The sequence below is a fragment of the Mucilaginibacter sp. 14171R-50 genome (genome assembly GCF_010093045.1).
In the GTDB taxonomy this organism is placed as follows: domain Bacteria; phylum Bacteroidota; class Bacteroidia; order Sphingobacteriales; family Sphingobacteriaceae; genus Mucilaginibacter.
In genome coordinates this window covers 1957785-2073127 of the sequence record NZ_CP048115.1, presented here as the reverse complement: position 1 = coordinate 2073127, position 115343 = coordinate 1957785, and the positions used below count along the sequence as shown (strand labels likewise).

Sequence of the window (115343 nt, the reverse complement as noted above, 5' to 3'; positions counted from 1 at the left end):
TCAGCGTTAAAAAAACGGCACAAATTCGTAAAAGTGTAAAAATTTTTGAGTTCAAAATCGAGCTGTTATACATCTAAATAAAGTTTTTTACTTCAAATTTTGGTTGCGCAAGTTACGCAACAAAACGTAAACTTCAAAGGCCATATTTAAGAAATATAAGTAAAAGAAATCGGCTGCAAAAATCGTCTTTTCCACCTTGTTTTTGAGTATAAAAACCACCACAAATGCCAGGCTGACCAATAATTTGAAAACGGTTACTGCCAAAAAGGTTTGGGCGTAGTTTTCGGGGTTGATTTTTTGCGTAACCAAAAGCGCCACTACCACCAAAAGGGTAAGGCCGGTTATAAAAGCAAACATCGCCCAAAAGTGCGGTATCAGCAAATGGTTATTGCCGCTAAACATTGCCCAGGCAGGCAAGGCAGCCAGCAACAGTATGAAAACAACGAACGAGATAAGGGTAGCTTGAATCTTCAATTTCTTACAGATCTGATAACGATGAATAATGATATAAATACCCCTATTAATGATAAAAGCGCTGTTACCCATTTGGTACTGTGATGGGCATTTTCATCAATTTTATAACCCGCATAGGCAAAAATGCCGATGATAACTATCATCTGGAAAGCCATCCCTGTATATTTGGCATAGGCGCTTAGTTCCTTTACCGGTTCTTTGTCGTCCGGTTTTTCGTTTTTAGGCATCCGCAAATTTATTAAACCTATTGCATAATCTTTAGTATTTTAGCAAGGCATTTATAAACCTTAGCCGCAAGCATTCAATTTGTTGTTAGTAACGGTTATAATCAAACACAAACAATATTCCATTGAGGCATACTCCTACCCTTTCTATATCTAAGCTTTGGCTGCTTGCATCGGTCGTGGTCATTGCGGGTTGCTCGCTCGAAAAAAAAAGCACCCTTAACCGCGGCCTACAAAACCTTACTGCCAAATACAACATCCTGTTTAACGCCAAAGAATTGCTGCGGGCCAAACAGGAAGCTTACGAGGCGGCCTACGTGGATGATTACAGCGAGATACTAAGCGTTTACCGCGATACGGTTACCCGCAGCGATGTGCCAGACCCTGAACTTGACCTGGTAAAAGCAAAAGCCAATACCATTATCAGCGTTAAAGAGCAAAGCCATTATCTGGGCGATGCTTACCTGCTGCTTAGCAAGGCCAATTATCTTGATGGAAATTACTTTGACGCGGTGGAGTATGCCAATTATGTCATCCGGTCGTTTGGCAACAACGCCGAATTGAAACAGGAGGCACTGGTTTACAAGGCGCGATCGTTATTGTATATTAGCCAGCCCAATGATGCTAAAACAGCTATTGACAGCGCCGTAAAAAACATCAATCCTAAAAAGCACATCACTGCCGACGTTTACGCTACCAGGCTGCAATATGATATAAACATACAGGATTACACCGATGCCGAAGAAATGGCAAAACTGGCCATACAGCACAGCCACAACAAAGCGAACGAATTACGGTGGATATTTATACTTGCGCAACTACAGGAGCTTAACAACAAGCCGGCTGATGCCATTGCCAACTATGCGCGCATTGGCAAAAGCAACGCCATATTTGATATGGCCTTTAATGCCGACCTTAACCGTATCCGTATAGAAGATAACCTGAACGGCGTTAAGGCAAGCAGGCTTACCCGCCTGCGGTCGTTATTAAAAAATGAGAACAATGCTGATTTTACCGACCAGATATACTATCAGATAGCCGAACTGCAGTACACGGGGGGAGAGATAGAGAGCGCGTTGAAAAGCTACCGCCAATCGGTAAACTCCAGCACAAAAAACCAAAATCAAAAGGGCCTGTCGTACCTGCGTATGGCCGATGTGCTTTTTAAAAACAAGGCTGATTACACTGCTGCGAAAAATTATTACGACAGCGCATTGGTGAACCTATCGCCGGGTTACCCTAAGTACAGCATCATAAAAAAGAAAAGCGAAAACCTGCAGGTGCTTGCCGACAGGATGCAGATCATATCGCGCGAGGACACCCTGCAAATGCTGGCCAGACTTGACGAACCGGCCCGCCTGGCGCGTATTGATAAAATGGTTGAAGCGCGAACGCTGCAAGCGCAGCAGGCAACCGCGGCCGCTTCGGTACAAAACAGGGGAGCGACGAGCTTAAATCAACAACAGCAGGAAACACTAACCGGCGATAATTTTTACTTTAATAACTCCGCCGCCTTAAGCCAGGGCTTTAGCAGCTTTAAACGGGTATGGGGCAACCGCAGGTTAGAAGATAACTGGCGACGAAGCAATCGCGCGGGCAGCGATATTACCCAAAACACCTCGACAACCCAGCAGCCTACCGATCCCGATTTTGTGAGAGGCAACGCCGCCGCAGGTAATACTAATGCCGGCAGCTACCGACAGTCGCTTTTGCAAAACCTGCCGCTTACGCCAGCGCTTATGGCGCAATCCAACAAGCGTATGTTTGATGCCTACCTGGATATAGCCAATTTTTACAGGGACGTATTAAATGATAAAAAAGAAGCAATCGCGGCCTATGAGTTATTGTTAAGCCGTTTCCCTGGTAACGATAATGCAGCCGTCACCTACTACAATCTTTACCGCTTATACAGCGATACCAACAACCCCGCATTGGCCGACAAATACAAAGGCCTGCTGGTAAACAACTACCCCGAAACGCCGTTTGCCAAAACCATACTCGACCCTGAATACAGTAAGCACTTAAACGAAGAAGACACCGGTTTCGCCACCTTATATAATAAGGTGTATGATCTTTATGCCGGCAAGCAATACCCACAGGTTATAACCGCGGCCGACGCCCTGCTTACACAATACCCCAATAACAGGTACGCAGCGCAGCTATATTATCTGCGTGCCTTTGCGGCCGGCCACCAGGTACCGCTTGCCCCTTTCAGTAACTACTTGCAGCAAATAGTAGCCAATTACCCTGATGATAAACTGATAACGCCACTGGTAAGCCAACACCTGGCCTACATAACCGCAAACCAGGCCCAACTGGCTGCGCGCAAAGTAGTAATAGCAGACAGGGAGACAAACGACCCGCAGTTTACCCTTCCCATTGTTTACCAGCAGCAAACCGAATACAGGGTACCTGCCGAAAAATATGTAGTAGCACCAGATGTGCGCAAGCCCGAGGCCGCGCCGGTTATACCACCACCTGTTATAAAAGAAAAAGCTTCGGAAATCACTAATGTTACTCCGCCCGCAACCCAGCCGGCCGCGTCGGTTACACAGCCGGCGGCATTGCCCGCGCAACCGGTTAAGCTGGCGCCATCGATATTCAGCATGCGCGATAGCACCAACTATTATTTTGTGGTAAATGTAAGCACCGGTACAACTAATCTGGCTTCGTCACGTTTTGGTATTGGGCAGTTTAACCGGGTCAACTTTCAGGATAATACCATTAAACACCAGTTAAAAAGCGTTGGCGCCGATAACCAGCTGATATACGTTGGCCGCTTTACCAACCTTACAAACGTTAAGGATTATGCCCGGGCAATTATCCCGCTAATGCCCGATATTATGAAGCTACCGAAGGATAAATACAGCTTTTTTATTATAACACAAGAAAATCTGGATAAATTAGCCGACCAAAAAACACTGGATAGTTATTTAGACTATTATCAAACACATTACTAAGAGAATGATCAACAAAAAGAAAAATAACCTTACCGCGCAGGATATAAAACGTTACAACTGGTATATATGGCGTTTATTTATTGCCGGCTTTGCTTTTTTTGTTATTATGATATTACTTATAGCGTTCCAGGTGTTTGGCCCGCTGCCGTCCTTCCGCGAACTGGAGAACCCGAAAAGCGACCAGGCGTCGGTTATTATGTCGTCTGATAAGCAGATCATCGGCAAGTACTATATTAAAAACCGTACAAACGTTACCTACAAGCAACTATCGCCAAATGTTATCAACGCGCTTATAGCTACCGAAGACAACCGCTTTTATCAGCATTCGGGTATCGATTTTCAGCGCACCTTCAGTATCATATTGTATAACCTGGTAGGTAAAAAGCAGGGTGGCAGTACCATTACGCAGCAGTTGGCGCTTAACCTTTTTTCAGAACGATCGCACAACCCGTTCAAACGCATTATTCAAAAACTGCAGGAATGGATAACCGCCGTTAAAATTGAGCGTAACTATACCAAGGAAGAAATACTAACGCTGTATTTAAACACGGTAGATTTTGGCGCCTACAATACCTATGGCATTAGTTCGGCAGCGCGTACCTACTTTAACACCACGCCAGATAAGCTTACCGCCGACCAGGCCGCCATGTTAATTGGCATGATAAACGGGCCGGGTATTTACTCGCCCATAAACCATCCCGATAACGCTAAAAACCGCCGCAATTTCGTGCTTCGCCGCATGAATGAGGAGCATTATTTAAGCGACGGACAGGCCGAAGAGTTTAAGGCGAAGCCGCTCGGCTTAATTTTCAGGCCGATAGATCATAACGATGGAATTGCCACTTATTTCAGGGCTGTGCTTAAAAAAGAAGTGCAAAAGATATTGGTTGATAAATCGATATTTAAACCTGATGGCGTAACCCCTTATGACCTTGACCGCGACGGCTTAAAAATATACACCACCATTGATGCCACCATGCAAGGCTATGCCGAAGACGCGCAAAAGGAATACATGCGTACCCTGCAAGCGCAGTTTAACGCGCATTGGAAAGGTATCAGCCTCTGGAAAACCATCCCCACGTTTAAATCGCTGCTTGAGAAAGGCAAGCACCGTTCAGACAGGTACATCGCCTTAAAACAAGCGGGGAAATCGGAAGAAGAGATAACCGAAGATTTTAATACGCCTGCCAAGATGAACATTTTTACCTGGCGTGGCGATATTGATACACTAATGAAGCCGATCGACTCGATAGTGTATTGTAAAATGATGCTGCGCAACTCGCTCATGAGCATGGACCCTACCACCGGGTATATTAAAGCCTGGGTAGGCGGCACAAACTTCGAGCATTTTAAATACGACCAGGTAAAAATGGGTACGCGCCAGGTGGGTTCAACGGCCAAGCCGTTTACTTATGCCGTTGCCATTGATAATGGGTTTTCGCCTTGTATGCAAATGCCCAACGAACCCATAACTATTACCGGCTACGGCGCTGACTGGACACCGCGATCATCCCCGAGCGAAACCGTACCAGGCGACATTACCTTGCGCCTGGCTTTGGCCCGGTCGCAAAACTGGGTAACAGCCCGTGTTATGAACGAAATAAAACCGGAGCCTGTTGTACAGCTCATTAAAAGAATGGGGATCACCGATCCATCTGTACAGCCTTACCCCTCTATTTGCCTGGGTACTTTTGATGCTTCTGTATTTGAAATGACGGGCGCTTACTCGGCCTTTGCCAACGAAGGCATATGGACGGAACCTACCTATCTATTACGTATAGAGGATAAGAACGGCAATACGCTGTACAATAATACACCAAAAATTGTGCAGGCCATGAACCCGCAAACCGCTTATGTAATGACCTATATGCTGAAAGGCGTTATACAGGAAGGTACGGGTTACAGGCTGCGCGGTAAATACGGCTTAACTAATCCTATCGGCGGCAAAACAGGCACCACCAACGACAACTCCGACGGATGGTTCATTGGTATAACCCCGCAGCTGGTTACAGGCGTGTGGACAGGCTGCGAAGACCGCGATATCCACTTCCGGTCTACCCGGTTGGGCGAAGGTGCAAACACCGCATTGCCTATATTTGCAGGCTATATGAAACGGGTTTACGCCAACCCTGCGCTCGGCATTAAAAAGAACGTAGATTTTGTGCCGCCAAAATCAGGGGTAACCATAACCCTCGATTGTGCCGCCTACAGCCAACAACAGAAAGGCAGCAACGAGGTAGAAAAGAAACTTGATTTTTAAATCGTTCATTAGCTCACTGGTTCATTAGTTTATTGGTTGAATAGTTCAATTATGTCATGAGTTACTATAATCTTGAGGACTTAGAATTGTACCAGATATCCGAAACTTTTAGTAACGAGATATGGTTGTTAGTGAGTGAATGGGATAATTTTTCAAAGGATACTATCGGAAAACAGATTGTGCGGTCTGCCGATTCTATCGGGGCCAATATTGCCGAAGGATATGGGAGATATCATTATAAAGAAAATAGAAACTTCTGCTATTTCAGTCGTGGGTCTATTTTGGAGACGAAAGGATGGCTAAAAAAGGCACGAACACGCAACCTGATTAACGAAGAACAATTCAATACACTAATTGAAAATCTTCAAACCGTTCACATCAAGTTGAATGCATACTTAAAGTTTATCGGCAAATCAACTGGCAAATCGTCCGACTAATGAACCAATTCATCGGTCGCAGAGCAGACCATTGAACTAATGAACCAGTGAACCAATGAACCACTTTGATTACAGGGAAGCTTTAAAGAATATACCCCATAAACCGGGCGTATATCAGTACTGGGATACCGAAAACGAGCTGATATATATCGGCAAGGCAAAAGACCTGCGTAACCGTGTAGCTTCGTATTTTAATAAGGATACCCAGATAAATGCCAAGACACGGGTATTGGTGTCTAAAATTCGTAAAATAACCTTTACCATTGTTGATACCGAGGTGGACGCCTGGCTGCTGGAGAACAGCATGATCAAAAAGCATCAGCCACGCTATAACGTGATGCTGAAGGATGATAAAACCTACCCCTGGATCATCATCAAGAACGAAAATTACCCCCGCATTTACTGGACACGCCGCATTATCAGGGACGGCTCAAAATATCTTGGCCCTTATGCATCCGTAAGCATGATGCATACTATTTTAGGGCTTATTAAAGAAACCTACCCCCTGCGCACCTGCAACCTTAACCTTACCCGCGAAAACATTGAGAAAGGCAAGTTTAAAGTTTGCCTGGAGTACCAGTTAGGTAATTGCAAGGGCCCTTGCCAGGATTTTCAGTCGGAAGCGGATTATGACCGCAACATCAGCGAGATAACGGATGTGCTGAACGGTAAGATCGGCAACGTGGTGCGTAACCTTAAAGGCGACCTGGAAAAGGCCGTGAGCGAGCTTAACTTTGAGCTGGCGCATCGCCTTAAACGCAAGCAGGACCTGCTTGAAAATTACCAGAGCAAATCAACCGTTGTAAATTCGTCCATTACTGATGTGGATGTGTTCAGCATCGCGTCCGAAGAAAAATACGCCTTTGTGAATTTTTTGAAGGTGATGAACGGCACCATTACCCAAACCCAAACCATTGAGCTGAAGAAACGCCTGGATGAAACCGATGAAGAGCTGCTGACTATTGCCATAACGGAGTTCAGGACCAGGTACAACAGCACCTCGAAAGAGATCATTGTGCCGTTCGAGATAGACCTGGACGATACCAAGCTTAAATTTACGGTGCCTAAACTGGGCGAAAAACGTAAACTGCTGGATCTGTCGCAAAAGAATGTAATGTTCTTTAAAAAGGAAAAGATAGACCAGTACGAAAAGTTGAACCCCGAGGTACGCACCGAGCGCCTGCTTACCCAAATGATGAACGACCTGCGCATGAACACGCTGCCGCGCCATATCGAGTGTTTTGACAATTCCAACTTTCAGGGCAAATACCCCGTATCGGCTATAGTGGTGTTTAAAGATGGTAAGCCATCAAAGAAAGATTATCGCCACTTTAACGTAAAAACCGTTGTAGGGCCAGATGATTTTGCCACAATGGAAGAAGCTGTATTGCGCCGCTATCGCCGTGTACTTGACGAAGACACCGGCCTGCCCCAGTTGATCATTATTGATGGTGGTAAAGGGCAGCTATCATCGGCCATGAAGAGTTTAAAGCTGCTGGGTATTGATAAGCAGGTAACCGTTATAGGTATCGCCAAAAGGCTGGAAGAACTTTATTACCCCGGCGACCAGTACCCGCTTTACCTTAATAAACGTTCGGAAACGCTTAAGGTAATACAACAACTGCGCGATGAGGCGCACCGCTTCGGCATTACTTTCCACCGCAAAAAACGGGATAAAGGCACCCTGGCAACCGAGTTAGAATTAATTGAAGGTATTGGTAAAACAACCTCCGAAAAACTGTTAAAATACTTTAAATCCGTCAAGAAAATTCGGGAAGCAACCGAAACCGAACTGCAGGAAGTGGTGAACCTGAAACAGGCAAAAGCCATAGCACAATACTTTAACCCGGTGGTTAGCGGCCCAACCGGTTTACAGGGCGCAGATTAATTTTTGTTAAACCAGGGAATGTTCATTAAAGCAAAAAGTCAAAACCCGGAATGAATTTTGACTTTTTGCTTTTTACTTTTTAATTCTTAGTAGCTCCACAAATTAAGCTCCCAATCCATCAGGCTCTTTTTAATCCTTTCAGATTCGTAAAGCTTATCAATCCCCTGAGCGTAATCGCGTATACGTTCGTCCTTATCGTTTGATTGCTTAACAATATAACTGGAGAATAAACGCTTTACAAATACATCATCAAAGCTTAGCCCTGTTGCATCATTATTACGGCTTACAGCTTCTTTAACTGCTAACACCTGCCTTGCTTCGGGGAAGTATATCCAAAATGCGGGCTGGTAATCAAGGTCTAAGCCAGCTGCTTTAGGTTTATAAAGCGGTGCTATACCGATAATGCGCGGTTCAAAAACAGAACGTTGCTTATCGAACACCCAATCTTCTTTGATACGGAATTTAACAACGCTATCCGGGTTAAACTCGCCCGCAACCACCTTAGATCCGATCTTATCACCGGTGTTTTTATCAAACTGGTCAACTACCGAGCTATCAGCCATTTTACTGCGGGCCTGCCCGGCGCTTAAGGGTTTGGAAAAGCCATCGCCATTAGGGTCGTCTTTTGAAGGCGCAGGGTCGTAAGCAGTTAACTCCCCGGCATCAATAGCTGCCATTAAAACGTCTATCAACCTGCCCTTAGGCGATGCCAGGTACTGGTTCATTTTTTCGCGCAGGTCAATTTCCCTCCAAACGCGTTTGGCAAACATCACATCGGCTTCGCGCAGGTTGGCGTAAGGGGTTACCTTAGCGCTCAGGATATTATTCTTTTTATAATAACCATCCAGCGGGCGGTCAAAAGGCTTTTTCCTGGTAGTGTCTGGTTGTAAACCTGTGTTTGCAGCATCGCCCGCGCCCGCCATCTGCTGCGCACCAGCGTTAACCGGCGTTTGCGTTTTGGCTTTGGTTACCGGCTTTTTTGTCGATCTTTTCCTTTGAGCAAAAGATACGCTGCAGGCAAGGCAAAGTACAATGATCAAAAATCTTGTTTTCATAATTCTTTAATTAGCCGTCAATACAATCCCATCCAATCCGCGTTGCGTGCCATCCGGGCCCACGGCAATAATGTCCTGGAACACAACGGTTGTGCCCGGGGTAACACCGCTCATGGCCGACCGCATTGCGCTTGACAGTTCGCCGCCCGTTGTGCTGTAGCTGATGGCATCCTGGCGTGGTTTTATAATGATCATATTAAACCTGGTAACGTTAAACTTAGCGTCAAACTCAAAGCCTTCCAGTCTGGCAAAAAGCCTGTCCTGCGCGCGGATGTTGGCCGCACTGGTTTTACCGCCGCTTTTACCTGCAAATGTCGCTTTAGGATCGGGTATGCGTTTTACGCGAAACTCGGACGTACCCAAAACCATGCCCTTTTCGCCCGTCACGGTTACTTTTGCGGTACCTAACGAACTTACGTTTGCTGTATAATGGCCGTTAGAGCCGCTTATAGATCCGCCCGACATAGAAACTTTTATACTCTCTTTAGGCACACCCGGCGCTGAAACAGAAAGAGGGTTTGGCACGCCGATGTATAAAACATTCATTTTATCAGGCGAAACTACCGCTGATGGTTTTGCCACCATATAGCTTCCGCTGATAGGATAAGGCATTACCTTTCCATCTAACTGTTTAATCAATAATTGGCCGGTCCAATTTCTAATCCCTTCGCCGCTTGCAGTAACGGTATAAGTACCCACACCGTTTGAGGTAGGGATAGGTGACCCGCCTACAGTTATGGTTGGGTTTGAGTTTTTATCATAAGCGGTTAAAAATATCTCGGCTTTGTATTGCTGGCCCGAAAGCACATAACTTGTAGGTGCCACGGCTACGGCTTTAAACTGGTTTAAGGTTACCTGCGCTTCATCCACCTTCCCTAACAATTTTTTTACAACTTCACTTTCGGCATTTTTATTATCAGCCTGTATCTTAGCCAATGTTGTTAAGGCGGCGCCTAAGGGTATTCCTTCGCCAAAATACGCATCCTGCCAGCGCTTTTTAGGATAACCCGGACGCGAGGGGAGATCATTAGCATTAAGCGAAAAATTGATACCCTGTGCATCCTTTCCCAAAAGGGCGAGCAACTTGTCTTTTGTCGACTGTATCTTTTCTTTCAGGACATCGGCCTTCTTATTATTGATCATCACTTCCGACGAGATATCAAGGCTTTCTCTTGCGTTCACATCATCAATATCGGGGTTAATGTTCCCTCCCTTTTTTATCAGTTCGGCTTTCAGCTCTTCAATATAGCTATTAAGCTCATTAGCAATTTTACTGGCGTTACGTGCTTTAGCTAATAACTGACCGGCTTTTTCTGGTTGCTCTTTTAGCTTGGTTGCTTCAAAAGCGCTGTAAGTAGTATTTAAGCTATTGGTTACGTTATCTCTTGATGTATCTAAACTTTTTGTAATGTTCCTGAACGAATCCAGCAAACTATCCGGTACGTTCAGCGCTATAAGCCCTAATAATACCAGGTATAGTATACCGATCATTCGCTGTCTTGGGGTTTCTTTACCTCCGGCCATTCTTATATTATTCTTTTAGTACCTTAAAAAACAATTATTAGCTAACACGGGGTTGGTTCATGGCAGTAAGCATGTTACCATACACCGAGTTTAACGACGCCAGGTTTTTAGCTAAACGCCCAACTTCTTCTTTAAACTGTTTAGAATCGTCTAACGACTCGTTAAAGTTATTCATCGTTAACGACAGGTTTTTGTAGAAACTGTTCATCGCCTTTAAATGCGCGCTCGAATCCTGCAGTTCCAGTTCGTACACCGCGTTTAGTGATGAAAGGTTTTTAGCCAGGTTGGTAACCTGGTCGTGATAGGCTTTTGAATCCACATTGGTATTTGCCATTTCAGCAAGGTTAGCCGATGCCTTTTCAAAGGCATTGCTCAGGTTATCATAACTGGCAGTAGCCTGTTTTACTTTATTGGTAAAGGCAAGGGTAGCATCGCCGGCATCGGTAACCCTTGAGATACCGTTAACTTTATCGCCGAAGGTTCTTAAACCTTCGCCAAGGCTATTGATCAGTTCCGGGCCAATTTTTGCATCTTCCAGCATTTTATCCAAAGCGGCAGTATTAGAAAAGTTGCTAACTGCGGCGGGCCTTGCCGAAGCCTTTGGCAATTCCCCTGAAAAATCGTCGCTTAGCTCAGGGTAAACACGTACCCAGTCAATGTCTTTTTCTTCGCGTTGAAAACCAAGTATGAAGAATAAGCCTGCCTCGGCTATCAGGCCTATCGATATAAACGTACCACCATAAGGCCAGTGCTGTATTTTAAACAGCAGCCCTATAATAACTACTGTAGCTCCCCATGATACTATATTTCCTATTCCGTAAGGTTTCTTTTTACCAGCCATAAACTTAGTAGATGTAATTGATTGTATATTTAGTTATTTTAATATTTCTTTAATTAGCGCTTGTCCTTGATGTCGCGGCCAAGATATTGGGTTACGCAACGGAAACCGATATACGATTTTGCTGTGTCCTGGTACTCAAAGGTACGGGTGGAGTTTTGCAGGAAGTAACCCACATCTTTCCATGAACCGCCGCGCACCACTTTACGTTTCAGTACTTCGGGGTCGCTTGCCTTGGCTTCGTAGTTAAATGTTGGGTTCAGGTCGTGCACAAAGGTAGAGGCCGATTCGTCATAGGCAGATGAGGTCCACTCGGCAACGTTGCCTGCCATATTATACAGCCCGTAATCATTAGGGAAATAAGATCTTACATTTACTGTATAAGCGCCGCCATCATCAGTGTAGTTACCGCGGCCGGGTTTAAAGTTGGCCATTAAGCAGCCCTTGGCGTTTTTAATGTAGGGGCCGCCCCATGGGTAATCGGTACCTACCCTGCCACCACGTGCGGCGTATTCAAATTCGGCATCGTTAGGCAAATCAAACGGAAGGTTAGGGTCTAAACCGCGCGCATGCTTGGCACCGTCGCTTAAACGGGTACGCCATACGGTAAACGCCCTTGCCTGGCGCCAGGTAACCCCCACAACAGGGTAATTACGATAGGCCGGGTGCGAAAAATACCCTTCAACCATTGGCTCGTTTGCCGCGTACGAAAAATCGTTAAGCCAAACCAGCGTATCAGGGTAAACACCTACGGTGTCGCGAATAATAAAATCCGACCGGCGTTTGGTTTTATCATAGCGATAGTTTGATGCATCGCGTAACGACATCAGGGCGTAGTTGTATTTTAACAGACGTACATCTATCTCGTTACGGTCAAAAACACGGTCGTCGCCCTGATAGTATAAGCCCTGCAGTTTAGGGGCGTTAGCCGCCGCGTTTTTGCCACGGGTACTAAATATAGGGTTGCTTGCTACGTATTTCCAGTTGATGTATTTACGGCCGTTCGGATCAGCAGGAGCGCCTTTTTTTGGCTGCAAATAATATTTATCGTCGTTTAAGTAATTGGTAATGGCGATTGAATCGCGTACCCAAAATACAAACTGTTTATACTTCGTGTTAGATATTTCGGTCTCGTCCATAAAAAATGGCGCTACCGTAACCTGTCGGGTTTGCGATGTTTGGGCGAAGGTGATATCCTGGTCTGTTTGGCCCATTAAAAACGTACCGCCTTTAATATAAACCATATTAAGTGGGGTAGTAGCCCTGAACGATCGTTGCTTTACCCCTGTTACTTCGCCGCTGTTACCGCCCCCGCCTATACCGCAACCAGTTAATATAGTACCGGTTAAAACTATTATTAAAAAGTATACTTGTTTCATTTTGTATCCAAAATCAGTAACATAATATCATCTATGCAACAAAACGCACCCCCGAATATATCACTTTTTATAGTAACCAAACCGAAAAAATGTTTTTTAAATCCAATAAATACTATTGCAAGTTAAGAAAACACCTTTTTAATTTGTTTAAAAATGACAGGGGCACCGCAAAAATATTTCTTTATTGCAAAAATATTTTCACCGTTATACGTTGAAAATCACAGAATGTTGCAGCAAAACAATAGTTAATTACTTATTTGTTGGCTTGCTTAACGTATTGCTCAATAGCCATGGTCATGGATGGGGCAGCAGGCGTTGGGGCGGGGATATCTAAGATCAGGCCTGCATCAAGCACTGCTTTGTGTGTTGTAGCGCCAAAGGCCGCAATACGTGTATTATTTTGTTTAAAATCGGGGAAGTTCTTATACAACGATTGTATGCTGGATGGGCTAAAGAACGCGATAACGTCGTAAAACACTTCAGCAAGGTCGCTAAGGTCACTGCATACCGTACGGAACAAAACAGCGGGGGTAAAATCGTAACCGTTATCCAGCAAAAACTTTTGGGTTTCTTCAGCAGCAACGTCCGAGCATGGATAAAGGAATTTTTCGGCTGAGTGCTTTTTAAGTACCTCGGCCAGGTCGGCGGCGGTTTGCTTACCAAAAAATATTTTACGCTTGCGGTACTGGATATATTTTTGCAGGTAAAGGGCAATGGTTTCCGACAGGCAAAAGTACTTCATTTCTACAGGCACCTCAAAACGCATTTCCTCACAAATCCGGAAGAAGTGGTCGGCAGAGTTACGGCTGGTGAAGATAACCGCTGTAAAATCGGCAAGGTTAATTTTTTCCTTACGGAAATCTTTGGCAGGAACACCCTCTACGTGAATAAACGATCTGAAGTCGATCTTTAAATTAAGCTTTTTAGCCAATTCTGCGTAGGGGTTTTTATCATTTTCAGGTTTTGGCAGTGTTACCAAAATGCTTTTAACCTTTTTCTTTCTATCTTCCAATGCCATACGTAAACTACTACCTAAATCCAATATTAAGTGCCTTAATCAAAATCAATATGGGGCAAATTTCGAGGGCACAAAGATAGACAAATAAATAAAACTTATGAAATCGAAAGTTAGAAATGATACTAACGCTGCTGCGCAGGTATTGCCATATAAATATAATGATAACCAGCAATAATGTTACGGCAAGTAAAAATGGAATAAACTTATCGGCTATTAAGCTAAAGCAGAGCGCAACCGGCAAAAACACAAAGGCAATGTTAAAATAAGTGAGCGATAAGGTTGATATATAATCGTTTACCAGCTTATTGATATCAAACACGAACCCCAAAAACTTTAAGACCAGGAATTTGCTTGCGAAAAGCGCGATAATTACAAACGATAGCGTAAGAAATAGCTGAATACCGGCAATAGTGTAATAAACCTTATAATAACCTGTAGTAAGCAGGTAAAGGAACAGGCCAAAGGTAAACCCAAACAGCAGGAACAAGCCAATGAAGGTCCAGGCGTTTATGGGGCTATCCTCCTTTCCGGCCTGACTAATAGATTTACGGTTATAAAAGGATTGAAAAACATTGCTCATATCCTTACTTGATGATATGTTAAGCCCTGATGCGAAAAGCAGCAGTAAGATAATTACCGCTATGACCCAAACATCACGCGAGGGCCGGCTTCGGCCATAACCCTGTATCACTTTTGATTTTGTAGACAGGCTCAGGTACAGGTCATTTTTGTATTTGTTTGCTTGCAGTATGCTATCTACAAACCGGTTGGGCCTGTTCGGGTCAGGCGCCCTGGTGTACACCCAGGCCAGCGAATCGGATACGAACTGCTCGCGGGCCGCCGTAGCGTGGGCCACCGAATCCAGAAAAGGCATGGGCCCTTTATAGCGAGGTTTTACGCTGACGCTGTCGGTTACGGCAGGTGTGGCTGTAGAGTCTGTTTGCGCATGCGCCACCGACACCCCCGTAACCAAAGCAAAAAGAAAGCAAAATAACCAGCGCATGTATAAACCCATGTAATGCCGCAAATTTACCTTAATTATGCCGGGTTATGCAAAACAAATCGCTTAGCAGTTAAATTGCCTAAGGTGATAGCGTTAATGCGGTCAATCAAACTATCGCGGGTGGTCTTATCAAATATGGTTTCATTTTGCTATAATTGATAAACAAACTTATAACAACGTATCCAATTAAACAGGGCGCCATCATGACAACTTAAGGGGGCAAATGCGGCAATGTGTGATAATTGCCCTACCTTTGCTCGCAATGGCCGGTATGCAATGTTATATTGATTTACAATAAGTTATACTAAAAGGAGTAAATAAGTAACGTGAGACATGTATATATCCAGCAAAATTAATTAGTTCATACTGCATGGAAAGGACCATTTACTATATTCGGACATTCTGTAAAATGTATATATGATATGCGTAAACCATTAAGTCAAATACATTAATGTGTGGTACACGTTTTCGAAGGTGGCCTTCTTGTGTACATTTGAAGTTTACGCAATTATAAGATGATGCAAATGACAAGGCGACACATCATAACGTTAATTTATTTTCTTCCAACACTTTTGTTCGCACAAAGCCAGGACAAATTAACTGCAAATCAAATTATAGATTCTTCGATAGCTTTTTGCGGTGGCGAAGCTCGGATCTCAAAAATAAACACGGTCCAAACTACTTACCTGGTTACCCAGCCAGATCAGTCAAGATGTATAGTTGATGATAAATTTAAAACCGGAGAAAAATATGTTCAGTGTATTTTATCAAAAACTAACACTCCGCAGACTACTTTTTTTAATGGAGAGAAAATTAGCAGGATTGACGGAAACTCAGTAATTCAGATAACCGACATATCATCGAAAGAAGAAGTAAAACTTAAAACATACGGTCAAATTCCATACGCCTACAAAAAGCTTAAGTATGCGTTAACCCGATTACCTGACCACAAATTTGAAAACGCTGACTGCTTTGTGGTGACCGCGAGGGCACCCAATGGTTATACAACTAAAAACTTTTTCGACAAAAAAAATTATAGGTTAATAATGGTGATGTACCCCAGTGGCAACAGATCAATTATGATGGATTACATTTTCAAAGATGGGGTTCTTTTCGACTCCAAAGTTGGAAACGGTTTTGCTGATTCTGATGATATACAAATATTGACCCTGCTCGGCGTTCATTTAAATGAGGAAATTGCTAACATATGGTTTAACTGTCCATATTCCGACAAAGTGTATGTGCCAGAATATATTAAAATCGGACAGTTTACCTCTACCAATGGAGACCCAACCACATTTACAAGAAACAAAATTTCAATGGTTTATACCAACAGCAAAGGTGATGTAGATTTAAGGAGATTTTTAGCATGGGTTTCATCAGATACTTTCGGTCTCGTTGACGAACAGGCCATCAAAAGCAATGACAAGTCTTCAAAACAGCAGATATTAATTAGAGTGATTTCGTGGGACGAGCATGGATATGTTTGTCAATGGATCACAGATAACAACACAGATACTCAGGATTATAAATTAATTAAGTGAAAATAAAGACCGCCTTTAACAAGCGTTAGTTTAACTTAGCATTTTAATAATCTCCAATGGCCGGTATATATATCCACATCCCTTTTTGCAAGCAAGCCTGCCATTACTGCGATTTTCATTTTAGCACATCGGCCAGGTATAAAGACGAGATGGTGCAGGCGCTTTTAAAAGAAATAGGCCTGCAAAAAAACTACCTCACCAATGAAACCATCGAAACCATCTATTTTGGCGGCGGTACACCGTCGGTACTTTCTGCCGACGAGATCATCCGCATCATCAACACCATCACCGAAGTACATACGGTTGCTGCCGGTGCCGAAATTACGCTGGAAACCAACCCCGACGACCTGGACCAGCAAAAGATAAATGCCTTGAGGCATACACCTGTAAACCGTTTCAGCATTGGCATCCAGTCGTTTTTTGACGAAGATTTGCAATGGATGAACCGTGTGCACCGTGCCGCCGAAGCCGAAGCTGCCGTAAAACGCGCGCAGGACGCCGGTTTTGAAAACATCACTGCCGACCTGATTTACGGCTACCCGCTGCTTACCGATGCCAAATGGAAAAACAATCTCGATAGAATATTTGAGCTGGGCATCCCCCATATATCGGCTTACAGCATGACGGTTGAGCCGCAAACCGCGCTGGCAACTTTCATCAGCAAAAAGAAACAGCCCGCCATGAGCGAGCGGCAAAGCGCCGGGCAGTTTAGCCTGATGCTGGATGCGATGCTGGCTAACGGCTTTGAGCAATACGAAATATCGAACTTTTGCAGGCCCGGCCATTACTCGAGGCATAACACTAACTACTGGCAAGGTGTGAAATACCTGGGTGTTGGCCCCTCGGCCCACTCCTTTAACGGCGAAACCCGCCAATGGAACGTAGCTAACAACGCTAAGTATATCACAGCCATCGCCCAAAGCATCATCCCGGCCGAAATTGAGGTGCTGAGCGAAACCAATCGTCTTAACGAATATGTCATGACGTCGTTGCGTACCGTCTGGGGCCTTCACCTGGATAAACTGAACGCCATTGCGCCGGGCGCTTCAACCGAACTGCAGAAGGCAGCCGCGCCCTATCTTAATAATGGCAGCCTTACCCAGGCCGATAATGTTGTAAAGCTTACCCGGCATGGCAAGCTGTATGCTGATAATATAGCGGCTTCGCTGTTCTTTTAAAAATCGACTCAGCTACTTTTATACTTCTTTACCCTCTATCCAAAGAAGAGCGGGTCGACGGGTATAACAATTTTGAAATGAGTTAGATCGCTGCCAACTTTTATAGCAATAGGTTGTTTGAATTATCATCCCTCAATAAAACCGCGCCTAAATTTAAGGCGTATCTTCTCTCAAACAACATACCTGACAAAATGAAAAAATTAATCATCGCGGCGTTTGCTTTAGCAGCTATTGCAATTACGCCCAACACTTACGCACAAACAAAAATGGTTGGCGGCGCTGCCATGTATCCAACCAAAAACATTGTAGAAAATGCAGTGAACTCAAAAGACCATACCATACTGGTTGCAGCAGTAAAAGCCGCCGGTTTGGTAGAAACCCTGCAATCGGCCGGGCCGTTTACGGTGTTTGCGCCCACCAACGAAGCATTTAACAAACTGCCAAAAGGCACTGTTGAAACCCTTTTGAAACCCGAGAACAAAGCAACCCTTACCAAAATTTTAACTTACCATGTAGTAAGCGGTAAATGGAGCGCTGCACAGTTAATGGCAAAAATAAAGGCCGGTAACGGAACCGCTGAACTAAAAACTGTAAGCGGCGGTGTTTTAAAGGCCATGATGCAGGGCGGCAAAATTTACCTGGTTGACGAAAAAGGTGGAAAAAGCTGGGTAACCATTGCCGATGTTAACCAAAGTAACGGCGTTATACATGTGGTAAATACGGTATTAATGCCTAATTAGTCAGTTTGCAGTTTAAAGTTTGCAGTTTGCATACTATTTAGATGCAAACTGCAAACAGTCCACTGCAAACTCATTACAAAGCCTGGCGCATTTGCGACCGGGCTTTGCTTTGTCATAAAAACAGCATAAAGCATTTTAGTCGTAAATTTTATCTCAATAAGCTTAATTTTGTTAAAGTAACTGCTTCAGGCGGATACTTAAACTGGCAAGACATGAGCTTTATACTGCGCCCCATAGATACCGTAGAGAATATCAGCCCGGAGGATTTTAAAAGGAATTATCTTGACCCGCGCCGCCCGCTGGTAATAAAAGGCCTGACCAAAACGTGGCCCGCCCGCGACAAGTGGACCCCCGAATATTTGAAGGAAGTAGTAGGCAAAAAGGTGGTGCCCTTATATGATAACTCAAAGGCCGACCCATCAAAACCCATTAACTCATCGGCCGCCGAAATGCCGTTTGATGAGTATATCGACCTGATCAAATCGCAGCCTACCGAACTGCGTATCTTCTTTTTTAATATTTTTAAGCAAGCGCCGCAATTGCTTGATGACATCGCTTTCCCGAAAGAGTTGATGGGCGGCTTTATCGAAAGCATGCCCTCCATGTTCTTTGGCGGCTCAAACTCGGTTACCTTTTTACATTACGATATCGATCTGCCGCACATATTCCATACCCATTTTGGCGGGCGCAAGCATGTTATCCTGTTCGAAAACAAATGGAAACGTCGTTTATACTGCATCCCTAACGCTACTTATGCTTTAGAGGATTATGACGTACTAAACCCTGACACCAAAAGATTCCCGGCGCTGGAAGGGGTAGAAGGCACCGAAGTTTTCCTGGAGCATGGCGATACGCTGTTTATGCCGACCGGGTACTGGCACTGGATGAAGTACATCGATGGCTCCTACTCGCTTAGCCTGCGCGCCTGGGATGCCTCGGTTACACGTAAAGCAGCCAGCGTATACAACCTTGCGGTAAAGGGCGGTTTGGACAGCTTGCTGAAAATGACGTTTAAAGAAAAATACGCCAAATACCGCGAGGAACTGGCCATTAAATGGGCCGAGCGTGAATTAGCGGCGGGCAAGCCGTATTAAGCAGCTTTGATAAAATGCCCCACCTCAATTGCTTTGTTCTGCTTTTTGGTTGATGCGTTTTACCTGCTCGTCCAGTTCGTTGGCTGAGGTTAACAAGTGATCCAAAAACTCTGCTTTTTCTTCATCGCTGTTGGATGCATCTTTAAGCAACTCAACCAGGGCCATTATGCGGGCTAACGGCGAACGGATCATGTGCGATTGCATCCAGGCGATATCCAGCAATTGACGGTTTTGCTGCTCAATGGCCTGCATCTGTAATACTGTTTCGGTAATATCCAGGCAGGCGCCTATCATTTCTATGGGGTTTCCCTGTGCATCTGTTTTTAGCCTGGCCCACGAGCGCAGGTACCTGATATCACCGTTTGGGCGGCTTATCCTTTCTTCAAATTGGGTGCCTTGCCTGCTGTGCAATACGTTTTCGATGATACCGCGTACACGGTCTCTGTCTTCCGGATGCAGCAAAGCCTGGTAGCCGGCAAAAGTTGCCTTAAAGTCTTCAGGGTCTAGGCCGTAAATAATATATAAAGTGGGCGACCAGCTAACAATATCCTGCTGTACATCCCAGCGCCAGTTTCCAAAACGGGCCATCTCCTGGCTTTGCAGCATCAGTAAATTGGTTTCGTTAATGATCTCGGCCTTACCGCGGTTTTCCATAATAATGCGTAATAAGGCGGTGGCCTTTTCCATTACCTGTAACTCTTCCTCTGTGGGGGCTTTAGGCTCGCGATAGTACATTGCCAGGGTAGCCATCACTTCGCCATCGACGTCTACCACCGGGTTTGCCCAGCAGGCTTTTAACTGATAACTTAAGGCCAGCGAGCGGTATTCAACCCATCGGTCGTCTGTAGCAATATCGCTTACAATAACCTGTTGCCTGGTTGCCGCAGCAGCACCGCACGACCCCTCCTTTTCGCCCACAGACCGCCCGATAAACGCTTTCATATAAGCGGCTGGCAACGAAGGCGATACACCGCTGATGAGGCGCCCGTTTTTGATCCGGTAAATAGAACATTGCATTTGAGGGAACAATGCTTCGAGGCCCTGCAGATAGCTGAGCAGCACATTTTGAAGCGATACGGTAAGGTCTGAATTTAGTTTTAATACATCACGTTCCAGGCGCTCCAGCCCCTTTAAACGTTCGGCAACCGTGTTATCAAGCATAACGCCGCACAACAGGCACGCCCCGTTTTCGCCACGCAGCACCGAAACATTATCTTTTATCCATATAATGTGGCCATCGGCCCGTATCATCCGGTATTCAAAGGTGTGGTTTTTAACCGTGCCGCCTTCTAACCCGGCATATTCATCAATTACGTGCTTGTCTTCGGGATGGACGCGCGTTTTCCAAAACCCCGGCCTGCCCAGCCAGTCCTGGGGCGAAAAACCGGTGATATCATGTACCCGGTCGCTGATAAAGGTAAAATGCTGCATGGCTGCATCCGCTTCCCATACTACTCCCTCGATGGATTGCAACAAGGTGTATAACTGCTCCGCGTTATCTTTCATCGCCGTTTAGGTTTTCATAAATGTAGTTATTAAAAATATGATATTATTCTTAATAATTCAAAACCATTAAAAGCGTTTGGCTAAGCTATTGGTCCTGCAACCCCTTGCCATTAAGTATCTGCGGCATCCATTTTTCTATCCTTGCCTCGCGCGTTTTAGATTGCTTAGGTGCCGAAAAGTGCAGCAGGTAGGCCCGTTGCCGTCCGGGCGTTAATGCTTCAAAAGCGGTTTTCAACGCGGGGATGTGATCTAATTTGTGTTGAAACTCGTAAGTCATGGCAAATTCTTCCGTTTTTTTGAGCTCCACTTTTAGCCCAGCCTTCTCAACCTCAATAGCCTCAAATACGTAAGCTTTTATAACAGCTGCCAGTTCAGTTACTTCGTCAGCATGCGCAAATCGCATTTGCCGGGCCGACTGTACATTTTTGGTTTGCTGTACCAATATAGCATGGGTATCGCTCAGCAACGCCCCCTTAAAAAATAGCAGGGCGCAGTATTCTTTAAAATCATGTATCAAAACAACGTTAGCGCCCTGGTGGGTATAACAAGGGCATCCCCATTTCAACTCTTCGGTAAGCCCGCAGCTAAGCAATATAGCCCTGAGCGCCCTAACTTCATCCTGCCATTTTTTGGCCTTATCAAAATAAAAATCAACTTTTGTGTTCAATTCCTTCTCTTTAGTGGTAACAGCACCTTAATATTTAAACCTTTAGCATACCGCGAAACCCCCTGGCGGCGTAGTATGAGTCAGCGCCGTTGTGCGATACAAACACTGTATTATATCTAAAATCGCCAAAAATGGCGCCGCCCAGTTTGCGGATACTGTCGGGCGTTTTTAACCAGCTGGATGTTTTAGCGTCAAAACCACCAAAAGTTTGCAAGTAACGGTACTGGTCTTCTGTTAGCACCTCAATACCCATGGCGCAGGCTACATCAACAACGGTATTGGCCGGCTTAAATTCCTTTCGCTTATCAAGCGCTTCGCGGTCATAGCAAAGGCTTCGGCGGCCTTTGGGGCTCTCGGCCGAGCAATCATAAAAAACATATTCGCCTGTTTGCTTATCAATACCAACTACATCCGGTTCGCCCCCGGTAATTTCCATTTCGTTAAGCGACCATAGCTTCCCAGGGCTGGCTTCCAGCCGGGCTTGTACATCAGCCCACTCCATACCGGCGTGGCGTTTCATGTTTTTTTCAAAACGGCCCTGCAAAATCTTTAACAGATCCACCGCTTCATGCGCTGCCAACGCATTTTTGTTGCTGCTCATATTTTATTAATTTATGGATGCAAGTTTCCTGCCTGCAGGCCTGAAATACCACGACAAGATAATAAAAACGGTTTGGAACAATGGCCCTGCCAATGCCTTTATGTTGTAGTCGCCGCTTAGCAGGTGCGACATAAACGCACCCGTCATCACAAAAAACAAACCAGCATACGCCCACTCTTTTACCAGCGGCAGCCGTGGTGCTGCAATGGTTATTGCCCCAAGAACCTTCCAGGTACCAATAATGTAAAGTAAATATGCCGGGTAACCCAGGGGCGCTATCAGGTCTGTCATTTGTTTGGTTTGCATAATTTGCGCCATGCCGCTTCCAAACATACCAATGGCCACCAACGCGGTTGTTATCCAATAAACAATTAAGTTTCTCTTTTTCATCCTATTGTTTTTAGTTTGCCTGCAACATCCTGTAAGCGATTATGCGCCATATTTATGCCCTGTGCAAAAGGTAGCTTCAGCATCTGGTCTCGCTGGTCGTTCGATTCGTATATCACATGCATATTTATCCTGCTGGTAGCGTCGGTAAGCTTTTCAAAATTCAGCAGTTCCAACTGTACGCCAAACGGGGCGTTGGCCATTTCAAATGTGCGGGTTATCTTGCAGTTGGGGCTAAACTCGTGAATGGTGCCATCAGCCTTAAACACCACGTTGCCTTTAGCGTCGCTTGTTTCAAACTGCCAGCTGCCGTGCCTTTTGCTTTCCAGTTTAAGCACTTTGGTGCCCATCCATTGCTCAACCAGTTCGGCTTCGGTAAACGCCTTAAAAAGCAGTTCTACCGGCAGGTCAAATTCACGGCTTATCAGCAGGTCCTGCCTGCCTTCTTCGGCAGTAATTTTTGTTTTCAATTCCATGTTATTTGGCTTTATAATTTTTCATGATAGCTTCTAAAGCGTTAAACCTGTCGTCCCACATTTTGCGGAACGGCTCAATAAAATCTGCTACGTCTTTCATTCCCTTTGCGTTGATATGATAATAGATCTCGCGGCCGTTCTGCTCCTGTTTAAGCAATTCGCACTCGGTAAGTATTTGCAGGTGCTTTGAAACCGTTGGCCGGGCAGTATCAAAGTTAGCCGCTATAACCCCGGCCGTCATAGATTGAGTAGCTACCAGCAGCAGTATGGCCCTGCGGGTAGGGTCGGCTATGGCCTGGAATACATCTCTTCTTAAATTCATCGTGTAGTTATTTGACTACAAATATATATGTAGCTATTTAACTACGCAAATTTATTTTCAATTTTTGTTCGGCCTTTAAGTACCTTGCTGTACTATAGCCTTTAACATCCAACCATAAACCGAAACAAAATGAGAGAAATGAAAGTGCGGCCAGGCATAGACGCTGTAGAGTACCAGGAAAAGCTGAGTCACCTTATTCGCTTCCTGGAGCGGGGCGATGAAATAAAGGTGACCGTAATGTTCAGGGGCAGGGAAGTTATCAACCCCGAACGCGGCGAAGAACTACTGCGCAGCTTTGCAGCCGACCTTAAAGACCGTATAAAGCCCGGCTCATCGACAGTGCGAGAGGGAAGGGTAATATATATGGTGTTAACGCCGAATGCGGGATAATATCTTTAAACCTGCACTCCTCGCAGACGAGCGCAATGCGAAGCAAAATGTCTCAGATCTCAGATCTAACATCTCAAATCTCAAGAGGTATGATCGCAAATCACCTTCCACTCGCCGTTTATTTTGCGGAACCATAAGGTAAAGTAGCCTCCCGGTGTGTCCTTTTCGCGGGCAAGGCTCCAGGCGCCCATTACAAAGGCGTCGCGGCTGCCCAATATTTCCACCTTATCAATCCTGAAGGTGAGCTTACCCATAGCCGCTCTATCGGGGTAGCCCTTTTTGTAGTTATCCATTGTTTGCTGCCAGCCGTAAGTTGGCCCGCGCTTGCCAATGAACATCAGCGAATCCGACTTCCAGTATCCCTGCATAAAACCCTCAATATCGCCTTTGTTCCAGGCGGCTTGCTGGGTGTTTAATACAGCGATGATAGCTTGTTTGTCCTGCGCTTTCAGGGCAAAGCAGGTAGTAACAAGCAGCAGGAGGCAGAGGATAGGCTTTTTCATAGCATAAATATAAAACAAACTTTGTGATCCTGACGATAGCCGGGTATCTATCATCCAGTTACGAACGCAGAAGAGATGCTGCCCGGTGCTGAGCATGACAATGTGAGTAAAAACATTGTTAAACAATTGTTAACAAATTGGCTGCCGGTTTATTTAAAAATTGTAAATGTTTACCAAAATCCTTTTTTAGCTTTGCCACCACACTATTCGTTATATATGAAGAACAGGGTTTTATGCTTTGGGGAAGTTTTATGGGATGCCTTTGGCGATGAAAAAAAAGCCGGCGGGGCGCCAATGAACGTAGCAAGGCACCTGGTGCAGCAGCATATCGACGTAAAATTTGCCAGCCGTGTTGGCAGCGACGCATCGGGCGATGAACTGGTCGATTTCCTAAAAAACAACGGCTTATACTCTGACCTTATCCAGCGCGATAACGCCCTGCCCACCTGCGAGGTAACGGTAGAGCTTGACGCTAAAAGCCAGGCCACCTATATTATACCGCAGCCTGTTTCCTGGGATAATATCCACCTTGACAACAACCTTAAAGATGCGGCTAAGCGTTCATCAACCATCGTTTTTGGCAGCCTGGCCTGCCGCGAAAAAACAACACACGATACCTTGCTAAACCTGCTTGATGAAACCGACGCTATAAAAATATTTGACGTAAACCTGCGCCACCCGCATTATACACTGGAAACCATCGAAACCCTGGCGGCACGCGCAGACGTTATTAAAATGAACGAGGAAGAGGCCGACCTGCTGATTGGCGGCAGCAACGGCGATCTGAAAGGAAAGATCACAGAGTTCAGGAATAAGTATCATACCAAAACTATTTGCGTAACGCGTGGCGAGAACGGGGCCATTATCTGGCACGATTACGAGTTTTTTGAACATCCGGGCTTTAGTGTGGATGTTGCCGACACCGTGGGTGCCGGCGATGCCTTCCTGGCTACTTTTATTGCCGGTATTATGGCTAATAACCCAATACCCCGGCTGCTGTTAAACGCCTGTGCTATCGGCGCATTTGTAACCAGCCAGCGCGGTGCAAACCCGGTTTATAACCAGGACGAAATAAGCCGCATCCGTAAAAGTTAACGCTATAGCACCCGGCAGGGCCAAAGCGTGCGTTTAACAGGGCTGCATACAATTGCACATCTGCTTATCAATTTGTCATGCTTAATTAACAATTGCGTTTAATTGGCGTGTTTTCAAACTTTTAAATCAAATTATCCGTTACTTTATACTCAAGAAAGGGTAAAATATGCGTGGTTTTGGATTTTCACAGTTTAAACCAAACCAGATCCCTAAGGGCGGATTTGATGAATTACTAAAGTTATTCCTGGAGTTATTGAACTACACCGCAGGCGATGCCGGTGAGGCCCTGGCATGGCTTAACGAACTGGATAAGCAATACAACATCACCAATGACGAGTACGGCATGGGCGATTTTATTGACGAACTTAAGCAAAAAGGCTACCTGACTGATGATAACCAGAACGGCGGCTTTAACATTACGGCCAAAACGGAGCAAAGCATCCGTCAATCGGCTTTGGAAGAGATCTTCGGTAAGCTGAAAAAATCGGGTAAGGGTAACCACCGTTCGCCGCAAAGCGGGCAGGGCGATGAAAAAAATGCCGAACGCCGCGAGTTTGAGTTTGGCGACAGCCTGGACCAGATTGACATGACGCAGTCTATCCAGAACGCCCAGGTTAACCACGGCATAGGCGGCGATTTTATGATGACCGAGCGCGACCTGGAAGTGGAGGAAATGGACTATAAAACCCTTACCAGTACTGTGCTGATGATAGATATATCGCACTCTATGATACTTTACGGCGAAGACAGGATAACCCCCGCCAAAAAAGTAGCCATGGCGCTGGCCGAGCTTATCCGCACAAAATACCCTAAGGACACGCTGGACATTGTAGTTTTTGGCAACGATGCATGGCCAATTACCCTGCAGGACCTGCCTTACTTACAGGTTGGCCCCTACCATACCAATACTTACGCGGGGCTTGAACTGGCTACCGATATGCTGCGCCGCCGTAAAACGCACAACAAGCAGATATTTATGATAACCGACGGTAAGCCCACCTGCTTAAAGGAAGGCACCCGGTATTACAAAAACAGCATAGGGCTTGATAGAAAAGTGGTAAACAAAACGCTGAACATGGCCGCGCAGTGCAAAAGGCTAAAGATACCTATCACCACGTTCATGATCGCTAAAGACCCATACCTGCAGCAATTCGTTCGTAAATTTACCGAAACCAACGGTGGCAAAGCGTTCTACAGCTCGCTAAATAACCTGGGCGAATATATTTTTGAGGACTACGCCCGCAATAGAAGGAAAAACGTGAAGTAATTTGATGATTTGAAAATGAGTTAATTTGAAATTAGCCATATTCACACATCTTCAAATTTTCAGATCATCAAATTTTCAAATTAAGAAACATGAACAAGAATTTAGATATAAAAACCCTTGGCGAGCTTAAGAAATCGGGCTATAAAAGCCGGTCGGTTAAAGATGAGTTGAGAGATAACCTCATTAAACAACTTCAAAAAAAAGAGGGCGGTTTTGAAGGCATTATTGGTTTTGAAGATACTGTAATACCCGATCTGCAAACCGCTATCCTTTCGCGCCATAACATACTGTTGCTTGGCCTGCGCGGGCAGGCCAAAACACGTATTGCCCGCCTGCTTGTAAACCTGCTGGACGAGTATGTGCCCTACATAGAAGGGTCTGAATTGTTCGACGACCCGCTGGCACCCATCAGCTGGTTTGGCCATAGCACCGTAGAAAGGAATGGCGACGATACGCCCATAGGCTGGATACACCGCAGCGAGCGCTACACCGAAAAACTGGCTACGCCCGATGTTACCGTTGCCGACCTGATTGGTGATGTGGACCCGATAAAGGCCGCTACCATGAAACTGACCTACTCTGACGAGCGGGTTATTCACTTTGGGCTGATCCCCCGTGCGCACCGGGGCATTTTTGTAATAAACGAACTGCCCGATCTGCAGGCACGCATCCAGGTATCGCTGTTTAACATTTTGCAGGAGCGCGATATACAGATCCGTGGGTTTAAACTGCGCCTGCCTTTGGATATCCAGTTTGTATTTACCGCCAATCCCGAAGATTACACCAACCGCGGCTCTATTGTTACGCCTTTAAAAGACCGTATAGAAAGCCAGATATTAACGCATTACCCGCGCACGGTTGAAATATCGCGCAAGATAACCCAGCAGGAAGCCTTGCTTACGCAAGAGCAGCGCGCCAGTATAGAGGCCGACGGCCTGGTGAAGGACCTGATAGAACAAATTGCCTTTGAGGCCCGTAACTCGGAGTATATCGACAAAAAATCGGGGGTATCAGCAAGGTTAACCATATCCTCCTACGAAAACCTGATCAGTAATGCCGAGCGCCGTATGCTCATCAATAATGAGAAAAGCACATTTGTGCGCATCTCCGATTTTTTGGGCGTTATTCCGGCCATCACAGGCAAGATTGAGTTGGTGTACGAAGGCGAACTGGAAGGCCCCGGTAAAGTAGCCAACATTCTTATCGGCAAGGCCGTGAAAACGTTGCTGCTACAGTTTTTCCCCGACCCTGAAAAGTCTAAAAAATCCAAAACGCCAAACGTATATGCCGAGATCATCAACTGGTTTGGCGATGGCAACACCCTCTCGCTGGTTGATGACCTGCCCCTGGCCGATTACAAAAAAGCCCTTAACGCGGTACCCGGTTTAAAGGATGTGGTTAAAAAATTCCACCCCAAACTAAGCGAGAATCAAACGTTGCTGCTAATGGAGTTTATTTTGCATGGCCTGGCCGAGTTTTCGCAATTGAACAAAGGTTTCCTGGATAACGGCTTCGCATTTTCGGATATGTTTAACAGCTTGTTCAACTTAGAGCCCGACGACGATGACCTTGACCTTGATGACCGCTACTAACCAACCATTATAAGCATACATGCAGGGGCCTTTTTTTACCATATTGTTCATTATTGGACTGTTAGCAGCCGACTTTTACATATTAAAAGGGCTACGGGCGGCTTTTAAAAAAAGAGTGTTCCCGCATAAACGGTGGTTTTTGGTATTGTATTGGTTAAGCGCCGCGCTGTTGATTACCATCCTGCTTATAGGGGTATATTCCCCGCTAAACGCGGGCAAAAGGGCGGGGTTGCTTTTTGGTTATGCACTGGTGTTTATCTTTAAAGTAAGTTTTATATGTTTTATTTTTATTGATGACATCCGCAGAGGCATTGTTCATCTATTCAGAAAAAACAAGCAGTACGTTAAAGAGGCACCCATAGTAGAAAATAAAGCCGACAGCATTCCCCGATCGGAGTTCTTGATGAAGGCAGGGCTGCTATCGGGTGTGGTTCCGCTGGTAGCCATCAGGCTAAGTATGAGCAAGGGCTGCTATGATTATCACGTACGGTACGTTGACCTTTACCTGCACAATTTACCCAAGGCTTTTGATGGGCTGAAGGTGGGGCAGATATCCGACATCCACTCTGGCGGGTTTTACAATAAAACAGCGGTAAAGGGCGGGGTAGATATGCTGCAGCGTGAAAAGCCCGACGTTACCTTTTTTACCGGCGACCTGGTGAACGGTGCAGCCTGGGAGATGAGGGACTACCAGGATATTTTTGCCAAAGTAAAAGCGCCGCTGGGCGTTTACTCAATTTTAGGTAATCATGATTATGGCGATTATGGCACCTGGCCATCGCTTGCCGCAAAACAAAAAAACAACGCGGATATTATTACCACTCATAAAAATATGGGCTGGGATATACTGATAGACGAAAACCGCCGCTTAAAGGTAGATGGCGAAGAAATTGGCATCTTAGGTATAGGCAACTGGGGCGAAATGAGCCGTTTCCCAAAATATGGCAAAATGGAAAAAGCAGTGGTTAATACGGATGACCTGCCGGTTAAGCTGCTCCTTTCTCACGACCCATCGCACTGGCGGGCCGAGGTGATACCTAAATATCCACAGATAGACGCGGTGTTTGCCGGCCATACGCACGGTTTGCAATTTGGTATCCGCACAAAAGAATTTCAATGGAGCCCTATCGAATACGTATACTCCGAGTGGGCGGGCCTGTACCGCGAAAAACACCAGCAGATATATGTGAACGTTGGGTACGGCTTTGCCGGTTTTAAAGGCCGGGTTGGCGTATTGCCCGAGATAACCATATTTACGTTAAAGGCGGGTGAAGACCCCGGATTAAAGATTGTATAACATGCAATCGCTCGCCTCTGCTCCTGGTTAAGCGGCGCACGCAGCGGTGTTATGATCGGCGGCATATGCAATCGCTCGGCTCCGGCCGAGTGATGACTATTAAGCGGCGTAACGCCGCAGTGTTATAATCGGCGGCCCGAGGCCTTGTAATAACGGTCACACGGCTGGAGCTGAGCTACTGCGGTGTGGCCAACAATAAAATAATTGTTTACTTTTTATCGCTATTGCTGTACTTTAGCAAACCAATGAAAAAAGCCGTACAAAGCGCGTTTGATTTTTTGCTTTTCAGCAACATCTTCATGTCGTTATGCGCGGTGGCACAGGCATTGGTAACCTTTCGTCTTATCGATTCTAAACCGGTTTACACCGTGGTGGGGCTGTTGTTTACATCAACTTTAGGCATCTACAATTTCAGCATATTACTCAGCAAGCCCAAGCACCCGCAGCAGTCGCCATACAAGCGGGTACGCTGGTTTTTTTCGCACTACAGGTTAATGGTCAGTTTTACCATGATCTCGCTGCTGTCGCTTATCCCGCTGTTTTTTTTGCTGTCGATGGAGTCGCGCATATTACTGGTATTTCTTTCCCTGCTATCTTTTTGTTACAGCCTGCCGTTGTTTAGCGTTGGCGAACAAAAATTTGGCCTGCGCAACATCCCCGGCTTAAAAACCTTCCTCATTACACTGGTATGGACCATGAGTTGCGTCCTGCTGCCCGTTCTGGAAGCTCAGGACCTTCACCTGGCAGATATCTCTACCCGGGATATTACCATCCTGATAGCGAAACGCTTTTTGATCATAGCGGCGTTAACCATCCCCTTTGATATCCGCGACCTTTTTAGCGACCGCCAGGCGGGCCTAAAAACCATCCCTGTGGCCTGGGGCGAAAAAAATGCTTACCTGTTTTGCCAGTTTCTGCTTGCAGGGTACATCGTGCTGCTTTTTATGTTCAGGAACAATGGCCCTAACCTGGATTTTTGGGCGCTGGCCACCACCGCTGTTTTGATGGGCTGGCTGATATTCAAATCCAAATGGGAAAGGGACGAGTACTACTATTTTTTTTATTTAGATGGGGTTTTGATATTGCAATATGTGGTAATGATGGCGTTCGGGCTTGTTTTTGGCGATGGCTATGCCGGCTAATTACGATAACTCCGCCTCGTTTTATGACAAGCTTTCGCGGCTGGTGTTTGGCAAAGCTTTGATAAACGCCCAGGTATGGCTTTTACCGCACATCCCTAAAAATGCAAAAGTTTTAATTGCCGGCGGCGGCACCGGCTGGATATTGGACGAGATAACCAAACTCCATCCCTCGGGCCTAAGCATCAGTTATGTAGAGCTATCAGCTAAAATGATGGCACTTTCTCAAAAAAGACACACCGGGCAAAATACCGTAACTTACATTAATAAGCCCGCAGAGCAGGCGAATTTGCCGGCAGATTTTGATGTGGTGATAACCCCTTTCCTGTTTGATAACTTTACCGATGCCACCCTTCCCGGTGTTTTTAAACACCTGCACAATACATTAAAAACCGGCGGACTGTGGCTATATGCCGATTTTCAGCTTACGGGCAAGTGGTGGCAATACGCTATGCTTAAAAGCATGTTGCTATTTTTTAAAGTATTATGCGGGGTGCCATCCTGGCGATTACCCGATGTAGATAAACAGTTTAATATCTCCCGCTATGCGGTGATAGATAGAAAAAGTTTTTTCGGAGATTTTGTGGTAAGTAGGGTGTATAAAAAGGCAGGGTAAATTCCACGCGTCATTGCGAGCGATCACGTCGCAATCTCATAGCCGGTGCCAACTCGCACGCCCACGAAATTGCCGCGTCGCTACGCTCCCCGCAATGACATATTAGGGAGTTTTAATAAACAAACTTATACCCTATACCCCTAACCGTTTGCAGATACGTGGGCGAATCGGGGTTATTCTCTATCTTTTTACGCAGGCGCACAATGTGCATATCAAGTGTGCGGGTGTTTACATCAGCGTTGTAGCCCCAAACTTCCATCATCAGCTCCTCACGGTTTATCACCTTGTTTTTGTTCTTCAAAAAATACAGCAATATGCGGTTCTCTAAAATGGTCAGCTCGGTTTTGCGGCCGTCGCGTATCAGCAGGTGCGTGTTTGGCAGATGCTCCATATTACCAAACGTGTGCGATTCGGTCTTCTCGTTATTCAGCGAGAATTTTATCTTGCTGTCGATCATAGCTACCAGCACATCCATATTAAACGGCTTGGTGATATAGTCAGAAACGCCAAAGTTATAAGCGCCTATCTTATCAATATCCTGTGCCTTGGCGGTCATCATAATAACCAGTTTGCCGAAACCCTTTTCGCGCAAGCTGCTGCATACGTCGCTGCCCTGTTTTCCGGGCAGCATCCAGTCAAGCAGTACAATATCAGGCTGCTCTTCCAGTATCATTGCTTCGGCTTCTTCGCCGTTGCCGCTTTCCAGCACTTTGTATCCTTCGCTTTGCAATCGTTCCGCAACCAAAAACCGCAGGTTTTCGTCGTCTTCAACCAATGCTATTTTAATTTCCTTATTCATCTAAAAATCTTAAATCCTAAACTCTAAAACTCTAAAATCTGCAATTCGCACATTTATCCCTAAATCTCTAAAGGTAGCGTAACTGTAAATGTCGAACCTTCGTTTATCTTACTGTTAACGTTAATTTCGCCGCCCATAAAGTTAACCAGTTCTTTACAAAAAGCAAGGCCCAGACCAACGCTCCCGTTTTGGTTATACTGATTCTCTATGCGGTAAAACTTTTTAAACACATCGCTAAGTTCGCGGCGTGCCATCCCTATACCTTTATCTGCAAAAGAAAATACAATATTGCGTTTTTCGGGCTTAATGTTTATAAACAATTCTTTTTTACCAGGGTGCGAATATTTATACGCGTTCTCCATCAGGTTTTGAAAAACGCTGCCCAGCAAAACGGGGTCGCTATAAAACTTATCAACCTTTCCAATATTAAAGGTGAGGTTAAAATCAGGGTATTTTATTTTAAAGGTATCAATGTAACCTTTAACAAACTGCTGCAGGTTTATCTCCTCGCGTTTTACGGTTATCGATTTATTTTCCAGTTGCGTAAACGATAACAGTTTGTTCATCAGCTCGTTCAGCTTATCGGCCTCTTCATCCAGTATCTTGCCATAGTGCCGGCGCTGGCGTTCGCTAAGTTCGGCATCGCCCTTAAGGTTGGATCCCGCGATCTTTATAACGCTCACCGGTGTTTTAAATTCGTGGGTAAAGTTGTTTATAAAATCGTACTGCAGCTTAAACACCTTTAAGTTAACGTTAAGGTTACGGTATATCAGCCAGCTAATAAGCACCAAAAAGAAATAAATAAGCAGTACAATGGCTCCAATGGGCAAAAAGCGGCGATCGATCTCGCGCTCCAGGTGTTCCTGCGTTGATACAAAATAGAGCTTGAAGTTAGAGAACGCGCCGGTTAACGCCGCTTCGGTTACTTTGCGGCCGCCTTCTACATCAAGCGGGTCGTAAACCACGGGCTGTATGGTAACCTGCTGATACAGCTCGGGGTGAGTGTTTTTTACTTTTAGCTGGTGGGCATCAAGCAAAAAAGTCATCATATTTTGTTTATAAAAGGCCTTTACATTGCCGTTCTTCAGCAAGGACTGGTATATTTTGATATCCTCCCTTCGGGGGATGTTAAGGTAACTTATCTTATCGGGGGTAACATTGTAAAACGTACGGAAGATTTCGTCCTGTGTAGGCAGCCTCGAGGTATCAGCAACGCTGATGAAGTTGCTCAGCTTTAAGGCCATCTGTTTAAAATCATCGGTATTTGACCAGGCCATGTCTTTTATACCCTTCACGTTGCCATGCTTAGGTTTATACTGATAAATGGCTTTTACAGATATTCCCTGGTTTGGTGTAAGGCTTGTTTTCAACACCGGGTTGCTTATCTGCATATCATAAAACAAAACCCGGCGTACAAACGGGTAGCTTTTAAAAACGGTGGCCGAGTAATTTGCCGCGGATGCCGAATCCAGGAAGCCCTGGTAAGACGTGATCTCGGGTATTTTTAGCTGAAAAAAATCGTTGTAAGGCTTAATGGTCTGATCAAGCACCTCTATCTTTTTCGACGCGAACTCGTTCTCTACGTATTTGGTGGTCAGGTTGTACGATATAATAACCGCAATAACAAGGCTTACGGTTATCAGTACCAGGAAAGCTGTTATCAGCGTAAAATTTTTGCGGTATAAATTCTTTGACGCCTTCATACCAGGTTAGGGTTTAACCTGCATATTGGTGTTCAGGAACGATTCTATCTCGGCGTACATTTCCATACGGTTATGCTCGCTTTTAAAGTAGGCGCGCTCGTTCTCTTTTAACCTGTAGGTTACCGGTACATTGCGCTTTTTAAGTTCGCGCACAAACTGGTTAAGCTCGCTGATATTTGCCCGGGGGTCTTTAGCTCCCTGGAATATCAGCAGCGGGCTTTTTATTTTATCGGTATGAAAAACCGGGGATATAGCCCTTAGCTGATCGGCATCTGTTTCGGGGTTGCCAACCATTTCGTAGGTCATTTTCAGGTAAGGCTTAAAAAATGGCGGCGCATCCTTTAAATAGGTAAAAAAATTGATTAGCCCGTATTTTATAATGGCGCAGTTATACAACTCGGGATGGAACGAAACCCCATACAAGGCCGAGAAACCACCAAAACTACCACCAAAGATGGCTATCTTTTTAGGATTGGCTATTTTATTGGCTATAAGCCATTTTACACCATCGGTAATATCCTGCTGTATTTTACCGCCAACCTGTTTAAACCCGGCGGTGCGAAACGCTTTACCATACCCGGCCGAACCGCGGAAATTTACCTGGAACACCGCATAGCCACGATTGGCCAGAAACTGCACCTCTGAGTCATACCCCCACGAATCCCGTCCCCAAATTCCGTCGTGCGGCATAACCACTACCGGCAGGTTCCTTCTTTCTTTTCCTTTAGGGATGGTTAAATAACCGTTTATGATCATGCCATCGCTCGCTTTGAACGATACCGGCTGCATATCGCAAAGTTCTTCGGGCTTTATATCAGCGTTTATATCGGCAAGCTTTCTCAGCTTATCGCTGCTGCGTTCGTAAAGGTAGTACGAGCCGGGGTTCTTATCGGCCGAGCTTACTATTACAAATTTATTTTCGGCGCTGTCGCGGTCAACAATATCAATCTGGGTGCCCCTTATCTTCCCGGCCAAAGTTCTATACACCTTCTCGATATCGGTATCTAAAAAGTGCTTCTGCGGTTTAGCCTCTTCCCAGTTAACAAGTTCTAAGCGGCGTTTTACCCTCGAGTAATTTACATCCAGTATATCGGCTTTATCGCTGGCATAAACCACTTTTTGTTCCTTACCGGTTTCAGCGCTTATTTCTATCAGCGCGGTTTTATCACGGTTAACGTTTGATAAGGCGTAAAAGTTATTCTTGTCCCCGGTAAAGGCAATGGGCTCTACCCTATCGTTAAAGTTATTTTTAATGATGGGCTTAAATGGTTTTTTATCGTTAACGCGGTAAAGTATGCTTTCGTTAACCCCGTCAGAAACCTTTACCAGCCTGATGCTGCCGTTTGCGTCGGGGTACCATTTGGTAATATTGCCCGGGTTTAACAGGTAAGGCTTTAATTCGCCGGTTTTTACATTCAGGCGGTACACATCAAAGTTGACGGGGTCGCGCTTGTTCATGGCAACGGTAATAACATCGGGCTGCTGGCGGTTACGGTTAAGTATGCGTATTCGTGCTTTTTCCAGGTTAAGCAGCTTTTTTACTTTCAGCGTGGCAATATCAAGTGTATACAACTTAAACTCATCTACCGCTATTATATCCTGTGTAAGCACTATCTGGTTATTAAAGGTCCAGGTATAATCGCGTACCGAATAGTCGGTAAAGCCTGTGGCCCGTTGTTCGGCCCCCGTTGCCAGCGATTGGATGTATATATTTTGTTTATCTTTATAAGGCTTTAAATAGGATATATATTTGCCATCGGGCGATATTTTAAAGTAAGTTCTTTGGGGTGTCTTAAAAAAAGAGCTGACAGGTATTTGCCTTACCTCGTTTCGGTTACAGGCACAAATAAACAGCGTAACGGCAATAAATAAAAATGATCTTAAACGACCCTGCATCTGATTGATCCTAATTGTTAATAGAGGTCAAATTAGTTAATTAAGTTATTTATATAGCTATGTCACTACAATTTTACCCGTGCATCGCGTTACATATTATATATCCGCGGCAAGCTAAAATATAAAAAAAGAATGAAGCGACTGTATGTATTTATGCTGCTGACACTTATTTGCGTCACAAAACTTTTGGCCCAGAATAACGACCTGTTGCTGGCGCGGCAATACGCTGCCAACGGCGAAGAGCAAAAGGCCCTTGATATTTATCAAAAGCTGTTTAAACAGGATAATGAAGCCTATTACCAGCAATATTTTAACACCCTGGTAAACTTTAAAAAATTTGATGAAGCCGAAAGCATCACCAAAAAAATGTTACGCAAATACCCGGGCAACAACGAATATACCATTGCGCTTGGCTCGATTTATACGCAGCAGGGCAACACCGCTAAAGCAGATGAACTATATGATAACCTGATCAAAAACATGCCTGCCGATCAAGGCGCCATATCGGCCATTGCATCGCAGTTTTACCAGAGCGCCAATACCGATTATGCCATCAGGATATTTTTGCAGGGGCGTAAACTGTTACATAATGATGCCGCTTTTGCTTTTGAGCTGATAACTCTTTATCGTTACAAACGCGATAAAGCCGCGCTTACTGAGGAGTACCTGAATTTTTTACCCACCAACCCGGTATTTGTAACCCAGGCCGAAGGTACGTTGGCAGCCGTTTATGAGGGGCCCGGGGACTACGACATGCTGAAAACCGCCCTGCTAAGGCGCATTCAGAAAGACCCGCAGCAGGTAGTTTATACCAACCTGCTTATATGGCAGTTTATACAGCAAAAAGACTATGATATGGCCATTAACCAGGCGTTGGCATTAAGCCGCCGGCAAAACAGCGATGGCTCTGATATATTTGAGCTTTGCCGAACGCTGGTTGCTGCCGAAGCTTATGACGCGGCCATACGGGGCTACGAATACATTATAAGCCAGGGCAATAAGGCCGACCAAAATTATATATCAGCTAAAATAGAGCTTATTAACACCAAAAACTTAAAGGTAACATCGGGCCAGTATGTACAGGCCGACCTGCTGGGGCTCGAAAAAGATTATAACGACCTGCTGAACGAGATAGGCCGCAACCGGGGCACCGTTTTTGCCATGCAAAAGCTGGCCAACCTGCAGGCTTTTAAGCTGCATAAGCTTAAAGATGCGCAAACATTGTTAGAGAGCGCCATCGCCATACCCGGCGTTAGGCCCGCCCTTGTAGCCGCCTGTAAGCTTGACCTGGCAGATGTTTACCTGTTAAACAACCAGCCCTGGGATGCCACCCTGTTATACAGCCAGGTAGAAAAAGACAACCCCAATACCGCCTTAGCACAGGATGCTATGTTACGGAACGCCAAAATGGCCTATTATACCGGTGACTTTAACTGGGCGCGCCGTCAGCTTGATATATTAAAGGCCGCCACCACGCAGCTTATAGCTAACGATGCGCTTAACCTGTCGTTATTGATAACCGATAACCTCAACGCCGACAGCAGCGGCAACGCCCTGAAGATATACGCCAGGGCCGACCTGCTGATATTTGCCGGGCAGACCGAAAAGGCCCTGCTTACACTGGATAGTATTGATAAAAAATATCCGGGCAACGCTCTTGAAGCGGATATACTAATGGCGAAAGCCCGTATCATGATACAGCAAAAAAATTATCCCAACGCGGTAGTGCTGTTAAAGAACATTGCCGAAAACCACAGCTATGACCTTTGGGCCGATGATGCCGTATTTATGCTGGGTGATATCTACGAAACAAAGTTGAACGACGCCGCCATTGCTAAAACCTATTATCAAAAGATAATTACTGATTACCCAGGCAGCCTTTGGCTGAACGATGCCCGCAAAAGGTTCAGGCTGCTAAGGGGCGACAAGAATGATGCGAGCTGACAGAGATTAGAGTTTTGTGATCAGAGATTAGTTAACTGCAAGCGCAATTGTAACATTTGCATACGCTGTAACGGCGCATAAATCGGTGCAATCAATCCCAATCTGTGTAATCAAAGTTGTATTTTTACCGCATGATAGTTTACAACGACACCGTAATTTTAGATGAAACCGTTGAACAGGAGTGGCTCGACTGGATAAAAAATGTGCATATACCGGCCGTTATGGCAACAGGCTGCTTCAGCTCGTACCGGTTGCTCACCATTATCGATTCGCCTAACGATGGCATCACTTACTGCATACAATTTAATGCCGATACTATAGAGCAGTTCCAGGAGTATTATCGCACCCATTTATTTAAGTTCCAGGATTTACATCAGCAGCAATTTAACGAGCGTTTTGTACTGTTCAATACCTTAATGAAAACGGTTGACTAAATGACGCTTACCGAAACCATTATACCCGGCGTATTCCTTGTTGAGCCAAGGGTTTTTCCTGACGACAGGGGCTACTTTTTTGAAAGCTACAGCAAACGGGCTTTTGAAGAAGCGGGGATACATGCGGATTTTGTACAGGATAATCAGTCCTTATCACAAAAAAACACCGTGCGGGGCCTGCATGCCCAGGCGCCACCACACGCGCAGGGCAAACTGGTGAGGGTGGTGCAGGGCGCTGTTTTAGATGTAGCCGTTGATGCCCGTAAGGGATCGCCCACGTATGGCCGTCATGTAGCGTACGAACTATCGGCCCAAAACAAACTACAGCTTTGGGTTCCGCCGGGCTGTGTACACGGTTTTTTGACGCTGGTTAACGATACCGTTTTTATTTATAAAGTAAGCGGCGGCCTTTACAACAAAGCATCAGAAATTGGCGTAGCCTGGAACGACCCGGAATTGGCTATAGGCTGGGGTATTGCCGAAAAAGACGCCCTGTTATCTGCCAAAGACCAGGTGCAGCCCGCTTTTAAGGATTTTGAAAGCCCTTTTAATTTCTAAGCCGTTTTACCCGTCATTCAGACATTTCCTAATAATTAAATTTCACCTTGCTATCCTGCCAAGGCCGGCTAAATATTGCTTTAAATTGCGATATAAGGGCTTGCCGCATCTTTAAATTTATTTTGTAAGAAAATTGTAATTTTTTTGTTAACTGAAATGAAACCTTATTTAAATGTCTTTCGTATACAAAAAATAGCTGGCCGGCTAAACTACATCTATAATTAAAACTTATCTAAAACTAAACAACTTTCAAACACATGAAAACAAGATTATTATTTAAAACCGGTATTACCGCGGTTTTAGGCGCAAGCGTTTTATTTGCCTGTACAAAAGACAACAAAAGCACAGATGCAACCCCGGTTGCTCAAAACGGCGTATCTGCAGCTGTATTAAAAAACATTACCGACCTTGGCTTTAGTACCGATCAGGTGAGGAAAGTGAAGGACGGTTACCTGGTAGAAGGCGACATTTTGTTAACACAGGAGAACTTTACCGAGGCAAGCACCAGCCCCAATGTTCGTATAGCTGAAACTGAGCAGTACCGAACTACCAACCTGGTAAAAAACCTGCCACGCACCGTAACTGTATCGATATCTAACCTGCCGGCTGTTTATGGTACAGCCACGCAAAATGCTATTGCACGCTACAACGCGCTTAACTTAACGCTTAAGTTCCAGTTTGTAAGCAGCGGCGGCCAGATCCAGATCGTTGGCTTTAACGAGGGCCCAAGCGGTGGCTACATTACTTTAGGTTCATCAGGCTTCCCAACTAAAAAGGGTAACCCTTATAGCCAGATCCAGATGAACACCAACGCGCAGGCATACGGTACTAATCCTGATGTTAACTACTTAACATCGGTATTACAGCACGAAATGGGCCATTGCATTGGTTTCCGCCATACCGATTACTTTAACCGTGCATACAGCTGCGGCGGCAGCGCAGTAAACGAAGGTGCTTCGAACGTGGGCGCTGTGCTTATTCCGGGCACCCCATCTACAGCCGATGCCGGTTCGTGGATGCTGGCCTGCTCTAACGGCGGCGACCGCACTTTTAACACCAACGATAAAATAGCGCTTAACTATTTATACTAAGCCATTACTTAAGATCGACTAAATAGTTTTACTTTGAGGGGGAGTTTGAGCAACTCCCCCTTATTTTGTATGCTGATATGACAAAAAAGATCGTCTGCCTTTTTCTTTTTCTTGCCTGCTTCAATATATCTTATGCTCAAAAAAAAACCGACGACCAGTCGATAACCCAAATGTACGCCGCGCCGGCAGCCGGGACATTACAGCCCGATAGCGTGCAATACTATCTGATCAAATTTGCAAAGCCGTCAAATTTTAAAAATATTAACCTTGTAAAAAGGGTATCATATAATTATTACATCGCTTCATCCCGCAGTGCTATCACCCCCTCAGGCAATATTTTAAGCGCCAGCCCTGCAAACGCGATATGGAAGGCCGACGATAACCTGGCGCGCTTAAATGCCAGCCACCCTAATACTACAAACGTGGTGAACCTTGTGCTGAAAGACCGAAACAACAGTGCCCTTACCCAGGTAAGAAAATACGGCACTATCCTATCGGCCAACGGCAAAGTGGTTACCATAAAAATACAGCTGAAACAACTGCCGGCCCTGCTACAACAAACCAACATTGTTTTTGCCGGGCTGGACAGAAGGCCACACCCTGAGCTGGTTATTGATGACCTGGACCTGGGCGCAAACAACTTGTCGGCAATACCGGATAACTTTGCGGGCATAAATGGCAGCGGCATAAATGTAAGCGTGAAAGAAGAACGTTATGATGAGGACGACCTTGACCTGCTTGGGCGTTCGTTTTCATCCGTTATCCCTGCCGAAAACAATTCCGGCCATGCCACTATTATGGCCACACTGATAGGCGGCAACGGCAATTCGTTTGTTAAGGGCCGTGGGGTGGCGCCGGCGGTAAAATTTACCTCATCAGATTTTTCGAGGCTTTCGCCTGATACGACCGCCGTTTTTAAAAAATTCAATATCAGCCTCCAAAATCATTCGTACGGCACCGGCATCGAAAATTTTTATGGTATCGAAGCCGAAGCTTACGACCAGCAGGTATACGCGAATGACGGGATCGTCCACGTATTTTCCTCGGGTAATATCGGCACAACTACCCCATCCACCGGTTTGTATATCGGTATCGCTAATATGGCAAACCTTTCGGGCACCTTTAAGCAGGCAAAGAACGTTGTTGTAGTTGGCGGTACCGGCCGCACCTCCGTGCCCGAAGCATTAAGCTCGGCAGGCCCTGCTTACGACGGCCGTGTTAAGCCCGAACTGGTTGCTGATGGCGAAGATGGCACATCGGGCGCGGCGGCTTTAACAACCGGCGCGGTAGCGTTGTTGCAACAGGCTTATAAAAAACAATACAGCACCTTACCCTCATCGGCCTTAATAAAGGCTATACTGATAAATAGCGCCGACGATATTGGTACACCTGCTGTAGATTATAAAACAGGTTATGGCAAACTAAACGGCTTAGAGGCCATAAGGACCATAACCAACGGGCGTTTTAAAACGGGCAGCGTTGCAAATAAAGACCAGAGCAGCTACCAAATAACCGTCCCGGCAAATTGCAGCCTGCTAAAGGTATCATTGGTTTGGAACGACGCACCCGCCGGGTTGAACGCCCCCTATGCGCTGATAAATAACCTGGACCTGACCGTTACCACACCCGGCGGCACCACGTTGCTGCCCTGGTCGCTGAGCGCCTTTCCCCTTGCCGACTCGCTGTTAGCGCCCGCCAAAAGGCAGCGCGATACGCTGAACAATACCGAGCAGGTAACCTTACAAGATCCGCAGGCAGGCGTTTATACCATCACCATCAACGGCAGCAGGGTGCCCCGGGGGCCGCAGGCATTTTATGTGGCGTATCAAACCCAATTAAAAAACCAATTTGAGTGGACGGAACCATCAGGCAGCAATGAGTTTTTGGCAGATGAGGATAATTACCTGCGCTGGCAGAGCACGTATGGCAACGCTACCGGTAGCTTAAGCGTAAGCTACGACCACGGCACCACCTGGAAAGCACTGGCAAATAGTGTCACGTTAAAAGCTGATAATTACCAATGGGCTACACCAAACCTGTTTACGCAAGCCATGCTTAAAATGCGCATAAACAACCAGGACCACATTAGCAGGGAGTTTACGATATCAAAGCCTATAAGCCTGCAGGTTGGCTATAATTGCGCCAACGGCACCTTACTGCACTGGAGCCCGCAGCTCGGGGCTACCGGCTATATTATCTATAATATAAAAGACAACCTGCTGCAAAAATTAACCACGGCAACCGATACATCTGTTATCATCCCCGCAGGGCAGCGATCATCAAACTACTTTGCCGTGGCTGCGCAGGGCGATGGTTTTGAGGGGGTAAAAAGTTTAACCATTGATGTTACCAACCAGGGAGTTGGGTGCTATATACGCACGCTGCTTGCCCGGGTAACAGATGATAAAACAATTGAATTGAGCTTGCAGGTAGGCAGCACGCTTAATTTAAAAACAATAACATGGCAAAAGCTTACGGGTAAAGATCAGTACCTTACCCTGGGCACCACCAATGTTTCGGCTGCAGTATTAGATTATACTTTTATTGACGGGTCGCCAAAAAAGGGCATTAATTATTACCGGGTGCTGCTTACCACAGCCGACGGCACAAGCACCGGGTCTGACCTGGCCAGCGCCATTTGGTTACAGCCCAGCCAATTTACTGTGTACCCCAATCCGTTTAAAACCCAACTCACCATTTTAAGCGGCGAGGCTAACGACTATGACCTTAGGCTTTATGATGCTATGGGTAAATTATCCTTCGCCAAAACCTTTAATGGCTTGCAAAATACCTTACAGGTAAATGTTATCCCGGGGGTATATACAAGCGTTATCAGCCAAAAAGGCAAACCTATATACAGCGTTAAAATTATCAGGGTTCCGTAACAATAGTGTGACTGTTATACTCTAAGGGCCATATTTAACACTTTTTAACAAATGTTCCGCTTCTATTACTAAGTTTTTAGTTATATCTTGGCTGTTCATAAATCCTAAGTATGAAGTTCACAATTACAGCACTGGTTTTTATATTCCTCTGCTCCTTTTCTGCCCTTGCGCAAAATCCCTATTCGGTTAAGGGCGTAGCTATCGATAGCGTCGGCAATGTAAAACTGGTAAATACATCAGTCAGTATTTTAAACGCCAAAGACTCTACCCTACGCAAGTTTACCCGCGCCGCGGCCAACGGCTCGTTCAGCATGACCGGTTTAAACAAAGGCAAGTTTATATTGCTGGTTACCTATCCGGGCTATGCCGATTATGTAGAGCATTTTAGTTTAGACTCTGCCAAAACCACCTTTAATTTCGGCACCATCAACATGAACCTTAAATCGAGGCTGCTTAACGAGGTGCTGATAAAAGGTACTGTTGCCGCCATCAAGATCAAGGGCGATACCACAGAGTTTAACGCGGGGGCATATACCATACAGCCGAACTCTAAGGTAGAGGACCTGCTGAAACAACTGCCTGGCATACAGGTTGATAAGGATGGTAAAATTACTGCACAGGGCCAAACCGTGCAAAAGGTACTGGTTGATGGCGAAGAGTTTTTTGGCGACGACCCCACACTGGTAACCAAAAACATACGCGGCGATATGGTTGACAAGGTGCAGCTATACGATAAGAAAAGCGACCAGGCTACATTTACGGGTATTGATGATGGCGAGAAGACGAAAACCATCAACATAAAATTAAAAGAGGATAAAAAGAACGGCTACTTTGGTAAAATTGATGCCGGTATTGGTACCGATGGCTTTTACCAGGGGCAAGGCCTTTATAATAAATTCCAGGGGAAAAAGAAGTTCTCGGTTTACGGCACTTTTGGCAATACCGGTAAAACAGGCTTAGGCTGGAATGATAATAACAAGCTTGGCACAGGCGGCGGCATGGAGTTTAGTGACGATGGCGGTATTTACTTCATGGGTGGTGGCAACGATGGCGGGCTCGACTCGTTCAACGGCCAATACGATGGCCGCGGTATACCGGTAGCCAATACCGGCGGTGTGCATTACGATAATAAATGGAATAACGATAAATACAGCCTTAACACCAATTACAAGATAGGTTCGCTTGAAGTTGATGGCACGCGCAACAACAAATCGCAGCAAAACCTGCCCGGCGATTCTACAAACGTGATCAACAGCCTTACAGACGAAACCTTCAACAATTCCATGTTCAGGCAAAAGCTGGATGCTACTTATTCGGTTAAGCTGGATACCACCTCAACCTTAAAGGTATCTGTTGATGGTACGCTAAAAAACAGCGATACCCACAGCATAAACAAAGCAAGCAGCCGCAGGACAGACAATTCGCTTATAAACACTAACGACCGTACTTTAAATAATGAAGTAGACCAGCAGTTGTTCAATGCATCGGCACTTTACACCAAAAAATTAAAGAAACCGGGCCGCACCATTTCATTGAACGTATCGGCCGGGATGACGCAAAGCAAGGCAAACGGTTTTTTAAAATCACAGCTCGACCTTTATAACGAACAAAGCCAGCTTGACAGCAGCCAGGTGGTGGATCAAAAGAAGACGGACAACACCAAAACGTCAAGATTTAATACAAACCTTACCTATACCGAACCGATCTCAAAATATTTATCGGTGGTGTTTAATTACGGCTTTAATTTAAATAACAGCAATGCCGACAGGAAATCCTTTGATCAATCTTCACCGGGCAATTACAACCTGTTGAATGATTCGTTAAGCAACCACTACGTGTTTAACCAGACATCAAACCAGGGCGGTGTTAACTTCAGCTATAAAAAAGGCAAAAGCACCATGCGCTTTGGCACGCGTGTAGCCAATGTAGATTATAAACAGGTTGACGAAATTACCGGTAACTCGGGCAGGCGTAATTTTACCAACTGGAGCCCCCAGGCAAACTTCTCGTACAAATTCTCGACCTATAGTTCGTTAAATATCGGGTACTATGGTAACCAAACCCAGCCAACGCTCGATCAGTTACAGCCCATCCGTGTAAACACCGACCCGCTGAACATTACCTTGGGTAACCCTAACCTTAAGCCTTCGTTCACCAACGGCTTGTATGGTTATTACAATATGTACAAGGTTATCAGCGATCAATCCATCTGGTTTAACGGTAATTACAACTTTACAACCAACCCCATTGTAAGCAACGTGGTTACCGACCCTACGGTGGGCAAAAGCACCATACAATCGGTTAACCTGCCGGGCAAAAAGCAATCTAACTACAACCTGGGTATTGATATGAGCCGCAAACTGGGCGTTATAGGTCTCAACATTAATGCAAGGTTCAACACCGGCGGTAACATTTATTACAGCATGGTAAACAACGAGCTTAACAAAACAAACTCCAACACATACAGGGCGGCGATAGGCCTGTCGAAATATAAAGAGAAAAAATACTCGATATACGTAAGCGCCGGCCCTAACTACACTGTTGGCCAGGCATCGTTACAGCCCGACAGAAATAACAACGGCCGCGGCTTTAACGCTGACTATTACATGAACATTTACCTGCCGGGCAAAATTGAGATAGGCAGCGATGGCCAGTACCAGTACACCGCGGCTACACAATCGTTCGATAACGATTTTAAGCAAACCATTATCAACGCCAGCATTACCAAATCGTTCTTTAAGGCCGAAAACCTTAAACTGGTATTAAGGGGTAATGACTTGCTGAACCAAAACTCGGGCTTTACCCGCAGCGCATCAAGCAATTTAATTACCGAGAACAGGTACACCACCATCCGCAGGTATTATATGCTATCGGTAGTGTGGGATTTTAACGGCATGGGCGGCGGCGCTGCAAAGAAATAGTTAAGATATAATATCAAAAAAATATAAAGCGATGAAAAAGCATTTAATATTACTACTCACTTGCCTTATCGGCAGCAGCGCGGCATTCGCCCAAAACGCGCACTTTACTACCGCGGGCACCATCGAGTACGAAAAAAGGGTGAACATGTACGGTGTTATCAAAGCCGTAATTAACAAGGACAACGAAAGCTGGTACGCACCTGCTTTTGAGCAATACAAAAAGAACAACCCCCAGTTTAAGGTACTGAAAAGCACCCTTAGCTTTAGCGGCAACCGCACGCTTTACGCGCCCCTGCCCGACGATGCGCCGCCATCGAACAGCTGGTTTAGCGATATGCCCCTGGCACAGCAAATAAACACCGTATACACCGACCTGAACACCAACCTGAGCACCACCGCAAAAAAGGTATTTGATGAGGCTTTTTTGGTGAAGGATACCGCCCGCAAGATCACCTGGAAGATAACCGACGAAACCCGCGATATTGCCGGCTACACCTGTCGCCGTGCAAATGCCCTGGTAATGGATTCGATATATGTGGTGGCGTTTTACAGCGATGAGATCCCGGTATCAGGCGGCCCTGAATCATTCACCGGGCTGCCGGGTATGATACTCGGCCTGGCACTGCCGCACGAGAACGTTACCTGGTTTGCCACCAAAGTTACCGATGTGCCGGTTGCCGATGCGCAGTTAAAAGTACCCGCCAAAGGCAAGGCAACAACCTACAGCGGATTGAAAGCCACACTCACCAAAGCCATGGAAGGCTGGGGCGAATACGGTAAACGCTTTTTTAAGATCTACCTTTTGTAGGCCTCACCGAACCCTCTCCAAAGGAGAGGGTTCTGAAATGCTTAAAGCTTGCTGATAAGGCAGGCTTTTTTATTATTCAGATTTTAAAGTCCTCTCCTTTGGAGAGGATTTAGCTGAGGCTCAACCGCTTCAAATACGCCGCGTTCTTTTCCGCGCTTTGCAGCGGGGTTTCTTGGAAGAAACGGCTTTGCTCTACAAAGAAGTACTGCATACCGTTGTCCTGCCCGGTACGGATGAATTTTTTAAAGTCGATAATGCCCTCGCCCAGGTCGCATGCCGACTCTTCCTGGCTGCCCGCGGGGAGGCGCTGCTTCAGCACATCGCGCATGTGGGCCAGCTTAAAGCGGCCTTTGTGTTTGGTGATGTAGGCGTATGGGTCGGCGCCCTCGGTTACGGTATAGTATACATCCATCTGGAAGTCGACCAGGTCCTGATCCGTGCCGGCAAGGAGTACATCGATAGGCAGCTGACCATCTACAGCTTTGTAAGGATAATCGTGCGGGTGGTAGCCGAACCTTAGTCCATGCTTTTTGCAGATGGCGCCGCGCTGGTTAAAATCCTCGGCGAAGGTTTTAAACGTTTCTATCGATTTCTGCGGACCCAGCCAGGGGCATACCAGGTACTTCATGCCTATCTGCGCGGCATCTGCCGCCAGCTTGTCAAACTCCGGCAAGGTGCAGGGGTTGTAATGGGTGCTTACCAAATTTAGCCCGTAACCCGATGCTATCTTTTTAAACTCGGTATTGGTCTTTCCCCAAAATATGCCTTTATCACTGCCGTAGCTTTCTATCTGGGTGTAACCCATAGCGCCCAGTTTTTTTAGCGTGCCAATAGGGTCGCGCTCCATGTCCTCTTTCACCATGTAAAGCTGTATGCCGGGCGCGGGTTTTGCCCGCGCGGTGGTGCAGCTTATTGCAGATGATGTTGCCGCAGCCGCGGCTAACAGGCCGCTATTATAGAGGAAGGTTCTTCTGTTCATGGTTTTAGTTGGTTAATTGGTTTAAACCGATTGTCATTTCGAACGAGGTACGAGGAGAAATCTTCTACGCCCTGTCGATTTCGGATGCAAGGCTGACACCTGCTGCTTGTATAAGATTTCTCCTCGCTCCCGCTCGTTCAAAATGACATAGTTTATAATACTATTCGGTTACTTCTTCATTTAAAAATTTCCATTGGGGGTTTACTGATGCGATCAACGCTTCCTTTTCTCACGTCGCCACTTCTTTAATTCTTTTTCACGTTCAATGGCATATTCTATATTAGCGAAATGCTAATAGTAAACCAGGTTATAACAATAGTACTTGCCTGTAAATGACCTACCGTTACCTTTATTTTCTTTGTGCTCGTATAATCTTCTGCTTAAATCATTGGTAACACCGATGTATAACACCGTTTTATCGTGATTAGTAGTTATATAAACATAATAATTATAGTTCCACATATTCAATCAGATTGTCAAATCTTCTACCCTGCCATCGCGGATGCAAGGTTACTACTTACTGCTTGTATAAGATTTCTCCTCGCTCCCGCTCGTTCGAAATGACATAGTTTATTACACAGCGTGCCCGCGTTAGGGATTGCAGCGGATACCGGCCTTGCGCCTAAGGCCTGCGGCCGTATGAGCGTAAAGCCCGACCCGCAGGGGAACGCCCAAGCCCCCCAGCCCCCTAAAGGGGGAGCTTCTGAAGAGTTTAAAGAACTTCGGTTCCCCCTTCAGGGGGTTAGGGGGTTAAATCCCTCACCACTACCTCTCCCGTAGTTTTATCCTTCAGTATCAGCTTGCGTTCGCCGTGGGGCAGTATCTCTTCTTTGATGAGGTAATATTGCTCGTCGAAACTGGCAAACTCGGTGGCTATTTTGGTGTTGGTGCTGCCGCGCCAGTCGTCGAGCTTTACGGGTTCCCAAATGCCGCTTTTGGCGCTGGCGTAGGCCGCGTCGATTATGGCGTTCACCACGTAGCCGTCGTAAAACGTTTCGGCGGGCGGGCGGTTTTGCTCAATGGCCTCAAACATATCGGTAAACATGTGGTTGTAGCCCAGCTCGTTCACTTCGTCGCCCACGGGGAAAAGCCAGCCCTGGCTGCTCTCGGCCTTTTCGGCCACGTAGCCGCCGCCCTTGCCGGTGCTGAACATATCAAACCCGGTACGCAAAAAGTTATTTATCCAGATGGTGCCCTCGGTGCCCATCACCTCGTCGCGCAGGTCCATACCGCCGCGAAAGCACCAGCTTACCTCAAACTGCCCTATGGCGCCGTTGGCATACTTTACCATGCCTATGGCGTTGTCTTCGGCATCAATGGGGTGCACCTGCGTGGCCGCCCAGCACATCACCTCAACCGGCTTAATATTTTTGCCTATGTAGCTTCGGGCGATCTCGATGCAGTGGCAGCCCAGGTCGACAATGCAGCCGCCGCCGCTTTGGGCCTTATCCCAAAACCAGTTGCTGTGCGGGCCGGGGTGCGCCTCGCGGCTTTTGGCCCACAGCACCCTGCCCACGCCGCCCGCCTTTACGCTGGCTAAACTTTTATTGAACTTTGGCGTATAGCACAGATCCTCAAGGTAGCCGCCCATAACGCCCGCCTGCTCTACCATATCCAGCATTTGTTTAGCCTCATGAGCGGTGCGACCGAGCGGTTTGGTGCACAGCACATGCTTGCCCGCTTTGGCGCAGGCCTCAACAGCGGCCAGGTGCAAATCGTTAGGCAGCGATATCACCACCACATCCACCTCGGGGTGGTTCACTACCTCTTCCATATTGTCGCTGTACACGGGGAGTTTATAATCATGGGCAAATTGTTTGGCCTTATCCAAATTACGACTGTACACGGCGTGCAGCGTATCGAGCCTGCGGTGCCCCACCAGCGAATCGGCATAGAAACGCGCAATAAAGCCCGAACCAAGCATAGCTATCTTCATATCAGGTATTGTTTATAAAGGTTTGTAATTGCCGGTTAAGATAGGGGTAGCTGCGCAGATATGCAAATCCTTCCCCGTGCGTCTTTGCGAGGTACGAAGCAATCTCTGGATAAGCGGGTCGCCCGATTAGTTCTTCGGTAGGGGCGGTAGTGAATTTTATGAAGCGCCGGTGGTTGTCACGTTTTTCGCAGTTGTTTATTTTTTTGGCGCTCAAGAGGGCTTCGCCGTTCTTTTCTCTCAAAAAGGAAGTAATCAAAGAACCGAGCGATAGCGAGCTCATTAACACCTATAAAATACAAAACAACAGTTAATAAAAGTCGCGGCTTGGTCCCACACTTTTAAGGCACTGCTTTGGCAGGTGCAGTACTGCCGTGCGTTACGCTATGCCGCATTCTGGCGGTGCCGTTGAGCCGGTACGTTTGCATAGTTAATGAACCACTCACCAATAACTAATGAACCAACCCACCAATGACTTAATGACAGCGAAGCGAATGACTCAATGACTAATTTAGGAAAAGGTGCTGTTGTGGTGCTTACGGATGCGGTAGCCCCGCTATCCGCTCATAGTGCGCGAGGCCTTAGCCACGAGGGCCGGTATCTGCTGCTATCGGGTTTAGGGGGGAGATTACATTACTCTTCCTGTAATTTTTCATCTTCTGTTTATTAACTTCAATTGCGCTATTTATCTATAAGAAAATACTTCTCTTAATTTTTCAATAAATTAAATTCATTGGCGAAATTATAGCAACTCCATTATTTAAAGTAGTCCTATGTATGTCATTATGTTTCTGTAAATCTGGTTTCAAATCAATAGGTAATTACCTTGAAAATTGAAAATCCATGTTCAAGATTTTTTACAATATCTTTAACTCCAATAATGGCAACAACATCTTGTTGTATACCTTTAATTAATTATAGTGAAAGATTTTACCCGATTAAATTTAATCTATAATTAATAATTTTCGTTCTTGAACAATTCATTCAGATCTCAGCACGTAGTGCTAACACGTAATTCTATCATCAGTAATGTTTCATTATCGATGCTTCGACAAATAATATTCAAATATTGTTGATCATATTTTTGGACGTTACTTAATCACCGCGATTTCTTGCCATATTGTTAACCTTTACAGTCAATTTGTTGTTTCCTCATATTCGTTTTCAGGGTATATTGGGGACTTCCTAATATCAAATTGTACTTTTCATCGCTTTTGAGAAAATGTTCAAGATAATCCTCGCAGATTGCAATTCTACTTCTAATTAACTTTACACCTCCGTACGTGACAATCAGACAGATTTGATATAAAAAAAGTGAAAAATACTAGATTAGTAATTAATTGGGTATTACGCAAATGAGATAAATAAAATTAGATAAACAAATTCAAATTAAAATGAAATAAATCAATATGATTGAAAAAATAAATATAAATTAATTTAAAAATAAAACTAAAATTTTTCTATACAATATAGAATTAGTATATTTAAACATGCTAAAATTAAAAATTCACAACGCTAATCAATTTGAAAGAAATGTCAAAGCAACAATTCAATCAACAGGCAAATTGGGATTTTCAGATGGCGCAATAAAAAAAATGAAAATCGAAAGTGGTAAGTTTTTAGTAATCGCTTCTAATGAAGCCGATGAAAATGATGAAAACTTTTATGCATGGCTTGAGAATACCGATGAAAACGGTGGATTTAAAATCAATAAAGGTGGCCAATATTATAATGCAAATACAAAGCCATTGTTTGATGAATTAAAGATAGATTATAAAAATCAAGATAATTTAGTGATATATGACATTGTCGATTTCGACAACGATGGAAACCCAATTTTTAAATTTATAAAAAGAGTGCGCACACGGAACAAAAAGAATAAAAAAAACGGATGGCATTGATAACTAGCACCTCAATGATTCAAGGTATGATAAATTTTATACATCGTCGCAAAATTATCATTTTAACCTAAAAGCCGGTAATGGTCAGGTGATTGGTACCAGCGAAAGTTATACAACACCTGCGAATAGTGATAATGGCGTTAAAGCACAGGCACCCACAGCATCTGTAGAGGATAATACCTGATTAAAATAACCTAATAAAAGCGGGTTGTTAACCCGCTTTTATTAATATGAAATTTAAAATAGCAATTCTAAACAAAATAGTAAGAATGCACAGATTATTGAGAAATGTAAAGAGTACTATGCTAAAGCCTTTAAGTTGGGTTAAGAAGAATAAAACTTTGGCACAAACCTACACTAATATAATCTCAGCAGTACTTACTTTAATTGCTGTATTAAGCACCATACATTTCTCCAATAAAGCAATACTTGAAAGCCATAATGCGACAGTAAGCGCAAACAGGCAAGTAGATTTATCCTTACTTCAATACTCATTATCAAAGGCAGAATTTGATAGGTCCCAGTTAAAGGAAATTAATGACAGTCTTAAAGAAATAATAGAGAATAATGTTAAAAATCGTCAAAGGACGTCAGATTCAATTCGCTTGGCGCAAAATGATGCATTTCAAAGGGAAAGCTTTAATACTCAAAAAGCTATCAATGAACAACAATTAAAGGCTATTACTAAGCAGGCTAGTACAGCTGAGGCCCAATTCAATATGCAAAAGCTTCAAAATGCTGATTTATATGAAAGAAACAAAGCTCTATTTTTTGTTGATACAGTAAAGACTCGACCGAAAAACTCAGTCACAACTTTCGTTTCCTTTCGAATAAAAAATTCCGGGAACACATGGGCACATATTGACAGTATTTATATTGCGGCGTATAATCCAACCTATTTATATTTTAATTCCCGACTGAGCAATTCAAATGTCGATATGCAGCCTCAGATTACTGAAGTCAATACCAATGCTTTAGAGGTATTTGGACGTTACGTTGGTTTGGATGACACCTACTATTGCGTTATTATTTATTATTATGATACAGCCGATAAAAGGGAGAAACCTATTCCTAATTTTTTTCGTTATGCATCTGATGGTAACAAGCATTTTGTAACGCTTCCGCTATTCCCGGACATTATCAATAGTTTCTACACTGAAATACTCAAGCACAATAAGCGAACGTTAAAGTCGAATAATTAAGTTCTTTTTGATTGATTTGAAAAGTTAACATCGGCCAAAGACAAAATGCATCTTCAGTTTCTTCTTAGTTAGCGTTTCAATTAATTATTCAATACCTCATCTCCGATTTAGTAATAAAATCAAATACTCCCTTTACCTCTCAATCAATTTATTCACCAATCCCACAGCAACACAAAGTTCCTTACTTATCCGGCGCTGGCTGTAGCCGTTGGCGGCAAGGTGAGCTACTTTTGGGGCTAATATCTGCTGGTTCAACTGGCGGGTACGCAGGTGCGGGCGTTCGGCGCTGTTGCCTTCAAACTCCATTTGTAAAAAGTTGCCTGGCTTGGCAATGCGGCAAAGGCATACGTTATCCTGGCCGTATACCTGCGCGGTGCTGCGCTGCTTTATTTGTTTAAGGTAACGCAGGTTTGGGGTAGCGGCACTGGTGCCAATGGCGAAGGCGCTGTCGGCCAGGTTTATCAGCAGCTTGCTGCCGTGCAGGTCGTCGGCCGTGAGCGGCGCGGCGGGGTTGCGGCGTTTTGGGGTATGGGCCAGCACCAGGATAGACAGGTTGTAGTCGGCCTTAAGCGCTTTCAGGTTTTTCATCAGGGTAAGCGCCACCGCGGCGTTTTCGGTACCGCCCCGCAGGCAGCTGATGTTATCGATGATGAGCACTCTGGCGCCTACTTGCTTAATTTTACACTCGATGCCGGCTATCACATGGTCGTCGTAGCTGCTGTTGTTGCCCGCAGGCATGTTATCGGCGTTGAACTGGGCGCGTAAAAAGCCATACGGAAAAGTGTAATCGCCGGCGGCATGCGTATAGCGCTGGTAAAACTGCGTTACCGAAAGCTCGAAATCGATATAAAGCACGCGGGTAGGTTCGGCACCCAAAGCAAAGGGCGCGATGGGCTGGCCCCGGGCTATGCTGTTGCCAATTTGCACGGCCAGCACGCTTTTACCCACGTTGGTATCGGCAAACAGGATGCACAGCTCGCCCTGGTGCCAAAACTCCCCGAAAAGCATTTTAGGCGTGGGTTCGCGTTCGCCGAGTTCCAGCCAGCGGTTGCCGGTTTCAACGGTAAACAAATGTCGGCAGGTTTCGGGGTCGGGCGGCTGCGGGGCGGCTTTTAGTCTTTTGGCCGGGCGGTAGGGTACACCCCTTACTTCGGCGCGTATTTTTTCGATAATTTCCGGGCGTTCGGAAGTAATAATTTCGATCATTAAGATAAAGATGAAGCGTATTAAAACAGTGAAGGATGGAGCGATAGATGGAATAACCGGTACAGGTTAAACCTTACACACAAATATAAAGCATGCAGCCCATACAAATGGTGACATACCCTTGTCAGTAGTCAAAAACGGAAGTAGCTGATAATGAAGTGTTCGCGAGTGTTCACGGTGTGAACGTGCGCCGAACGTGAACGCTTTTCCAGATGTGCAGATGTGCAGATTTCAGATGTGCAGATGCCTTCATGAACTATGGACCATGGACTATGGTCAAAAGGTTTAAAAACAAGAAAACCCTTTAGTATTGCTACTAAAGGGTTTCTTTAAAGTTTGGCACCGACCTACTCTCCCACATTTTACTGCAGTACCATCGGCTCTGGCGGGCTTAACTTCTCTGTTCGGAATGGGAAGAGGTGGACACCGCCGATATAGGCACCTGAAGGTTTTTAGATCTGAGTATTGAGATATGAGATTTGAGACTCATGATCTTAATAACAAATCAATATTTTATAGATGTAAGCGGAGTTTGAGGAGATTTTCATCTCATGTCTCATATCTCACGTCTCATATCTAAGACAATAATTGAAAGAAGTAATAATCAGAGAAAACAACAGCTTTGTTTTGTTCGGTTCATTGGTATCATTCGTTCATTTGTTTATTAGTATTGCTACCAATGAACTATTGAACTATTGAACCAATGAACCATTCATTACCTGCTATGAGAAAGCTTCGGATTATTAGTATTACTCGACTTTGATGTCACCACCTTTATATCTGTAACCTATCAACGTAGTAGTCTGCTACGATCCTCAATGGAAGTCTCATCTTGTGGCTAGTTTCGCACTTAGATGCTTTCAGCGCTTATCTATTCCCAACGTAGCTACTCTGCAGTACACCTGGCGGCATAACAGATTCACCAGAGGTTAGTCCAACCCGGTCCTCTCGTACTAAGGTCAGCCCCACTCAAACTTCCAACGCCCACAACAGATAGGGACCGAACTGTCTCGCGACGTTCTGAACCCAGCTCGCGTGCCACTTTAATGAGCGAACAGCTCAACCCTTGGGACCTTCTCCAGCCCCAGGATGTGACGAGCCGACATCGAGGTGCCAAACCTCCCCGTCGATATGAGCTCTTGGGGGAGATCAGCCTGTTATCCCCAGCGTACCTTTTATCCTTTGAGCGATGGCCCTTCCATGCAGAACCACCGGATCACTATATCCGTCTTTCGACCCTGCTCGGCTTGTCTGCCTCACAGTCAAGCAAGCTTATGCTATTGCACTCCGCGTACGGTTACCAAGCGTACTGAGCTTACCTTTGAAAGCCTCCGTTACCTTTTTGGAGGCGACCACCCCAGTCAAACTACCCGCCAAACAATGTTCTCGACATTATCGAGTTAGACACCAAATACAGAAAGGGTGGTATTTCAACGTTGGCTAACCTACTCCTAGCGAAGCAGGATCACAGCCTCCCACCTATCCTACACATCCTGTATCCGATATCAATGTTAAGTTGTAGTGAAGGTGCATGGGGTCTTTCCGTCCCGTTGCGGGTAACCGGCGTCTTCACCGATACCACAATTTCACCGAGCTCATGGCTGAGACAGCGCCCAGATCGTTACACCATTCGTGCAGGTCGGAACTTACCCGACAAGGAATTTCGCTACCTTAGGACCGTTATAGTTACGGCCGCCGTTTACCGGGGCTTCGATTCAATGCGTCGCCATTGCTGACTAACATCCCCTCTTAACCTTCCGGCACCGGGCAGGTGTCAGGCCTTATACGTCATCTTTCGATTTTGCAAAGCCATGTGTTTTTGTTAAACAGTCGCCTGGGCCTTTTCACTGCGGCTGATATTGCTATCAGCGCCCCTTCTCCCGAAGTTACAGGGCCATTTTGCCGAGTTCCTTAGCCATGATTCACTCGAGCACCTTAGGATTCTCTCCTCGACTACCTGTGTCGGTTTACGGTACGGGTTTTTATAACCTGAAGCTTAGCGGGTTTTCTTGGAAGTCTGATTACCTGAACTATCACCTTACCCGAAGGCTCAGTGTACTATCTGCTTTCAGCAAGGTCTGCGTACTTAACTACAAACCCTATACCTACTGCATTTAACGAACTATTCCGTCAGTTCGCGTCAGTGTCACTACTCCGTCACCGCATCGCAGTTATAAAAAGTACTGGAATATTAACCAGTTATCCATCGGCTACGCCCTTCGGCTTCACCTTAGGCCCCGACTAACCCTGATCCGATTAGCGTTGATCAGGAAACCTTAGTCTTTCGGTGGGCGGGTTTCTCTCCCGCCTTATCGTTACTTATGCCTACATTTGCTTTTCTAATTCCTCCACAGTCAGTTGTCCTTCCTGCTTCGCCGGCAATTAGAATGCTCCCCTACCAGTGCAATAAATTGCAATCCATAGCTTCGGTATAACGCTTAATGCCCGTTTATTATCCATGCCCGATCGCTCGACTAGTGAGCTGTTACGCACTCTTTAAATGAATGGCTGCTTCCAAGCCAACATCCTAGCTGTCTGTGCAATCGGACCTCGTTAGTTCAACTTAGCGTTAATTTGGGGACCTTAGCTGATGGTCTGGGTTCTTTCCCTCTCGGCCATGGACCTTAGCACCCATAGCCTCACTGCAGTGTATATTATACAGCATTCGGAGTTTGTCTGGATTTGGTAGGATTTGACTCCCCCGCACCCAATCAGTAGCTCTACCTCTGTATAACTTTACCACCACGCTGTTCCTAAAAACATTTCGGGGAGTACGAGCTATTTCCCAGTTTGATTAGCCTTTCACCCCTACCCACAGATCATCCGGAAACTTTTCAACGTTTATCGGTTCGGTCCTCCAGTACCTGTTACGGCACCTTCAACCTGTCCATGGGTAGATCACAAGGTTTCGCGTCTACCCCCTCTGACTCTGCGCCCTTTTCAGACTCGCTTTCGCTTCGGATCCGTGTCTTAAACACTTAACCTTGCCAGAGAGGAGTAACTCGTAGGCTCATTATGCAAAAGGCACGCCGTCACAGAACAAGTCTGCTCCGACCGCTTGTAAGTACACGGTTTCAGGTTCTATTTCACTCCCCTGTTCGGGTTCTTTTCACCTTTCCCTCACGGTACTGGTTCACTATCGGTCTCTCAGGAGTATTTAGCCTTACCGGATGGTGCCGGCAAATTCCCACAAGGCGTCTCCGACCTCGCGGTACTCAGGATACCACTATCCTATCATTACTTACCCGTACGCAGCTCTCATGCTCTATGGCCGGGTTTCCCACCCCGTTCCGGTTCATTCTGATATTCATGTTGTGGTCCTACAACCCCAATTATGCCGTAACATAACTGGTTTGGGCTTCTTCCATTTCGCTCGCCACTACTCTGGAAATCATTATTATTTTCTCTTCCTCTGCTTACTTAGATGTTTCAGTTCAGCAGGTTTGCGCATTTATGCGACTAGTCTTCAACTAGCCAGGTTTCCCCATTCGGAAATCCGCGGATCAATTCATATTTGCTGATCCCCGCGGCTTATCGCAGCTTATCACGTCCTTCATCGCCTCTGAGAGCCAAGGCATCCCCGTGTACCCTTTCTTACTTTCTTCTATACTTGTACCGCTTTTGCTCGGTACTGTATGCTTTTTGATTATGTTGCCGTTCAGAACAAGATATTAGAATCAAGAACCAAGATTTCCTGCCGAAGCCGCCCGTCTTTTATCTGCAATCCCTTTTCTCAAGGTCCAAAGCCTGCAACAGTCCTCTACTGTTGTTTTCTCTTTTTGAATTACTTCTTCCAATATGTCAAAGAACGTTCGTTTAGATTTGAGTACTGAGATTTGAGATCTGAGACCGATTTGCATCCTGTCTGATATCTCATATCTAATATCTCACATCTTAACTTGGTGGAGAATAACGGATTCGAACCGTTGACCCCCTGCGTGCAAGGCAGGTGCTCTAGCCAGCTGAGCTAATCCCCCTTTCAGATGTTTCTGTCATTGGTTGAGTCATTAGGTCATTGGCTTTGCAGCTTTTGACTTTTAACTTTCAACTTTTGACTTACCGTGTAGTCCCGAGCAGATTTGAACTGCTGACCCCTACATTATCAGTGTAGTGCTCTAACCAAGCTGAGCTACAGGACTGTTTGATTTCGGATTTGTGATGTACGATTTTAGATTTCAATCGTCATTCGTAAATCGTAAATCGTAATTACTTACAATCTTGCCACGCTCATGGTTGAACCACTGATGGCTTCATCTTCCGGGTTGTTTTTTTAAGAGAATAAATAAGAAAATAATCATGCAGGTAACAGTTTCCTGTTAATGCGTTACTAAGGTTGTTTGGATAATGCTCCAGAAAGGAGGTATTCCAGCCACACCTTCCGGTACGGCTACCTTGTTACGACTTAGCCCCAGTTACCGACTTTACCCTAGGACGCTCCTTGCGGTTACGCACTTCAGGCACTTCCAGCTTCCATGGCTTGACGGGCGGTGTGTACAAGGCCCGGGAACGTATTCACCGCGTCATTGCTGATACGCGATTACTAGCGAATCCAACTTCACGGGGTCGAGTTGCAGACCCCGATCCGAACTGTGAATGGCTTTACGAGATTGGCATCCTGTTACCAGGTAGCTGCCCGCTGTACCATCCATTGTAGCACGTGTGTAGCCCCGGACGTAAGGGCCATGATGACTTGACGTCGTCCCCTCCTTCCTCTCTATTTGCATAGGCAGTCTGAATAGAGTCCCCACCATTACATGCTGGCAACTATTCACAGGGGTTGCGCTCGTTGCGGGACTTAACCCAACACCTCACGGCACGAGCTGACGACAGCCATGCAGCACCTAGTTTCGTGTCCCGAAGGACTGAGACGTCTCTGTCTCATTCACTAACTTTCAAGCCCGGGTAAGGTTCCTCGCGTATCATCGAATTAAACCACATGCTCCTCCGCTTGTGCGGGCCCCCGTCAATTCCTTTGAGTTTCACCCTTGCGGGCGTACTCCCCAGGTGGAATACTTAACGCTTTCGCTTAGACGCTGACCGTATATCGCCAACATCGAGTATTCATCGTTTAGGGCGTGGACTACCAGGGTATCTAATCCTGTTTGATCCCCACGCTTTCGTGCCTCAGTGTCAATAACACTTTAGTAAGCTGCCTTCGCAATTGGTGTTCTGTGACATATCTATGCATTTCACCGCTACTTGTCACATTCCGCCTACCTCAAGTGTATTCAAGCCCATCAGTATCAAAGGCACTGCGATAGTTAAGCTACCGTCTTTCACCCCTGACTTAATAGGCCACCTACGCACCCTTTAAACCCAATAAATCCGGATAACGCTTGGATCCTCCGTATTACCGCGGCTGCTGGCACGGAGTTAGCCGATCCTTATTCTTACCGTACATTCAGCCCTCTTCACGAAAAGGGGTTTATTCCGGTACAAAAGCAGTTTACAACCCGTAGGGCCGTCTTCCTGCACGCGGCATGGCTGGTTCAGGCTTGCGCCCATTGACCAATATTCCTTACTGCTGCCTCCCGTAGGAGTCTGGTCCGTGTCTCAGTACCAGTGTGGGGGGTCATCCTCTCAGATCCCCTAAACATCGTAGCCTTGGTAAGCCATTACCTTACCAACTAGCTAATGTTCCGCATGCCCATCTTGTTCCTATAAATATTTGATTATCTTATGATGCCATAAAATAATGTTATGCGGTGTTAATCTCTCTTTCGAGAGGCTATCCCCCTGAACAAGGTAGGTTACATACGTGTTACGCACCCGTGCGCCACTCTCATGAGAAGCAAGCTCCTCAATCCCGTCCGACTTGCATGTATTAGGCCTGCCGCTAGCGTTCATCCTGAGCCAGGATCAAACTCTCCATTGTATAATGTGTTGTTCAAATCCAGACCCTATTAACTCAATCAATAGAAATCTGTAAAAAAAATATTCTCTTACATTATCCCATCCCTTAAGTCTCGCTCTTAACATTCAGAACATCGCTGTCCTGCTGTTACGCTGCATAATTTATTCTCTATCTCTTTTAAGAACTTTTGCGGTCGTCTGTCTCAGACTTCCTATATGTTTTCGCATTTTACAATGCTTAACTTTTCAAATTTTTGAAGCTTTCGAATTGCTCTAAGCTTTTAACGTTTTTTAGAAACCGTTTCCGATTTTTCTCCCTCGTTTTGGGATTGCAAAGGTAGAAACCTTTTCTGAATTTACAAACTTTATTTTTTTATTTTTTCGAGCCTGCTTTTTCAATTAACAACCGCTTTTCGTTTCCGATTTGGCGGGCTGCAAAGGTAGCAACCTTTGTTGAATTTGCAAACTTTATTTTTTAAAATATCGCTTTGGTAAACTTTCAGAGAACATCCCGCTATTTCGTTTGCGGGCTGCAAAGGTACGCACAAATTTTACCTATGCAAACGGTTTACGTGATTTATTGATAGTGTAGTTTTAACACGCTGAAAATGAAGCACAAAAAATTCGATTGTCCTATCCGCGCAAAACAGGCTATAGCAGGGGGCATTACCGAAGCGCACTGCTTTGCACAAACCGGTACATTATATATACGTGTACCTAAGCGTTATTTATTTTCATCAGTATAAAATTCTTGATATCTTTCAATTATCAAAACCAAACATGATGAAAACAGACCTATACACTAAAATCGTACTTACAATTATCGCGGTAGCGCTAACCCTTAATTTAGTTAAAAGCAGTATTACCCCTGCTATGGCCGATACCAAAAAATATGTTACGGTGCCTGTGAACGCCGATGGCAGCATCAACGTAAATATTAATAAGGTAAACGAAAGCATGGATGTAAATATAAAAAACGTTGACAGGAGCGCATTTTACTATGTTATGCCAATACCGGTAACCCTGGCAAAGTAGGCTTGTAACTTCTTGATTGTTTAGCAATTGTAATTTTGCAGCAAAAACAATTTGATTTATATGATAATTATTAAATTAAAAAGATAATTATTTATATTTGTATCAACTAACAGATTTAATCAAACTGTCGGTTATTAGTTAATTAAAAATTTATAGAAAGCAGGTATAGCGCAAGGCCAGGCCTGCTTTTTTATTTACAAAAAAAAGCCCGCAGCGGTTAAGCTGCAGGCGTACTTAGGTAATATAATAGATCAGTATAGTTTCTTGCTATTTTAATACTTCGCGGCTGATAACGATCTTCTGTATCTCAGACGTTCCTTCGCCTATGGTGCAAAGCTTGGCATCGCGATAAAATTTTTCTACAGGGAAATCTTTAGTGTATCCATATCCACCAAATATCTGAACGGCGTCGTTGGCGCATCGTACCGCTACCTCTGAAGCATAATATTTAGCCATGGCCGATTGTTTGGTAACCGGCAAATGGCGGTTTTTCAGATCAGCGGCCTGCATAATCAATAACTCGGCTGCTTCTATCTCGGTAGCCATATCGGCCAGTTTAAACGCAATCCCCTGAAAGTTGCTTATTGGCTGCCCAAACTGTTGCCTCTCCTTTGAATAAGCAACTGCTGCTTCAAACGCACCTTTGGCAATACCTAATGATAGCGCGGCTATTGAAATACGCCCGCCATCCAACACTTTCATAGCTTGTTTAAAGCCTTCGCCTTCGGCGCCTAAAAGGTTTTCTTTTGGTACGCGGCAATTGTCAAAAATCATTTCGGTAGTTTCTGATGCCCGCATGCCAAGTTTGTTTTCTTTTTTACCGGCATTAAAGCCCGGTGTGCCACGCTCTATTACCAAGGCAGATATTCCTTTACTATCCCCCTTTTCGCCGGTACGCACCATAACTACGGCAACATCGCCGCTTTTGCCGTGCGTTATCCAGTTTTTTGATCCGTTTACAACATAATGGTCGCCATCTAAAACGGCTGTTGTTGCCATACGCATGGCATCGCTGCCGGTATTGGCTTCGGTAAGGCCCCAGGCGCCAAGCCACTCGGCAGTAGCCAGTTTTGGTAACCAGCGCTGTTTTTGCTCCTCGTTGGCAAACGCCAGGATATGACCAGTACATAACGAGTTATGCGCCGCAACCGATAAACCTATAGAACCGCAAACTTTTGCTATTTCTACAATAGTAGTTACATATTCGGCGTAGCCAAAGCCCGAGCCGCCGTACACTTCGGGTACCAGCACACCCATCATGCCTTGTTGGCCCAATTGTTTAAATAGTTGTAAGGGGAAATGCTGCTCCTCGTCCCATTGCATTACGTTTGGCCTGATGTGCTTTTCGGCAAAATCCTTTGCCATCTGGCCTATCATCCGTTGATTGTCGCTTATAGAAAAATCATAGCCCGCGGGGGCATCTGTTAGTAAATGATCCATTTTAGAAAAGTAGATTATAATTGGTTTTTGGTAAAGCTAACGATTAATTTACGCAGTTAGTTTAACCTGAAAACCCTCCAAATCAACACCAAAACGGTATTGGGTACAAATAATCGGTTTAAATGCTGCAAGATAAATTTATTATGCATGCATAGCAAATAATAAATTTTAAATTATTTTTTGGATGTGTCATTTACTCACCCCCCGCCCCCTCTCTGCTGCGCAAAGAAGGGGGATTCTTTTTCTCCTTCACCCTCTTTGCGCAGCAGAGAGGGTCGCGCACGAAGTGCCGCGGGGTGAGTTAATAGCCGCATGTTTTTTCATTTTATTTTTCCCTTACTGACATAGGGCTGTCATTACCCGGTTGTTTCTTTGAATTAGAAACCAAAAACACAACATTATGTCACTTATTCAATTTTTCCTGAAACAGCTAAACGAAGAGTCGGAAACCACCCGCAAAATTTTAGCACGTGTACCAAACGATAAATACGACTGGACACCGCATGTTAAAAGTATGGATGTGCGCCGCCTGGCCACCCACATTGCCGAATTGCCAACCTGGATCACCATGGCGCTGACAACTAATGAGCTCGATTTTGAAGACAACAGCTACGAATCGACATTTGTAAATAACACCGGTGAGTTGATGGAACTGTTCGAAAGAGCGCTTGTTGACGGCCGCTCGCAGTTAATTGCCGAAAACGAAAGCAAACTTGATGAAAAATGGACATTACGCAGTGGTGATACCATTCATAGCGTACGAACCAAAGGCGAAGTTATCCGTATGGCGCTATCGCAGATCATCCATCACCGTGCGCAGCTTGGCGTTTACCTGCGGTTGCTGAATATCCCCATCCCCGGCAGCTATGGCCCAAGCGCGGATGAAGCAACTTTTAAACCCGAAGAAGCAACGGTTTAAGGATTTAATAGTATTTCTCCTGTCATTTCGAACAAGTTTTCTCACTACCGTTCGAAATGACAGGGTGATTTATATTACTTCACCGTCAATTTTATGATGGTATCCACCGGGTCGGCGGTTATGCCGGCGGTATATATAAATACGCCTTCGGGCTGCTGTTTAAACTTAACGGCGCCGCCACTGGCAAGCAACTCGGCTTTAGCAATTTTTTGCTTTACCTGCGGGATAAATATATATTCTCCGCCCTGCGGCTCGGTGATGTGTACGTATATGGTTTTAGCTTTAACAGTGAGCGTTCCCCAGGGTTGTGCCGGTATATCGCTACCGCGGGTACCATAAATACTTTCGCCGTTCTTTTTCACCCAGGCGCCAACTATAGCCAGCGTATCTGTAAACTCCGGCTGTATTTTTCCATTGGGCATAGGGCCGATGTTAAGCAAAAAGTTGGCGTTGTGCCCGGCGGCGTTCACCAGGTAATGGATGATCTGCTTTGACGATTTAAAACTTCTGTCGGTAATATTAAATCCCCAGCTATTGTTAATAGTTTCGCAGGTTTCAAGCGGCAGGCGGCTAACGGTTTGCTCAGGCGCGAAGCCGGTTGTATTGTTACCTGGCAGGTCTTTTTCAAACATCTGGAAATCTTCTCCATCCTTTGGCGCTACGTGGTGGTTATTGCCCACCATTATTGCCGGGTTAAGCTTATGTATCAACCCGTAAATTTCATCGTAATGCCAGTTTACATTGGTGCGTTCCCAGTCGCCATCAAACCAGATGCCTTTTACCCCCGGGTATTTGGTTATCAGTTCGGTTAACTGGGCCTTCATAAATTTAATGTAGCTGTCCCAGTCGCCATTAACAGGTTTACCGTCCACTATGGGGCTGCCAAAAGCATAATCGGGCCTGCCCCAGTCAAGCAGCGAGTAATAAAAATGCAGCTCGATGCCTTCCTTTTCGCACTCTTTGGCCAATTCCATCAGGGGATCTTTATGGTAGGGCGTGGCATCTACAATATTATACGGCGACATTTTGGTGCCGAACATGCTAAACCCATCGTGGTGGCGCGATGTGATAGTAATGTATTTCATCCCGGCCTTTTTGGCAAAGGCAACCCATTCCTTAGCGTTAAAATCCTGCGGGTTAAAAAAGCCGGCCAGCCTTTTATAACTATCGTAAGGGATCTTTTTATTGTGCATCACCCACTCGCCATCGCCCAAAATGCTGTAAATACCCCAATGGATAAACAACCCGAATTTCATATCCTGGAACTTTTGCCTCTGCGCCAGGTTTTCGGCAGTGGGTGTATAAGCGCCCTGCGCCCATGAATGGTTTGTAATAAGGCCAGATAATAAACAAAACAATAATAGCTTCTTTTTCATATCGGTAATAGTTGTAGAATTAGTGGTTTACACGCGCTTAATCATCAGCATATTTGCACATCTGTGATCTGCACATCAATATTTACAGTTGAAATATCTTATCCATCAGAACCCACTTTTCGCCGGCGAGCGCGCCTTTAATAGGCTGCTGGTATTTCCACATCAGGTCTTCCCACTCCTGCACCTTTTGGTTATCGGCGTCCATGGCCGCCTTTTTCGAAAACGTGAAATCGTTATTCGCCTCAATAAGCATACACAGGCGTGTACCGAGCCGGTAAATTTCCATATTGGTAATGCCTGATGAGGTAATACTGTCTTTTATCTCGGGCCAGATGTTCTGGTGATGCGCTTCATATTCAGTGATCAGTTCTTCGTCGTCTATCAGGTCGAGAGTAAGGCAATATTTTTTCATAAGGATGGGCTTGCAGGCAATTATTGGTTGTACAAGTACGCAAATGTTTCCGAGAAAAGCAATTAACAGGTGTTGTTTGCTTTACCGTTATCGCGCAGTAGCAGCTGTTATCAAAAAATTTTGTCCCGTTTGCCGTTTATGCATAGCTTAGATTTTATATGTCTGGTACACTATTCTGTTCTGTTAATCTTAGCCTGCGCCGTTTTACGTTTGACGACGCGGCCTTTGTTTTGGAATTGTTAAACACCCCTGCCTGGAAAAAATTTATAGGCGACAAGAATGTTAACAGCCACGAAGACGCCATTAATTATATCAAAAACGGCCCCCAAAGCATGTACGCAAAACACGGGTATGGCCTATGGTTGGTTAGTATTACAGAAACCGGCCGGCCTATTGGCATGTGCGGCCTGGTACAACGCGATTACCTTGACCGGCCCGACCTTGGTTTTGCCTTTTTACCCGGTTTTGAAGGTAAGGGGCTGGCTTATGAAGCAAGCATGGCCGCGTTAACTTATGTGCAACAGCATTATCAGCTGGATAAAGTATATGCCATTACCCTGGCGGATAACATCCGGTCGCGGCGGTTATTAACGCGATGCGGGTTTGTACACGATCAGACGATAACCCCACCGGGCGATGAGGGTTTACTTTTGTACTATTATCTTTACGATAATATAATAATACCATTACCAAACAGCACATCTATTTAAACTGTGATTTATAACTTAGCCACATGTCAGATACACGCAGAGATTTTTTAAAAAAAGCCGCAATGCTTACCGGCGCAGCCGGTTTAGCCAACATATTACCTGCATCAATCCAAAAGGCAATGGCTATAAACCCGGCCCCGGGCACTACCTGGGCTGATGCCGAACACATTGTGCTGTTAATGCAGGAGAACCGGTCGTTCGATCATTGCTTTGGTACACTTAGGGGCGTAAGGGGTTTTAACGATCCCCGCGCTATAAGCTTACCAAACAAAAACCCGGTTTGGCTGCAATCAAACAACAAAGGCGAAACTTACGCCCCTTTTCACCTCGATATAAAAAATACCCGCGCTACCTGGATGAACTGCCTGCCGCACTCGTGGGCCAACCAGGTAAACGCCCGCAACGATGGCAAATTTGACCAATGGCTAAACGAGAAACGATCGGGTGTTAAGGAATACTCGGATATGCCGCTTACGCTGGGTTACCATAACCGGCACGATCTGCCGTTTCATTATGCATTTGCCGATGCCTTTACTGTATGCGACCAGCATTTCTGCTCGTCGTTAACCGGCACTACGCCAAACAGGCTTTTCTTTTGGACAGGCACCATCCGCGAAAAACAAAACGAAGATACCAGGGCCAGGGTTTGGAATGAGGATGCGGACTATGGTACGCTAAACTGGACAACCTACCCCGAACGGTTGGAAGATGCAGGCGTATCGTGGAAATGCTACCAGAACGAGATGAGCGTACCGCTTGGTTTTGAAGGCGAGGAAGAGCCCTGGCTATCAAACTTTGGCGATAACCCGCTTGAATATTTTAAACAGTATAACATCAATTTATACGACAAGCATATCAGCTATATGCAGAAACGATATGCTACCCTGCCCGGCGAGATAAACGCGATGGAGAAAAAGATAGCCGGTTTACCCAAAGGCGACGCGCATATTGACCACATGCAGCTGCAGCTAACGCAAATGCGTGCCGATCTGGATAATCTTAAGAACAACCCCGATCTGCTTAACCATGCCACCTTTAATAAACTGTCACCAAAAGAGAAAAATATACACCATAAAGCGTTTGCTGTAAATACAGGCGACCCGCACTACCGCGAGCTTGCCACACTTAAGTACGATGATAACGGCACCAAACGCGAAATGAAAGTGCCCAAAGGCGATGTACTGCATCAGTTCAGGGAAGATGTGAGGACGGGCAAACTGCCAACCGTATCCTGGTTAACCGCACCCGAAAACTTCTCGGACCACCCCGATTCGCCGTGGTACGGTGCCTGGTACACCTCAGAAGTGCTGGATATCCTTACCCAAAACCCTGAGGTATGGAAGAAAACCATTTTCATCCTTACCTACGACGAGAACGACGGCTACTTTGACCACGTACCGCCCTTTACCGCGCCGCATTCGCACAAGAAGGGCACGGGTAAAGTATCTGACGGGATTGACACCCGCGTGGATTTTGTAACACTGGAGCAGGAACGCGAGCGTAAAAACTTCCCGATAGATTACGATCGCGAAAACTCGATAGGCCTGGGTTATCGCGTGCCGATGGTCATCGCCTCGCCCTGGAGCCGCGGTGGATATGTAAACTCCGAAGTTTTTGATCATACCTCAACGTTGCAATTCCTGGAGAAGTTTTTAGCCAAAAAAACCGAAAAAAAAATAAAAGAGGACAACATCAGCGACTGGCGCCGAACCATCTGCGGCGACCTAACCTCGGCATTCAGGCCATACAATGGCGAAAAGATTGCCAGCCCGGTATCGCTAAACAGGGAAAAATTTGTAGAAGGCATCCACAAGGCCAAGTTTAAAAAGGTACCGTCGACTTATAAAAATCTGTCAGTCGCCGAAATAGCAGTCATTAAAAAAGACCCGGCCCAATCACCTTATATGCCAAAACAGGAACCGGGTATCAAACCATCCTGCGCACTTCCCTATGAACTATACGTTGATGGACGCTTAAATGATGATAAAACAGCGTTGGAGTTAAAATTTACAGCGGGAAATAAGGCTTTTGGCGATAATGCTATCGGCGCACCGTTTAACGTTTATGCACCCGGTAAATATGCTTCGTTCCTCGATCCGCAGCAGATGGAACCGGTACGCACCTGGAGTTACGCTGTAAAGGCAGGCGATACGGTTACCGATGCCTGGCCGCTTAACCAGTTTGAGAACGGCAACTATTATCTGCGCACTTATGGCCCTAATGGTTTTTACCGCGCGTTTAAAGGCAACGCTAACGACCCCGGCATCGGTGTTGATTTCGCTTATCAATCGGCCGGTAAGCAGTTAACCGGTAATGTGATGCTTACCTTTTGGCTGGTGGACACTACCACACCTGTAACGGTTGAAGTGGTTGATAATGCGTATAAAACCGGCACAAAGCGAATGACCATACAGCAGGAAAGCTTTGCCCCGCAAACCATAAAGCTTGATCTGGGCAAACAGCATAACTGGTACGACTTCAGCATTAAGGTAAAGGGATATGCCGATTTTGAAAAGAGGTATGCCGGCCGTGTTGAGACCGGCAAACCAGGTTTTTCTGACCCGCTGATGGGCCGGGTTGTTTAGTTACCGGTTAAGAGCGGGTTATTAACCACGCCTGCAAATAACACCAGCCCGCTGCTGTTTTCGCGTATGGCAAACACAAACGGCCTGTTCAAATTCAAATCGGTGGCAGGCGCGGCGGTAACACCTACCGCAACCGAGGTTGCTGCGGCGGCTTCGGTACCCTGCTCGTTAACCTCAACAAAGGCTTTTTGCTTAACTTCGGTAATGTTTATGCCGCCTGCGGCTGATATACCGGTAAGGTCGGCATCGTCAGAAAAAGCCTTGCCCATGCCCAAAGCAATAAGGGCGCCATTTAAAGTTGTGTTATACGTAAACTTAAGCTTAGGGAAATACACGTGGTTTTTAACACCGCCGCCCATAGGCTTCATCCACTTGTTCCACTTTACTGTGTCAAGGTTGCTGATCAGCTCATTTACGCTGCTGCTTTCGTCGGGCAGCACCACCACCATGCTATACCTGCCGTTTGCATAGGGCAACTCGGCTATCTGGGTGTATTTATCTCCGTCGTAATTATCAAAATAGCTGCCGTATTCTATTTGCCCGGTCATAAAATCGGCCTGTACGGTACTTCCGGTGCTGGTTTTAAAAGGCATCTTTTTAGTATCCGCAGGATTGAATTTATTTTTCCAGATGCTTTTAAAGTAGATGGCGTTGATAAGGTACATACGCACATCTCCCGGGATATTATCAATTATCGATGGGATCTTTCCCTTTGTTTGGTCGCTTACCCATTCGTTTATCTGGTTTTTTGCTGCAGCCGAGCCAAAATCCAGTGCCTGTACCTTTGCCTTGTAAGCATTGGTATTTGTTGTGATAAACGAGGGCAATACATCAAACCCCTGTTTATACCATATCGAGTTAGCGATGTTAACCTGGGTGTTAGGCTCCAGGTTGGGCAGCTGGTCTATCAATTTATTATAGTAGGTATTTATCGCTTCCTGCGTAAATCCGCTAAATTCCATAGCATTATTTATGCCTTGCAGTGTTTCGCCTTTGGCGCCGTTGCTGGTCATGCCCATAGCAAAGCTTACGCTTAGCGGCGAAACAAAAACGTTATCGTTACCGGTGCCGCCGCTGTTTAGCTGTTTTACCAGTTTTAGCGTAAACGCGTTATCCGCTGCTACCTTAAGGTGCTCTGCAGCGGTAAGTTCAAGGGCTTTGCCCTTATCGGGGTTGTTGTCGCTTTTTTTACATGAAACAAAGCCGATAGCCAAAAGGCTTAAAAATAGCAGTGGAGTTTTGCGTGTCATAAGATCGGTTAATAGTTTTTATTATTACGCAGGTTGCATCACCATCGCTACAGTCCCGCATACATTTATTATTGTATAAGGGCAACTTCCATTTGCGTAACGTGGCTATTGCGTGTAGCCTTATTCAAAAAAGCCGGTTTGAGCCGTGATACCCAATAACGCTGAAACGTTGCCTTATGCTGTACCCGGTAACCCTTTGCCGTAAACGTTGCCGCGACGTTGGCAGGGCCATAAAATATAAAAGGCGCCGCGGGTAGTTTCCCGCTGCCGTCTTCGCCAATAATTATCGGGGATTGGTTCAGGTAAAATTCCATGGGGTAATTGGCATCCTCCCAGCTTTGCACCACGGGCAGGTTTTGCGGGTTATTATTGTTGATCCAAACAGCAGCCTCGCTCCCGGCCTGGTATTTTAATAATGAGGGATAAAAGGCAAGGTTGAGGTAAAGATTTACTATAAAGGCAGCAATAAGCGTGCGAAAGGCGGTTTGCCTGAAATCCGTATTGGCAAAGTTGCCGGGCAGCATCAATAATAATCCAAGCCAAACCAATAATGTAAGGGCGGTATCCCAGGTAAATACTTCGGGCTTAAAAAAGTACTGCAGCGCGCCAATTATCAGCAATAATAAAACCACCACTCCTATTTGCACCCCTCTGATTATTTTAATGGTTTTTACCGATTGCAAAGCGGCCAAATATTGCGCGGTCATGATAGCGAAGAACGGGAATACGATATTTAAATAATGCGGCAATTGAAATTTTGAGGCCGAGAACAGCAGGAAGGTTAGCAACGCCCCGCTGATGCAAAGCCACTCGCGTTTTTGCACGTCGCGTACTCCGGTTTTCACGAAATGCCATATAGCCGCGAATAATATCAACGACCACGGCAAAAAAGCCCACATGGTAGTATGCACAAAAAACGACGGGTCGCCGTGGCCTTTTATGGGGCCGGTGTTAAAAAACCTGCCGAACTGGCTATCCCAAAAGAAAAATTTAATGCCCGATACATGGGTGCGGTCGAACACTACCTTTTCGGGATGGGCGTCAAATTGTTGGTACAGGCAATAAATTTCGGGCAGGATGAATACCAGTATCAGCACAGCGGCCAGCAGCCAGCGCAGGTTAAAAAGCTTTTTCCATTGTTTGGTGATAGCCAAATGCCCTGCTATTGCCCCGCCCATGGGTACCAGCGCGAACATGCCTTTGGTCATGATGGCGCAACCGGCAAAAACAGCCCCCAACACTAACTGCCAAAAGTTATTACGGGTGTATGCTTTATAAAAATGATATACTGATGCGATGATGAGCCCGGTTAGATAAGGTTCGGCACGAACGTCGTTATTAGAAAGTATGATGTGCTGCGCGGTAAGCAATATCAATACCGACCACAAGGCTACTTGTTTATTATAAAGCTCTTTAGCCAGTTTATAGGTATATGCCGCACCCATCAGCATAAACAAAATGCCCGGCAATTTATATGCCCAGGTAGTAAAGCCAAAAAGTTTAAATGAAAGCGCCGTTACCCAAAACGGAAAATGCGGCTTATCCAGCCAGTCGGCATTGTGCACAAACAGTTGTACATAATCATTTCGCTGCACCATGGTTTTGGCGATGACGGCGTAGAGTGTACCGTCGGGAGCCAGGATAGGTATGAACAACCCGCTGAAATTAAGCAGAACAGCAAGCCCTATAAAAAGGTATAGCCATTTGGTTTTATCGGCAGTTTGTGTGTGGTGCATGCGGTGGTAAAGGTAACGAGATGCGGAAATATATTGCTTATCGGAATAAAAATGTTTGAGGCTATACGTTATCGATGTATTCACCGTCAGTGTACCACGCATTAACCTGTGAGCATTAGCGTGGGGTTATGCTGTACGAACGTCAGCCCGCTCAATTGCCGCGGAGGGCTGTTACTTTGTCTTGATACAAAGTAACCAAAAATCAAGTCAGCAAAAAGGCTTCTTTGCCGCACAAGGCCTTTGCCCCGCAAAGCGGGCAGAACCACGGGCTGCAAAATCTTGCCCCAACTTCGTTCGCACCTGGCCCCTGCGCTTCGGGCAAGTATTGCTATGCCCCTGCCGCGCTCAAGGCCACATCGTTCTGCCCGCTTTCGCCCGAAGCTGTTTTACTGACGCATCATCACAACTCCCCACCGACACGTCATTGCGAGCGTAACGTGGCAATCCCCGAGCGATAAGCCCCCCACTGCCTTAACGCAACCTCAAACTGCGGCATTGGCCTGTTCGGGTAGCACAGCAATTGCTAAAGCACTTCCTTTCACAGAACAGGACGCAGCCGCGACTTTTCTTTTTGGTATTTTTTCTTTTGAGAGAAAAGGAAAAGTACATCCACTGACGATTCATCAACTCACTGCCATTCCTAACAAAGAACTACCGCGTGGAGACTATCGCCCTTACCCGGTAATCCAAATGGTGACGCCGTTGTGTCACCAAAATTGTCAATGGCCTGATTAGCAGGCGTTCATGAGTGTTCACGGTGTTCACGTGCGCCGAACGTGAACACTTTATAAAGCTGAGTTGATCCCGGCTTACCTGGTCGCTAATACAAGCCCTTAAAAATCTTGCAATCAAAAAATCCGTGTACTCCCGGTTCAGACATTAATTTAATTTCCTAAATTTAGCAAACCTGCAATACCCCTTGTTGCTAAACCAAATTTAAAACCTTCATGAAAAAAATTGCCCTTTGGTTACTGATGCTTTGCCCCGCGGCGCTGTTTGCGCAAACCGGTAAGGTGTACGATAATTTAACGCTGACCAGCAAGATCCTGAAAAGCGAACGCAAATATGCCGTTTACCTACCGCCCGACTACGAAACAAGCGGCCGCAACTACCCGGTACTGTACCTGCTGCATGGCGCCGGCGACGACCAGACCGGCTGGGTGCAATTTGGTGAGGTATTAAACATTACCGACAAAGCCATCCGTGATGGCATTGCCACACCGATGATCATTATTATGCCCGATGCCAATACCGGCAGGCGTGGTTACAACAACGATATTAAGGGTGATTGGAATTATGAGGATTTCTTTTTCACCGAACTTGTGCCATTCGTCGAAAAGAAATACCGTATAAAAGGCGAAAAGCGTTTCCGTGCTATTGCCGGCCTTAGCATGGGCGGGGGCGGCAGTTTTGTGTATGCGCTGCACCACCCCGAAATGTTTTCATCGGCCTGCCCGTTAAGCGCGGCTACGGGCTTTCTTAGCCTGGAAGATGCTAAGGCGGGTATCGGCAAAAACAATCCGGGCATGGCCGATAGCACCATAAGCAACTATTATAACCGTTACAGCGTATTGCCTTTGATAAACGCTATACCCGATGATCAGAAGAAAGCCATTCGCTGGTTTATGGATGTTGGCGACGACGATTTTTTATACGAGGGCAACGGCTTGGTACATAACCTGATGCGTAAAAAAGAGATCCCGCATGAGTACCGTGTACGTGATGGAGCCCATAACTGGACCTATTGGCGCGGCTCGCTACCTGTGGTGCTGGAGTTTGTATCGCAGGCTTTTCATCAATATTAACTGGAAAATCTAAATCCTAAAAAGAAAATTTAAAGCCATTCTCAACTTTAAAATAAAACATAACTTTAACTAATCTCCGATCATCTGACCTTTAATCTCTAATATGGAACGCAGAAAATTCTTAACAAATACAGCTATAGCCGCGGGATCGCTGGCCTTTTTAAGCAACAAAAGTTTGGCGGCAATATTAGCCCGGCCCGAGTATAAACTTACACCCTTGCGCAACAACGTTGGTATTTTTACCGAGCAGGGGGGCACCATTATCTGGATGGTGAACAAAGAAGGTATTGTTTGCGTAGACGCGGAGTTCCCCGAACCCGCGACCCACCTGATAGCCGAACTGAAAAAGAAAAGTGATATGCCTTTTCAATGGCTGATAAACACCCACCACCATGGCGACCATACCAGTGGCAACATCTCTTTTAAAGGCATTGCAAAAAACGTGGCAGCGCATGCCAATTCGTTAATTAACCAAAAGGCGGCGGCAGTAAAACAAAAATCGGAGGATAAACAGTTATACCCCGAGGTTACCTATACAGATAAGTGGAGAACTAAAATAGGCGACGAAACTATCACCGCCCACTATTTTGGTGCGGGCCATACCAACGGCGATAGCTTTGTACACTTCGAGAATGCCAACATCGTTCACTGCGGCGACCAGGTTTTTAACCGCATGCACCCTTATATCGACCGCAGCGCGGGCGCATCGTGCAGGCATTGGGCAGTTGCTTTAGAGCAGGCCCAAAAACAGTTTAACAAAGATACCATATTTGTATTTGGCCATGCTTACGATCCTGTAAAGGTTACCGGCACCCAGGCCGACCTTAAGGCCATGCAGAATTATATGGAAAAACTGGTTGCTTATGTTGAGGGTGGTATAAAGGCAGGTAAAACTAAAGAACAAATTTTAAGCGCTACCGCTATTCCCGGCGTAACCGATTGGCAGGGTGATGGCATACAACGCAGCTTAACCGCCGCTTATGAAGAATTAACAGCATAATATTTAATTACCCTAATATGAAATATTTATTCTCCCTTATTACTTCGGTTGCTACCCTGTTATCGGTGTGGGGTTTTACATCGCCTAAGCAATTAACAAGCGCCGATGTTATTAAAAAAATGTACGGCCGCTACCATGGTAAATGGCATACTTCGTTAACATTTACCCAAACAACAGGCCGGTACCGTAACGATACTTTGGTAAAAACCGATACCTGGTACGAGCGTATTGTTTACCCCGATATGCTACGTATTGATTTTGGCGCGGATAAGGGCGGAAACGGTGTGATATACCGTGGCGATTCGTCGTACGTTTTCAGGAACAATAAGGTGGTACGCGCCGCGAAGGATGAAAACGAATTGATCTTCTTTTTAGGGGGGATGTATTTTAAACCGATAGACCAGGTATTCGCGCATTTTAACGAACTGCACTTTGACCTTAGCAAGACCCATGAAAGCACCTGGAAAGGTAAACCCGTTTATGTTTTAGGGTCTGCAAAAGATGATGACAAGGTAAACCAACTGTGGATAGATAAAGACAAACTGGTGGCTGTGCGTTATTTTAAATACGATACCAACGGCAAAATGGAGGCGACTTTTGAAGAGCACAAAATGGTGGGGGGCGCCTGGAGCGAAACACTGTGCAAGTTCTACATAAATGATAAGCTGCTGCAAACCGAAGTTTACAGCGATATTAAAGCTAATCAGCCTATAGATAAAAGCGTGTTTGACCCTGCTGCAATAGGAAAATAACTTTGATTGCTGATTATCCCTGGCTAAACGCCGGGGATTTTTGTTTACAATGGTTATTAAAAAAACTCTTTCTGGGTTACCACTACCTGGCCTTTGTTCTCGGTAGTGCTGATGAGCATGGTGATGGCGTAAAACTCGTTATCAAACTTATAGATATTATTGTCAGCGTCCTGCCCCTGAAACTTCATGACCATTTTTGCCCTGCGTGCCTGGGCTATAAGATTAACAATATGCTGTGGATCGCGGGTATCGTAAGTTACCGTACGCAGCATGGTGCCGTTGTTTAACTTTACCCTGTCTCCAATAGTAATGCCCTCTTCTTTAACATTTTTAGCTACCGAGCGAAAATGTTCTATTGTTTTGCCGTCTTTTTCCTGTAAATACTGACGCTTGAATGCTTTACTCAGGGTTAGGTAAGTATGCGCTTGCCCGTCGCTGAGGGTGGTAAGGTTGGTAAGGTCAAAAAATGAAATGCTTTGCGCGTAAGTACCCGTGCAAATACAAAACAGTAATATAACCAACCCGTACTTTTTCATATATATCGGTATAGCAAATATAATTATTTTTAGGTTCGCGCTAATAGGTATAACAGGCAGATCTGTCACTTAGGGATGGTACGTTCTTTCGGCATGTTTCAAAACATCTTCTTTATAAAAAAGTACCGTTTTAAAGTCGCCATCGATATATCCCTTCGCCTGATCGGCAAAATGCGGTGAAGCCGGGTTAAACGATTGCCCGCCGGTTATAATGGTTTTTGCCTTTAACCTTGGTCCAAATTCAACGGCGGCAATAAAGCTATTGCCCGAATAGCCGTAACGTTTAATAGTGCCCATTGTACGACTTTGGTACGATGGCAACTGCCCAAAAAGCGATGAAGTTAAGCCAACAGGCAAACTAGGCTGTGCATCACTAAAGGTTACACCGTCGGCAGGGCGTTGGTAGCGGTTGATATCGCCCCAGGCCATCTTCCAGGTGCCAAATTGTTTTTGTAGGTTCTGCAGTGCCGTTTCTAAAAACTCCAGCTGTTTGGCCGCAGGCAAAGTTTGCAGCATTTGCCTTACCCTTTGTACCTGGTAGCTACCTTCGCCGGGTTTAGCCGGGCCGATAGCCCTGAACATTAACATACCCCAGTCAACCGCCAAAGTAGTAGCTGCTGATGATACTGCAGTGCGTTTGTCCCACGCTTGTAATAAAGCCACTGGTTCGGCAAGCTTTGTTTTGGTGCTATCGGGGGCGCTTTTATAGGCGCTGAACAGCGATGGCAGCAGATCATCAAAGGCAGCAAGGTATTTATCGTATCCTTTCGCTATCAGGCCGTCCAGCGTTAAGTTTTTGGCGTTACTTAATAAGTTTATGGCATTTAGCCCTCGGTAGTTCTCGCCGTCGGGCGCCATATAAGCCGGATACTTCCCTTTATCGGGGCTTGATTTACCCGATGATGTAAACGGGGTTGAGTTACAATTTTGAATAAACCCTGTAGCAGGGTTATAAACATGCACAATTTCATCAACACCATGCAAACCCTGCCATTCTGTGGCTGATGTGGTACCGTCAACAGGTAACGCCCAGTTATATGCCGTATCGCGTTTAGGCATAAAATTGCCGTACCAAAACGCGGTGTTGCCTTTATCATCGGCATAAACGGTGTTATTGCTGGTGTTGGCCAACAAGCCCATGGCCTTTTTGTATTCGGCAAAACTGCCCGCCTTTGTTATCAGCCAGGACTCCAGCAAAGCATTGTATGAGCGGTTGTAATGTTTCAGTGCCAGCCACCTGCCATCCATAGCAGCCATTACAGGACCATGATGGGTATAATAAGCAGTTATATAGCGGGTTGTATAACCATCGCCACGCTTCACTTTTAGTTTAAGCCGCCGGCTTGTAACGGGTTTAATTTTTCCGTCGTATTCGTAAAACCACTTACCGTTTAGTTTGCTCACTTTTTCGGCATACAGGTCGCCAACATCGGCATAGCTGCTGGTGTGCATCCATCCGCAGTGCTGGTTAAAGCCCTGATAAATAAAAAACTGCCCCCAGGTAACAGCTCCGTAAGCATGCAGCCCCTCCGCGCTGTTAAGCCCTACCTCGCTTCTAAAATAAAAGGGCACATGCGGGTTAATGTAAAGCATAGCATGGCCCGACGCTGTACGCGACGGCGAAATGGCAAATCCGTTAGAACCTGTTTCCCTTTCAGGGATATTATTGATAACGGGCCGTGAGCGGTATAAAGCACTTGTATTGTCGGTTTCGTTGTTATAAAAAGCTTGTGTTTGGGCCGGACTTATACCACCTGTTTCCGTCGCGGCGACACTGCCATCGGTAAACATCAGCGCATACCAGGGTTTAAAGTGCGTAAAAACAAGCGGCTTTACTTCGGGGTGCTTATACAAATAATAATTTATACCGTCGGCAAAAGCGTTCATTAGCTTTTTAAAGTAAGGTGGGCTCTGGTTATAATCTTTTATCGCGCCGGCACTGTCGGCAATCATTTGCAGCTGCACATCTTCAAACAAACGGCCTTCGCCATCAGCCTCACTTTGCCTGCCCAACTGGTAAAGGTAATTACGCTCTATACCTTTAAAATTATCCTCGCATTGGGTGTACATCAACCCAAATACAACCGAAGCATCCGTTTTGGCGTAAATGTGGGGTACACCATAATTATCGCGTATAATGGTCACTGCGGCCGCCTGTTGCTTATACCGGGCAATTTCTTTAGCCGAAGCCCTTTGCGCCTGCGCATTAAGGTTAATACCAATAGCGCAAAATAAAAACAGGACGGGCAATTTTTTTAAAACCATAATATGCTGTTTATCTAAATTAACAAATCATTCGCGTTTTGCGATAAATGTAACAGGTATTATTGTGATGCGTTTCTAAAACTTAAGGGGCTTACCCATCCAACTGTACACTTTATAGTGCAGACCAGAATCTGCAAATCCTTCTAAGATCGGTCACCTGATTTATTTTCCAGGATTGTATCTACACTGATTATCACTAATGAAAGATTAAGCATAAACGCTTTTTCCCTTTTTTTTAAAGTTTTTGTAACATTTATGAGTTTAAACATACTTATATGATAATATACTTTAGAAACATCCGTTCATTTGTATCTTTGACATTTAATAACATTAATAAGTTAGGGAACACTTTTTGCGGTGTAACTATCACAATACGAACTTATTAAACACAATATTAGCCAACTGCGATAGTTTAGCTTAAAAAACTTGGGTAAGCAAACATGTTATCTGAGGTTTAGTTGATCAACATTATTTGAATGATGTTGTAGTGCGTTCCGGGGTGAGATACGGAACGCATTTTTTATTGAAGGGGATCTCACGATAAATATCAAAAGATACACCGCTTAACTGGATTGCAGCCCACACTCATTACTCTCTGCCAAATTCACCTCCCCACCACTCACGGCTTCCGGTACATAGCCATGATCAGTAACACCATGCGGTTGTATGCAGCCAGGCCTTCGGGTTGATTATTCGCTTTTAGAAAATTGTCGTAAAAGATACTGGTAAGCGTTTCCAGTTTGTTCTGGTACGATAACCAGTAAAGCCGTTCTTCCTTAAAATCGGCCAGCACAGCCGGCGATATCCGCGTTTTAAGTTGCTTAAACATAATGGTATCTGTATAGCGCACCGTGTGCATAAACTCGTTAACCGCCAGGTTATAGGCCGAATAACGTAACAGCCTGTCGCCCGAACTTGTCGCCGCCATAAAACCTGCGAAGTTGGCTTCATCCTCGGGGCCGTAACCCATCTGGTGCGACATCTCGTGGCAGGCTACAAAAGGGCGGTTAAATACCGGCATCTGGTAATTTATCTGCGCCTCGCCGGTAAAGGGGTTGTAATAGCCCGATGTGCTGATATAATTAAGCAGCGGGGTAAGCAGCGAAGGTTTTATGCCGGGGCTATACGTTTTGTAATGGTTGGAGCTGCCCGATAACTTTAATACAGCCCTTACCGCAATTTTATATATGCTATCATTACTTTGCTTCAGGTCGGCCGGGGTAACCCTTGCCCTGCTGGCGTTAGCGCTATCAATAAGTATAGTAGTTACTTTTTGCAGTTCGGCTTTTGTAAAGGTGCTGTCACGCAGGTTTAAACGCTCGGCAGCCGACGGGCGAAAGTAATTCATCCCCCAAAAAAGATAAAAAACCAGTATACTCACCTGTACCCCTATTACAACACCCGTGGTGAAAATACCTGCCTGCAAAAACCGCTTTTTAATGCATAACGCTATAAGCCTGATCAAAGCATAAACAAGGTAAATTATTACGGCAGCATACACCACATCGCCAACGCTAAAAGGGAACAAGTTAAACAACGGGTGTAATACCCGGCACAGAAACGAATATATACCCCGGGAGTAATATCTTTCTACCGCATGCGGATGACCGGCAAACAACATTAGCAGGTATATGGCGAATATAAGGGATAGTATTATAATCCCCCTTTTGATCAAGACCTTTTTACCCGATTGATTGCGCATAGATGTGCGATAAATATACTGTTTAAATCAAAAGTTGATAGTAACAAAAAGCCCCGGTAATTATACCGGGGCTTTTATTGAATTTTAAAGTGCTTATTTTACAGATACCGGCACCGAGGTAGTATCCCAGTTAAGCGAAAACCCCTTAGCATTTATCTTATAAACCAAGCGCTCGTTCATAGCCGATTTTACAGGCTTAACGGTTACACGCAGGGCATCCTGTGCCTCATCGTACTTAAATGCGCCCCATTGCTTGGCTACTTTGTTAAAAATAACGGTCCAGGTGGTTGGGGTTGGTATTACAAAAAAGCTATAGGTGCCCGCGGGTAATTTTTTCCCCTCCACCATAATGTCTTTACTGGTAGTAAACACGGTAGCCTCGTTTGCACCGGCGCGCCATACCTTACCATAGGGCTCCAGTTCGCCAAATATTTTACGGCCCTTTACCGATGGACTGCCATAGTTAATGCTAATGGTGGCGGCGCCAATTTTAGCGCTAACGCTATCGCGCGGGCTGGCAATAGGCTTGGTTTGCGCGAATGTTAAAGCCGAAAATAGCATGGCTATAGTAAACAGCGCCGCTGCCTTTAATTGAGTCGATTTTTTCATGATAGTTTTGTTTTTGGGTTTACATTGATAAAGATAAATCTAATAACAGTAAGTTTTAAAAAATATTACTTAATGGCGCTATTATCGCAAACTTTCATTTAAGGGCTGTGTTATATACCCTATACTCACTTTGCAGTTAGGAATTGACCGAAAGGTTAAACAATTGTTGTGAGTTTTTGGCCTCTGCCCATTTTTTGGGCAGGGGTTTTTTTATGCGGTTGCTCCGCATAAATTTTTGGCGTCATTAAACCTATATTTGTGTTTAACCATGACCGAGAAATACAAACCCCTTTACCTGTTATTGTTCGTAGTTGCGCTGGTAGTAAGCTTTGCCGGCATCAACACGCCCTTTTTTACCGACGACCAGGGGCTTTATGCAGCTATATCAAAAAACATGCTTTATAAGCATGATATGCTGCAACTGTTTACCTACAACCACGATTGGCTTGATAAACCACACTTCCCGTTTTGGGCGGTGGCGGCGAGCTTTAAAATATTTGGCATAAGCGTTTGGGCGTACCGGCTGCCCGCTTTGCTGTTTTTTTTACTTAGTCTGCTTTATACCTACTTGTTTACGCGCAGATTTTACACTAAAGAAATTGCGCTCACGGCCGTTTTAATATTGATGACAGCCCAGCACTTATTGCTATCAAACCTGGACGTGCGGGCAGAACCTTATTTAATGGCGTTAATAATTGGCAGCATTTACCATATAGCACGGTATAACAACAAACCTGCATTTAAGCACCTGCTGCTGGCCGCGCTGCTTACAGCATGTGCTATCATGACGAAGGGCATATTTGTTATTGTGGCTATTTATGGTGCATTGTTGGGTCAATACATTTTTCAACGGAAATTTTTAAAGCTATTTTATGGCAAATGGTTGTTGCTCTACCTGCTAACTTTTGTTTTTACGCTGCCCGAGTTTTATGCCCTGTATATTCAATTTGATCTTCATCCTGAAAAACTGGTGTTCGGCAGGCATCATGTAAGCGGCATCAGATGGTTTTTGTGGGACAGCCAGTTTGGGCGCTTTGTAAACAATGGCCCTATTAAACAAAAATCCTCCGGTAATATATTCTTTTTTGTGCATACCCTCTTGTGGGCTTTTATGCCGTGGTGCCTGCTGTTTTACTTCGCTGTATCTAAAACCGTTCAGAACGTTTGGAAAAAGGTTAGCCTGCCCGAATATTACACCTTAAGCGGGGGCTTGCTTTTGCTTTTACTATTTTCATTTTCGGGTTTTCAGCTGCCGTTTTATACCAACATTTTATTCCCGCTGTTTGCCATTATAACCGCACCATATTGTTTTAAGCAGCTAAGCCGCGCGGGTAATATTTACCGGAAGGCAGGGTTGCTTATTTTCGCTATAGCGCTGCCTGTAATAATTATTATTATCCACCTTTACCTTAAACCAGCCAATAACGTACTTTTTATAATCGCTTGTTTAGTATTTGGGGCGACAGCCATGCTTATCATCCTTAACATAAAGGCGGATACTGTCAGGGTTTTTATGCTTACGTGCTGTGCGGTGCTATTTGCTAATTTTTATATGAATACCGTTTTCTTTCCTGCCATTGCTTCATATAACGGACAGGTGAAGGCCGCCGCGTATATTAACCAGCCGGCCTTCAGCAACCTGCATGTATATTCGTTACGGCCTTCCAATAACGTTTTCCAGTTTTACAGTAATAAACCGGTTGACCTTTTGTTGCTTGAAGATTTCGGTAAAACACCTATGCCCCCAACCGCTGTATTTTTTGCAAGCCAGGCCTCGGTTGATTACCTCACCCAAAATCGCGTAAGGTTTAAGGTGATAGCAACCTTTACCGATTATCCGCATGAGAATATTTTACCCATGTTTATAAACAAGGATAGCCGCAGTAAAGTACTAAGCAAAGCCTATCTGATAAGCAAATAAACTTACTGAACGGTGTATTTGTAAACCGCCCTGCCTATATAACCTGTGTTATCAATCCCCTCAATAACAATACGGTACTGGCCCGGGCCCTGATTAAAATAATCAAAGGCTGTGTTACCATCGGCATTAGTTACTAAATTGGGCTTCCAGTAAACAGTGGCGCCCTCGGCGGCGCCTTTTTTGGTATCATCGTAAACCAGAGTGTAAAATTCGCGTGCCACATAAAAGCCTTGTGGTGTAATTGATACTATGCCCGGCGCCATCTCCTGGCTTGTTTCGGTAATTTCACCGCCCCGCCTTGTATTGATCACCATTACGCCCGATCCCGAATTCATACCATAAACCGCCGCATTGGCTCCTTTTAATATTTCAACAGATTCCACGTCAGCAGGCTGTATGTTATCAATTGCACCCGAAGTGATGGCGCCATCAATAACGATCATCATCGGTTCTGAAACAATTTTACCCCCTGCAATACTTACCGAGCTACGCAAGTACGCCTTTCCATTATTAAAATCAACATTGCGGGCAATACCTGTTAAGGCCTGGGATAAGCTGGCAAAGCTTTTAATTTGTTTATTAAATATCACCTGATCCGCATTGCCGGCGCCTGCAAGGCTGGATGAACGATAGTTTTGTTTGCCGTTGACGTTTACCGCGTTCAATTCCTGTGTTTTATCCGGCGGTGCCTGTCCGCCCGTCATAGCTGTGTATTGCGGTAGCCTTTCATCTGTGTTAACTTCCCGCAAAGTGCCCGTGTTTAGCGGCACACTTATATTGGTTTTGTCCAGCATAAGCCTTGCTTTATTTTTAAGCGATTTATTATCGATATTCAATAAAAACCGCGTTTTATCGGTATAACCCAAATCAATAAAGGCAAACTTTCCGGCTGCATCGGTAGTGGCCGACATGGTTTGCCCGGTTACTGGAAGCATCAGGGTTATCTTTTCGTTAGGTATAGGTGCGCCTGCTTTAGTTAGCAAAGTACCCTTTATATCCATCCCCACTTCGGGCTGATAGGCTATTGGCGTGGGTGTACCGGTTAAAAACTGTTTCCATTGAAAACGGCGGTAGCCCTGGGTAAGCATCAATATATCCAGGTTGTTTCGTGTATCGTTAGTTACATTGTTAAAATAATAGCCCGGCTGCTCCACATACCCCCGAAGATCTGACGTAAGCAACATATCGGCGAGTATACTGCTTTCGGTATCCCCATTTGCAGGCACCTTATTTTCATTAATAACCGATACCGAAAAGCTTCCCACCGAGGCTTTGTCTTCTGCTGTGCGGGCGTTAACAATGATGTGCGCCTTGTCGCCACTTGCATATGATGTTTTATCGCTGTTTATGGTAAAACTAACCCCGTCGTTATTTTGGATAAATACCAGGCGTTCGCTCAGGGGCATGCCGTTATCTGAGAATAGGGTAATTTGCATTATTCCGGACCTAAGATCTTTCTTTGGCAGATCGAAACCTATAACCTGGTTGTCAAGTACTGTTTTTACGGTTTTAACGACTCCCGCCGAGTATATCACTACGGCTATCTCCTTATTTTTATTGGCCAGGTAATAAGGCTTGTTGGCATTCATATCAATTGATAGTTTAGCCGGGTCGCTGTTATTAACGCTGAGCGATATCCCGTTGGTTTCGGGCTTCGGCAGGTCAACCGTTGTAACCGATCCATCGGGATAGGTTATCTTTGCCTTGTAAAGTTTGCCTTCTTCGGGTGTCAGGAATATTTGGCCCATGCCCAAATGCGCCGAGGTAAAATGGGCAACTTCTGCATTGTTATTATCAACCACAGTACCCTTAACGTTAACGCCCATGCCATTACCATCAACCGCCTTAAAAGCAATTCGGGATGGAACCGCCGTAACCAACGTACCGCCTTCGGGAAAAAACTGCACATCCGGTTTATTGCTTATAGTCCTGGCTATGGGTGCCTGGCCCATGCTTTTTCCGTTAACGGTTATTGTTTTATAAAAAAAATAGGTATCACCTGCATTTTGCATCCAGCGGGTGTAAGCCCTTATCCGGTAGCTGCCCTTCGGAAGGTAACCGGGCAACGCAAAATCGCCCCAGGCCAGGCCGTTCTTTAGCTGCAAAATAAGGGTTTGCATCACCGAATCGGCTTTATTATTCAGAAGATCAACATGCAACACACCGCTTACTTTTGATAGCTCGTGCCGCTCTCCTGCTGTTACATACGCTTTAAAGTAAATGGTGTCGCCGGCGTTATAATACGGTTTATCAAAATGAAGGTAAGCCTTCTCAATTACGTTGTCTGTAGATAATGCTTGCAGCCTGGTTATTACGTCCTTTAAGTCATTCCCGCTTTTTTGAGGCACTATCTGGCCGTGCAGCGCTACACAATAGCAGCTTGCAGCAAACAACAATAAAAAAAACTTTTTCATTTTGTATAAGATTTATTTGCGATAAACACGGGTGGTTGATCTGCGTTTATAAATGGCAAATAAATATACTGATAATCAAAACAATACAACAATTTAATTTACATGGAGTTGCTGGTGAGGATAACACCATTATTGCGCAATTTACATATCTGTAGCAACGGGTAATATGGGGATATCCGCAAGTAAGCATAACAGGTAACAGCGCCCGGGCTATTCATCTTTTATCTCTTCCCAATAAATAGTTTCACGGTAAATACCGTTTTTTATGGCTACCTGCGTCCTGATTTTATCCAGTTCAGCCTTTATCTCTTCGGGGCTCAGGTCAGCGCTTAACGACGAATAGAAGATCACATTACCCGTTCTGCTGTTTATAAATTTGTAGTGTTTACCAGCAGTGTTCATAACGATAGTACATTACACTACTTATAATACTATCGTAACTGTATATTGTTTTACAATTACTTACCCATGGGTTCGGCCGGCATGTTAGGGTTGCCATCTTCGCGCCCCTCTTTCTCTTTTTCTTTAGAGAACTCCAGCTTACCAAATTTATAGCTAAGTGTTATACCAAACGAACGGAAGGGCAGCTGCCTTAAGCTTGATTGATTGTAGCCGGGGCCGGTGGTAGTTGAATATTGATCGATGTATTTACTGAAAGGGTTGCTTGCCACCAGTCCTACACTTGCTTTTTTATCCCAGAATTGTTTACGTACAGCCAGGTTATACCAAAAGAATTTGGGGCGCGTGCTTTGCAGCCCGCGCGATGATGAATTGTAATTACCAAACGCCTCGGCCATAACATTACCCGGGAACTGGTAGCTGGCATTTAGGTTTACGCGGTACGACAGGGCGCTTATCCGGTTTATATTTGTTTGCAGGTTAGGGTCCTTATTAACGTTTGTACGGTTTACCAAAAATATGTTCGTGCGTAAATTAAGCCTGCTTGTAACCGGCACCGACGCGAATATATTACCACCTATTGATGTTTGCGTACCAATATTGGCGCGTTGGTTCAGCAACACGTTAGTATATTCCTTTCCGTTTATATCCAGCGTGTCAAACGATGTTGTGTATTGCTGTATGTCGTTATTGTTATGGCGGTAAAAGCTCCCAACGTAAATATTTGCGCCGCCATCAAACGATCGGTTGTAACCCAGTTCAAACGTATTGCTTATTTCGGGCTTTAAGTTAGGGTTACCCGTGCTGATGTTGTGCGGGTCGCTGATGTTATAAAAGGGGTTTACATCCCGATAGTCGGGCCGCTCTATGCGGTAAACATAGCTTAGCTTAATAGTTTGGGCAGGGCTTATTTTGTGTGATAATACAAACGAAGGGGCCAGCGTGTTATAGCCTGGTATCACCACGCCCGGAAAGTCGGCCGTTGTGTTGGTGTACTCGTTACGCAAACCGGCCTTAAAGTCTAAAAAGTTCTTAAATAACGATGTTGACGCCGAAAAGTAAACTGCGTAAATATTGCGCTTATAGTTAAACGCGTAAGTTTGGTCGGCATTATTAATAAAACTGCCATCAGCCAGCAAGGTATCGGTATTGGTTACATTCTTCAGGTTTTCAATAACCGCTTTAGCACCACCTTCAAGGATAAAGGTTTTGGTTACAGGGTGGGTGTAATCAACAGATATATTGGTTTCGCGGTTATTGCCGGGGTTATAGCCCTTTATACCGGTGGTAATATCATCGGTGTTTAAATAATCCTGCTGCTGATTATAATTTGAGGTGTTTCTACTGTTACTGGTGTTAACCAATACTTCCAGTTCCTGCCCTTCTTTATCAAAGGTCTTCTTATAATTAAGGCTGTAATCTGTTGAGTACGCGTTGAATTTACTGTCAGAATTACGCTGGCTTAAAATATCCGAAAATATGTTACCGGTCATATCGGTCCTTGTTTCTTGCTGATCGGTTAAGCCGTTATTACGGTTGCCAAAATGGTTAAACCCGAAAGATGCGGTAAGTTCATCTTTTGGCGTAATGCTCCAGTTTAAGTTAAGCCCAGACCTGTAACCGCCGCGGCTGGAGTTACTGCCACCGTTTTGCAGCAGGCGCGTTACGTTTCCTTCCATATCGGTAGAGGTGCGGTTATTACTGCTTAATACCGTCGACCTTAGCATAGTATTACCGCTAAAAGACGCATTTACGCCAAAGTTGCCTTTTTTAGCGTTCAAATTAAACGACCCGTTTTCCTGGCGGGTGCCTGCTGTAAGGTTAACACTGCCGTTTATACCTTCAACGTTGCTGTCCTTTAATATAATGTTGATGATGCCGCCTGTACCTGCAGCATCGTATTTGGCACCGGGACTTGTGATCACTTCAATACTCTTTATCTGGCTGCCGGGTATTGATTGAAGCGCATCGGCCAGGCTGGCACCAAAAATACTGCTTGGCTTGCCGTTTATAAGAAAACGGATGTTGGCGTTACCCTGCAGTTCTACATTGCCATCGATATCAACGGTAACCTGGGGCACTTTCTTTAATACATCAACTGCGGCACCACTTTGAGCGGTAAGATCGTTGGCCGCGTTGTATACCATCTTATCAATACGGTTTTCAATCAAAGGGGCTTTGGCCACAATATTTACCCCCTTTAACTGGTTTTGAACAGGCTCTAACAAAATATTGCCCAGGGCCATAATATTTCCATCTGTAACTATTACGTGATCAATTGTATGGCGTTTGTATCCTAAAAAATCAATGGTTAACCTGTAGTCGCCGGCGGCAATGTTTTCCAGGCTAAAGTTCCCTTTCGGATCGGTGCTCATGCCGTTGAAGGGGCTGGTACTGCCCTGTTTAAATATGGATATAGTGGCATAATCTACAGGCAGTTTGCTAACCGCATCGGTAACCCTGCCGCTTATTTTTCCCTTCCCACCACCGGCGTTTTGGGCATTTATTTGTATTGTGGTAAATAATAAAGCTAAAAAAACAAAAAAACAACGCATAGTAAACCTCTTCTCTATTTGGAGGCGCAAAACTGATAAGAAGTTTTGACTTAAGTGCAGAGGTTTCGTAATTGTTACATATACACTATGTTGATCCTAAAATATCAAAATAAGCGTACCGGCTATTATCAGCAAGGCGCCCGACCCGGTTTTTAGCGTAAGGGGCTCGCCCAAAAACAATACAGACAGTATAATAGCTATAGCTACGCTTAACTTATCTACCGGCGCTACCTGCGATACTTTGCCCAATTGCAGGGCTTTAAAATAAAATATCCACGACAGCCCTGTAGCAACGCCCGAAAGCACTAAAAAGATCCAGTTTACTTTATTAAGGCCGCTTATACCATGTTGAGCGCCCTTATACAATACTATTGCCCAGGCTATAAGCAAAATCACTACTGTGCGTACAGCGGTGGCCAGGTCGCTGTCTACGCCCCTGATGCCAACTTTTGCAAACACGGCGGTTAAAGCTGCAAATAAGGCTGATAATAAAGCGTATATCCACCACATAAAATTTCTATAAATTAAATTATTTATTAAAAAGTTTGGTTGTTAAGTATTTAAGGGCAATTATTTTTCCTTAAAATTAAGTACCGTACGGGTTTTATTGCTAAATTTGGGAAAATTTCACAAGAAAGTCATTTTTTTAACACCTAATCCTTATCTTCATCGTTTTAACCCTATATGAAGAAGACTGATTTTGTTTACTCCCAGGAGTCGGAACCGCACCGTATACGTACAAAGAAGATACTGAAGCAATTCCCGCAGTTAAGAAACCTTATTGGAAAAAATCCAAAAACCATTTGGGCAATAATCGGGCTGGTTGCCTTCCAGGTAATACTGGCATGGTTTCTTCGCGATCAATCGTGGTGGCTGGTATTTGGAGCGGCCTATTTATTAGGAGCCTTTGCCGATCATGCGTTATTTGTAATGATACACGAGTGCACCCACCAGTTACTATTTAAAAACCGCAATGCAAACCGCTGGGCATCAATGTTTGCCAATTTGCCGCAAATACTGCCAAGCGCCATTTCTTTCGAAAAATATCACATTAAACACCACTCTTTTCAAGGTATACATGAACTGGATGCCGACCTGCCAAACCGCTGGGAAGCAAAGCTGATCAACAACTCTTTTTTAGGTAAAGCATTATGGCTGTTGTTTTTCCCTATATTCCAGTTGTTCCGCTTATCGCGCCTGCGCGAAATTCACCCGTTTGATGGATGGATACTAACCAACTGGGTATTACAAATAGCCTTTACAGTAGTTATTTACCAATTTATGGGTTGGCATTCGTTAGCGTTTTTGCTGCTGAGCTTCTCGTTTTCGGTTGGCTTGCACCCACTTGGCGCACGATGGGTACAAGAGCATTACTTAACCCACAGCGCTGAGCAGGAAACATACAGCTATTACGGGAATTTTAACGCGGTGGCCTTTAATGTTGGTTTTCATAACGAGCACCACGATTTTCCTTCTATCCCGTGGAATAAACTGCCGGAGATCAGGAAAACGGCGCCTGAGTATTACGACACACTTTATTACCACACATCCTGGACCAAATTATTCTTCAGGTTTTTGTTTGACCGGGAGATATCGTTATTCAACAGGATATTGCGCAGAGAGCGCGGCAAAGTTGCTATAACCGACGTATCAAAACCGGATGCCGAGCTGGTTTTCAGCAAAGAGGCAAGCCTGGCAACGCAAGATTCGTAAGTGTCAGTTTAAAAACATAATGATGCGGCCCATATAATAATATGGGCCGTTTTTTGTTCTATAAGCTTAGTTATGTTTAAAAGTAAAGCCTTAAAAATATTTATACCGGTATTATGCATCACCTTTATAGCGGCGTTTGCAAAGCACCGTTTAATCGATAATAAGCAGCTACCCCAAAGCCATCTGTACGCAAAGCAAATGGACGAGACATCAGGTCTGGTAGCTTCAGGTTTAAATACCGGTATTTACTACGCCCATAACGATAGCGGCGATACCAGCCGTTTTTTTGCCATTACACCTGATGGCAAATTAAAAACAACAATATATTATACGGGCGACAGAGCCGAGCGGCTTGGTGTACGCGATTGCGAGGATATTGCCGTTGGGCCCGGCCCGTTAAAGGGCAAAAGCTACGTTTATATTGGTGATATTGGCGATAACGGTTCAAAAAGAAAATACATAACCGTTTACCGCGCCGAAGAAAGCCCCTTGTGGGGCAGGGACAGCCTGGCACATGCCACGCCTGTTTCGCTTAACTTAAAATACCCCGACGGCCCCAAAGACGCCGAAGCCATGACGATAGACCCGGTAGAAAAGCTGCTTTACATTATAACCAAGCGCGGCGATAGCGTAGGCGTTTATACATCGGCCTTAAAATTCAAGGCCAATGATACCATAACACTGACGTTAAGGGGGCGATTGTTTTTTAAAGGATTAAAGCCGTTTAAATGGATAACCGCCGCGGATATATCGGCCGATGGCTTGCAAATACTCTTAAAAAGCTACGAGAAGGTTTACTACTGGCGGCGCACCGCTGGCCAGCCCGTTTGGAAAACCCTTAAAAGCATGCCGCAGGAATTGCCCTACAAACAGGAGAAGCAAGGCGAATCCGTTGCTTTTACCCCCGACGGTAAAGGATATTATACCACCAGCGAGGGTGTTTACGCGCCAATTTATTATTACAAAACGCCTGGAAATTAAGAATTTCGATTATCGTGGCTTTACTTTCAGTTCCCGCTCGTATTCGTTTACATAGTCTCTCGGTGCCCTGCCGGTAACGTTCTTAAATACATAATTAAAATTGGTAACACTGGTAAAGCCGCAATTATAAGCAACATCGGCTATACTGTTGTAGTTACTGCTTACCAATAATTTGCAGGCCTGGTTTACCCTAACCTTATTTACAAAAGCGGTAAACGTTACCCGGGTGTGCTTTTTAAAATAACGGCAGAAGGCATTGGGCGTTAAATGCGCCTGCTGTGCAACCTCGTCCAGTGTTAGCGGCTTACTAAAATTATGCATAATATAATTATACACCGATGCTATTCTTACCCCTTCAGGATCGGTAAGGGGTTGGGCATAGTTTACTGTCGATAATGGCTGCAGCCCGTCAACTTTACTCATCATGTGCAGCATTTCAATAAAAGCCGCCATTTGCGAAGCGCCTGCAGACTTTTCAACCTTATCGATCAATGACGAAAAAAATACATAACCGGCCGCAGGTATTTTAAACCCGCACTGCCATTGTTCAAAAAACAATTGTACGGCTTTCATTTCGGGCAAATCAAACAACGCCGACATTTTACCCTTCGGATCGAAAAAAATGGTAAGCGCGTCGATAGTTAAGTTGCTGTCTTCCTCAAAATATTCGGTACTGCTTTTAAATACATGCGGCAGGTTTACGCCAAGTACATATATTTCGCCGGGCCCAAACGGGTGCATACTATTCCCGGCAAGCAAAGTACCATGCCCTTCCCTTACTCGGGTTATCTGCACCTCGGCGTGGCGGTGCAAATGCGGGTAAAAGCTCGGCAGTGTCTCGCGCTGTACTATAATGGTTTTATCGTGCGGAACAGGTATGGTAAAAGGCAGTACTTTCATCGCTACAATTGATGATTTACGGTATTAGTTGATTTTGATCTGATACTGATTTGATAATCTTTAATTATACCTAATTTTCTCAGATTTATTTAAGTAAATTCAATAGATCATAATCCTGAGCTTTCGGAAACAATAAATTTTCTAACCCCGTGGCAACCTTTGCATCATATCCATCGTGATGTATGCAGATAAGGTAATATTTAAGATAAACAGAATCCCCAATATGGGCGAAGATGAACTGTACCAACTGGTAAAAGGTTGTTTAAACAATGACAGGTTGAGCCAAAAGCTGTTATATAAAGCTTTTTATGGCTTTGCCATGGGCATTTGTTTACGCTACGCAGCCAACCGGTACGAAGCTTCGGAAATCATGAACCAGGGGTTTTACAAGGTATTTAAAAACTTGGACAAATACGACACAGGGAAGCCCTTTAAAGCATGGCTTGGCCGTATCATGGTAAACACATCAATAGATTATTACCGGTCTAACTTAAAGGTGGCTTATACAGAAGAACTGGATAAGGCAGAGCATATCAACGATACAGAATATGCTGACAGGAATTTAAATTATAACGAATTGCTGGAGATGATAACCAGGCTACCGCGTGCCTACCGCACCATATTCAACTTATTTGCCATTGAAGGGTATACGCATGAAGAAATCGGCGACATGCTGAATATCAGTACAGGCACATCAAAATCTAACCTGCACAAAGCACGCGAAAAACTAAAAGTAATGATAGCCGAAAGCAACCGTATGCCCAATAAGCCGAACCCGCCATCAAACGATACCATTATATCCATAACGCAGCAAAGTAACCCCAACCTGTCTGTTTCTTTTGTGAATAACGTAACCAAAAAATGAAAGAAGAAAAAGAAGATAGTATTGATAAATTGTTCAACCGCGGCCTAACCGGGCACGGCGACGAGGCATCGTACCGGGAGGAGGACTGGGATGCTATGGAAGCTATGCTGGATGGTAAAAAAAGCAGAAGTATAACACGCAGCCTGGTTTTGCTGGCAAGCACTATTGCAGCGATGCTGCTACTTATTATAGGGTGGTTATATATAAACCCAACCCTAAAGCCTGATGACGCAACTGCACAATTAGTTAAAACAAAACACCAGGCACAACAAGATACCGGCAAATACGGCCCGCCTGCCCGGCAACTGGCAGAATCCAAAAGTAATACACTTTCGGCAAATGATAGCAACACGATGAGTGCAGATGGTATGAGCCGTAAAAGTAGATCGTTCTTTACCTTATCTGCCGGCGAGCGCGGCCGTAATACTGCCGGCAAACAAACCAACTATAATTTTATACCTCCTGTTGTAAAGCCACAGGTTGATACCACCCCTCCAGAAAAAGCCGTTGCCTACATAGCTGATAACAAAATAGATACCGTTATAAACGCCCCTACAAATAACCTGGCCAACAATATGGCAAAGGTTGATAGCCCTTCAGTTCAAAAGGCACCTGTGTTAGCCTCTGTAGTTGATGATATAAAACTTAAGAAAAAACCTGTCGCGTCATCCGCAGGGTTTAAGCCGACGTTTGCGTTGAGCTTTGTAGCATCGCCGGATATCAACAGCGTTAAGGGCTTTTCGCAAAACAAGGTGGGCACTAATGCAGGGCTTTTATTAACCGTGGGCGTATCCAAAAAATGGAGCATAACCACCGGCGCCATATATGCCGACAAACCTTATTTAAGTGATTTTGCCAATTACTCCACCGCTTACAAGTTCGCTACCGATCCCGTAAGTGTTAGTGCAAGTTGTATTGTGCTGGATATCCCTTTAAATGTGAGTTACCAGATTTATAATAAAGGCGGCAATAAATTCAGTTTAGGCACCGGGCTTTCATCGTATTTTATGCTGCGCGAGAACTACACATTCAACTATGCCGGCCCCTATCCTGGCGGGCCTGCAACTTATAACATCCGCAATCAAAACAAACATATTATGGGGGTGCTTAACCTGAACGTGAACTATCAGCGGGAACTCAGCTCTAAATTCGGTTTGGGCATACAGCCCTATTACAAACTGCCGCTCACGGGTATTGGTTACGGGCAGGTAAACCTGAAATCGGCAGGCGTTGCGGTTGGCGTAACTTGGAACATTAATTCAGTACTGAAACCTAAGTAAAAACATGAAATATATCGGAGTAATATTACTCGTCTGGTTTACTACAAACCAAGCGGGGCAGGATATCTATGCCTGTAAAAACGCGGTAGTAACACTTTATTCAAAGGCGCCCATAGAAGATATTGAAGCCCGTACCGACAAGGGGGTATCAGTTCTTAACACCTCAACCGGCGAACTTGCATTTAGCATCCCCATCCGCTCTTTTAAGTTTGATAAGGCGCTGATGCAGGAGCATTTTAACGAAAACTATATGGAGAGCGATAAGTACCCGCAAGCCACCTTCAGGGGTAAGTTAACCGATAAGGTTGATGTCACAAAAGACGGTGCTTACCCTGTGGTGGCAAGCGGGATACTTGAGGTGCACGGGGTAAAGCAAAGCCGCACCATCCCGGGCAAATTAATAGTAAACAATGGCGTCATAAGCCTTTCATCGACGTTTATGGTGGCCTGTAAAGATCATAAGATAGACATCCCAACGCTGGTTTTCCACAACATTGCTGAAACCCTCAGGATAACGGTATCGGCAATTTATTCACCCTATAAATAACATCCCTAACGCAATAATTACATGAAAAGATCCCTCTTGTTTATTATGCTGTTATGTACAGCCGGCTTGTCAAAAGGTCAAACTACCCCAACAGATACCGCGTCATCCACAGATGCACTGATGAAAACCCTTAGCGCGCAAGAGAAGGGCGAGCCTGTGATAGCCACCTTTAAGGCAACGCGTTTGATATTATCGCAAACCACCGAAACGGTTAAAAAGAATGAGCTTAACTTTTTGGTGATACATCGCTTCGGCGATATCGGCGGATCGGCGGGAGGCGGCAAAACGCTTTGGGGACTTGATAACTCGTCTGATATCTATATCGGTTTTGAATACGGCCTTAGCGATAACCTGAACATCGATTTCGGTCGCAGCAAGTTCGAATCATTGCTTGAGCTGGGCCTGAAATATAACCTGCTTCATCAAAAAACCGACGAAAGCATCCCATTCGCCCTCACTTTAATTGGCAAAACCGGGCTTAAAACCTACCACTCAAACACTACGCTTTTTGATAATTACAGCAACCGTTTCTCGCATCTGCTGCAGGCGGTTGTAGCCCGTAAATTTTCACCAGCTTTATCGTTGCAGGTATCACCTATGTATTTGATGAATAATGTCCCATTTCCATTTTTGGCGGGTAACGAGAAAAATATCTTCGCCCTATCGGCAGCAGGTCGTTTGAAGTTCTCGAAACGGATAGGGCTGCTGATCGATTATGTGCATCCCTTCTCTGATTTCAGGAACAACAGCACTGATCCACGCTTTTACGACGGTTTAGGCGTAGGTATCGAAATTGAGACCGGCGGGCACGTATTTACCATCAACTTTACCAACGCACAGGCCATATCGGAGTTTAATTACCTTAACGATACCGAATCGAGCTGGGGCAAAGGTCAGTTCCGTTTAGGATTTACCATCTCCAGGATATTTGATTTTAACAGGAAACACAAATCGGATTATTGATATCTGTCAGGCGAAAACTGGCTAATACCCGCCGAAGCGGTGTTGTTATTCAGTACTTCTTCTATCAGTTTGCCGGTAGCGGGCGCAAGGCTTAAGCCCATCATGCCGTGCCCGGTAGCAACTGCCAGATTCTTGTACTTGCCCGATAGGCCTATATAAGGCAACCCGTCAGGCGAGCAGGGGCGGAAACCAAACCATATATCTTTTTGCCGGGGCAAGGCAGGCGTAAAATCGGGGAAATATTGAGGGATGGATTCCACGATGCCTGCCACCCGGCTCATATTCACCTGCTGGTTTATTTTGCCTATCTCCATGGTACCGCCAAAACGTATTTGCCCGTTCATTGGCGTTACCGATACTCTTGCCTCGCAAAGTAACGAGGGGATGGTCATGCGGTGCCGTGGCTCATCAACCATAAACGAATAACCCTTACCCGGCATAAGCGGTATTTTTAACCCCGCCAGTTTTGCTATTGCAGGTGTCCATGCACCCCCGGCTAAAATATAAGCATCGCCCTTAAAGCTTTTATCATTGCTGATGACCTGTGTTACTTCGCCGCCGGCATGCTTTATATTAGTAACAGGTGTGTTGCGGTGTATGTTAACCCCCGCTTTTTCTAAATGATTAACCAAACCCGCCACCAGTTTATTGGGATATAAATGCGCGTCGCAATGGTAATGCACCGCGCCTAAAATATCCAACTCGATATCCGGCTGCAGTTTCTGGCATTCGTCTACAGTAAGATATTGGGCATCAAGTCCTAAATGCACCGCTTTTTCGGCGGTATGGCGTTCTTCTTCTTCAAATTTAGGCGTTTTAAAAAGCATCAGTATACCCTTGTCGGCAAAGCCAAAATCAAAGTAAGCGTCATTTTCAAGGTCTTGATAAAGTTTTTTGCTGAGCAGGGACAGGTCGCGTAAGGCACCTGCCGAACGTTCGACATGATGTTTATTGGCCGCTTTCAGGAATTTAAGTCCCCATCCTATCAGGTCGGGACTTAGGCTTGGTTTTACATAAAACGGACTTTTGCTGTTAAACATCCACCGGATGCCCTGCTCAACCATGCCCGGCGCCGCCAACGGTATAAAATGGCTTGGCACGATCATGCCTGCATTACCGAATGAAGCATTGTCCGTCAGGTCGCCCTGCTCCAGTATCTCTACTTCCCAGCCTGATTTGTTCAGGTAATACGCTGAAAAGAGCCCTATTATTCCACCGCCTATTATTATTGCTTTACTCATTTTAGTTATTCATCATATAGATCATGTCATTGCGAGGAGCGATAGCTACGTGGCAACCTCGACGTGCTTGTAGCCAACTTTTCTATCGAAGATTGCCACGCTACGCTCGCAATGACGTTTTTTATTACAAAACCTGAAAGCCAAACGCGTATGGGTCGTCTTCGTCATCAATTTTGATGGTATTGTATCCGTAAACTTTCGCCCAGCCTTCAATGCCCGGCACAATAGCCGGCTTGCCGCCAAGCGTTACCTCATCTTCTACCGTGCCTATGAACTGGCTGCCGATGATGCTTTCATGTATAAATTTATCCCCTTTTTTTAATAACCCTTTTGCATGCCATTGGGCCATACGGGCAGATGTGCCGGTTCCGCAGGGCGATCTGTCTATCGCCTTATCGCCATAAAAAACAGCGTTGCGGGCGGTTGCCTCCGGCGATATGGTTTTACCGGCCCATAATATATGCGAACAGCCGTTTATAGTTGGATTTTCGGGATGCACAAAGGTGTATTGCTCATTTATCCGCTGCCGTAAAACACGGCTCCATGATATCAACTGATCTGCGGTGTGGTTTTCCAGGCCCTTAAAGTTTTCCTGCGGATCTACAATGGCATAAAAGTTACCGCCATAACTAACATCAATAGTTAGCAAACCCAGGTCGGGGCATTCTACCAGCAGGCCTTCGGCAGCCAGGTAGCTTGGTACATTTACCAGCTTTACCGACTTCACCTTTTTGCCTTCCTGTTTGTATGATATTAAAACCAGCCCTGCCGGCGCTTCCATACGCACGATACCGGGAGTTTTCGGCGTGATCAGTCCCTCCTCGATAGCAATGGTAATGGTGCCGATGGTACCGTGCCCGCACATGGGCAGGCAGCCGCTGGTTTCAATAAACAGCACAGCTACATCGTTCTGCGGATCATGTGGGGGATATAATATACTGCCCGACATCATATCGTGCCCCCGCGGCTCAAACATCAGCCCCTTGCGTATCCAGTCGTACTCGCGCAGAAAATGCTGGCGTTTTTCGCTCATGTTGGCACCAACTAAATTTGGCCCGCCACCGGCAACCAACCTCACCGGGTTACCGCAGGTATGCGCATCTATGCAGAAGAATGTTTTATTCATATTTTAAGTTGAAAGTGAAAAGTTTAAGGTTCAAAGTCACTTTCAACTTTACACCTTAAACTTTCAACTATTTGCTCATTTCCCCATTAACCAATCGCCATATACCAAGCGGGTTGCCGTCTTTTAATTCTTCCGGCAGCATATCCTGCTCCCAGTTTTGCCAGCATACCGGGCGCACAAAGCGCTTGATTGCACCTGTACCTACTGATGTAAAACGACTGTCGGAGGTTGAGGGATACGGACCGCCATGCTGTATGGCATTCCCTACTTCAACCCCCGTTGGCGGGCCATTCAATATTACCCTGCCAGCTAATTTAGCCAGTTTATCGGTAATACTTTTATACTGCGGCAGTTCTTCTTTCTCTGCCATAATGCTGGCGGTGAGCTGGCCATGCAGGCTGTCAACTACCTGTTCCAACTGCGCTTTATCATCGGCAACTACCAGCATGGTATATGGGCCAAATATCTCTTCCTTATATTTTTCATCAGCCAAAAAAGCCGATGCGCTGATCTGGGTAACTACGGCAATACCCTGGTTGATATAATCGGTATTAAGTTTGTCGGATTTGGCTATAACCTCAACATTGCTATCTGCCAGCATGTCGCCGGATAGTTTATTAAAATTGGCACAAATTCCCGGGGTTAACATAGTGGCCGAATTAACATCCGCTATAGCTGCAGCAAGCGCTGTCTTAAATTTCCCTAACGCGACAGATCTAACAGCCAGCAATAAACCCGGCTGTGTGCAAAATTGCCCCGCATTGGTGGTTATTGCTGCCGATAATTTTGCTAGTTCTTCGGCGCGTTTTTCCAAAGCCTTTGGTAATAATATAACGGGATTTATACTGCCCATTTCCGCAAAAACCGGGATAGGCTCATCGCGGTCCTGCGCCATTTTCACAAGTGCCATGCCCCCTTTTAGCGAGCCTGTAAACGTAACTATTTTTGTTTTAGGGTGTTTCACCAAAGCTTCGCCAATGGTATAGCCATCATCGTAAAGCAAGGAGAACACTCCCTCAGGCATACCGTGCTTTTGGGCGGCTTTTTTAATGGCTTCGCCAACCAGCGCACCGGTACCCGGGTGCGCCGGATGCGCTTTTACCACTACCGGGCAGCCAGATGCTAAAGCCGAGCAGGTATCGCCGCCGGCAACAGAAAACGCCATGGGGAAGTTACTTGCCCCAAATACCACCGCCGGACCAATCGGCACCATCATTTTACGGATATCTGCCCTCGGTAGTGGGGTGCGATCTGGTATGGCAGTATCAATCACCGCGTCAACCCAACTACCTTCCTCAAGCAAATTGGCATACATATTCAACTGACCCGTAGTGCGCCCGCGTTCCCCTTGCAGCCGTGCCTCGGGCAGGCCGCTTTCGGCCATGGCCTGGTGTATTAAGGTATCGCCAATGGCGTTTATCTCTTCGGCAATGCTGCGCAAAAAAGCTGCTTTGCCTTTACCACCGGTTAGGCTGTAGGTTTCAAAAGCCTGGGCGGCCAATTGCATGGCTTTATCAGCATCCTGCAAGCTGGCGGCATTAAATTCCGCGTCAAGTTCGCTACCTGTCGCGGGGTTTACCGCTCTGAAGGCTTTACCGCTCTGTATATATTGATAACCAATTAAATTTTGTGTTTCCATAGTGTTTTGTTTAGCCTTTTATAATTACCTGTTTTATACCACGATGTTTACGCGGCTGGTAATTTAAATAATTACGGGGCTTGTACTTACATGGCTGTGTTAGTTAGCTTCCTGTTTAAATATATAATAGCCTCTTCATCGCTTTGTTAAGTCTTCGACAAGCTCAGACTGACATCTATTAAAACAGGTAAAAGTATTATCAACTCACACCTGTTACATCCACCTCAGCTTCTATGCCCCAGCTGCCCGCGGGTAATTCCGGGCGGTTTTTCACGGCATGATTAATGACGCCTAAGACCCTGTCGCGTTCGTTGCCGGTTATTTTCAATCGCGGCAAACGCACCGTTTCGGTGCCCAGGCCGGTAACCGATTCGGCCAGCTTGATGTATTGCACCAGCTTAGCATGGATATCCAGTTCAAGCACAGGCAAAAACCAGCGATAGATCTTTAACGCTTCCTGCATGCGGCCCTCTTTAGCCAAACGGTAAATAGCAACTGTTTCTTTGGGGAAGGCATCTACCAAACCGGCCACCCAGCCATCGGCACCCATAAAAAGGCTTTCTAAAGCCAGGGTATCAACCCCGCAAAGTACGGCAAACCTATTGCCAAAACGGTTGATCATGCGGGTTACGTTGCTTACATCGCGAGTTGATTCCTTTACCGCCTGGATATTTTTATATGGCGACAGCTGCTCGAACATATCCAGCGTAACCTCGATTTTATAATCATAAGGGTTGTTATAGATCATCATGGGCAATTTTGTGCTTTTGGCTACATCTGTAAAATATTTTACAGTTTCTTCCTCATCAGCCTTGTAGCGCATCGGCGGGAGCATCATCAGTCCATCGGCACCATATTTTTCTGCGTTAGCGGCACATAGCAGGGCCGCCTTTGTGGTTTGCTCCGCAATGTTTAATATCACATAAGCGCGTTTGGCAACCACCTTAACGGTATGCTGTAACAGTTCAATCTTTTCGCTGTCGCTTAAAACACTTGCCTCGCCCAGCGAACCACCTATAATAATACCACTTGCGCCGGCTTCGATCTGTGCCTCGATGTTTTTATCAAAGGCATTAAAATCAAGTCTGTCATCATCTGTAAACTTTGTAGTTACTGCGGGGAATACCCCTTTCCAAATTACGCCCATATTGTTCATTTTTTTCTTTACTCTTCTTATTACTAATAGCATTATAAATCATCGGCCGCCTGTCAAACAAAGAACTCCCTCCCTGCAGCTGCACAAATCATCACGCCCTCCCAAGGAGGCAATTTAATCGGCCAATTTCTTACTTACTAAATCTCACCAACATTACACCGTGTGGCGCTACTTTAACGGTGTAGCTGTTACCGGGCGACGTCACATTCTTTTGGCGCCATACATCACGTACTTGGGTTAGCCCCTGCAAGCCATTCTCGTTTCTATTTATAACAATGGTTTGATAGATATCTGATGTATTGAAAACCCCAACAGCCTTGCTGCCATCAGCCATATCTTTTATCCATACTTGGTAATCAGCAGTTTTTGTAGCGCGTGTGGCTTCTTTTCCTAATGCATCCTGGTTAATGGCCAAAACTTCGTCGTTGGTAAGCAGGTTGAGTGTAAACTGATCAAGTTTGCCCATATCACAGCCTATCAGCAATGGCGACGCCAGCAGGCTCCATAGGCTAATGTGGGTGTATTGCTCATCCGGTGTTAGGCGTGTATTGTGCTGGTTATCGCCCCAGCCTACTTTACCTACTATCAGCATATCCGGGTCGTTGAAATGGCCGGGTTCCGCATGCGGGGCCGCATCCATTTGGCTAAAGCCAATATCCGCCATGCTTTTCCAGGTATCGGTAATATCACCAGTAGTACGCCAGCTATTGCCCCCAACCTCGGCTCCCCAGTTCCAAACCTTGCCCATGCCGTACTGGCAAAAGCTGTACATGATATCGCGTGGTATCTTATCTAACGATGCGCGCATTACCCGGTACGGCTTTTTCATGTCATCCAGCGTAAGGTCTCGCGGCGCCACTTCTGTGTACGAGCACCAATCATATTTTAAATAATCAATCCCCCAATCACCGTAGGTTTTAGCGTCCTGGTCCTCGTGTTGCCAGCTACCCAGATAGCCACCGCAGGTGCGTGGACCGGGAGATGAGTATATGCCCATTTTTAAACCCAGGCTATGCACAAAATCGGTAGTGGCCTTCATATCCGGAAACTTTTGGTTGGTCAGTATTTCGCCACTTGCCGCCCGGTTTTCGGCCTCCCAGCCGTCATCAATATTGATGTAGTTCCAGCCATGGGCGCTTAGCTTATCTATCATGGTTTTAGCGGCTACACGCACCCTTTCATCATTAATAGATAAACCAAAGGCATTCCAGCTGTTCCAGCCCAATGCGGGGGTAAGCCCAATCAGATCGCCAATTTTTATGGTGAAGTTTTTTGAATTTGCGCCCAGGCCGTTTTTGGCTGTAAGGATTACGGTATAATTGCCCTTTTGATTAACTACGCCGCTTATAATACCGGTTTTAGCATCAAGCTTTAAACCATTTGGAAGTCCTTTCGCCGCATAGGTAAGCGGTTTTTGTCCGCTGGCAGGTATCAGGTACAAAAAAGGGTTGCCAGGTCTTGCACCATAAACATCGGGTCCGTTCACTTTAGGGGTAAGCGCAGGTGCAGGGGTAAGTATGTATGGCGTACCATCCGTTTTGGTAATGCTTTTACCTGATTTTTCTTCGGTAAAAGTATAGCTAACCGCATACGACTTTTGCGCCAGCCGGGCTATGCTGAAATTATAGGTAAAAGGTTTGCCGGCGGTAAAACTGGCATCGTTTGTTTTGTTATAAATAACAGCGTTATTCTCCGGATCGATTACTTTAAAGGTTAATTTCCCCCTGTAAACGTAATTACTTGTGGTAATAAGTTTGATGGATTTACTTAAACTATTGTTAACGCCATAATTGAAATCGGCGTCAGTATTAATGCTTACCGGGTCCATCACGTCAGCCATCGCCAAAGTGAATTTATTGCCGTACAGCCCGCCATCGCCGCCGGTATCAAATATGCGTACCGCTAATACGTTTTGCTTATCCCACAAAATGGCAGGATTATTTGCGGCTATGGTGTAGCTGCGCGGGCCATAATCACCTGTCTTTATATCGCCGGCCTTACCGCCATATTTGGCTATCAGCTGTCCGTTCAGGTAAACCTCGTCGTTATCGTCAACATCATTTAGGGTGATGCGTAAGCTATCTTTTAAGTAAGATTTTTCTTTTAACGAAGTTGGGATAACCAAATGCAGCCTGTACCAGCCAAAGCCGTTAACATCTTCGTAGCCTTGCCTTTCCCAGGGCCGCGTCAAACTTACAGGTTTCCAGCCGGCATCGTTATAGTCGGGCTGCGCCCATTGGGCTGAATCGCCAACGGCAAACTTCCAACCCTTATCAATTGAAATTTGCTGTGCTGCGGCCCCTGTTACAAATGCTGCGGTGAGACAGGTCAGTAAAATAAGTTTCTTCATCATAGTGATATTGATTTGATTTTTTGATTACCGTACGGAACGGCATTGGTTTACTGTCAAAACTACGGTTTAGCAACTACTTTGTTATCAATTCAATATATTTTACCTGTTCGGGAAACCACACTGTCATTTCGCCCTTGCCTCGATTAGCCCAGCTGTAATAAGGGATGGCGGTCATGGTTTTAGCAACGGTAGAAACCGTTTGAGCTTTTTCATCAATATTTACGCTTTTTACCTCGGCTTTCAGCACAGTAACGCCATTAAGCAGGCTGGGGTCGTAAGCGGTGGTAAACGTTGTGTTTTGCGGGATGATAATATTAGCTGCCTTGCCGCCGTTGTCTTTCCACTCGGCGCAATACATGATAGGGCCGCGCTGCAGGGCTACTTTTCCGGCATCTTCAGGGAGCTTATCACTGGCGATAACCCGTTGTACATTCATGGGGAGGCTCATGTCTATCTTATCGCCCTTTTTCCATTTGCGGCTGATTACCGCATAGCCTTTACTCATTTGATACTCAAACGGCTTGCCGTTAAGCTTTATCTCTACTTGTTGGTTTACAGGGGATTGATAGCTGTATAGGTCAGATGGGATAGCCTGATTTTGCGCCCATCCGGGTATGCGGATCTTCAGGTTCATATCCATAGTTCCTGCCGGCTCAACGGTAAAGGCCAGGCCGCCGTCCCAAGGGTAGTTGTTTTGCTGGATGATCTTAAGATCTTTATTGTCTACCTTCAAATCGCCTGTACCGCTGATGAACAGGTTTACATACACATCCCTGCCGCTTTGGGCGTAAATATAGCCCGGGATAGAGGGCATGAGCCTTACCACGTTGGTGGGGCAGCACGAGCACGTGAACCAACCCGCGCGCTCCCGTTCGATATCCGGATGGTTAAAATTATCATGTATCTGCATGGCGTTGGTATAAAAGAACGATTTACCATCCAGCCCAACGCCCGATATCAGGCCGTTATAAAGGGTCTTCTCCAGCACATCAATATATTTCGATTCGCCGTGCAGCAAAAACATTCGCTGGTTCCAGAAAACGTTGCCAATGGCCGCGCATGTTTCGTTATAGGCGGTTGCATTAGGCAGTTCATAGTTATCGCCGAAGCGTTCGCCATCGCCAACGGCGCCTATGCTGCCCTGTACGTACATTTTTTTGCCCACCATGTTATCCCATATCTTATCTATAGCGGCCAGGTATTGTTTATCGCCTGTTAGCGCAGCTACATCTGCCATACCCGAGTACAGGTACATGGCCCGTACAGCGTGGCCTTCGGCCTCGGTTTGATCAATTACAGGTTTGTCATCCTGCCAGTAAATGCCGTTTTCGTAAACGCTTTTACTTTTTTTGTTGTATTCCTTATGTCCGCGCTCGTCTATAAAAAACTTGGCGAGGTCCAGGTATTCTTTTTTGCCGGTGATGCGGTACAGCTTTACCAAACCCATCTCTACCACCTGATGACCGGGCGCCACATGCCTTTTGCCTGGCCCGAAGGTACGCACCAGCAGATCGGCGTTTTTTAGGGCGATATTTAGGAAATTGCGCTTACCGGTAGCCAGGTAATGGGCTGCCGCTCCTTCGTACATGTGGCCTGCATTGTACAATTCGTGACTGTTTTCCTGCTCTTTTACCCAGCGCTCGGTGCCCAGCCAGGGGCCAACATGCAGCGGGTCGATTGTGCGGGCAGTGTACAGGTAGCCGTCGGATTCCTGGGCGCGGCCAATGATTGTAATCATCGAATCCACGTAATGGTCAAGCTTTTTATCAGGATGCAGGGCCAGCGAGTACGATGCCCCTTCTATGGTTTTGTAAATATCGGTATCATCAAACGGGTAGGTGGTGCAAAATTTACCCTTGCGCTCGGCCGCCATCTGGAAGTTTTTTACCCTGCCTGTGCTTTCGCAACGGGCAAAAGATGCCGGTATAGTTACCGTACGGTTGGTTTCGATGCGCTGTGTCCAGAAATGATCAGTCAGTTTTACGTTGGTAAAGGCCACCGGCTGAATAGTGTAATCTTGTTTTTGGGCAAAGGCAGTAAGACTGCACGAGATTAGAATTACCAGGCAAAACTTTTTCATGGGCGATAAATTGTTTGAATTTTAAAGCTAACCAAAAGTACAGGAATACCCACCCTTGTGCTGCCATATTTTTACCAGATAATGCCCATATTTTACCTTAAAAAATAAAACTCAAACCGTGTAAATGGTAAAATATTGGCTTCAACTTAAAAATTCCTGAAAATTCCTGATAAAATTGCATGTTTTTCCGGGCGCAATCCGCTTGTATTTAAATAAAATAAATAAATCTAAATCAAATAAATTAAAATAAATAGTACTATGTATTGCATATTACTATTTAAAACATATATCTTTACAAAAAATCAAATCATCATATAAAATGAAAACGAAATTTTATTTAGTAAGCACTATACTCGCCGGCTTTTTGTCAGTGGCGGGCCATCGCGTAGCATTAGCGCAATGCGATAAAACAGTTACTCTTACTGCGTCGTCTACAAACTACCTTGACGACAAAGGCACTATAACCCGCACGGTAGATGAAGGCGTCGTAATTACAGTTACCAAGACCGACCTGACCATTGTACCGGGTAACGACCATGAACTGGGAGGCAAGATCACCTCGTACACCTGCGATTGGAAAGTACCTTATAAAGAAGGAAGATCGGTTATTAAAGCCACGGTAAGTAAAGATGGTACCAATGAGATGCATGCTACCGTAACCATTGAGGGCAAAGATGGTAAAGTAACCCTCACTTTCGAGGTTGAAGAGAGAGTTGGCCGCAAGATACAGGTAGTAGCAGATAAATTTGAATAATTAACCTTTATATCCCATAAAATGAAAACACGAAAAATACTTAAAACAGCCCTGGTAGCTTTATTTCTTGTAATAACAGGCACTACCATAACCTATGCGCAATGCGACAAAACGGTTACCCTTACGTCGTCAAAAACCACCCACTTTGATGAGAACGGGAACATATCTAAAACAAAAGATGAAACGGCTGTTATCACCATCAGCAGTACCGATATTACCATTGTACCGGGGGATGAAGATCATAAAATGACCGGCAAGATAACCTCGAAAACCTGCGACTGGAAAGTGCCTTATAAAGAAGGCAAAATGGTTGTAAAAAGCATAGTGAGCGGCGATGGCGGCGACGACAAAGATATTACCGTGACCATTGAAGGGAAAGATGGCAAGGTTACCCTTACGTTTGAAGCTGTTGGTTTAAACGGGAAGATACAGGTAGTGGCCGATAAATTTGAATAATTTATTGGCTATTGCTTTTTTGATGGCGGCAGGATGTGGTGCGTCCCCGCTTTTTTATTAACGATATAATTTGATATTAAAAAGCAGCTGCCGCTTATTTTGTATCAATAAAACGCTATATTAGGATTATAAAATGATAACCCCACATGAAAAGAAAGATTTTTACAACAGCCCTGTTATCCTGCTGCTTTATGGTATGTTTGGCGGCAATTTATGCTGATATTAACGGCAAATGGACCGGTTCGTTAAACACCCCGGATGGTAACGCTATAGCGGTATCGTACGACTTTAAGGTTGACGGCGAAAAACTTACCGGCACGGCAACTTCGCAAATGGGCGAGGTACCCATTGATAACGGTAAAATTAAAGGCGACGAGTTCTCATTCAGCGTAAACGTATCGGGCACCGATTATCCGCATAAGGGTAAAGCCTATGCCGACTCGTGCGCGATGGATATCGATTTTGGCGGAAGCAGCTCGCATTTTGTTGTTAAACGCGATAAGTAATCAAGGCCATCCGCAAATATTTTAAGCCCCCGCCAACCGGTCGGGGGCTTTTATCGTTATAATGGTAGCATTTATTACAAACTACACGTACCTTTGCGCCGCATGTTACAACGTTTTACCGCATACTTATTAATTGTATCACTGGTATCGGCCAATTTTTCGCGTTTTTTTATTTACGCGGGTTTTGAGCTGAACAGGAACTACATCGCGACGAAACTTTGTGAAAACCGTGATAAGCCCCAGCTGCATTGCAACGGCAAGTGCTATTTCATGAAAAAGATAAAGCAGGCCCAGGAAAAACAAAACACCGAAGAACGCCAGGCGCAAAAAAACCTGTTTCAGGAAGCGTTTTGCAACCAGCCTGCTAAGGTTAAGTTTTACCAGGTTTTATTATCGGTTACCAAAGTTCCCAACTACCGTATCCACCTGCCCGAGCAATCGCGCAATATCTTTCAGCCGCCCCGGCTTTCATAAAAACAACTTATTTATTCATACAGTTTACGATACCCGCTTAAAGGCCCGTATCCGCTATGCATTGGCATGCGCTGTAATTTGTTAATGCCCTGCGCAAAAGGGCAAGTTTCCCGTTTTATGAAACTATCTATATTATTATATATCCTGCTGGGCTTTGCGCCTGTCCTTTGCTTTGGCCAAAGCACCCTGCACGGAACCGTTACTGATGCCCGCACGCACGAGGCTGTTGCTGGCGTTATGGTAAGCAACGCCACCAGCGGCCAATTGCTTGCCACTACTAATGCCAGGGGCCGGTTTACCTTATTAACCGACAGCGTTAAAACCCTGCGTTTTAAAATGATTGGCTTTGCCGACAAAACTTACATCCTTGCAGGCAACGCCTCCATAGAAATAGCTTTAGAGCCCTCAACCATTGATCTGCAGCAGGTGGTTGTCTCGGCCAGCCGCCAGCGCCAGGCCCGGCAGGATGCCCCCATCGCTATCAGCAAAATAAACGCTACCCAGATACACGATACCAAAGCCACCGCGCTTTACCAGTTATTGAACAAGGTAACCGGCGTATACATGGTAGACCTTGGGAATGAGCAGCACACCATGGCCATACGCCAGCCTATTACCTATAACGCCCTGTACCTGTATATGGAGGATGGGCTGCCTATCCGCCCTACGGGGATATTTAACCACAACTCGCTTTACGAGATCAACATGAGCGGGGTGCGGGATATCGAGGTGATCAAAGGCCCGGCCTCGTCGCTTTATGGCAGCAATGCTATTGGCGGGGCCGTTAACTTTATAACACAAGGACCACCCGCGGGTTATGCGGGCAATGTATCGGTGCAGGGCAACAATTATCATTACCGCCGGGTTGATGCCGATGGCGGTTTCAGCACGGGCAAATTTGGCTTGTATGTTGGGGGTTACATAGCCAAACAGCGCAACAGCTGGCAAGACTACAGCGATTTTGACAAATACTCGGGCAATTTTAAAACCACTTACGATTTTGATAACGCCACCCGCTTAACGGCATCTGCCGCCTATAATTACCTGAACACCCAAACCCCCGGCGCCCTTGACAGCGCTAAGTTTTACAGCCGCATGTATGGTGCAAACCAGCGCTTTACCTATCGCAAGGTAAAAGCCTTCAGGGCAAACACTAAGCTGGAACACACCTGGAGTGATAAAAGCAGCACCTTTTTAACCTTGTTTTACCGCGATAACTCTACCGCGCAATTGCCAAGCTATTACATATCTGATGTGAGGGATAACGACGGTAAATACCTAAGCTCGAACGGGCAGGAGAACGACCAGCGTTTTCACAGTTTGGGCTTGCTTGCCCAGCACAGGCAGGATATGGGTTTCCTGCATTCGCGGCTCATCGTAGGGGTTTATGCCGATAACAGCCCCAGCAGTTATTACGCTAAGTTTTTGGATATCCAAAAGGATGTAGCAACCAACACTTACACCGGCTACACCAATACGGGTAATTATATCGATAACTATCGCATAAAGCTGTTCAACACGGCCGCTTATGCCCAGTACGAACTGAAACCCGCCGCGCCTTTGCGCATTGTAATGGGCCTTCGGTACGATCGCATACATTATAACTTTGCCAATGGCATTGCCACGGGCAGCAAATACAAACAGCAGGAAGCAAACGATTTTAACATAGTAGCGCCAAAACTTGGGCTTACTTACAATTTCGGTAATAACAAAGGCCTGTATGCCAATTACAGCGTAGGCTTTCAGCCGCCCGAAACCGGCGATCTGTACAGCGCGCGCCAGCTAACCCCGCTAAAACAGGCAACCTTTAATAATTACGAGGCGGGCGGCTGGTTTACCGGCCTCAACAAAAAGCTGTACTTAGAGGTTACCCTGTACGACCTGGAAGGCCGTAACGAGATCATTAACCAGCTATTGCCCGATAACACCACCCAAAACCAAAACGCGGGGGCTACCCGCCACCGGGGCATCGAGTATTCGGTTGCTTATGCGCCGGTGAGCGAAGTAAGCTTCAGGTTTAGCGGCACCAATACCAAACACACCTACGTGGATTATAGCGAAGTGGCCACAAACTTTAGCACCGGTACCAGCACCGTTAAAGTTTACAACGGCAACCGCATGAACAACGCCCCGGCATGGATAGCTAACTCCGAGCTTACTTATAAACCCGCGTACATGAACGGTTTCAGGCTGGCGGGCGAGTGGCAGCATATCAATTCGTACTTTACCAATCCGGCCAACACCAAAAGCTATTCGGGTTACGATATATTTAACGTGCGTACCGGTTTTGATATAAAAAGCGGCGCGCTAAAAGGCGCGGGCCTTTGGCTTAACGTCTTGAATGTAACCAATAAGCTTTACGCCACAACGGTGCTTAGCAACCAGTATGGCGATACCTATACCGCCGCGCCGCCACGGGTTTATACGTTAGGCATCAGCTATTCATTTTCAAAAAATTAACATGGCAACAGCAAAACAAAATTTTTATAAATGGCACCGCATCCTCGGCCTAACGGCCCTGGTACCCGTTATCATGTGGACGCTGAGCGGCCTGTCGCACCCCTTTATGTCAAACTGGTTCAGGCCGGTAATTGCGCAGGAAGTTTACAAACCTGCCCCGGCTAAAACAAAACCGGCGCTATCTTTACAGCAGGTAATTAATAAAAATAGCATTGATAGCTTTATCAATGCGGGGCAGATCAGTTTTAATAAAGACACCTATTACCAGGTTTTAGGTACAGATAGCACATATAATTACTATTCGGCCAATACCGGCGTATTGCTACCCGGCGGCGATAAGCTTTATGCCACTTACCTGGCCCGTTATTTTACACAAGATAGCACATCAAAAATAAAAGCCATCACCCTGCAAAAAACCTTTGATAGCCGTTATCAGCCCATTAACCGCTTGCTGCCCGTTTGGAAGGTTGCGTTTGATACGCCGAACGGCATGGATGTTTACATCGAGACCGGGCAAAGCCGCATGGGTACGTTTAATAACAATACCCGCAAGGTTATGCTGGCTGTTTTTGAGCAGCTACACACCTGGCAATTCCTGGCGGATATTGCAGGCGACCAGGTCCGTGTAATTGTACTGCTCGTTATTGTAAGCATCATGTTCTTATCGCTGCTAAGCGGGTTGACCATTTACGGGCTGTTCTGGAAAAAGTTTAAGGCAGCGCAGCAAAACCGTAAGACCGGCAACCGTAAGGATACCCGCTTTATACACCGCTTTCACAGGCAAATTGGCTTAATAGTTTCCTTCGTGATGTTCACATTCGTTATCAGCGCGGCGTTTCACCTGGCGGTAAAGCTGCATAACATCGGCCCCGAACAAAAAAGATACACCCAGGTAATTAGCAGTAAAGATCTTGCAGTATCTAACCTGGCGTTACCGCTTGACGAAAGTTCGGTTAAAAATATCAACCTGGTTAAATTTAACGATAGCACCTGGTACCAGGTAAGCGATTTTAAAAAGAACGTAACTTATTACAACACCCAAACCGGCGCCCTTTTGCCCGACGGCGACACACAGTATGCCCGGTGGCTGGCTAACTTTTACCGTGGCGGACCGGGCGCTAAAAAGGTTAAAGGAACCGTAAATATTACCCAGGTGCGTCAGTTTGATAACGAGTACGGATTTATAAACAAGCGCCTGCCGGTGCAAAAGGTAGCCTATCCTACCGGCGAGAACTGGTACATAGAAACTACCACATCGCAGCTGGCCACAAAAGTTGCCGGCATTGACCGCGCCGAAGGTCTTACATTTATATTTTTACACAAATACTTTGGCATGAGCTGGGCGGGCAAAAACGTTCGCGATATTGTAAGTATGCTGGCCGCTTTGGGTGTGCTGGTGGTATCATTATTTGGCTTTGCCGCCTTTATTAAAAACAAATAGATCATGAAAAAAACTCTCTTTATCATAGCATTTGCAGGTCTGCTCTTCGGAGCAGGTGCCTGCAGTAGTCCGGCACAAAAAGATGCCAAAGAAACCTCCACGCCAAAAGGTAAATACTACTGCACCATGCACCCCGATATAACCTCAGACAAGCCCGGCACCTGCAGCAAATGCGGTATGGACCTGGTGGAGCGGGATACAACCGGGAAGTAAGGTGAAGCAAACCGGGATTATAGTGGTGGGTTTGTGCATCTGCGAACGGTAGTCCGCTCATGAAAGCACAACACTTTATCTGTTCTACGTTAGCAATGGCGGTGAGAAGTATGAATCGTCAGTGGATGTCACTTTCTTTTCACTCAAAAGAAAAAGTACCAAAAAGAAAAGTCGCGGCTGCGTCCTGTTCTGTGAAAGGATGTGCCGATGCAATGCCTGTACTATCCGAACAGGCCAATGCCGCAATTTGAGGTTGTGTTAAGGCAGTGGGGGGCTTATCGCTCGGGGATTGCCACGCTACGCTCGCAAGGACGTGTCGGTGGGGAGTTGTGATTATGCGTCAGCAAAACAGCTTCGGGCGAAAGCGGGCAGAACGATGGTGGCCTTGAGCGAAGGCAAGGGCATAGCAATACTTGCCTGAAGCGCATGGCCAGGTGCGAACGAAGTTGGGGCAAGATTTTGCAGCCCGTGGTTCTGCCTGCTTTGCGGGGGAAAAAGGCCTTGTGCGGCAGAGAAGCCTTTTTGCTGACTTGATCTTTGGTTACTTTGTATCAAGACAAAGTAACAGCCCTCCGCGGCAATTGAGCGGACTACCGTTCATGAAAGCACAACACTTTATCTCTTCTTCGTTAGGAATGGCAGTGAGGAGTATGAATCGTCAGTGGATGTACTTTTTCTTTTCTCTCAAAAGAAAAAGTACCAAAAAGAAAAGTCGCGGCTGCGTCCTGTTCTGTGAAAGGAAGTGCTTTAGCAATCGCTATACTACCCGAACAGGCCAATGCCGCAGTTTGAAGGTGTTGTTAAGGCAGTGCTTTTTCTTGCGGATTGCTTTTCTATCAAAGATTGCCGCGCTACGCTCGCAATGACGTTAAAGGGATTGTGTTTCCACATCAGCAAAGCAGCTTCGGGCGAAAACGGGCAGAACGATGTGGTCTTAAGCGGAGGCAAGGGCATAGCAATACTTGCCTGAAGCATGGGCCAGGTGCGAACGAAGTTGGGGCAAGATTTTGCAGCCCGTGGTTCTGCCTGCTTTGCAGGTAATGGCCATGTGCGGAAGAGAAGCCTTTTTGCTGACTTGATTTTTGGTTACTTTGTATCAAGACGAAGTAACAGCCCTCCGCGGCAATTGAGCGGACTACCGCTCATCCGAAGTACAAACCTAACTACTTCGCTTCGACCCCTCACTACCCCCGCTCACGCAATGGCATATCGTCACACCGATCCAGATTTTACTTTACGCTTACGCGATTACCCTGCTATTGCAGTAATTTTATACCAAATTTTATAAAGATGAAAGTTGAGATCTGGAGCGATGTAATGTGCCCGTTCTGCTATATAGGCAAACGGCGGTTTGAAGATGCCTTACAGCAATTTGCACACAAGGGTAAGGTAGAGATAGAGTGGAAAAGTTTCCAGCTTAACCCGGATATGGTAACCGACCCATCCGTTAACATTAACCAATACCTTGCCGACGCCAAAGGCTGGACGCTCGACTACGCACAGCAAATGAACAATCATGTTACCGAAATGGCTGCGGAGGTTGGCCTTACTTATCATATGGACAATGCCGTTGTCGCCAATAGTTTTAACGCCCATCGTTTTAGTCACCTGGCTAAAAAGCACGGCTTGGGTGATGCTGCCGAAGAAGCATTGTTTAAGGCTTACTTTACCGATGGTAAAAATATTGACGATACCGATACGCTGGCGGAATTGGGTACGGCTATCGGCCTGGATGCCGCTGAAATAAAGCAGGTACTTGCTGCCGATACCTATGCCGACGAAGTGAAGCACGACATTGCTGAAGCCCAATACCTGGGTATAAAAGGCGTACCTTTTTTTGTAATGAACAGCAAATACGCGGTATCGGGCGCGCAGGCGGTACCGGTGTTTACCCAAACGCTCGAAAAAGCCTTCGGCGAGTGGCACGATGAGCGACAAATAACAAACGTGGCAGAAGGCCCAACCTGCGGCCCCGACGGCGATTGTTAACCGTTATTTTTATTTATTAATAATTAAAACTTAGTGGTATATTGCTTCGTATAATGGATTTTTTTACCCCCTGATTTATATATGATTAAAAATTTTACCAAAGCAATATTTTCCATGCTCCTGATCTCGGCAATCGCCGGCTGTAAGCTTGATGCGCCAGTTTATCCTGAAGGAACTGTTGCCAACGAGGGCGTTGACGACGGCAATAATAATGGCAATACAGCAAGCGGCCGTACCATCACCTACACCATAGACGGTAAAACAACAACCTTAAAAAGCAACGTTGTGTTCCAGGTTTATACGGCTGACCAGTTCCCTCCGGACGGCGCTGTGCAAATTGGTGGCGGAACAGATGCTTCAAACTTATTCACACTGATGGCGCCTATCACCGGAACCGGTACTTTCGACATTAGTGGGCTAGCGGCTGGTACAACCTTGATAGGCGATGCAGGCAAGGTAACTGTGACGCAGTATAATGTATCCGGAAGTAATAAAGGGACTATAGTCGGCACGTTTACGGGCGATCTTGTAGATATTTCGAATGGGGCTGATAAAACCGTATCGGGCAGTTTCAGCATAAAAATGTGATACAACATTTGATGCTGGCATAATAGTTTGCTAAATAAGTTATATTTGCCATTAGTGTTGATTTAACACTAAGTAATTGACCGTATTTGGAAGCTACAAGCAAAACATATAATTTCTCAAGGACTACCCTGCGTTTAGCGGTGGGGGCCATGTTTTTTATGACAGGGCTATGCTTTGCCAGTTGGGCATCGCGCATTGCAACCATACAGCAAAACCTTCATTTAAGTGATGCAGGACTTGGCGGAGTGTTATTCGCGTTGCCGGTGGGGCTTATGTGTTCGCTGCCGTTTTCGGGCTGGGTAATCACCCGCATAGGCAGTCGCAACCTGCTGATAGGCGCCTTAACCGTTTACAGCCTGGCGCTTGTAACGCTGGGCGCGGCCCAGAACACGGTACAGCTTATTGTTTGCTTGCTGGTGTTTGGGTTTGCCAGCAATGCGGTAAACATTTCTGTAAACACCCAGGCCGTTGCAGCCGAAGAACTTTATAAAAGGCCTATCCTTGCCTCTTTCCACGGGCTGTGGAGTTTGGCAGGTTTTACCGGCGCGGCTATCGGCACGTTCATGATCGGTAAACAGGTAATTCCCTTCAAGCATTTTAGTCTTATCATGGCGGTTATAATTGTCTCGGTGATTTTTACATCCAGGTATTTAAAAAATGATAAACCGGCCAGCGCAGGGCCGGTATTTGTAATGCCTGATAACTCGCTTATCAAACTGGGCATTGTAGCTTTTTGCTCGCTGATATGCGAGGGCGCCATGTTTGACTGGAGCGTTATTTATTTTAAAAAGGTAGTGCTTGCGCAAAGCGCCTTAATGGGTGCCGGGTACACTGCCTTTATGCTTACCATGGCTACCGGCCGTTTTGTTGCCGATAAATTTGCCCACCGTTTTGGTTTAAAGCGTACCCTGCAGATCAGCGGGCTGCTTACTGCAACCGGCCTGCTTACCGCGGTAGCGCTGCCATATTTATATACCGCCCTGTTCGGCTTTTTATTGGTGGGGTTTGGCGTATCATCTGTAGTGCCGCTGGTTTACAGCGCGGCGGGCAAATCCAAAACCATGTCGCCGGGGGTAGCGTTGGCGGCCGTATCAACCATCGGTTTCCTGGGCTTTTTAATAGGCCCGCCTTTAATTGGCTTTATAGCAGGCATCGCCACGCTGCGGGCGTCTTTTACACTTATTGCAGCCATGGGTCTGTGTGTAACATTCTTTGCCACAAAGGCCAGGATCTGACCTTATTCGGCGTTCAAATCCGCTTCGTTGGGGTTTAACACGTACTCGAAATTCTCGTACCCGTTATGAAAGATAAATTTCACACGTTCGCGCGGCAGGTTTATATCAAGCGCTATCGCCCCCAGTGTAGCGGGTAAATTATCCCTTATCAATTTCAGGTCGGTCACGTGCGGCATATCCACCGCTATATCTTCTCCGCGGGCCTCTATTTTCCAGTCTTTAAGTCCGGCGGCCTGCAACACATCTATCCATTTTTGCTGATATGCGTTCATATTATTCTGATTTGCTTATAGAACAGGCCGCAACGAATTAAGTTTTTTGAATGTAGGGGCGCGTTTTCGTTCATACTACCCGTATCTTCGATGGAAAAGTCGGCGACAAGCATGTAGAAGATTGCTTCGTACCTCGCAATGACGGATTTCCTTATTTCCCGCGCGCGATTGCGAGCGATAGCGTGGCAATCTTTCGATGGGAAAGTCTGCGACAGGTATGTAGAAGATTGCTTTGCACCTCGCAATGACGGATTCCTTATTCCCGCGCGTCATCGTGAGCGATAACGTGGCAATCTTCGATGGAAAAGTCGGCGACAGGCATGTCCAAGATTGCTTCGTACCTCGCAATGACGGTTTTCCTTATTTCCTGCGCGATTGCGAGCGATAGCGTGGCAATCTTCGATGGAAAAGTCGGCGACAGGCATGTCGAAGATTGCTTCGTACCTCGCAATGACGGTTTTCCTTATTTCCTGCGCGATTGCGAGCGATAGCGTGGCAATCTTCGATGGAAAAGTCGGCGACAGGCATGTCCAAGATTGCTTCGTACCTCGCAATGACGGGCAGAGATACAGCAAAGCCCGGCTGACTATGCAATCGGGCTTTCATATGTCTTGTGTCTTAACTCTTATAGTCTGTTCTCCTGCTACACCGTTAGCTTTTTATATTTAATGCGTTTTGGGGCTACATCACCAACACGTTTTTTGTAGTTCTCTTCGTAATCGCTGTAGTTACCTTCGAAGAAGTAAACCTGCGAGTTACCCTCGAACGCCAGAATGTGGGTACAAACCCTATCCAGGAACCAGCGGTCGTGGCTGATAATTACCGCGCAGCCGCCGAAGTTCTCCAGCGCTTCTTCCAGCGAACGCAAAGTGTTTACGTCGATGTCATTAGTAGGCTCATCCAGTAATAAGACGTTCGATCCTTTTTTAAGGGTAATAGCTAAATGCACGCGGTTACGCTCACCACCCGATAACACACCTACTTTCTTTTGTTGATCGGCGCCGTTAAAGTTGAATTTAGATACGTACGCACGGGAGTTTAGCGGGCGGTTACCCACCATAATATTATCAAGCCCGTCGGTTACGTTTTCCCAAACAGATTTA

Annotated in this window: 96 protein-coding genes, 2 tRNA genes and 3 rRNA genes (2 of these 101 cut by a window edge); 51 read left to right on the top strand and 50 right to left on the bottom strand. The window is 45.6% G+C overall.

All coding sequences use genetic code 11. The annotated features are described in order from the left end of the window. The 3 genes in view from atpB to GWR56_RS09510 are tightly spaced (at most 32 nt apart) and all read right to left on the bottom strand, a layout consistent with a single transcriptional unit that may run on beyond the window. Positions 1-55, bottom strand: the 5' portion of a protein-coding gene (gene atpB / locus GWR56_RS09520; protein WP_238395344.1) for a F0F1 ATP synthase subunit A. It extends 1025 nt beyond the left edge of the window; only the first 55 of its 1080 coding nucleotides appear in the window; the start codon lies at positions 53-55; the stop codon falls past the left edge of the window. A 32-nt stretch (positions 56-87) separates the two neighbouring features. Then, positions 88-474 carry a hypothetical protein gene (locus GWR56_RS09515; protein ID WP_162430885.1) on the bottom strand — a complete coding sequence of 129 codons (387 nt, stop codon included), beginning with the start codon at positions 472-474 and terminating at the stop codon, positions 88-90. Further along, positions 471-701, bottom strand: a complete 231-nt coding sequence (locus GWR56_RS09510; protein ID WP_162430883.1) for an AtpZ/AtpI family protein — start codon at positions 699-701, stop codon at positions 471-473. Before GWR56_RS09510 ends, GWR56_RS09515 begins: the two co-directional genes overlap by 4 nt. A 122-nt stretch (positions 702-823) precedes the next feature. Between GWR56_RS09510 and GWR56_RS09505 the strand changes: the two genes are divergently transcribed. From GWR56_RS09505 to uvrC, 4 genes are read left to right on the top strand one after another with little or no spacing between them, the layout of a single operon-like run. Further along, on the top strand, positions 824-3658 hold the full coding sequence (locus tag GWR56_RS09505; protein ID WP_162430881.1) for a tetratricopeptide repeat protein: 2835 nt from the start codon (positions 824-826) through the stop codon (positions 3656-3658). A gap of 4 nt (positions 3659-3662) precedes the next feature. Continuing rightward, positions 3663-5918 (top strand): penicillin-binding protein 1A, encoded by a 2256-nt coding sequence (locus GWR56_RS09500; protein WP_162430879.1) that lies wholly within the window; start codon positions 3663-3665, stop codon positions 5916-5918. Between the two features lie 56 nt (positions 5919-5974). Beyond that, positions 5975-6355 (top strand): four helix bundle protein, encoded by a 381-nt coding sequence (locus GWR56_RS09495; RefSeq protein ID WP_162430878.1) that lies wholly within the window; start codon positions 5975-5977, stop codon positions 6353-6355. 55 nt (positions 6356-6410) lie between these two features. Then, positions 6411-8243 carry an excinuclease ABC subunit UvrC gene (uvrC, locus tag GWR56_RS09490; protein ID WP_162430876.1) on the top strand — a complete coding sequence of 611 codons (1833 nt, stop codon included), beginning with the start codon at positions 6411-6413 and terminating at the stop codon, positions 8241-8243. 86 nt (positions 8244-8329) lie between these two features. Here uvrC and gldN read toward each other — a convergent pair whose 3' ends face one another. The 6 genes from gldN to GWR56_RS09460 form a co-directional block, all read right to left on the bottom strand. Next, positions 8330-9298, bottom strand: coding sequence for a gliding motility protein GldN (gldN, locus tag GWR56_RS09485; RefSeq protein WP_162430874.1), 969 nt, complete (start codon positions 9296-9298; stop codon positions 8330-8332). Between the two features lie 6 nt (positions 9299-9304). Further along, a complete protein-coding gene (gene gldM, locus GWR56_RS09480) occupies positions 9305-10822 on the bottom strand; it encodes a gliding motility protein GldM (protein WP_162430872.1) in 1518 nt (505 codons plus the stop codon). 37 nt (positions 10823-10859) lie between these two features. Continuing rightward, complete coding sequence (gene gldL / locus GWR56_RS09475; protein WP_162430870.1) at positions 10860-11663, bottom strand: gliding motility protein GldL; 804 nt, start codon at positions 11661-11663, stop codon at positions 10860-10862. Between the two features lie 53 nt (positions 11664-11716). Continuing rightward, complete coding sequence (locus GWR56_RS09470; RefSeq protein ID WP_162430868.1) at positions 11717-13039, bottom strand: SUMF1/EgtB/PvdO family nonheme iron enzyme; 1323 nt, start codon at positions 13037-13039, stop codon at positions 11717-11719. Positions 13040-13292: 253 nt separating this feature from the next. Then, positions 13293-14057, bottom strand: a complete 765-nt coding sequence (locus GWR56_RS09465) for a uroporphyrinogen-III synthase (RefSeq protein WP_162430866.1) — start codon at positions 14055-14057, stop codon at positions 13293-13295. Positions 14058-14067: 10 nt separating this feature from the next. Then, positions 14068-15060, bottom strand: coding sequence for a DUF4271 domain-containing protein (locus GWR56_RS09460; RefSeq protein WP_162430864.1), 993 nt, complete (start codon positions 15058-15060; stop codon positions 14068-14070). A 515-nt stretch (positions 15061-15575) separates the two neighbouring features. Here GWR56_RS09460 and GWR56_RS09455 point away from each other — a divergent pair. The 4 genes from GWR56_RS09455 to GWR56_RS09440 all read left to right on the top strand — a co-directional run bounded on the left by GWR56_RS09455 (position 15576) and on the right by GWR56_RS09440 (position 19616). After that, the gene (locus tag GWR56_RS09455; RefSeq protein WP_162430862.1) at positions 15576-16604 is read left to right on the top strand and encodes a hypothetical protein; all 1029 of its coding nucleotides are present in this window, start codon (positions 15576-15578) and stop codon (positions 16602-16604) included. 56 nt (positions 16605-16660) lie between these two features. Continuing rightward, positions 16661-17782 (top strand): radical SAM family heme chaperone HemW, encoded by a 1122-nt coding sequence (hemW, locus tag GWR56_RS09450; protein WP_162430860.1) that lies wholly within the window; start codon positions 16661-16663, stop codon positions 17780-17782. 191 nt (positions 17783-17973) lie between these two features. Next, positions 17974-18522: a fasciclin domain-containing protein gene (locus GWR56_RS09445; protein ID WP_162430858.1), complete on the top strand. Its 549-nt coding sequence runs from the start codon at positions 17974-17976 to the stop codon at positions 18520-18522. A 212-nt stretch (positions 18523-18734) separates the two neighbouring features. After that, positions 18735-19616 carry a cupin-like domain-containing protein gene (locus tag GWR56_RS09440; RefSeq protein ID WP_162433162.1) on the top strand — a complete coding sequence of 294 codons (882 nt, stop codon included), beginning with the start codon at positions 18735-18737 and terminating at the stop codon, positions 19614-19616. 24 nt (positions 19617-19640) lie between these two features. Here GWR56_RS09440 and GWR56_RS09435 read toward each other — a convergent pair whose 3' ends face one another. From GWR56_RS09435 to GWR56_RS09410, 6 genes are all read right to left on the bottom strand, one after another. Further along, a complete protein-coding gene (locus tag GWR56_RS09435) occupies positions 19641-21122 on the bottom strand; it encodes a PAS domain-containing protein (protein ID WP_162430856.1) in 1482 nt (493 codons plus the stop codon). A gap of 85 nt (positions 21123-21207) precedes the next feature. Then, complete coding sequence (locus GWR56_RS09430) at positions 21208-21789, bottom strand: YdeI family protein (RefSeq protein ID WP_162430854.1); 582 nt, start codon at positions 21787-21789, stop codon at positions 21208-21210. Positions 21790-21823: 34 nt separating this feature from the next. Beyond that, positions 21824-22390 (bottom strand): DUF4256 domain-containing protein, encoded by a 567-nt coding sequence (locus GWR56_RS09425; RefSeq protein ID WP_162430853.1) that lies wholly within the window; start codon positions 22388-22390, stop codon positions 21824-21826. Between the two features lie 6 nt (positions 22391-22396). Continuing rightward, entirely contained in the window at positions 22397-22780 is a 384-nt protein-coding gene (locus tag GWR56_RS09420) for a DoxX family protein (protein ID WP_162430852.1), read from the bottom strand. Next, positions 22777-23253, bottom strand: coding sequence for an SRPBCC domain-containing protein (locus GWR56_RS09415; RefSeq protein WP_162430851.1), 477 nt, complete (start codon positions 23251-23253; stop codon positions 22777-22779). The genes GWR56_RS09420 and GWR56_RS09415 overlap by 4 nt, the downstream gene beginning before the upstream one ends. Position 23254: 1 nt before the next feature. Further along, positions 23255-23575, bottom strand: coding sequence for a helix-turn-helix transcriptional regulator (locus GWR56_RS09410; protein ID WP_162430850.1), 321 nt, complete (start codon positions 23573-23575; stop codon positions 23255-23257). Between the two features lie 129 nt (positions 23576-23704). On the opposite strand from GWR56_RS09410, the gene infC reads away from it, so the two are divergent. Further along, complete coding sequence (infC, locus tag GWR56_RS09405) at positions 23705-23965, top strand: translation initiation factor IF-3 (RefSeq protein WP_162430849.1); 261 nt, start codon at positions 23705-23707, stop codon at positions 23963-23965. An 80-nt stretch (positions 23966-24045) separates the two neighbouring features. Here the strand turns inward: infC and GWR56_RS09400 are convergent, their stop codons facing one another. Next, on the bottom strand, positions 24046-24468 hold the full coding sequence (locus tag GWR56_RS09400) for a DUF4440 domain-containing protein (protein ID WP_162430848.1): 423 nt from the start codon (positions 24466-24468) through the stop codon (positions 24046-24048). Positions 24469-24684: 216 nt separating this feature from the next. On the opposite strand from GWR56_RS09400, the gene GWR56_RS09395 reads away from it, so the two are divergent. The 6 genes from GWR56_RS09395 to GWR56_RS09370 all read left to right on the top strand — a co-directional run bounded on the left by GWR56_RS09395 (position 24685) and on the right by GWR56_RS09370 (position 31474). Continuing rightward, on the top strand, positions 24685-25563 hold the full coding sequence (locus GWR56_RS09395) for a carbohydrate kinase (RefSeq protein WP_162430847.1): 879 nt from the start codon (positions 24685-24687) through the stop codon (positions 25561-25563). A 166-nt stretch (positions 25564-25729) separates the two neighbouring features. Then, positions 25730-26830 carry a VWA domain-containing protein gene (locus GWR56_RS09390; RefSeq protein ID WP_162430846.1) on the top strand — a complete coding sequence of 367 codons (1101 nt, stop codon included), beginning with the start codon at positions 25730-25732 and terminating at the stop codon, positions 26828-26830. 89 nt (positions 26831-26919) lie between these two features. Further along, positions 26920-28422, top strand: a complete 1503-nt coding sequence (locus tag GWR56_RS09385; protein WP_162430845.1) for a sigma 54-interacting transcriptional regulator — start codon at positions 26920-26922, stop codon at positions 28420-28422. 19 nt (positions 28423-28441) lie between these two features. Next, complete coding sequence (locus tag GWR56_RS09380) at positions 28442-29719, top strand: metallophosphoesterase (protein ID WP_162430844.1); 1278 nt, start codon at positions 28442-28444, stop codon at positions 29717-29719. Between the two features lie 245 nt (positions 29720-29964). Then, complete coding sequence (locus GWR56_RS09375) at positions 29965-30861, top strand: UbiA family prenyltransferase (protein WP_238395343.1); 897 nt, start codon at positions 29965-29967, stop codon at positions 30859-30861. After that, positions 30851-31474 carry a bifunctional 2-polyprenyl-6-hydroxyphenol methylase/3-demethylubiquinol 3-O-methyltransferase UbiG gene (locus tag GWR56_RS09370; protein WP_162430843.1) on the top strand — a complete coding sequence of 208 codons (624 nt, stop codon included), beginning with the start codon at positions 30851-30853 and terminating at the stop codon, positions 31472-31474. The genes GWR56_RS09375 and GWR56_RS09370 overlap by 11 nt, the downstream gene beginning before the upstream one ends. Positions 31475-31586: 112 nt before the next feature. Here the strand turns inward: GWR56_RS09370 and GWR56_RS09365 are convergent, their stop codons facing one another. The 3 genes from GWR56_RS09365 to GWR56_RS09355 are packed head-to-tail and all read right to left on the bottom strand — an operon-like array spanning position 31587 to position 35872. After that, positions 31587-32273: a response regulator transcription factor gene (locus tag GWR56_RS09365; protein WP_162430842.1), complete on the bottom strand. Its 687-nt coding sequence runs from the start codon at positions 32271-32273 to the stop codon at positions 31587-31589. A gap of 59 nt (positions 32274-32332) precedes the next feature. Beyond that, positions 32333-33976 (bottom strand): sensor histidine kinase KdpD, encoded by a 1644-nt coding sequence (locus tag GWR56_RS09360; RefSeq protein ID WP_162430841.1) that lies wholly within the window; start codon positions 33974-33976, stop codon positions 32333-32335. Positions 33977-33982: 6 nt separating this feature from the next. Then, a complete protein-coding gene (locus GWR56_RS09355; RefSeq protein ID WP_162430840.1) occupies positions 33983-35872 on the bottom strand; it encodes a prolyl oligopeptidase family serine peptidase in 1890 nt (629 codons plus the stop codon). Between the two features lie 132 nt (positions 35873-36004). On the opposite strand from GWR56_RS09355, the gene GWR56_RS09350 reads away from it, so the two are divergent. The 7 genes from GWR56_RS09350 (at position 36005) to GWR56_RS09320 (ending at position 46513) form a co-directional block, all read left to right on the top strand. Then, positions 36005-37816, top strand: a complete 1812-nt coding sequence (locus GWR56_RS09350; protein ID WP_162430839.1) for a tetratricopeptide repeat protein — start codon at positions 36005-36007, stop codon at positions 37814-37816. A gap of 131 nt (positions 37817-37947) precedes the next feature. After that, positions 37948-38250, top strand: coding sequence for a DUF4286 family protein (locus tag GWR56_RS09345; RefSeq protein WP_162430838.1), 303 nt, complete (start codon positions 37948-37950; stop codon positions 38248-38250). After that, on the top strand, positions 38251-38808 hold the full coding sequence (gene rfbC, locus GWR56_RS09340) for a dTDP-4-dehydrorhamnose 3,5-epimerase (RefSeq protein ID WP_162430837.1): 558 nt from the start codon (positions 38251-38253) through the stop codon (positions 38806-38808). A 257-nt stretch (positions 38809-39065) separates the two neighbouring features. Then, positions 39066-39899 (top strand): M57 family metalloprotease, encoded by an 834-nt coding sequence (locus GWR56_RS09335; RefSeq protein ID WP_162430836.1) that lies wholly within the window; start codon positions 39066-39068, stop codon positions 39897-39899. Positions 39900-39976: 77 nt separating this feature from the next. Beyond that, positions 39977-42784, top strand: coding sequence for a S8 family peptidase (locus tag GWR56_RS09330; RefSeq protein WP_162430835.1), 2808 nt, complete (start codon positions 39977-39979; stop codon positions 42782-42784). Between the two features lie 110 nt (positions 42785-42894). Next, on the top strand, positions 42895-45705 hold the full coding sequence (locus GWR56_RS09325; RefSeq protein WP_162430834.1) for an outer membrane beta-barrel family protein: 2811 nt from the start codon (positions 42895-42897) through the stop codon (positions 45703-45705). 31 nt (positions 45706-45736) lie between these two features. Further along, complete coding sequence (locus GWR56_RS09320) at positions 45737-46513, top strand: GLPGLI family protein (RefSeq protein WP_162430833.1); 777 nt, start codon at positions 45737-45739, stop codon at positions 46511-46513. 109 nt (positions 46514-46622) lie between these two features. On the opposite strand, the gene GWR56_RS09315 is transcribed toward GWR56_RS09320, so the two are convergent. The 3 genes from GWR56_RS09315 to GWR56_RS09305 all read right to left on the bottom strand — a co-directional run bounded on the left by GWR56_RS09315 (position 46623) and on the right by GWR56_RS09305 (position 49428). After that, positions 46623-47492: a sugar phosphate isomerase/epimerase gene (locus GWR56_RS09315; protein ID WP_162430832.1), complete on the bottom strand. Its 870-nt coding sequence runs from the start codon at positions 47490-47492 to the stop codon at positions 46623-46625. Positions 47493-47783: 291 nt separating this feature from the next. Continuing rightward, complete coding sequence (locus GWR56_RS20630; protein ID WP_238395342.1) at positions 47784-47954, bottom strand: GIY-YIG nuclease family protein; 171 nt, start codon at positions 47952-47954, stop codon at positions 47784-47786. A gap of 280 nt (positions 47955-48234) precedes the next feature. After that, complete coding sequence (locus GWR56_RS09305) at positions 48235-49428, bottom strand: Gfo/Idh/MocA family protein (RefSeq protein WP_162430831.1); 1194 nt, start codon at positions 49426-49428, stop codon at positions 48235-48237. 1487 nt (positions 49429-50915) lie between these two features. Between GWR56_RS09305 and GWR56_RS09300 the strand changes: the two genes are divergently transcribed. The 3 genes from GWR56_RS09300 (at position 50916) to GWR56_RS09290 (ending at position 52528) form a co-directional block, all read left to right on the top strand. Continuing rightward, positions 50916-51326, top strand: a complete 411-nt coding sequence (locus GWR56_RS09300; protein WP_162430830.1) for a hypothetical protein — start codon at positions 50916-50918, stop codon at positions 51324-51326. 88 nt (positions 51327-51414) lie between these two features. After that, entirely contained in the window at positions 51415-51510 is a 96-nt protein-coding gene (locus GWR56_RS20800) for a hypothetical protein (RefSeq protein ID WP_202925418.1), read from the top strand. A gap of 46 nt (positions 51511-51556) precedes the next feature. Beyond that, on the top strand, positions 51557-52528 hold the full coding sequence (locus GWR56_RS09290; protein WP_162430829.1) for a hypothetical protein: 972 nt from the start codon (positions 51557-51559) through the stop codon (positions 52526-52528). Between the two features lie 132 nt (positions 52529-52660). On the opposite strand, the gene GWR56_RS09285 is transcribed toward GWR56_RS09290, so the two are convergent. The 6 genes from GWR56_RS09285 to GWR56_RS09260 all read right to left on the bottom strand — a co-directional run bounded on the left by GWR56_RS09285 (position 52661) and on the right by GWR56_RS09260 (position 59609). After that, entirely contained in the window at positions 52661-53734 is a 1074-nt protein-coding gene (locus GWR56_RS09285; protein WP_162430828.1) for an AAA family ATPase, read from the bottom strand. 334 nt (positions 53735-54068) lie between these two features. Then, a 5S ribosomal RNA gene (gene rrf, locus GWR56_RS09280) occupies positions 54069-54180 on the bottom strand. A 278-nt stretch (positions 54181-54458) separates the two neighbouring features. Then, positions 54459-57338: ribosomal RNA gene (locus tag GWR56_RS09275) — 23S ribosomal RNA — on the bottom strand. A 296-nt stretch (positions 57339-57634) separates the two neighbouring features. Beyond that, positions 57635-57711, bottom strand: a tRNA-Ala gene (locus GWR56_RS09270). 87 nt (positions 57712-57798) lie between these two features. After that, positions 57799-57873, bottom strand: a tRNA-Ile gene (locus GWR56_RS09265). A gap of 214 nt (positions 57874-58087) precedes the next feature. After that, positions 58088-59609, bottom strand: a 16S ribosomal RNA gene (locus tag GWR56_RS09260). The 16S, 23S and 5S rRNA genes sit together here with 2 tRNA genes alongside, the layout of an rRNA operon. A gap of 586 nt (positions 59610-60195) precedes the next feature. On the opposite strand from GWR56_RS09260, the gene GWR56_RS09255 reads away from it, so the two are divergent. Together GWR56_RS09255 and GWR56_RS09250 are read left to right on the top strand one after the other, a co-directional pair. Then, on the top strand, positions 60196-60333 hold the full coding sequence (locus GWR56_RS09255) for a hypothetical protein (protein WP_162430827.1): 138 nt from the start codon (positions 60196-60198) through the stop codon (positions 60331-60333). Between the two features lie 34 nt (positions 60334-60367). Then, positions 60368-60622, top strand: a complete 255-nt coding sequence (locus tag GWR56_RS09250) for a hypothetical protein (RefSeq protein ID WP_162430826.1) — start codon at positions 60368-60370, stop codon at positions 60620-60622. Between the two features lie 267 nt (positions 60623-60889). On the opposite strand, the gene GWR56_RS09245 is transcribed toward GWR56_RS09250, so the two are convergent. Further along, positions 60890-62062 (bottom strand): acyl-CoA dehydrogenase family protein, encoded by a 1173-nt coding sequence (locus GWR56_RS09245; protein ID WP_162430825.1) that lies wholly within the window; start codon positions 62060-62062, stop codon positions 60890-60892. A 400-nt stretch (positions 62063-62462) separates the two neighbouring features. Between GWR56_RS09245 and GWR56_RS09240 the strand changes: the two genes are divergently transcribed. Next, on the top strand, positions 62463-62981 hold the full coding sequence (locus GWR56_RS09240; RefSeq protein WP_162430824.1) for a DinB family protein: 519 nt from the start codon (positions 62463-62465) through the stop codon (positions 62979-62981). Positions 62982-63055: 74 nt separating this feature from the next. Here GWR56_RS09240 and GWR56_RS09235 read toward each other — a convergent pair whose 3' ends face one another. Then, entirely contained in the window at positions 63056-64357 is a 1302-nt protein-coding gene (locus tag GWR56_RS09235) for an alpha-L-fucosidase (RefSeq protein WP_162430823.1), read from the bottom strand. An 82-nt stretch (positions 64358-64439) separates the two neighbouring features. Further along, a complete protein-coding gene (locus GWR56_RS09230; protein WP_162430822.1) occupies positions 64440-64769 on the bottom strand; it encodes an L-rhamnose mutarotase in 330 nt (109 codons plus the stop codon). A gap of 158 nt (positions 64770-64927) precedes the next feature. Between GWR56_RS09230 and GWR56_RS09225 the strand changes: the two genes are divergently transcribed. Together GWR56_RS09225 and GWR56_RS09220 are read left to right on the top strand one after the other, a co-directional pair. Beyond that, positions 64928-65479 carry a GNAT family N-acetyltransferase gene (locus GWR56_RS09225; RefSeq protein WP_162430821.1) on the top strand — a complete coding sequence of 184 codons (552 nt, stop codon included), beginning with the start codon at positions 64928-64930 and terminating at the stop codon, positions 65477-65479. A gap of 23 nt (positions 65480-65502) precedes the next feature. Further along, positions 65503-68064, top strand: coding sequence for a phosphocholine-specific phospholipase C (locus GWR56_RS09220; protein WP_162430820.1), 2562 nt, complete (start codon positions 65503-65505; stop codon positions 68062-68064). On the opposite strand, the gene GWR56_RS09215 is transcribed toward GWR56_RS09220, so the two are convergent. Together GWR56_RS09215 and GWR56_RS09210 are read right to left on the bottom strand one after the other, a co-directional pair. Continuing rightward, entirely contained in the window at positions 68061-69314 is a 1254-nt protein-coding gene (locus GWR56_RS09215; RefSeq protein ID WP_162430819.1) for a serpin family protein, read from the bottom strand. The two genes, GWR56_RS09220 and GWR56_RS09215, sit on opposite strands and share 4 nt — an antisense overlap. A gap of 68 nt (positions 69315-69382) precedes the next feature. Further along, positions 69383-71152, bottom strand: coding sequence for a glycosyltransferase family 39 protein (locus GWR56_RS09210; RefSeq protein WP_238395341.1), 1770 nt, complete (start codon positions 71150-71152; stop codon positions 69383-69385). Positions 71153-71997: 845 nt separating this feature from the next. Between GWR56_RS09210 and GWR56_RS09205 the strand changes: the two genes are divergently transcribed. From GWR56_RS09205 to GWR56_RS09195, 3 genes are all read left to right on the top strand, one after another. Next, positions 71998-72855, top strand: a complete 858-nt coding sequence (locus GWR56_RS09205) for an esterase family protein (RefSeq protein ID WP_162430818.1) — start codon at positions 71998-72000, stop codon at positions 72853-72855. 103 nt (positions 72856-72958) lie between these two features. Continuing rightward, on the top strand, positions 72959-73855 hold the full coding sequence (locus GWR56_RS09200) for an MBL fold metallo-hydrolase (protein WP_162430817.1): 897 nt from the start codon (positions 72959-72961) through the stop codon (positions 73853-73855). 17 nt (positions 73856-73872) lie between these two features. Continuing rightward, positions 73873-74607: a hypothetical protein gene (locus GWR56_RS09195; protein WP_162430816.1), complete on the top strand. Its 735-nt coding sequence runs from the start codon at positions 73873-73875 to the stop codon at positions 74605-74607. Positions 74608-74663: 56 nt separating this feature from the next. Here the strand turns inward: GWR56_RS09195 and GWR56_RS09190 are convergent, their stop codons facing one another. The 4 genes from GWR56_RS09190 to GWR56_RS09175 form a co-directional block, all read right to left on the bottom strand. Further along, positions 74664-75143, bottom strand: coding sequence for a hypothetical protein (locus tag GWR56_RS09190; RefSeq protein WP_162430815.1), 480 nt, complete (start codon positions 75141-75143; stop codon positions 74664-74666). A gap of 69 nt (positions 75144-75212) precedes the next feature. Beyond that, complete coding sequence (locus tag GWR56_RS09185) at positions 75213-77408, bottom strand: penicillin acylase family protein (protein WP_162430814.1); 2196 nt, start codon at positions 77406-77408, stop codon at positions 75213-75215. A gap of 619 nt (positions 77409-78027) precedes the next feature. Next, positions 78028-79110 (bottom strand): DUF3810 domain-containing protein, encoded by a 1083-nt coding sequence (locus tag GWR56_RS09180; RefSeq protein ID WP_162430813.1) that lies wholly within the window; start codon positions 79108-79110, stop codon positions 78028-78030. A gap of 93 nt (positions 79111-79203) precedes the next feature. Beyond that, positions 79204-79719: a DUF2911 domain-containing protein gene (locus tag GWR56_RS09175; protein ID WP_162430812.1), complete on the bottom strand. Its 516-nt coding sequence runs from the start codon at positions 79717-79719 to the stop codon at positions 79204-79206. 268 nt (positions 79720-79987) lie between these two features. On the opposite strand from GWR56_RS09175, the gene GWR56_RS09170 reads away from it, so the two are divergent. After that, positions 79988-81640, top strand: coding sequence for a glycosyltransferase family 39 protein (locus GWR56_RS09170; protein WP_162430811.1), 1653 nt, complete (start codon positions 79988-79990; stop codon positions 81638-81640). 2 nt (positions 81641-81642) lie between these two features. Here the strand turns inward: GWR56_RS09170 and GWR56_RS09165 are convergent, their stop codons facing one another. From GWR56_RS09165 to GWR56_RS09150, 4 genes are all read right to left on the bottom strand, one after another. Then, on the bottom strand, positions 81643-84054 hold the full coding sequence (locus tag GWR56_RS09165) for a TonB-dependent receptor plug domain-containing protein (protein WP_162430810.1): 2412 nt from the start codon (positions 84052-84054) through the stop codon (positions 81643-81645). A 210-nt stretch (positions 84055-84264) separates the two neighbouring features. Beyond that, a complete protein-coding gene (locus GWR56_RS09160) occupies positions 84265-84456 on the bottom strand; it encodes a hypothetical protein (RefSeq protein ID WP_162430809.1) in 192 nt (63 codons plus the stop codon). Between the two features lie 56 nt (positions 84457-84512). After that, a complete protein-coding gene (locus GWR56_RS09155) occupies positions 84513-87008 on the bottom strand; it encodes an outer membrane beta-barrel family protein (protein ID WP_162430808.1) in 2496 nt (831 codons plus the stop codon). A gap of 96 nt (positions 87009-87104) precedes the next feature. Further along, entirely contained in the window at positions 87105-87518 is a 414-nt protein-coding gene (locus tag GWR56_RS09150) for an EamA family transporter (RefSeq protein WP_162430807.1), read from the bottom strand. 174 nt (positions 87519-87692) lie between these two features. Here GWR56_RS09150 and GWR56_RS09145 point away from each other — a divergent pair, with 174 nt between their 5' ends. Both GWR56_RS09145 and GWR56_RS09140 read left to right on the top strand, forming a co-directional pair. Continuing rightward, a complete protein-coding gene (locus tag GWR56_RS09145; RefSeq protein WP_162430806.1) occupies positions 87693-88721 on the top strand; it encodes a fatty acid desaturase in 1029 nt (342 codons plus the stop codon). A gap of 72 nt (positions 88722-88793) precedes the next feature. Beyond that, complete coding sequence (locus tag GWR56_RS09140) at positions 88794-89702, top strand: hypothetical protein (RefSeq protein WP_162430805.1); 909 nt, start codon at positions 88794-88796, stop codon at positions 89700-89702. Between the two features lie 9 nt (positions 89703-89711). On the opposite strand, the gene GWR56_RS09135 is transcribed toward GWR56_RS09140, so the two are convergent. Continuing rightward, positions 89712-90602 (bottom strand): AraC family transcriptional regulator, encoded by an 891-nt coding sequence (locus tag GWR56_RS09135; protein WP_162430804.1) that lies wholly within the window; start codon positions 90600-90602, stop codon positions 89712-89714. Positions 90603-90780: 178 nt separating this feature from the next. Between GWR56_RS09135 and GWR56_RS09130 the strand changes: the two genes are divergently transcribed. Genes GWR56_RS09130 through GWR56_RS09115 form a run of 4 tightly spaced genes read left to right on the top strand, consistent with a single transcriptional unit; the run spans position 90781 to position 94257 of the window. Then, positions 90781-91467 (top strand): RNA polymerase sigma factor, encoded by a 687-nt coding sequence (locus GWR56_RS09130; protein ID WP_238395340.1) that lies wholly within the window; start codon positions 90781-90783, stop codon positions 91465-91467. After that, positions 91464-92747 (top strand): hypothetical protein, encoded by a 1284-nt coding sequence (locus tag GWR56_RS09125; protein WP_162430803.1) that lies wholly within the window; start codon positions 91464-91466, stop codon positions 92745-92747. The genes GWR56_RS09130 and GWR56_RS09125 overlap by 4 nt, the downstream gene beginning before the upstream one ends. A gap of 4 nt (positions 92748-92751) precedes the next feature. Continuing rightward, positions 92752-93294: a YceI family protein gene (locus tag GWR56_RS09120; RefSeq protein WP_162430802.1), complete on the top strand. Its 543-nt coding sequence runs from the start codon at positions 92752-92754 to the stop codon at positions 93292-93294. Positions 93295-93315: 21 nt separating this feature from the next. Next, on the top strand, positions 93316-94257 hold the full coding sequence (locus tag GWR56_RS09115; RefSeq protein WP_162430801.1) for a DUF5777 family beta-barrel protein: 942 nt from the start codon (positions 93316-93318) through the stop codon (positions 94255-94257). Here the strand turns inward: GWR56_RS09115 and GWR56_RS09110 are convergent. From GWR56_RS09110 to GWR56_RS09085, 6 genes are all read right to left on the bottom strand, one after another. Next, complete coding sequence (locus tag GWR56_RS09110) at positions 94251-95498, bottom strand: FAD-binding oxidoreductase (protein WP_202925397.1); 1248 nt, start codon at positions 95496-95498, stop codon at positions 94251-94253. The two genes, GWR56_RS09115 and GWR56_RS09110, sit on opposite strands and share 7 nt — an antisense overlap. Positions 95499-95622: 124 nt before the next feature. Then, the gene (locus tag GWR56_RS09105; RefSeq protein WP_162430800.1) at positions 95623-96624 is read right to left on the bottom strand and encodes a 4-hydroxyproline epimerase; all 1002 of its coding nucleotides are present in this window, start codon (positions 96622-96624) and stop codon (positions 95623-95625) included. A 67-nt stretch (positions 96625-96691) separates the two neighbouring features. Continuing rightward, a complete protein-coding gene (locus tag GWR56_RS09100; protein ID WP_162430799.1) occupies positions 96692-98263 on the bottom strand; it encodes an aldehyde dehydrogenase (NADP(+)) in 1572 nt (523 codons plus the stop codon). Between the two features lie 199 nt (positions 98264-98462). Further along, positions 98463-99410, bottom strand: a complete 948-nt coding sequence (locus GWR56_RS09095; RefSeq protein WP_162430798.1) for a dihydrodipicolinate synthase family protein — start codon at positions 99408-99410, stop codon at positions 98463-98465. A gap of 139 nt (positions 99411-99549) precedes the next feature. Beyond that, complete coding sequence (locus GWR56_RS09090) at positions 99550-101772, bottom strand: putative Ig domain-containing protein (protein ID WP_162430797.1); 2223 nt, start codon at positions 101770-101772, stop codon at positions 99550-99552. 73 nt (positions 101773-101845) lie between these two features. Then, on the bottom strand, positions 101846-103852 hold the full coding sequence (locus GWR56_RS09085; RefSeq protein WP_162430796.1) for a glycoside hydrolase family 127 protein: 2007 nt from the start codon (positions 103850-103852) through the stop codon (positions 101846-101848). A gap of 319 nt (positions 103853-104171) precedes the next feature. On the opposite strand from GWR56_RS09085, the gene GWR56_RS09080 reads away from it, so the two are divergent. The 11 genes from GWR56_RS09080 to GWR56_RS09030 all read left to right on the top strand — a co-directional run bounded on the left by GWR56_RS09080 (position 104172) and on the right by GWR56_RS09030 (position 113968). Then, positions 104172-104606 (top strand): hypothetical protein, encoded by a 435-nt coding sequence (locus GWR56_RS09080; protein WP_162430795.1) that lies wholly within the window; start codon positions 104172-104174, stop codon positions 104604-104606. 21 nt (positions 104607-104627) lie between these two features. Then, complete coding sequence (locus tag GWR56_RS09075; protein WP_162430794.1) at positions 104628-105062, top strand: hypothetical protein; 435 nt, start codon at positions 104628-104630, stop codon at positions 105060-105062. Between the two features lie 146 nt (positions 105063-105208). After that, positions 105209-105568: a glycoside hydrolase gene (locus tag GWR56_RS09070; protein ID WP_162430793.1), complete on the top strand. Its 360-nt coding sequence runs from the start codon at positions 105209-105211 to the stop codon at positions 105566-105568. A 102-nt stretch (positions 105569-105670) separates the two neighbouring features. Continuing rightward, positions 105671-106042, top strand: a complete 372-nt coding sequence (locus tag GWR56_RS09065; RefSeq protein ID WP_162430792.1) for a hypothetical protein — start codon at positions 105671-105673, stop codon at positions 106040-106042. A gap of 117 nt (positions 106043-106159) precedes the next feature. After that, entirely contained in the window at positions 106160-108502 is a 2343-nt protein-coding gene (locus GWR56_RS09060) for a TonB-dependent receptor (RefSeq protein ID WP_162430791.1), read from the top strand. A 1-nt stretch (position 108503) separates the two neighbouring features. Continuing rightward, the gene (locus GWR56_RS09055; RefSeq protein WP_162430790.1) at positions 108504-109943 is read left to right on the top strand and encodes a PepSY domain-containing protein; all 1440 of its coding nucleotides are present in this window, start codon (positions 108504-108506) and stop codon (positions 109941-109943) included. 3 nt (positions 109944-109946) lie between these two features. Further along, entirely contained in the window at positions 109947-110156 is a 210-nt protein-coding gene (locus GWR56_RS09050) for a heavy metal-binding domain-containing protein (protein ID WP_162430789.1), read from the top strand. 778 nt (positions 110157-110934) lie between these two features. Continuing rightward, the gene (locus tag GWR56_RS09045; RefSeq protein ID WP_162430759.1) at positions 110935-111126 is read left to right on the top strand and encodes a hypothetical protein; all 192 of its coding nucleotides are present in this window, start codon (positions 110935-110937) and stop codon (positions 111124-111126) included. A gap of 320 nt (positions 111127-111446) precedes the next feature. Further along, the gene (locus GWR56_RS09040) at positions 111447-112145 is read left to right on the top strand and encodes a DsbA family protein (RefSeq protein WP_162430788.1); all 699 of its coding nucleotides are present in this window, start codon (positions 111447-111449) and stop codon (positions 112143-112145) included. Between the two features lie 81 nt (positions 112146-112226). Continuing rightward, positions 112227-112733 carry a hypothetical protein gene (locus GWR56_RS09035; protein ID WP_162430787.1) on the top strand — a complete coding sequence of 169 codons (507 nt, stop codon included), beginning with the start codon at positions 112227-112229 and terminating at the stop codon, positions 112731-112733. Between the two features lie 158 nt (positions 112734-112891). Further along, positions 112892-113968 (top strand): MFS transporter, encoded by a 1077-nt coding sequence (locus GWR56_RS09030; RefSeq protein ID WP_238395339.1) that lies wholly within the window; start codon positions 112892-112894, stop codon positions 113966-113968. Between the two features lie 2 nt (positions 113969-113970). Here GWR56_RS09030 and GWR56_RS09025 read toward each other — a convergent pair whose 3' ends face one another. Next, complete coding sequence (locus GWR56_RS09025) at positions 113971-114240, bottom strand: hypothetical protein (protein ID WP_162430786.1); 270 nt, start codon at positions 114238-114240, stop codon at positions 113971-113973. A gap of 643 nt (positions 114241-114883) precedes the next feature. After that, on the bottom strand, positions 114884-115343 hold the 3' portion of the coding sequence (gene ettA, locus GWR56_RS09020) for an energy-dependent translational throttle protein EttA (protein WP_162430785.1). Its footprint extends 1223 nt past the window's final position; 460 of the gene's 1683 nt are visible here — the last part of the coding sequence; its start codon lies off the right edge, out of view — the gene reads right to left on this strand; its stop codon occupies positions 114884-114886.

What these genes read in the sequence shown, in the direction of transcription:
- GWR56_RS09510 (WP_162430883.1), bottom strand. Translation starts at nt 701, where the DNA reads ATGCCTAAAAACGAAAAACCGGACGACAAAGAACCGGTAAAGGAACTA.
- GWR56_RS09500 (WP_162430879.1), top strand. Translation starts at nt 3,663, where the DNA reads ATGATCAACAAAAAGAAAAATAACCTTACCGCGCAGGATATAAAACGT.
- GWR56_RS09495 (WP_162430878.1), top strand. Translation starts at nt 5,975, where the DNA reads ATGAGTTACTATAATCTTGAGGACTTAGAATTGTACCAGATATCCGAA.
- uvrC (WP_162430876.1), top strand. Translation starts at nt 6,411, where the DNA reads ATGAACCACTTTGATTACAGGGAAGCTTTAAAGAATATACCCCATAAA.
- gldN (WP_162430874.1), bottom strand. Translation starts at nt 9,298, where the DNA reads ATGAAAACAAGATTTTTGATCATTGTACTTTGCCTTGCCTGCAGCGTA.
- gldM (WP_162430872.1), bottom strand. Translation starts at nt 10,822, where the DNA reads ATGGCCGGAGGTAAAGAAACCCCAAGACAGCGAATGATCGGTATACTA.
- gldL (WP_162430870.1), bottom strand. Translation starts at nt 11,663, where the DNA reads ATGGCTGGTAAAAAGAAACCTTACGGAATAGGAAATATAGTATCATGG.
- GWR56_RS09470 (WP_162430868.1), bottom strand. Translation starts at nt 13,039, where the DNA reads ATGAAACAAGTATACTTTTTAATAATAGTTTTAACCGGTACTATATTA.
- GWR56_RS09465 (WP_162430866.1), bottom strand. Translation starts at nt 14,057, where the DNA reads ATGGCATTGGAAGATAGAAAGAAAAAGGTTAAAAGCATTTTGGTAACA.
- GWR56_RS09460 (WP_162430864.1), bottom strand. Translation starts at nt 15,060, where the DNA reads ATGCGCTGGTTATTTTGCTTTCTTTTTGCTTTGGTTACGGGGGTGTCG.
- GWR56_RS09455 (WP_162430862.1), top strand. Translation starts at nt 15,576, where the DNA reads ATGATGCAAATGACAAGGCGACACATCATAACGTTAATTTATTTTCTT.
- hemW (WP_162430860.1), top strand. Translation starts at nt 16,661, where the DNA reads ATGGCCGGTATATATATCCACATCCCTTTTTGCAAGCAAGCCTGCCAT.
- GWR56_RS09445 (WP_162430858.1), top strand. Translation starts at nt 17,974, where the DNA reads ATGAAAAAATTAATCATCGCGGCGTTTGCTTTAGCAGCTATTGCAATT.
- GWR56_RS09440 (WP_162433162.1), top strand. Translation starts at nt 18,735, where the DNA reads ATGAGCTTTATACTGCGCCCCATAGATACCGTAGAGAATATCAGCCCG.
- GWR56_RS09435 (WP_162430856.1), bottom strand. Translation starts at nt 21,122, where the DNA reads ATGAAAGATAACGCGGAGCAGTTATACACCTTGTTGCAATCCATCGAG.
- GWR56_RS09425 (WP_162430853.1), bottom strand. Translation starts at nt 22,390, where the DNA reads ATGAGCAGCAACAAAAATGCGTTGGCAGCGCATGAAGCGGTGGATCTG.
- GWR56_RS09420 (WP_162430852.1), bottom strand. Translation starts at nt 22,780, where the DNA reads ATGAAAAAGAGAAACTTAATTGTTTATTGGATAACAACCGCGTTGGTG.
- GWR56_RS09415 (WP_162430851.1), bottom strand. Translation starts at nt 23,253, where the DNA reads ATGGAATTGAAAACAAAAATTACTGCCGAAGAAGGCAGGCAGGACCTG.
- GWR56_RS09410 (WP_162430850.1), bottom strand. Translation starts at nt 23,575, where the DNA reads ATGAATTTAAGAAGAGATGTATTCCAGGCCATAGCCGACCCTACCCGC.
- infC (WP_162430849.1), top strand. Translation starts at nt 23,705, where the DNA reads ATGAGAGAAATGAAAGTGCGGCCAGGCATAGACGCTGTAGAGTACCAG.
- GWR56_RS09400 (WP_162430848.1), bottom strand. Translation starts at nt 24,468, where the DNA reads ATGAAAAAGCCTATCCTCTGCCTCCTGCTGCTTGTTACTACCTGCTTT.
- GWR56_RS09395 (WP_162430847.1), top strand. Translation starts at nt 24,685, where the DNA reads ATGAAGAACAGGGTTTTATGCTTTGGGGAAGTTTTATGGGATGCCTTT.
- GWR56_RS09390 (WP_162430846.1), top strand. Translation starts at nt 25,730, where the DNA reads ATGCGTGGTTTTGGATTTTCACAGTTTAAACCAAACCAGATCCCTAAG.
- GWR56_RS09385 (WP_162430845.1), top strand. Translation starts at nt 26,920, where the DNA reads ATGAACAAGAATTTAGATATAAAAACCCTTGGCGAGCTTAAGAAATCG.
- GWR56_RS09380 (WP_162430844.1), top strand. Translation starts at nt 28,442, where the DNA reads ATGCAGGGGCCTTTTTTTACCATATTGTTCATTATTGGACTGTTAGCA.
- GWR56_RS09375 (WP_238395343.1), top strand. Translation starts at nt 29,965, where the DNA reads ATGAAAAAAGCCGTACAAAGCGCGTTTGATTTTTTGCTTTTCAGCAAC.
- GWR56_RS09370 (WP_162430843.1), top strand. Translation starts at nt 30,851, where the DNA reads ATGCCGGCTAATTACGATAACTCCGCCTCGTTTTATGACAAGCTTTCG.
- GWR56_RS09365 (WP_162430842.1), bottom strand. Translation starts at nt 32,273, where the DNA reads ATGAATAAGGAAATTAAAATAGCATTGGTTGAAGACGACGAAAACCTG.
- GWR56_RS09360 (WP_162430841.1), bottom strand. Translation starts at nt 33,976, where the DNA reads ATGAAGGCGTCAAAGAATTTATACCGCAAAAATTTTACGCTGATAACA.
- GWR56_RS09355 (WP_162430840.1), bottom strand. Translation starts at nt 35,872, where the DNA reads ATGCAGGGTCGTTTAAGATCATTTTTATTTATTGCCGTTACGCTGTTT.
- GWR56_RS09350 (WP_162430839.1), top strand. Translation starts at nt 36,005, where the DNA reads ATGAAGCGACTGTATGTATTTATGCTGCTGACACTTATTTGCGTCACA.
- GWR56_RS09345 (WP_162430838.1), top strand. Translation starts at nt 37,948, where the DNA reads ATGATAGTTTACAACGACACCGTAATTTTAGATGAAACCGTTGAACAG.
- rfbC (WP_162430837.1), top strand. Translation starts at nt 38,251, where the DNA reads ATGACGCTTACCGAAACCATTATACCCGGCGTATTCCTTGTTGAGCCA.
- GWR56_RS09335 (WP_162430836.1), top strand. Translation starts at nt 39,066, where the DNA reads ATGAAAACAAGATTATTATTTAAAACCGGTATTACCGCGGTTTTAGGC.
- GWR56_RS09330 (WP_162430835.1), top strand. Translation starts at nt 39,977, where the DNA reads ATGACAAAAAAGATCGTCTGCCTTTTTCTTTTTCTTGCCTGCTTCAAT.
- GWR56_RS09325 (WP_162430834.1), top strand. Translation starts at nt 42,895, where the DNA reads ATGAAGTTCACAATTACAGCACTGGTTTTTATATTCCTCTGCTCCTTT.
- GWR56_RS09320 (WP_162430833.1), top strand. Translation starts at nt 45,737, where the DNA reads ATGAAAAAGCATTTAATATTACTACTCACTTGCCTTATCGGCAGCAGC.
- GWR56_RS09315 (WP_162430832.1), bottom strand. Translation starts at nt 47,492, where the DNA reads ATGAACAGAAGAACCTTCCTCTATAATAGCGGCCTGTTAGCCGCGGCT.
- GWR56_RS20630 (WP_238395342.1), bottom strand. Translation starts at nt 47,954, where the DNA reads ATGTGGAACTATAATTATTATGTTTATATAACTACTAATCACGATAAA.
- GWR56_RS09305 (WP_162430831.1), bottom strand. Translation starts at nt 49,428, where the DNA reads ATGAAGATAGCTATGCTTGGTTCGGGCTTTATTGCGCGTTTCTATGCC.
- GWR56_RS09300 (WP_162430830.1), top strand. Translation starts at nt 50,916, where the DNA reads ATGCTAAAATTAAAAATTCACAACGCTAATCAATTTGAAAGAAATGTC.
- GWR56_RS09290 (WP_162430829.1), top strand. Translation starts at nt 51,557, where the DNA reads ATGAAATTTAAAATAGCAATTCTAAACAAAATAGTAAGAATGCACAGA.
- GWR56_RS09285 (WP_162430828.1), bottom strand. Translation starts at nt 53,734, where the DNA reads ATGATCGAAATTATTACTTCCGAACGCCCGGAAATTATCGAAAAAATA.
- GWR56_RS09255 (WP_162430827.1), top strand. Translation starts at nt 60,196, where the DNA reads ATGAAGCACAAAAAATTCGATTGTCCTATCCGCGCAAAACAGGCTATA.
- GWR56_RS09250 (WP_162430826.1), top strand. Translation starts at nt 60,368, where the DNA reads ATGATGAAAACAGACCTATACACTAAAATCGTACTTACAATTATCGCG.
- GWR56_RS09245 (WP_162430825.1), bottom strand. Translation starts at nt 62,062, where the DNA reads ATGGATCATTTACTAACAGATGCCCCCGCGGGCTATGATTTTTCTATA.
- GWR56_RS09240 (WP_162430824.1), top strand. Translation starts at nt 62,463, where the DNA reads ATGTCACTTATTCAATTTTTCCTGAAACAGCTAAACGAAGAGTCGGAA.
- GWR56_RS09235 (WP_162430823.1), bottom strand. Translation starts at nt 64,357, where the DNA reads ATGAAAAAGAAGCTATTATTGTTTTGTTTATTATCTGGCCTTATTACA.
- GWR56_RS09230 (WP_162430822.1), bottom strand. Translation starts at nt 64,769, where the DNA reads ATGAAAAAATATTGCCTTACTCTCGACCTGATAGACGACGAAGAACTG.
- GWR56_RS09225 (WP_162430821.1), top strand. Translation starts at nt 64,928, where the DNA reads ATGTCTGGTACACTATTCTGTTCTGTTAATCTTAGCCTGCGCCGTTTT.
- GWR56_RS09220 (WP_162430820.1), top strand. Translation starts at nt 65,503, where the DNA reads ATGTCAGATACACGCAGAGATTTTTTAAAAAAAGCCGCAATGCTTACC.
- GWR56_RS09215 (WP_162430819.1), bottom strand. Translation starts at nt 69,314, where the DNA reads ATGACACGCAAAACTCCACTGCTATTTTTAAGCCTTTTGGCTATCGGC.
- GWR56_RS09210 (WP_238395341.1), bottom strand. Translation starts at nt 71,152, where the DNA reads ATGCGTGGTACACTGACGGTGAATACATCGATAACGTATAGCCTCAAA.
- GWR56_RS09205 (WP_162430818.1), top strand. Translation starts at nt 71,998, where the DNA reads ATGAAAAAAATTGCCCTTTGGTTACTGATGCTTTGCCCCGCGGCGCTG.
- GWR56_RS09200 (WP_162430817.1), top strand. Translation starts at nt 72,959, where the DNA reads ATGGAACGCAGAAAATTCTTAACAAATACAGCTATAGCCGCGGGATCG.
- GWR56_RS09195 (WP_162430816.1), top strand. Translation starts at nt 73,873, where the DNA reads ATGAAATATTTATTCTCCCTTATTACTTCGGTTGCTACCCTGTTATCG.
- GWR56_RS09190 (WP_162430815.1), bottom strand. Translation starts at nt 75,143, where the DNA reads ATGAAAAAGTACGGGTTGGTTATATTACTGTTTTGTATTTGCACGGGT.
- GWR56_RS09185 (WP_162430814.1), bottom strand. Translation starts at nt 77,408, where the DNA reads ATGGTTTTAAAAAAATTGCCCGTCCTGTTTTTATTTTGCGCTATTGGT.
- GWR56_RS09180 (WP_162430813.1), bottom strand. Translation starts at nt 79,110, where the DNA reads ATGCGCAATCAATCGGGTAAAAAGGTCTTGATCAAAAGGGGGATTATA.
- GWR56_RS09175 (WP_162430812.1), bottom strand. Translation starts at nt 79,719, where the DNA reads ATGAAAAAATCGACTCAATTAAAGGCAGCGGCGCTGTTTACTATAGCC.
- GWR56_RS09170 (WP_162430811.1), top strand. Translation starts at nt 79,988, where the DNA reads ATGACCGAGAAATACAAACCCCTTTACCTGTTATTGTTCGTAGTTGCG.
- GWR56_RS09165 (WP_162430810.1), bottom strand. Translation starts at nt 84,054, where the DNA reads ATGAAAAAGTTTTTTTTATTGTTGTTTGCTGCAAGCTGCTATTGTGTA.
- GWR56_RS09160 (WP_162430809.1), bottom strand. Translation starts at nt 84,456, where the DNA reads ATGAACACTGCTGGTAAACACTACAAATTTATAAACAGCAGAACGGGT.
- GWR56_RS09155 (WP_162430808.1), bottom strand. Translation starts at nt 87,008, where the DNA reads ATGCGTTGTTTTTTTGTTTTTTTAGCTTTATTATTTACCACAATACAA.
- GWR56_RS09150 (WP_162430807.1), bottom strand. Translation starts at nt 87,518, where the DNA reads ATGTGGTGGATATACGCTTTATTATCAGCCTTATTTGCAGCTTTAACC.
- GWR56_RS09145 (WP_162430806.1), top strand. Translation starts at nt 87,693, where the DNA reads ATGAAGAAGACTGATTTTGTTTACTCCCAGGAGTCGGAACCGCACCGT.
- GWR56_RS09140 (WP_162430805.1), top strand. Translation starts at nt 88,794, where the DNA reads ATGTTTAAAAGTAAAGCCTTAAAAATATTTATACCGGTATTATGCATC.
- GWR56_RS09135 (WP_162430804.1), bottom strand. Translation starts at nt 90,602, where the DNA reads ATGAAAGTACTGCCTTTTACCATACCTGTTCCGCACGATAAAACCATT.
- GWR56_RS09130 (WP_238395340.1), top strand. Translation starts at nt 90,781, where the DNA reads ATGTATGCAGATAAGGTAATATTTAAGATAAACAGAATCCCCAATATG.
- GWR56_RS09125 (WP_162430803.1), top strand. Translation starts at nt 91,464, where the DNA reads ATGAAAGAAGAAAAAGAAGATAGTATTGATAAATTGTTCAACCGCGGC.
- GWR56_RS09120 (WP_162430802.1), top strand. Translation starts at nt 92,752, where the DNA reads ATGAAATATATCGGAGTAATATTACTCGTCTGGTTTACTACAAACCAA.
- GWR56_RS09115 (WP_162430801.1), top strand. Translation starts at nt 93,316, where the DNA reads ATGAAAAGATCCCTCTTGTTTATTATGCTGTTATGTACAGCCGGCTTG.
- GWR56_RS09110 (WP_202925397.1), bottom strand. Translation starts at nt 95,498, where the DNA reads ATGAGTAAAGCAATAATAATAGGCGGTGGAATAATAGGGCTCTTTTCA.
- GWR56_RS09105 (WP_162430800.1), bottom strand. Translation starts at nt 96,624, where the DNA reads ATGAATAAAACATTCTTCTGCATAGATGCGCATACCTGCGGTAACCCG.
- GWR56_RS09100 (WP_162430799.1), bottom strand. Translation starts at nt 98,263, where the DNA reads ATGGAAACACAAAATTTAATTGGTTATCAATATATACAGAGCGGTAAA.
- GWR56_RS09095 (WP_162430798.1), bottom strand. Translation starts at nt 99,410, where the DNA reads ATGGGCGTAATTTGGAAAGGGGTATTCCCCGCAGTAACTACAAAGTTT.
- GWR56_RS09090 (WP_162430797.1), bottom strand. Translation starts at nt 101,772, where the DNA reads ATGATGAAGAAACTTATTTTACTGACCTGTCTCACCGCAGCATTTGTA.
- GWR56_RS09085 (WP_162430796.1), bottom strand. Translation starts at nt 103,852, where the DNA reads ATGAAAAAGTTTTGCCTGGTAATTCTAATCTCGTGCAGTCTTACTGCC.
- GWR56_RS09080 (WP_162430795.1), top strand. Translation starts at nt 104,172, where the DNA reads ATGAAAACGAAATTTTATTTAGTAAGCACTATACTCGCCGGCTTTTTG.
- GWR56_RS09075 (WP_162430794.1), top strand. Translation starts at nt 104,628, where the DNA reads ATGAAAACACGAAAAATACTTAAAACAGCCCTGGTAGCTTTATTTCTT.
- GWR56_RS09070 (WP_162430793.1), top strand. Translation starts at nt 105,209, where the DNA reads ATGAAAAGAAAGATTTTTACAACAGCCCTGTTATCCTGCTGCTTTATG.
- GWR56_RS09065 (WP_162430792.1), top strand. Translation starts at nt 105,671, where the DNA reads ATGTTACAACGTTTTACCGCATACTTATTAATTGTATCACTGGTATCG.
- GWR56_RS09060 (WP_162430791.1), top strand. Translation starts at nt 106,160, where the DNA reads ATGAAACTATCTATATTATTATATATCCTGCTGGGCTTTGCGCCTGTC.
- GWR56_RS09055 (WP_162430790.1), top strand. Translation starts at nt 108,504, where the DNA reads ATGGCAACAGCAAAACAAAATTTTTATAAATGGCACCGCATCCTCGGC.
- GWR56_RS09050 (WP_162430789.1), top strand. Translation starts at nt 109,947, where the DNA reads ATGAAAAAAACTCTCTTTATCATAGCATTTGCAGGTCTGCTCTTCGGA.
- GWR56_RS09045 (WP_162430759.1), top strand. Translation starts at nt 110,935, where the DNA reads ATGCCGCAGTTTGAAGGTGTTGTTAAGGCAGTGCTTTTTCTTGCGGAT.
- GWR56_RS09040 (WP_162430788.1), top strand. Translation starts at nt 111,447, where the DNA reads ATGAAAGTTGAGATCTGGAGCGATGTAATGTGCCCGTTCTGCTATATA.
- GWR56_RS09035 (WP_162430787.1), top strand. Translation starts at nt 112,227, where the DNA reads ATGATTAAAAATTTTACCAAAGCAATATTTTCCATGCTCCTGATCTCG.
- GWR56_RS09030 (WP_238395339.1), top strand. Translation starts at nt 112,892, where the DNA reads ATGACAGGGCTATGCTTTGCCAGTTGGGCATCGCGCATTGCAACCATA.
- GWR56_RS09025 (WP_162430786.1), bottom strand. Translation starts at nt 114,240, where the DNA reads ATGAACGCATATCAGCAAAAATGGATAGATGTGTTGCAGGCCGCCGGA.